General features: G+C 63.9%; 98 protein-coding genes, 1 tRNA gene and 1 pseudogene (2 of these 100 running past the window's edge). 75 read left to right on the top strand and 25 right to left on the bottom strand.

Annotated elements, in window-relative coordinates:
- On the bottom strand, window positions 1–2717 hold the 5' portion of the coding sequence (locus IPM20_10095; GenBank protein MBK9131966.1) for a class I adenylate cyclase. Its footprint begins 124 nt before the window's first position; 2717 of the gene's 2841 nt are visible here — the first part of the coding sequence; it begins with the start codon at window positions 2715–2717; the stop codon falls past the left edge of the window.
- A gap of 112 nt (window positions 2718–2829) precedes the next feature.
- A complete protein-coding gene (argH, locus tag IPM20_10090; GenBank protein MBK9131965.1) occupies window positions 2830–4215 on the bottom strand; it encodes an argininosuccinate lyase in 1386 nt (461 codons plus the stop codon).
- Between the two features lie 178 nt (window positions 4216–4393).
- On the opposite strand from argH, the gene IPM20_10085 reads away from it, so the two are divergent.
- From IPM20_10085 to IPM20_10055, 7 genes are all read left to right on the top strand, one after another.
- Window positions 4394–5458: a sensor histidine kinase gene (locus IPM20_10085; GenBank protein ID MBK9131964.1), complete on the top strand. Its 1065-nt coding sequence runs from the start codon at window positions 4394–4396 to the stop codon at window positions 5456–5458.
- Complete coding sequence (locus tag IPM20_10080; protein MBK9131963.1) at window positions 5455–6192, top strand: response regulator transcription factor; 738 nt, start codon at window positions 5455–5457, stop codon at window positions 6190–6192. Before IPM20_10085 ends, IPM20_10080 begins: the two co-directional genes overlap by 4 nt.
- A gap of 94 nt (window positions 6193–6286) precedes the next feature.
- On the top strand, window positions 6287–7219 hold the full coding sequence (gene hemC, locus IPM20_10075; protein MBK9131962.1) for a hydroxymethylbilane synthase: 933 nt from the start codon (window positions 6287–6289) through the stop codon (window positions 7217–7219).
- A complete protein-coding gene (locus tag IPM20_10070; GenBank protein ID MBK9131961.1) occupies window positions 7200–8030 on the top strand; it encodes a uroporphyrinogen-III synthase in 831 nt (276 codons plus the stop codon). The genes hemC and IPM20_10070 overlap by 20 nt, the downstream gene beginning before the upstream one ends.
- Window positions 8017–9111, top strand: coding sequence for a uroporphyrinogen-III C-methyltransferase (locus IPM20_10065; GenBank protein ID MBK9131960.1), 1095 nt, complete (start codon window positions 8017–8019; stop codon window positions 9109–9111). Before IPM20_10070 ends, IPM20_10065 begins: the two co-directional genes overlap by 14 nt.
- Complete coding sequence (locus tag IPM20_10060; protein MBK9131959.1) at window positions 9108–10325, top strand: heme biosynthesis protein HemY; 1218 nt, start codon at window positions 9108–9110, stop codon at window positions 10323–10325. The genes IPM20_10065 and IPM20_10060 overlap by 4 nt, the downstream gene beginning before the upstream one ends.
- Before the next feature lie 5 nt (window positions 10326–10330).
- The gene (locus IPM20_10055) at window positions 10331–10678 is read left to right on the top strand and encodes a Rieske 2Fe-2S domain-containing protein (GenBank protein ID MBK9131958.1); all 348 of its coding nucleotides are present in this window, start codon (window positions 10331–10333) and stop codon (window positions 10676–10678) included.
- Between the two features lie 12 nt (window positions 10679–10690).
- Here IPM20_10055 and IPM20_10050 read toward each other — a convergent pair whose 3' ends face one another.
- Entirely contained in the window at window positions 10691–11995 is a 1305-nt protein-coding gene (locus IPM20_10050) for a DEAD/DEAH box helicase (protein ID MBK9131957.1), read from the bottom strand.
- 147 nt (window positions 11996–12142) lie between these two features.
- Between IPM20_10050 and trxA the strand changes: the two genes are divergently transcribed.
- Complete coding sequence (gene trxA, locus IPM20_10045; protein MBK9131956.1) at window positions 12143–12469, top strand: thioredoxin TrxA; 327 nt, start codon at window positions 12143–12145, stop codon at window positions 12467–12469.
- A 217-nt stretch (window positions 12470–12686) separates the two neighbouring features.
- A complete protein-coding gene (gene rho / locus IPM20_10040) occupies window positions 12687–13943 on the top strand; it encodes a transcription termination factor Rho (protein ID MBK9131955.1) in 1257 nt (418 codons plus the stop codon).
- Between the two features lie 56 nt (window positions 13944–13999).
- Here rho and IPM20_10035 read toward each other — a convergent pair whose 3' ends face one another.
- From IPM20_10035 to gspD, 12 genes are read right to left on the bottom strand one after another with little or no spacing between them, the layout of a single operon-like run.
- On the bottom strand, window positions 14000–14770 hold the full coding sequence (locus IPM20_10035; GenBank protein MBK9131954.1) for a type II secretion system protein N: 771 nt from the start codon (window positions 14768–14770) through the stop codon (window positions 14000–14002).
- A complete protein-coding gene (locus IPM20_10030) occupies window positions 14767–15252 on the bottom strand; it encodes a type II secretion system protein M (GenBank protein ID MBK9131953.1) in 486 nt (161 codons plus the stop codon). The genes IPM20_10035 and IPM20_10030 overlap by 4 nt, the downstream gene beginning before the upstream one ends.
- Window positions 15249–16133: a hypothetical protein gene (locus IPM20_10025; protein ID MBK9131952.1), complete on the bottom strand. Its 885-nt coding sequence runs from the start codon at window positions 16131–16133 to the stop codon at window positions 15249–15251. Before IPM20_10025 ends, IPM20_10030 begins: the two co-directional genes overlap by 4 nt.
- A complete protein-coding gene (locus tag IPM20_10020; GenBank protein ID MBK9131951.1) occupies window positions 16018–16470 on the bottom strand; it encodes a hypothetical protein in 453 nt (150 codons plus the stop codon). Before IPM20_10020 ends, IPM20_10025 begins: the two co-directional genes overlap by 116 nt.
- Before the next feature lies 1 nt (window position 16471).
- The gene (gspK, locus tag IPM20_10015; GenBank protein MBK9131950.1) at window positions 16472–17410 is read right to left on the bottom strand and encodes a type II secretion system minor pseudopilin GspK; all 939 of its coding nucleotides are present in this window, start codon (window positions 17408–17410) and stop codon (window positions 16472–16474) included.
- Window positions 17407–18003, bottom strand: a complete 597-nt coding sequence (gene gspJ / locus IPM20_10010) for a type II secretion system minor pseudopilin GspJ (GenBank protein MBK9131949.1) — start codon at window positions 18001–18003, stop codon at window positions 17407–17409. The genes gspK and gspJ overlap by 4 nt, the downstream gene beginning before the upstream one ends.
- Window positions 18000–18425 carry a type II secretion system minor pseudopilin GspI gene (gspI, locus tag IPM20_10005; GenBank protein ID MBK9131948.1) on the bottom strand — a complete coding sequence of 142 codons (426 nt, stop codon included), beginning with the start codon at window positions 18423–18425 and terminating at the stop codon, window positions 18000–18002. Before gspI ends, gspJ begins: the two co-directional genes overlap by 4 nt.
- Window positions 18422–18952, bottom strand: a complete 531-nt coding sequence (gene gspH / locus IPM20_10000) for a type II secretion system minor pseudopilin GspH (GenBank protein MBK9131947.1) — start codon at window positions 18950–18952, stop codon at window positions 18422–18424. Before gspH ends, gspI begins: the two co-directional genes overlap by 4 nt.
- 9 nt (window positions 18953–18961) lie before the next feature.
- Window positions 18962–19375 carry a type II secretion system major pseudopilin GspG gene (gspG, locus tag IPM20_09995; GenBank protein ID MBK9131946.1) on the bottom strand — a complete coding sequence of 138 codons (414 nt, stop codon included), beginning with the start codon at window positions 19373–19375 and terminating at the stop codon, window positions 18962–18964.
- Window positions 19376–19408: 33 nt separating this feature from the next.
- Window positions 19409–20626, bottom strand: a complete 1218-nt coding sequence (gene gspF / locus IPM20_09990; protein ID MBK9131945.1) for a type II secretion system inner membrane protein GspF — start codon at window positions 20624–20626, stop codon at window positions 19409–19411.
- A 12-nt stretch (window positions 20627–20638) separates the two neighbouring features.
- Window positions 20639–22174, bottom strand: coding sequence for a type II secretion system ATPase GspE (gspE, locus tag IPM20_09985; GenBank protein ID MBK9131944.1), 1536 nt, complete (start codon window positions 22172–22174; stop codon window positions 20639–20641).
- Window positions 22171–24237 (bottom strand): type II secretion system secretin GspD, encoded by a 2067-nt coding sequence (gene gspD / locus IPM20_09980; GenBank protein ID MBK9131943.1) that lies wholly within the window; start codon window positions 24235–24237, stop codon window positions 22171–22173. Before gspD ends, gspE begins: the two co-directional genes overlap by 4 nt.
- Before the next feature lie 208 nt (window positions 24238–24445).
- Here gspD and IPM20_09975 point away from each other — a divergent pair, with 208 nt between their 5' ends.
- The 24 genes and pseudogenes from IPM20_09975 (at window position 24446) to IPM20_09860 (ending at window position 51563) form a co-directional block, all read left to right on the top strand.
- Window positions 24446–26887, top strand: coding sequence for a glycogen/starch/alpha-glucan phosphorylase (locus IPM20_09975; protein MBK9131942.1), 2442 nt, complete (start codon window positions 24446–24448; stop codon window positions 26885–26887).
- A gap of 39 nt (window positions 26888–26926) precedes the next feature.
- Complete coding sequence (gene rsmG / locus IPM20_09970; protein ID MBK9131941.1) at window positions 26927–27562, top strand: 16S rRNA (guanine(527)-N(7))-methyltransferase RsmG; 636 nt, start codon at window positions 26927–26929, stop codon at window positions 27560–27562.
- A 156-nt stretch (window positions 27563–27718) separates the two neighbouring features.
- A complete protein-coding gene (locus tag IPM20_09965; GenBank protein ID MBK9131940.1) occupies window positions 27719–28507 on the top strand; it encodes a ParA family protein in 789 nt (262 codons plus the stop codon).
- 26 nt (window positions 28508–28533) lie between these two features.
- Entirely contained in the window at window positions 28534–29427 is an 894-nt protein-coding gene (locus tag IPM20_09960; protein ID MBK9131939.1) for a ParB/RepB/Spo0J family partition protein, read from the top strand.
- A gap of 149 nt (window positions 29428–29576) precedes the next feature.
- Window positions 29577–29777: an AtpZ/AtpI family protein gene (locus IPM20_09955; protein ID MBK9131938.1), complete on the top strand. Its 201-nt coding sequence runs from the start codon at window positions 29577–29579 to the stop codon at window positions 29775–29777.
- Window positions 29778–30158 carry an ATP synthase subunit I gene (locus IPM20_09950; protein ID MBK9131937.1) on the top strand — a complete coding sequence of 127 codons (381 nt, stop codon included), beginning with the start codon at window positions 29778–29780 and terminating at the stop codon, window positions 30156–30158.
- A 31-nt stretch (window positions 30159–30189) separates the two neighbouring features.
- Window positions 30190–31038 (top strand): F0F1 ATP synthase subunit A, encoded by an 849-nt coding sequence (gene atpB, locus IPM20_09945; protein ID MBK9131936.1) that lies wholly within the window; start codon window positions 30190–30192, stop codon window positions 31036–31038.
- A gap of 74 nt (window positions 31039–31112) precedes the next feature.
- The gene (gene atpE / locus IPM20_09940) at window positions 31113–31400 is read left to right on the top strand and encodes a F0F1 ATP synthase subunit C (protein MBK9131935.1); all 288 of its coding nucleotides are present in this window, start codon (window positions 31113–31115) and stop codon (window positions 31398–31400) included.
- A 51-nt stretch (window positions 31401–31451) separates the two neighbouring features.
- The gene (locus IPM20_09935; GenBank protein MBK9131934.1) at window positions 31452–31922 is read left to right on the top strand and encodes a F0F1 ATP synthase subunit B; all 471 of its coding nucleotides are present in this window, start codon (window positions 31452–31454) and stop codon (window positions 31920–31922) included.
- An 18-nt stretch (window positions 31923–31940) separates the two neighbouring features.
- Window positions 31941–32477: a F0F1 ATP synthase subunit delta gene (locus IPM20_09930; GenBank protein ID MBK9131933.1), complete on the top strand. Its 537-nt coding sequence runs from the start codon at window positions 31941–31943 to the stop codon at window positions 32475–32477.
- Between the two features lie 26 nt (window positions 32478–32503).
- Window positions 32504–34045, top strand: a complete 1542-nt coding sequence (locus IPM20_09925; protein MBK9131932.1) for a F0F1 ATP synthase subunit alpha — start codon at window positions 32504–32506, stop codon at window positions 34043–34045.
- A 23-nt stretch (window positions 34046–34068) separates the two neighbouring features.
- The gene (gene atpG / locus IPM20_09920; GenBank protein MBK9131931.1) at window positions 34069–34929 is read left to right on the top strand and encodes a F0F1 ATP synthase subunit gamma; all 861 of its coding nucleotides are present in this window, start codon (window positions 34069–34071) and stop codon (window positions 34927–34929) included.
- Window positions 34930–35023: 94 nt separating this feature from the next.
- A complete protein-coding gene (atpD, locus tag IPM20_09915) occupies window positions 35024–36424 on the top strand; it encodes a F0F1 ATP synthase subunit beta (protein ID MBK9131930.1) in 1401 nt (466 codons plus the stop codon).
- Between the two features lie 30 nt (window positions 36425–36454).
- Window positions 36455–36877, top strand: coding sequence for a F0F1 ATP synthase subunit epsilon (locus IPM20_09910; GenBank protein MBK9131929.1), 423 nt, complete (start codon window positions 36455–36457; stop codon window positions 36875–36877).
- 218 nt (window positions 36878–37095) lie between these two features.
- Window positions 37096–38457 (top strand): bifunctional UDP-N-acetylglucosamine diphosphorylase/glucosamine-1-phosphate N-acetyltransferase GlmU, encoded by a 1362-nt coding sequence (gene glmU, locus IPM20_09905; GenBank protein MBK9131928.1) that lies wholly within the window; start codon window positions 37096–37098, stop codon window positions 38455–38457.
- A 204-nt stretch (window positions 38458–38661) separates the two neighbouring features.
- Window positions 38662–40491: a glutamine--fructose-6-phosphate transaminase (isomerizing) gene (gene glmS, locus IPM20_09900; GenBank protein ID MBK9131927.1), complete on the top strand. Its 1830-nt coding sequence runs from the start codon at window positions 38662–38664 to the stop codon at window positions 40489–40491.
- 841 nt (window positions 40492–41332) lie between these two features.
- Entirely contained in the window at window positions 41333–42019 is a 687-nt protein-coding gene (locus IPM20_09895; GenBank protein ID MBK9131926.1) for a hypothetical protein, read from the top strand.
- 343 nt (window positions 42020–42362) lie between these two features.
- A pseudogene (locus tag IPM20_09890) lies at window positions 42363–44476 on the top strand (PhoX family phosphatase).
- 307 nt (window positions 44477–44783) lie between these two features.
- Window positions 44784–45326, top strand: coding sequence for a MarR family transcriptional regulator (locus tag IPM20_09885; protein MBK9131925.1), 543 nt, complete (start codon window positions 44784–44786; stop codon window positions 45324–45326).
- A 47-nt stretch (window positions 45327–45373) separates the two neighbouring features.
- Window positions 45374–45634 carry a hypothetical protein gene (locus IPM20_09880; GenBank protein MBK9131924.1) on the top strand — a complete coding sequence of 87 codons (261 nt, stop codon included), beginning with the start codon at window positions 45374–45376 and terminating at the stop codon, window positions 45632–45634.
- 128 nt (window positions 45635–45762) lie between these two features.
- Window positions 45763–46698: a carbohydrate kinase gene (locus tag IPM20_09875; GenBank protein MBK9131923.1), complete on the top strand. Its 936-nt coding sequence runs from the start codon at window positions 45763–45765 to the stop codon at window positions 46696–46698.
- Entirely contained in the window at window positions 46695–48875 is a 2181-nt protein-coding gene (locus tag IPM20_09870) for an HAD-IIB family hydrolase (GenBank protein ID MBK9131922.1), read from the top strand. The genes IPM20_09875 and IPM20_09870 overlap by 4 nt, the downstream gene beginning before the upstream one ends.
- A 26-nt stretch (window positions 48876–48901) precedes the next feature.
- The gene (locus tag IPM20_09865; protein ID MBK9131921.1) at window positions 48902–51301 is read left to right on the top strand and encodes a sucrose synthase; all 2400 of its coding nucleotides are present in this window, start codon (window positions 48902–48904) and stop codon (window positions 51299–51301) included.
- A 185-nt stretch (window positions 51302–51486) separates the two neighbouring features.
- Window positions 51487–51563: transfer RNA gene (locus IPM20_09860), tRNA-Arg, on the top strand.
- A 53-nt stretch (window positions 51564–51616) separates the two neighbouring features.
- Here IPM20_09860 and IPM20_09855 read toward each other — a convergent pair.
- The 4 genes from IPM20_09855 to IPM20_09840 form a co-directional block, all read right to left on the bottom strand.
- The gene (locus tag IPM20_09855; protein ID MBK9131920.1) at window positions 51617–52339 is read right to left on the bottom strand and encodes an HPP family protein; all 723 of its coding nucleotides are present in this window, start codon (window positions 52337–52339) and stop codon (window positions 51617–51619) included.
- A 166-nt stretch (window positions 52340–52505) separates the two neighbouring features.
- Window positions 52506–54095, bottom strand: coding sequence for a general secretion pathway protein GspF (locus IPM20_09850; protein ID MBK9131919.1), 1590 nt, complete (start codon window positions 54093–54095; stop codon window positions 52506–52508).
- A gap of 111 nt (window positions 54096–54206) precedes the next feature.
- Entirely contained in the window at window positions 54207–56642 is a 2436-nt protein-coding gene (locus IPM20_09845) for a LamG domain-containing protein (GenBank protein ID MBK9131918.1), read from the bottom strand.
- Window positions 56643–56779: 137 nt separating this feature from the next.
- Window positions 56780–57961: a hypothetical protein gene (locus tag IPM20_09840; GenBank protein MBK9131917.1), complete on the bottom strand. Its 1182-nt coding sequence runs from the start codon at window positions 57959–57961 to the stop codon at window positions 56780–56782.
- Between the two features lie 544 nt (window positions 57962–58505).
- On the opposite strand from IPM20_09840, the gene IPM20_09835 reads away from it, so the two are divergent.
- From IPM20_09835 to IPM20_09765, 15 genes are all read left to right on the top strand, one after another.
- On the top strand, window positions 58506–61127 hold the full coding sequence (locus tag IPM20_09835) for a hypothetical protein (GenBank protein ID MBK9131916.1): 2622 nt from the start codon (window positions 58506–58508) through the stop codon (window positions 61125–61127).
- Window positions 61128–61245: 118 nt separating this feature from the next.
- On the top strand, window positions 61246–62037 hold the full coding sequence (locus IPM20_09830; GenBank protein MBK9131915.1) for an SH3 domain-containing protein: 792 nt from the start codon (window positions 61246–61248) through the stop codon (window positions 62035–62037).
- A complete protein-coding gene (locus IPM20_09825; protein ID MBK9131914.1) occupies window positions 62007–62708 on the top strand; it encodes an outer membrane beta-barrel domain-containing protein in 702 nt (233 codons plus the stop codon). Before IPM20_09830 ends, IPM20_09825 begins: the two co-directional genes overlap by 31 nt.
- A gap of 12 nt (window positions 62709–62720) precedes the next feature.
- Window positions 62721–63242 carry a TlpA family protein disulfide reductase gene (locus tag IPM20_09820; protein ID MBK9131913.1) on the top strand — a complete coding sequence of 174 codons (522 nt, stop codon included), beginning with the start codon at window positions 62721–62723 and terminating at the stop codon, window positions 63240–63242.
- Window positions 63243–63247: 5 nt separating this feature from the next.
- Window positions 63248–63466: a DUF4266 domain-containing protein gene (locus IPM20_09815; GenBank protein ID MBK9131912.1), complete on the top strand. Its 219-nt coding sequence runs from the start codon at window positions 63248–63250 to the stop codon at window positions 63464–63466.
- Window positions 63396–64607, top strand: coding sequence for a DUF3570 domain-containing protein (locus tag IPM20_09810; GenBank protein ID MBK9131911.1), 1212 nt, complete (start codon window positions 63396–63398; stop codon window positions 64605–64607). The genes IPM20_09815 and IPM20_09810 overlap by 71 nt, the downstream gene beginning before the upstream one ends.
- A 78-nt stretch (window positions 64608–64685) precedes the next feature.
- Window positions 64686–65234, top strand: a complete 549-nt coding sequence (locus tag IPM20_09805; protein ID MBK9131910.1) for an AraC family transcriptional regulator — start codon at window positions 64686–64688, stop codon at window positions 65232–65234.
- A gap of 14 nt (window positions 65235–65248) precedes the next feature.
- Window positions 65249–67126 (top strand): hypothetical protein, encoded by a 1878-nt coding sequence (locus tag IPM20_09800; GenBank protein ID MBK9131909.1) that lies wholly within the window; start codon window positions 65249–65251, stop codon window positions 67124–67126.
- Window positions 67126–69936, top strand: coding sequence for a tetratricopeptide repeat protein (locus tag IPM20_09795; protein MBK9131908.1), 2811 nt, complete (start codon window positions 67126–67128; stop codon window positions 69934–69936). Before IPM20_09800 ends, IPM20_09795 begins: the two co-directional genes overlap by 1 nt.
- On the top strand, window positions 69923–70543 hold the full coding sequence (locus IPM20_09790; GenBank protein MBK9131907.1) for a tetratricopeptide repeat protein: 621 nt from the start codon (window positions 69923–69925) through the stop codon (window positions 70541–70543). Before IPM20_09795 ends, IPM20_09790 begins: the two co-directional genes overlap by 14 nt.
- Window positions 70540–70830 (top strand): hypothetical protein, encoded by a 291-nt coding sequence (locus tag IPM20_09785; GenBank protein MBK9131906.1) that lies wholly within the window; start codon window positions 70540–70542, stop codon window positions 70828–70830. Before IPM20_09790 ends, IPM20_09785 begins: the two co-directional genes overlap by 4 nt.
- Window positions 70831–70863: 33 nt before the next feature.
- Window positions 70864–71514, top strand: a complete 651-nt coding sequence (locus tag IPM20_09780; protein ID MBK9131905.1) for a MotA/TolQ/ExbB proton channel family protein — start codon at window positions 70864–70866, stop codon at window positions 71512–71514.
- Window positions 71514–72020 (top strand): biopolymer transporter ExbD, encoded by a 507-nt coding sequence (locus tag IPM20_09775; protein ID MBK9131904.1) that lies wholly within the window; start codon window positions 71514–71516, stop codon window positions 72018–72020. The genes IPM20_09780 and IPM20_09775 overlap by 1 nt, the downstream gene beginning before the upstream one ends.
- Window positions 72021–72032: 12 nt before the next feature.
- Window positions 72033–72539, top strand: coding sequence for a biopolymer transporter ExbD (locus IPM20_09770; GenBank protein ID MBK9131903.1), 507 nt, complete (start codon window positions 72033–72035; stop codon window positions 72537–72539).
- A gap of 1 nt (window position 72540) precedes the next feature.
- On the top strand, window positions 72541–73518 hold the full coding sequence (locus tag IPM20_09765; GenBank protein ID MBK9131902.1) for an AgmX/PglI C-terminal domain-containing protein: 978 nt from the start codon (window positions 72541–72543) through the stop codon (window positions 73516–73518).
- A 16-nt stretch (window positions 73519–73534) separates the two neighbouring features.
- On the opposite strand, the gene IPM20_09760 is transcribed toward IPM20_09765, so the two are convergent.
- The 3 genes from IPM20_09760 to IPM20_09750 all read right to left on the bottom strand — a co-directional run bounded on the left by IPM20_09760 (window position 73535) and on the right by IPM20_09750 (window position 76729).
- Window positions 73535–74389 (bottom strand): endonuclease/exonuclease/phosphatase family protein, encoded by an 855-nt coding sequence (locus IPM20_09760; protein MBK9131901.1) that lies wholly within the window; start codon window positions 74387–74389, stop codon window positions 73535–73537.
- On the bottom strand, window positions 74386–76017 hold the full coding sequence (locus IPM20_09755; protein ID MBK9131900.1) for an acetolactate synthase large subunit: 1632 nt from the start codon (window positions 76015–76017) through the stop codon (window positions 74386–74388). The genes IPM20_09760 and IPM20_09755 overlap by 4 nt, the downstream gene beginning before the upstream one ends.
- Before the next feature lie 70 nt (window positions 76018–76087).
- Entirely contained in the window at window positions 76088–76729 is a 642-nt protein-coding gene (locus tag IPM20_09750) for a thiol:disulfide interchange protein DsbA/DsbL (GenBank protein ID MBK9131899.1), read from the bottom strand.
- A 212-nt stretch (window positions 76730–76941) separates the two neighbouring features.
- On the opposite strand from IPM20_09750, the gene IPM20_09745 reads away from it, so the two are divergent.
- Together IPM20_09745 and IPM20_09740 are read left to right on the top strand one after the other, a co-directional pair.
- A complete protein-coding gene (locus tag IPM20_09745; protein MBK9131898.1) occupies window positions 76942–77430 on the top strand; it encodes a cyclic nucleotide-binding domain-containing protein in 489 nt (162 codons plus the stop codon).
- A 40-nt stretch (window positions 77431–77470) separates the two neighbouring features.
- Window positions 77471–78103, top strand: a complete 633-nt coding sequence (locus tag IPM20_09740) for a YihA family ribosome biogenesis GTP-binding protein (GenBank protein MBK9131897.1) — start codon at window positions 77471–77473, stop codon at window positions 78101–78103.
- Between the two features lie 284 nt (window positions 78104–78387).
- On the opposite strand, the gene polA is transcribed toward IPM20_09740, so the two are convergent.
- A complete protein-coding gene (polA, locus tag IPM20_09735; GenBank protein ID MBK9131896.1) occupies window positions 78388–81105 on the bottom strand; it encodes a DNA polymerase I in 2718 nt (905 codons plus the stop codon).
- Between the two features lie 141 nt (window positions 81106–81246).
- Here polA and IPM20_09730 point away from each other — a divergent pair, with 141 nt between their 5' ends.
- The 8 genes from IPM20_09730 to IPM20_09695 all read left to right on the top strand — a co-directional run bounded on the left by IPM20_09730 (window position 81247) and on the right by IPM20_09695 (window position 88309).
- Entirely contained in the window at window positions 81247–81972 is a 726-nt protein-coding gene (locus IPM20_09730; protein MBK9131895.1) for a TIGR00730 family Rossman fold protein, read from the top strand.
- Between the two features lie 12 nt (window positions 81973–81984).
- Window positions 81985–82284 (top strand): DUF2782 domain-containing protein, encoded by a 300-nt coding sequence (locus IPM20_09725; GenBank protein MBK9131894.1) that lies wholly within the window; start codon window positions 81985–81987, stop codon window positions 82282–82284.
- Between the two features lie 296 nt (window positions 82285–82580).
- Window positions 82581–83294, top strand: a complete 714-nt coding sequence (locus IPM20_09720; protein MBK9131893.1) for a DUF1624 domain-containing protein — start codon at window positions 82581–82583, stop codon at window positions 83292–83294.
- Window positions 83295–83336: 42 nt separating this feature from the next.
- Entirely contained in the window at window positions 83337–84275 is a 939-nt protein-coding gene (gene gspC / locus IPM20_09715; GenBank protein MBK9131892.1) for a type II secretion system protein GspC, read from the top strand.
- Between the two features lie 121 nt (window positions 84276–84396).
- Window positions 84397–84603 carry a 50S ribosomal protein L31 gene (rpmE, locus tag IPM20_09710; protein MBK9131891.1) on the top strand — a complete coding sequence of 69 codons (207 nt, stop codon included), beginning with the start codon at window positions 84397–84399 and terminating at the stop codon, window positions 84601–84603.
- 103 nt (window positions 84604–84706) lie between these two features.
- Window positions 84707–85468 carry a thermonuclease family protein gene (locus tag IPM20_09705; GenBank protein MBK9131890.1) on the top strand — a complete coding sequence of 254 codons (762 nt, stop codon included), beginning with the start codon at window positions 84707–84709 and terminating at the stop codon, window positions 85466–85468.
- Window positions 85469–85592: 124 nt separating this feature from the next.
- Window positions 85593–86963: a M48 family metalloprotease gene (locus IPM20_09700; protein ID MBK9131889.1), complete on the top strand. Its 1371-nt coding sequence runs from the start codon at window positions 85593–85595 to the stop codon at window positions 86961–86963.
- Window positions 86964–87043: 80 nt separating this feature from the next.
- Window positions 87044–88309: a malate dehydrogenase gene (locus tag IPM20_09695; protein MBK9131888.1), complete on the top strand. Its 1266-nt coding sequence runs from the start codon at window positions 87044–87046 to the stop codon at window positions 88307–88309.
- Window positions 88310–88433: 124 nt separating this feature from the next.
- On the opposite strand, the gene IPM20_09690 is transcribed toward IPM20_09695, so the two are convergent.
- Complete coding sequence (locus IPM20_09690) at window positions 88434–90890, bottom strand: penicillin-binding protein 1A (protein ID MBK9131887.1); 2457 nt, start codon at window positions 90888–90890, stop codon at window positions 88434–88436.
- Window positions 90891–91090: 200 nt separating this feature from the next.
- Here IPM20_09690 and IPM20_09685 point away from each other — a divergent pair, with 200 nt between their 5' ends.
- From IPM20_09685 to IPM20_09605, 17 genes are all read left to right on the top strand, one after another.
- A complete protein-coding gene (locus tag IPM20_09685) occupies window positions 91091–92161 on the top strand; it encodes a pilus assembly protein PilM (protein MBK9131886.1) in 1071 nt (356 codons plus the stop codon).
- Window positions 92158–92808, top strand: coding sequence for a PilN domain-containing protein (locus IPM20_09680; GenBank protein ID MBK9131885.1), 651 nt, complete (start codon window positions 92158–92160; stop codon window positions 92806–92808). The genes IPM20_09685 and IPM20_09680 overlap by 4 nt, the downstream gene beginning before the upstream one ends.
- Before the next feature lie 3 nt (window positions 92809–92811).
- Complete coding sequence (locus tag IPM20_09675; GenBank protein MBK9131884.1) at window positions 92812–93501, top strand: type 4a pilus biogenesis protein PilO; 690 nt, start codon at window positions 92812–92814, stop codon at window positions 93499–93501.
- Window positions 93498–94055: a pilus assembly protein PilP gene (locus IPM20_09670; GenBank protein MBK9131883.1), complete on the top strand. Its 558-nt coding sequence runs from the start codon at window positions 93498–93500 to the stop codon at window positions 94053–94055. The genes IPM20_09675 and IPM20_09670 overlap by 4 nt, the downstream gene beginning before the upstream one ends.
- A 92-nt stretch (window positions 94056–94147) precedes the next feature.
- Window positions 94148–96211, top strand: coding sequence for a type IV pilus secretin PilQ (locus IPM20_09665; GenBank protein ID MBK9131882.1), 2064 nt, complete (start codon window positions 94148–94150; stop codon window positions 96209–96211).
- A gap of 111 nt (window positions 96212–96322) precedes the next feature.
- Window positions 96323–98188 (top strand): Ig-like domain-containing protein, encoded by a 1866-nt coding sequence (locus IPM20_09660; GenBank protein ID MBK9131881.1) that lies wholly within the window; start codon window positions 96323–96325, stop codon window positions 98186–98188.
- A gap of 131 nt (window positions 98189–98319) precedes the next feature.
- A complete protein-coding gene (gene aroK / locus IPM20_09655; GenBank protein MBK9131880.1) occupies window positions 98320–98916 on the top strand; it encodes a shikimate kinase AroK in 597 nt (198 codons plus the stop codon).
- A complete protein-coding gene (gene aroB / locus IPM20_09650) occupies window positions 98913–99998 on the top strand; it encodes a 3-dehydroquinate synthase (protein MBK9131879.1) in 1086 nt (361 codons plus the stop codon). Before aroK ends, aroB begins: the two co-directional genes overlap by 4 nt.
- Before the next feature lie 40 nt (window positions 99999–100038).
- A complete protein-coding gene (locus IPM20_09645; protein MBK9131878.1) occupies window positions 100039–101199 on the top strand; it encodes a deoxyguanosinetriphosphate triphosphohydrolase in 1161 nt (386 codons plus the stop codon).
- Between the two features lie 58 nt (window positions 101200–101257).
- The gene (locus IPM20_09640) at window positions 101258–101512 is read left to right on the top strand and encodes a WGR domain-containing protein (protein MBK9131877.1); all 255 of its coding nucleotides are present in this window, start codon (window positions 101258–101260) and stop codon (window positions 101510–101512) included.
- Entirely contained in the window at window positions 101509–103545 is a 2037-nt protein-coding gene (locus tag IPM20_09635; GenBank protein MBK9131876.1) for an AAA family ATPase, read from the top strand. The genes IPM20_09640 and IPM20_09635 overlap by 4 nt, the downstream gene beginning before the upstream one ends.
- 391 nt (window positions 103546–103936) lie before the next feature.
- The gene (gene gltB / locus IPM20_09630; GenBank protein MBK9131875.1) at window positions 103937–108559 is read left to right on the top strand and encodes a glutamate synthase large subunit; all 4623 of its coding nucleotides are present in this window, start codon (window positions 103937–103939) and stop codon (window positions 108557–108559) included.
- 3 nt (window positions 108560–108562) lie between these two features.
- Window positions 108563–110005, top strand: coding sequence for a glutamate synthase subunit beta (locus tag IPM20_09625; protein MBK9131874.1), 1443 nt, complete (start codon window positions 108563–108565; stop codon window positions 110003–110005).
- Window positions 110006–110123: 118 nt separating this feature from the next.
- On the top strand, window positions 110124–111185 hold the full coding sequence (gene hemE, locus IPM20_09620; GenBank protein ID MBK9131873.1) for a uroporphyrinogen decarboxylase: 1062 nt from the start codon (window positions 110124–110126) through the stop codon (window positions 111183–111185).
- 25 nt (window positions 111186–111210) lie between these two features.
- Window positions 111211–112101 (top strand): hypothetical protein, encoded by an 891-nt coding sequence (locus tag IPM20_09615; GenBank protein ID MBK9131872.1) that lies wholly within the window; start codon window positions 111211–111213, stop codon window positions 112099–112101.
- Window positions 112102–112157: 56 nt separating this feature from the next.
- Entirely contained in the window at window positions 112158–112553 is a 396-nt protein-coding gene (locus IPM20_09610) for a hypothetical protein (GenBank protein MBK9131871.1), read from the top strand.
- A gap of 247 nt (window positions 112554–112800) precedes the next feature.
- Window positions 112801–113199, top strand: a complete 399-nt coding sequence (locus IPM20_09605) for a hypothetical protein (protein MBK9131870.1) — start codon at window positions 112801–112803, stop codon at window positions 113197–113199.
- A gap of 45 nt (window positions 113200–113244) precedes the next feature.
- Here the strand turns inward: IPM20_09605 and IPM20_09600 are convergent, their stop codons facing one another.
- Window positions 113245–115343, bottom strand: the 3' portion of a protein-coding gene (locus IPM20_09600; GenBank protein MBK9131869.1) for an efflux RND transporter permease subunit. The gene runs 1054 nt beyond the window's last position; the window shows 2099 of its 3153 coding nt (coding positions 1055–3153); its start codon lies beyond the right edge, outside the window; the stop codon is at window positions 113245–113247.

Here is a 115343-nt window from a genome sequence, read left to right as displayed (position 1 = left end):
CCGGCGACGCGATGGGACAGGTCGATGTCGGTGATGTAGATCGGGTAGCGCTGGCCGCTCTTGCGCCGTTCCAGTACGTAGCGGGCGGCCTCGCGAAACAGTCCGTCGCCAAATTCCAGCGAGGAGAATTCGCGCGCATCAATGTAGATGGTGAACTCGGGGCGGTTGCTGTCCGAGACGCCGGCGATCACCTGCACGTTGAAGTAGCGCTGATCCGCGCTCGCGCCCTGTTCGCGATGCCGCACCAGCTGGCTCCGGCCGTGGTATTTCTTGAAGGCCTGGTAGATCTCCACCGGAACCGCCTGCGCGTCCAGGGCGCCTTCCGGCGCCTTGTGCCGCTTGAGGCGCGCGCCGACCGCGGCGAGGAAACGGCGGTACTGCAGCACCAGCAGATGGATGTCCATCCGCGGCATCCGGCGGCAGAAGAGCGCGCCGCGCTCGTCGATGAAGTATACGTAGATCGCCGTGGCTTCCTCCACGTAATAGAACTGCACCACGCCCGCCTTGTTGTTGCGATAGAGTACCGGCAGGATATCGTGGCCGAGCGCGTAACGGTCGATGACGACCGGGCTGTAGGCGTGCACCGGCGCGGCGAGATACTTGAGCAGATCGTTGTAGTTGTCGAGCCGGGTGTGGCGCAGCGTGTCATTGTCCAGCTGCAGGGCGTAATAGCGCGTGCCGATCAGCAGGATGTAGCGCGCGGCGGGGGCGTGCGGATCCAGGCAATAGCAGTCGGCGACATCACGGAACAGTTCCTCGAGACGACGCACCACGGCGGCGCTCTGGGTGGAGGAGAAGCAGTGGGCGGTGACCGCCGGCGGCGGTGTCCCGGCGGAGGGCGGTGACCACTGCAGATACGCGGCGAGGCAATCGAGCAGCCCCTGTTCGCCCTCGTACTGGGACACCATCACCTCCTGCCAGGTGGTGCGGGCGACCTGGTCGATGGAGAGTACCAGGTTCTCGCATACTCCTCCGAAGCTGAGCGCGTCGGTCTTGTTGCTGGTCAGTTCCTTGCCCTCGCGCTCGCGCAGCGTCGCGGGTTTCAGCCCCACATTGACGAACAGGCTGAGTCCCGCCAGGCGCGGTGACTGCGACAGATCCTCCAGCGTGCTGGTGCCGAGCTGCGAGCCGGGAACCAGCTGATCGAGGCCGCGGAGCAGGGCCTTGATCTCGTTCACGCTCAGTGCGCTGTCGCGTGTGAACAGGGTGAAGGTGGTGCGTTCATCCACCAGCTGGTTCAGGAAACACCAGGCCAGCATCTCGGTGATGACGCGGCTGCGTCTGAGCGGCTTGGCGCGCCCGGCCTCCTCAGACGGCACGATGCCGGGGTAGAGTGTCCAGCCGGCGTTCTCCCGCCCGCCGATCTGGTGAATCGACAGATGGCTTTCCCAGATGTCGCTGGAGATGCCGCGGTTGACGATGTCGACCTTGCCCGCCTTGCGCTCGAACGCCGCGTAAAGCTTGCGGCCGAGGATATTGAGGTCGCGCTGGTTGATTCGCGCCAGCATGTTCTGCACACGGGCGAAGCTCGACAGCGAGTGGTAGCTCTGGGTCAGCGCGCTTACCAGGCTGCGGCGTTCCTCGAGCACCTGATGGATTTTCCACTGCTGGCGGGCGTCGAGCGTCTGCAGGTAGCCGCGGTCCCAGCCCCAGGCCCGGGTGACATCCTTCATGACCTCGAAGCGCCAGTTGTCCCGCGGTTCATCCTGCCGGCCGAGTTGCTCGTTGACCTTGAAGTAGAAGCAGCGCCGCATCACTGCCAGGCGTTCGTGATCGCCCTGGGCGGTGAGATATTCCTCGATCCGGCGGTACAGCATGATATAGGGGTCCAGGCGCGTGAGATCGGTTTCCCCCTCGTGCAGCGCGCGCTTGAAGCGCAGCGACAGCAGCTCGACCTGTGGATATTCGGCCGCGTAGACCTCCGTCAGCATCAGCTTGAGCGCCGCCTTGTAGGGTGAGTCGATGCTCTTGTACAGCTGCCATAGCGCTGCGCCGAAGAATTCCTCGGCGGGTGCGCGCGGGAGGCCGCCGAAGTCGACGGTCTCATTGTCGCCGACGGCGCCGCGCGCGCGCAGCTGGCGCACGTAACGGTCATAGTCCGCCTCCTCCTGCGCCGGGACCAGCCACCACACCGGATAGCGCCCGGCGAGCAGGACGCCAGTGCGGTAGAACTCGTCGAGCAGCAGGTGATACTGCGCGCTGCCGCTGCTTTCGTCCGACAGCTCGACCACCTTGCCGGCGCGGAAATGCTCGCAGTTCATCAGGAAGAAATGCACCTCGAGATCGAATGTGCCGGCCCACTTCTCCAGGGCCGCGGCCTTTTCCTGCAGCTCCGCGAGTTGCACCGCGGAAAGGTCGGGGTTGTGGCACAGCCAGATGTCGAAATCGCTCTTGGTCGAATAGGCGATGGTGCCGCTGCTTCCCATCAGGAACAGCGAAAGGATATCGAAGCGGGGCAAGGCGCGCGGCCGGTAATCCATTTCGCGCGCCATTTTTTGCACGATCTCAAGCGCGCGCCGGCTCGGCGAGTAGTCGGAGACACCCACTGGCGTCGCGGCGGAGATGAAGCCGGGCAACTCCGGATGATTGATATGAAAAAGCAGCGGCAGTACCTCGAGCACGTCGCGCTGGCGCGTGCGCAGGGTATCGCGGATACGCGTCACGCGGTCGCGATTGAGGGCCAGGAAACGCTTTTTGATGGTCTGTGTGTCGAGCAAGGCCGTTCCTTCGCGCGTTCGGCCGAATTGAGCCGGTGACCCTCTTATCGGCCCGATTGTGACAAACTTCAAAAAACCGGATCCCGGCGCGGGGGTGGGGCCGGGAGAGGGGTCAGGCGAGCAGCTTACGGGCCTGGGCGATGGCGGAACGCACCTGGGTGGGGGCGGTGCCGCCCGGATGATTGCGCGCCGCGACGGAACCTTCCACGGTAAGCACCGCGTAGACGTCCTCGCCGATGGCGGGACAGAAGGCGCGCAGTTCTTCGAGCGTCAGCGCGGCGAGTTCCTTGCCCTGGTTGATCGCATGGCGCACGGTCTTGCCGACGATCTCATGGGCGTCGCGAAAGGCGATACCCCTGCGGACCAGGTAGTCGGCGAGGTCGGTCGCGGTGGAATAGCCGAGGCGGGCGGACTGCGCCATGCGTTCGCGGCGGATCTGCATCCCGGGCAGCATGCCGGTGAAGACGCGCAGGCAGGACCTGACCGTGTCGATGCTGTCGAACAGCGGTTCCTTGTCCTCCTGGTTGTCCTTGTTGTAGGCCAGCGGCTGGCCTTTCATCAGGGTGAGCAGGGCCATCAGGTTGCCGATGGCGCGGCCGCTCTTGCCGCGCACGAGCTCCGGCATGTCCGGATTCTTCTTCTGCGGCATGATCGAGGAGCCGGTGCAATAACCGTCGGACAGCTCGATGAAACCGAACTGCGCCGAGGACCACAGGACGAGTTCCTCGGAAAAGCGCGACAGGTGCACCATGAGCAGGGCCGCGGCGGCGGTGAACTCGATGGCGAAGTCGCGGTCGCTGACCGCGTCGAGCGAATTCGCCGCCGCGGCGGTGAACCCGAGCAACTGCGCGGTATAGGCGCGGTCGATCGGATAGCTGGTGCCGGCCAGCGCCGCCGCCCCGAGCGGCATGATGTTGATGCGGCACCGGCAGTCCGCCAGCCGTCCGCGGTCGCGTTGCAGCATCTCGAACCAGGCCATCAGGTGGTGTCCGAACGTGACCGGCTGCGCCACCTGAAGGTGCGTGAAGCCCGGCATGATCGTCGCGGCCTCGGCTTCGGCAAGGTCGAGCAGAACCTGCTGCAGCGCCTTCAGTTCGGCATCGATGGCGTCGATCTCATCACGCAGGTAGAGGCGCAGGTCGGTGGCCACCTGGTCGTTGCGCGAGCGCCCGGTATGGAGCTTCTTGCCCGCCTCGCCGATGCGTTCCGTGAGCCGCGCCTCGATGTTCATGTGCACGTCTTCGAACTCGATCAGCCAGGCGAAATCGCCGCGTTCGATGTCGGTCCGGATGTCGCCCAGGCCGCGTTCGATGGCGGCGAGCTCGCCCGCGGTCAGCACACCGGCACGGGCCAGCATGCGGGCGTGGGCGAGGGATCCCTCGATGTCGTGACGATAGAGCCGGCGGTCGAAGCCGACCGAGGCGCCGAAGCTTTCCACCAGGGCGTCGGTGGATTCGGTGAAACGGCCGGACCACAGTTTGTCGCTGGTCTTTTCCATGGGGTGCGTGTCACGGATGGGGCGGAATTCCGGGCAGTATAGCAAGTTTCCGGGCCTCCGCCCGGGCCGTCGGCCTGGCGGGCGACGCTGGAGTTTTCCCGCCGGAGCGCCGATAACAAGCTGAGATCCTGCCCGGGTGTTTCGACCGGCGGGTGGGCCGATCCCGGAATCGACGATCATGAAAGCAAGCGCCATTGCCATCCCGCGCACCGAGCGCGACGGCTTCCTGCCGGATTTCTGCAACATCCGCATCGTCTTCATTATCGTTATCGCGGCCGAACTGCTCGCCTTCATCCTGGCACTCACCGCGCCGGGCGCCGGGGCCGAACGCTGGAGCCGGCTTGGCCTGCTGTCCCTGTTCATTCAATGGGTCTCGCTATCCTGCGCCGGCATCCTGTGCCTGCTCCGTGCCCGGCTCAACCGGCTGCACAGCCCGCTCGCCGCGACCGCGGCCTATCTGGTCATTCTGGCGCTGACGGTATTCGCGGTGGAACTCGTCCGGGCAATCGCGCGGGGCACAGCGCTGGAATCCTTTCTGCCGGAGGGGCTGCAAGCGGAGTTCCTGCACACCAGCGTGGCGATCGCCGCCATCGTCGGGGCGGTGATGCTGCGGTATTTCTACGTGCAGCGGCAGACCCGGCGCACCATCGAGGCCGAGGCGCGGGCGCGCTTTCAGGCCCTGCAGGCGCGGATTCGTCCGCATTTCATGTTCAACAGCATGAACACCATCGCCAGCCTGACCCGCACCGATCCCGCGCTGGCGGAGGCGGTGGTGGAAGATCTCGCCGAACTGTTCCGCGTCAGTCTCGCCGACGCCGGCAATCTGAGCACCGTGGGGGCCGAGCTGGACCTGATCCGGCGCTACCTCAGGATCGAGTCGCTGCGCATGGGCGAACGTCTGCGTATCGAGGAGGAGACCGCCGGCCTGCCCCTGGATGCGAGCATCCCGGCCCTGCTGTTCCAGCCGCTGGTGGAGAACGCGGTCTATCACGGCGTCGAACCCCTGCCCGAAGGCGGACTGATCCGCATCGAGGGCCAGCGCGCCGGCGGCATGATCACGCTGTGCGTCACCAATCCGCTGGCGGATGCGCCGCCACGGCGCGGCGGCAACCGCATGGCGCTGGACAATATCCGCGAACGCCTGCAGCTCCATTTCGGCCGTCAGGGCTGGCTCAAGGCCGGTTCGGCCGACGGACGCTATCGGGCGTGCCTGGGGTTTCCCTACCAGGGGAGGGGCGCATGAAGGTGCTGCTGGCGGACGACGAGGCCCCGGCGCGCGCGCGCCTGCGCGCCCTGCTGGCCGAGATCGGGAATGAGGAGATCGTCGGCGAGGCCGCCAACGGACGCGAGGCGCTCGAACTCGCCGACCGTCTCCGGCCCGATGTCGTGCTGCTCGACATCCGCATGCCCGGCATCGACGGCCTGGAGGCCGCCGCACATCTGGCCGCGTACGAGCAGCCGCCCGCGGTCATCTTCACCACCGCCTACGGTGACTACGCGCTGGAGGCCTTCGACAAGCACGCCGTCGATTACCTGTTGAAACCGATCCGGCGCCAGCGGCTGGAAGAGGCGCTCACGAAGGCGCGCCGCCTCGGCCGCGACCAGCTCGGCGCGGTGCGGGAGGCCGTGCCCGGCGCGGCGGCGCGCACGCACATCTGCGCGCGCGCGCGCGGGCAGATGGTGCTGATCCCGGTCAAGGAAATCGTCTATTTCCGCGCGGACCACAAGTACGTGACCGTGCGCCATCTCCACGGCGAGGTCCTGATCGAGGAACCGCTCAAGGACCTGGCCGAGGAGTTCGCCGGGCGCTTTCTGCGCATACACCGCAATACCTTGATCGCGGAGTCATTTCTGGCCGGCCTCACGAAGACCCCGGAAGGCCTTCATGTCGTCGCCCTGCGCGGAGTCGAGGAACGGCCCGAGGTGAGCCGGCGGCATCTCTTCGAACTGAAGGAACTGCTCAGGCGTTACGGCTGAACGCGCCGCGCCGCGGCGGAATTTGCATTTGCCTGCCCGTGCAGCAGCCCTTAGCATATGGGCACTTCGCATCCGGAGTCCGGGTTCCCAGCGCATGACCGTCAACCGCATCCGTATCGCCACCCGCAAGAGCCCGCTGGCCCTCTGGCAGGCCGGCTATGTCCGCAGTCTGCTGGAGCAGGCGCATCCCGGCCTGCAGGTGGACCTGGTGATGATGAGCACCCAGGGCGACAAGATCCTGGATTCCCCGCTGGCGAAGATCGGCGGCAAGGGTCTGTTCGTGAAAGAGCTCGAACAGAGCCTGCTTGAACATCACACCGATATCGCCGTGCATTCCATGAAGGATGTGCCGGTGGAGCTGCCGGCGGGCCTGCATCTGCCCGTGGTGCTCGCGCGGGAGGAGCCACGCGACGCCTTCGTGTCGCACCGCTACGACCGCCTGGACCGGCTGCCGCAGCGGGCGCGCGTCGGCACCTCCAGCCTGCGCCGCCAGGCGCAGCTGCACGCGCTGCGTCCCGACCTCGAGATCCTCAGCCTGCGCGGCAACGTCGGTACGCGCCTGCGCCGCCTGGCCGAGGACGAGTACGACGCCATTGTTCTCGCCAGCGCCGGCCTGATCCGTCTCGGCATGGCGGAGCGGATCACGCAGTCGCTGGACACCGAGGTCTGTCTGCCCGCGATCGGTCAGGGCGTGATCGGCATCGAGTGCCGGGCAGGGGATACCGCCGTCAATGCGCTGATCGCCCCGCTCAACGACCGCGGCACGCAGATCTGCATCGCGGCGGAACGCGCGCTGAACGAGCGACTGCAGGGCGGCTGCCAGGTGCCGATCGCCGGTCATGCCGTCCTGCAGGGCGATACCGTTGTCCTGCGCGGCCTGGTCGGCTATCCCGATGGCAGCCGGATCATCCGCGGCCACGCCGAGGGCACCGCGACGGAGGCCGCCGCGATCGGTGCCGGGCTGGCGGAGGAATTGCTCGGCCGCGGGGCGGATGCGATCCTGAGCCATGTCTACGGCGGCCGCTGAACCGGGATCGGATCTGGCCGGCTGCCGCGTTCTGGTTACGCGCCCCGAACATCAGGCACAACGCCTGTGCGCGCTGATCGCCCGCGCGGGCGGCCGTGCCCAGACGCTTCCCGTGATCGAGATCGCCGCGCCGGGTGATCCGGATGCGCTGGCGGATCTGCTCGCACGCCTGGACCGGTTCGATATCGCGATCTTCGTGAGCGGCAACGCGGTGGACCGCGTCTGCGCCGAGCTCGGCGGCCGGCCCTGGCCGCCGGCCGTGCGGCTGGCTGCCGTCGGACGCGGCAGCGCTGCCGCGCTGGCGCAACACGGCCTGCACGCGGACATCCTCCCGCCGCGCGAATTCAACAGCGAAGGCCTGCTCGAGCTCGAGGCGCTGCGGAACGTCGCGGGCCGGCGCATCGTCATATTCCGTGCCCAGGATGGCCGCGAACTGCTCGCCGAGACCTTGCGCGCGCGCGGCGCCGAGGTCGAACATGTCGAGGCGTATTGCCGGGTCCTGCCGGCCGCGAGCGGCGCCGGGCTGCGGCGCATCGCGGGCGAGGATAATATTGATACGATAGTGGTCACCAGCAACGAGGGCCTGAGCAATCTGTATCTGCTGGCCGGCGCGGATGGACGTGACTGGCTGCTCAGGCGGCAGCTGATCGTCATCAGCGCGCGCGCGGCGCAGCTTGCGGCTGAACTGGGATTTCTCCACCCCGCCCGGGTGGCCATTGAGGCGAGCGATGAAGGTCTGCTCGCGGCCATCCGCAGCTGGTGGTGCGTGGCACGTGAAGGGAGCGAGGACGGGACACATGCAGCACATTGACAACAAGCCGGTCATGGACGATGACGCGGTACCGCAGATCCGCGACCCCGGTTCCATCGAACCCCCGGCGCCCGCGGCGGCCCCGGCGCCGGCCGCCTCCGGCAGGCGCGGCTGGGCCCTCGCCATCGCGTTTCTCGCCCTGCTGTGCGCCGGCGGCGGCATCGCGGCGGGTTACTACCTCGAGCGGCAGCTGGCGGCGCAACAACAGGCGCAGGCGCAGCGTGTGGAGGAACTGGCGACGGCGCTGCAATACGCCGATCAGCGGCAGGACGAGCTTGCCGCGCAGCTGGCCGGTCTCGAAGCTAAGGTGCCGGAGGTCGCTGCGGGGCTGGCCGAGATCGAGGCGCTGCTGCGCCGCGATGCGCAGCAGCGCGTGGAGCCGGCGGATGTCGAGCGGCTGCTGCGCATGGCCAACGACAGTATGCTTCTGGCCGGTGACGTCGATACCGCACAGCGCGCCCTGGACAGCGCCGACCGGCGTCTGCAGGCGCTGGGCGACCCGCTGTTCGCCGAGGTGCGGCGGCGGCTGGCACAGGAGATCGCGGCGCTCGCGGCGGTGCCGCGACCGGATGTCTCCGGCATGGCCTATACCCTGGCGAGCCTGCAGGGGGAACTGGGTTCCCTGCTGCTCCGACACGAGATGCTGGCGTCGACGGATGCGGAGGGATCGGCGACGGGTGGCGCCAGCGCCGAGCCGTCGCAATGGCGCGCCGTGCTGCGCGACGTATGGGCCGCACTCAGGAGTCTGGTGGTGGTGCGGCGGCGGGAGGGCGGCGAGCCGCCATTGATCGAGCCGGGACAGCAGTTGTTTCTGACCCAGAATCTGTATCTCAAGCTGGAATCGGCGCGGGTCGCCCTGCTCGCCCGCGACGAGCGGAATTTCCATGCCAGTCTGTCCGCGGCGCAATCCTGGCTGCGTAAGTACTACGACGACGGTAACCCCGCGGTGGCGTCCGTTGTCACCCGTCTGCAGGCGATGGATCAGGTGAGTATCGCGCCGGCTTTGCCGGAGATCTCCGGTTCCCTGGAAGCGTTGCAGACAGCACTGAAGCGCCGGCGCGGCGCGGACGCCGGCGCATGAAGTGGCTTTTCTCCACCCTGATCGCCCTGCTGTTCGTGCTGGCGGTGGCGCTGTTCGCCTATTACGACCCCGGCTACGTGATGGTGCAGTACCGCGACTGGGTCGTCGAGTTGAGCCTGGCGCTGGCGGTGGTCGTGCTGCTGGGCTCAGTGATCCTGTTGTACCTGGCCGCCCGGCTGGGCGGTCACCTGCTGCGGCTCCCGCGCCGGCTGCGCGACTGGCGGCGGCGGCACGCCGCGCGCCGGGCCCAGTCCGCCCTGGTGCGGGGCTACCTGGATCTGTATACGGGGCGTTATCAGCGCGCCGAGCAGCGCCTGAGCCGGTACGCGGGTTATGGTGACACCGTTGCGGTGCTGAATTATCTGGGCGCCGCGCGCGCCGCCCAGGCCCAGGGTGCCGACGAGCGGCGCGACCGTTACCTAGATCTCGCCCGCGAAAATACCCCGACGGCGGAGCCGGCGGTGGCGCTGACCCGGGCGGAACTGCTGCTGGAACGGGGACAGTACGGTCCGGCCCTGGCGGATCTCTCCCGCGTGCGCGCGGAGCACCCGAAGAACATCGTCATGCTGCGCCTGTTGCTGCGCCTGTATCGCGAGACGCGGGACTGGGAGCAAGTGCTCGAGTTATTGCCGGCGCTGCGCAAACATCATGTCGTCGATCCGGCATTGGCGGAGCGCCTGCAGGTGCAGGCCCATCGCAGCCTGCTCGCGCGCAGCGGCGAGCAGGGCGCCGAGTCGACACTGAGCGAGATCTGGCAGCGCGTGCCGAAGACGCTCACGCATCGTCCGGAGCTGGTACGGGAATACGCGCAGCGGCTGATCGCCTGCGGTGCCCCGGATCAGGCCGAGGCGGTTCTGTATCGCAGCGTGACCCGGGAATGGAGCCCGGAGCTGATCTACCTGTACGGGCTGGTCGAGGGCAGCCAGCCCGAGCGCCAGCTGCGCCGCGCCGAGGAATGGCTGATTGGTCACGAGACGGATCCGATCCTGTTGCTGACGGTGGGACGGCTGTGCCGGCGCAGTGCCCTGTGGGGCAAGGCGCGGCAATACCTGGAGTCCTGCATCCGCAGCGGCGGCGCCTATGAGGCGTATCATGAGCTCGCCGGCGTGCTGGAAAAGATCGGCGAGCGCGAGACGGCGCTGGTGTATTACCGCCGCGGACTGGCCCTGAAGGAGGCGGATGCGGAGCGGCTGGCGTGGGCCGGTGCCCACTGATACGCATGCCCTTCCTGTGTCGCCTGTCCGAACTGGCGGATGTCGCCGCCCGGGGATTCGATCCGGGGCTGCCGCATTGCTCCCACGGCATCGTCGTCGTGCGCCACGACGGGGAGTTCCTCGGCTATCTGAATCAGTGTCCCCACCGCGGGCTTCCGCTCAACTGGCTGCCGGATCGGTTTCTGGATACCACCGGGAAATATCTTCAGTGCGCCAATCATGACGCCCTGTTCGAGATCGCGGACGGCTTCTGCGTGGCCGGGCCCTGCGCGGGGGCGTGCCTGGTTCCCGTCCGCCTGGTCATGCGCGGCGCCGAACTCTGGCTGGATGAACCCGCGATCGTCGCGGATTGAGCGGGAGGGTACCTAGACCGCCCCGCTGTGATGGGGGCGGGTGCTGCGGCGCGGGCGTCGCGGCGGGCGTCCGCCACGGCTGCGGCCGGGTCCACCGCGGCGTTCACGACCCCGCGAGGCGGCGAGGTTGGCCGGTATGTTCGGCGTGACAAGCAGATCGTGGTCGACCGGCGCCGCAGTGATCTTGTGGCCGATGTAGGCCTCGATCTCGGGCAGTGAGAAGGCATAGGTCTCACAGGCGAAGCTGATGGCGTCTCCGCTGGCGCCCGCGCGCGCCGTGCGCCCGATGCGATGCACATAGTCTTCCGGGTCCTGCGGCAGATCGTAGTTGATCACGTGGCTGACATCGGGAATATGCAGGCCGCGCGCCGCCACGTCGGTGGCCACCAGCAGCGGCAGGTCGCCGGCGCTGAAGCGGTTGAGCAGGCTGATGCGCTTCTTCTGCGGCACGTCGCCAGAGAGGATCGCGGCGTCGATGCCGTTGGCGCACAGGTATTCGCTCAGCAGATTGCCCGCCTCCTTGGTGTTGACGAACACCAGGATGCGCTTGGGTTCCAGCCGCTTCAGCAGGCCGAGCAGCAGCGGGATCTTCTCGTCGTTCGAGGTGTAATAGACGATCTGCTTGATGTTCTCCGCCGTCACGCTCTCGCGCTCGACGCGGATCTGCTGCGGGTGGTTCATGTGTTCGTAGGCCAGTTCCATCACGCGATGCGAAAGCGTGGCCGAGAACAGCATGTTGAGCCGCTTGGCGGGCGGTGGCATGCGCCGCAACAGGAAACGGATGTCCTTGATGAAGCCGAGATCGAACATGCGGTCGGCCTCGTCCAGCACCACCACCTCAATGGCCTTGAAATCGAACACATGCTGCTTGAAATAGTCGATAATGCGGCCGGGTGTGCCGATCAGGATGTCCACGGCCTGGGCCACCGTCTCGCGCTGTTCGCGGTAACCGGTGCCGCCGTATACGACCTCGATGTGCAGCCCGCTGTAGCCGCCGAGGGCCAGGGCGTCCTTGTGGATCTGCAGGGCGAGCTCGCGCGTCGGCGCGATGGCGATCGCACGCGGCTGGTTGGGGCGGCGTCCGGGAGGGGCCGGATGCGTGATCAGACGGTTCAGCAGGGCGATCAGGAACGCCGCCGTCTTGCCCGTGCCGGTCTGCGATTGTCCGCACACGTCGTGTCCGGCCAGCGCCAGTTGCAGGGCCTGGGCCTGGATCGGCGTGCAATATGAAAAACCAATCTCATCAATGGCTTGTTTTAACTGCGCCGGCAGGTTCAGCTGTGAAAAGCTGATATTCGTCAAATGCTTGCCACTCATGGGCGGACAGCATACCAGATTTGCAGCGGTTTCGACGAATGTCGCACGGTGCGCCGGCGGGTTTGTGTCGCATCGCCATTTTGTTGATAATTGGCGCCAGCGACACCATGATACAGAACCCGATGTCGATAGTGGAGGCGAGCGTAAGTGAGTGCGAACATCAAATATGTGTCGGACGGCGAATTCGAGCAGAAGGTGCTGAAGTCGGATCTGCCGGTACTGGTGGATTTCTGGGCCGAGTGGTGCGGGCCCTGCAAGATGATCGCCCCCATCCTGGACGAGGTCGCGGACGCCTATGCCGGCAAGCTGACCGTCGCCAAGCTCAACATCGACGATAATCCCGCCACGCCGCCCAAGTACGGCATCCGCGGCATTCCGACCCTGATGCTGTTCAAGAACGGCAATGTCGAGGCGACCAAGGTGGGAGCGGTATCCAAGTCACAGCTGTCGGCGTTCATCGACAGCAACATCTGACGGCGGTCCCGCCCGCGGCAAAAAGTGCTAGACGCTGCCGATAAATGGTGGTAGCGTTACCGTAAACGAATACCAACAGCTAGTTGCAGTCAGCCTTCTGCAACCATCTTCTCACTTGTTTTAACGTACAACTCCTGACAAAGAACCGCAGGACCGCATGGCAGCGCGGGCGTTTCCTGTTCCTCTCTGATCGTCACCGTCAACCCCACAGACCTCTATGAATCTGAACGAACTCAAACAACAATCCGCGGCCGACCTCCTCAAGCTGGCCGATTCCATGAACATCGAAGGGATGGCGCGCTCGCGCAAGCAGGACGTGATCTTCGCGATCCTGAAGGCGCACGCCAAGAAGGGCGAGGACATCCACAGCGAGGGCGTGCTGGAGATCCTGCAGGACGGCTTCGGATTCCTGCGCTCGGCCGACAGTTCCTATCTCGCCGGTCCCGACGACATCTACGTCTCGCCCAGTCAGATCCGCCGCTTCAACCTGCGCACCGGCGACACCGTCTCCGGCAAGATCCGACCGCCCAAGGAGGGCGAGCGCTATTTCGCCCTGCTCAAGGTCAACGAGATCAACTACGAAGCCCCCGAGGTGGCGAAGAGCAAGGTCCTGTTCGAGAACCTCACGCCGCTGTTCGCCAACGAGCGCCTGCCGATGGAGCTCGGCAACGGGACGACCGAGGACATCACGCCCCGCGTGATCGAGCTGGTATCGCCGATCGGCAAGGGCCAGCGTGGCATGATCGTGTCGCCGCCCAAGGCGGGCAAGACGATGATGCTGCAGAACATCGCGCACTCGATCGCGGTCAAGAGTCCGGAGTGCCATCTCATCGTGCTGCTGATCGACGAGCGGCCCGAGGAAGTGACCGAGATGGAGCGTTCCGTGCGCGGCGAAGTCATCTCCAGCACCTTCGACGAGCCGGCGACGCGCCACGTGCAGGTGGCCGAGATGGTGATCGAGAAGGCCAAGCGCCTGGTCGAACACAAGAAGGATGTGGTGATCCTGCTCGATTCCATCACCCGTCTCGCCCGCGCCTACAACACCGTGGTGCCGTCCTCCGGCAAGGTGCTGACCGGCGGTGTCGACGCCAACGCGCTGCAGCGCCCCAAGCGCTTCTTCGGCGCCGCGCGCAACATCGAGGAGGGCGGCAGCCTCACCATAATAGCCACCGCCCTGGTCGAGACCGGTTCGCGCATGGACGACGTGATCTACGAGGAGTTCAAGGGCACCGGCAACATGGAGATCCACCTCGACCGCCGCATCGCTGAGAAGCGCATCTACCCGGCGATCAACATCAACCGCTCCGGCACCCGTCGTGAAGAGTTGCTCACCGACCAGGACGAGTTGCAGAAGATGTGGATCCTGCGCAAGCTGCTGCACTCGATGGACGAACTGGCGGCGATCGAGTTCCTCATCGACAAGCTCAAGGCCACCAAGAACAACGCCGACTTCTTCGACTCGATGAAGCGCTGATATCCTGTTGCGGCGTGTTTTCGCCGCACTCCCGCGCAGGGATTCCCGCTTGCGGTTTACAGGTAGCTGGCGAGATCGATGCGGCCACGCCGGCTCAGACTCACCTTGCCGGCCGCGTTGGGCGTGCCGAGGAAGCGCAGCGCCTGGCGCAGCTGGACATCATTCGGATCGCGCGCGCTGAGGCCGAGTGTGAGCTGATATTCGCCGCTCGGCTGATAGATCAGCACACCGTCCGCCTGCAGCGGGCCGCCGCTGTCCTTCAGGATCCCCTTGATGATTTCCCCGCTCGATTCCAGTCGCATGGCGGCGCCGCCCAGCCCGACGTTGACCGGCGCGGAGATGGCGGCGTCCGCGACGCTCAGCATCGCATCGAGGGCGGCGATCTTCCCGCCATCGATCTCGACGTGTCGTGCCTCGACCTTGAACTGGCCGCTGAAACCGACATCGTGCAGGTCTAGGAAACGCAGGGCCTCGTTGAGCGGAAGCGCAAGCTGGACATCGTCGGCGTAGAGTACGGAGCCGAGACCGCGGCCGACGACGGCCGTGAATGGCGCCGCTCCCAGCCTGCCCGCAAGCTCGTATTCGACCCGCCCCAGTAACAGGCCGCGCGGCCGGAACCGCCAGGCGGGCGCCTCGATGCGCGTCTTGCCGGCGATGGCGGCGGCGGCATGCCCGTCCCACAGGGTACCGCCGATCTGGTAGAGCTGGACCGACGTCCCGACGCGCGGCTGCAGCCAGGCGTAGAGATGCGCGGCCGGCAGCTGGATGATCACGAATATCAGGTAGGCACAGGCCGCCAGCAGGCCGAGTCCGAGCAGGCGCTTCATGAGGTACCCGCCTGCAGCGTCAGGCGGGCGTCCACGGTGCCCGACTGATTTCTGCCATCGATGGTGATCGATTCGATGCGCACGCCGTGCTCGCGCACCAGCAGTTCGAGCCAGCGCGTCATGTCATCGAAGCCGGCCTGCTCGAGCCGGATACGCACCTTGTCGGCACCGTCCGGTTCAACCCGCTTCATGGCGGCGGCGAGACCGTGCTGGCGTGCCGTGCTGTCCGCCGCAGCCAGCAGCGACTGGCCGCCACCCCGGCGCGCGGGGGCGCTGCTGCGCAGGCGCTTGGCTTCCGCCGCCGCCTGTTGCATCCACAGGCGCAATTCGCGTTGCGCCGCCACGTTCTCGTCCAGCCGCTCGACGTGGCGACTGAACGGATGCCAGGCAATGAGGAACAGCAGCAGGAGCAGGGCTGCGCCGCCGCCGCCGGCCAGCAGCACCCGTTCGCGGTCGCTCAGATTGGCGATGAACTGTTTCATGAGCCTCGTTTCACCAGTTGCAGCCGCGCCTCGACGCGGTCGTTGAGCGCACTCGCGGACTGAATTTCCACCGTCATGCCGGCCTGCTCGCTCAATTGCTGCTTGAGCCGGTCGAGCGCCTGCAGGTCGCCGATCACCAGTGCGAGATCGAGCTTGCCGTCGTGGTAGCTCACCCGTTGCAGGATGAGGTTGTCGATCTGCTTGAGCGGGCCGGCCGCGTCGTTCATCAGGGCGAGGAAGCCGCCGCCGCCCCCGCCCCCGCCGCGCAGGGTCGCCAGCCCCTGTTCCATCTGGGCGCGCGGATTGACCACCCGCCGCGCCTCGGGGAAGGCGTCAAGATAGATCGCCTGAATCTCCTTTTCCAGCGCCGCGTTCTCGCGCGACAGCACGACGTAGTCGGCAACGGTCATGCCGGCGTTGACCAGCAGCAGTGTGGCCAGCAGCAGGGCGGCCGGGATCCAGGGCCGCCACACCCGCCCCAGCTGTTCGCGCCGGCTGTAGTCGCCCTGCAGCAGGTTGATCGCGGCCTGTTCGCTGAAATGCTGCACCATCAACGCCAGGCGGCTGCCGCTGACGGCGCGCCATTCGACGTGTACGCCGGAATCCTTGGGGAATTCGACGGCGAGTTTGTGCGCATCATCGTAGAGGACCACGCGTTCGGGGCGCTGATCGCCCGCCTCATCCACACTGAGCGGGAGCAGCAGTGCGAAATTGGCGCTGTCGAGCGTGAAGCCGCCCTGCGCGGCGGTGCGCACCAGGCTGATCTCACCCTTGTCCAGCACGGTCCAGGCCCCGGCCTCGAACGGCAGCGTCAGGGTGTCCGGCACCAGCATGTCGGGCACGATGCCGGCGGCGCGCAGGCGCTCGACCCATTGATCCATGCGCGCGCTCGATCACGGCCGCGCACAGGGCGCCGCCGGACTCGCGCATGCCGGGCGCGAAGTGCAGGGTTTCGACATCGGGTATCAGGCGGTCTTCCAGTACGTACGGCAGCGCGGCCAGCACACGCTGGCGATTGCGGGCCGGGATGACGGCGCGCGCCAGCGTAACGTCCTCGCCGGGCACCAGCACCACGACGCGGCAACCGGCGCATTGCCGTCCCGCCTCTTCCAGTGCGCCACGTTCGACCGTGGTTCCGGTCGCTTCGTCGGAAACGCGCATCCATTCCGATGCTCCGTCGGGGAGAGTGCCGAGATGGATGAAAAGCGTGTCGCGCATGTCAGACCGTGCCCTGGAGTCGCCTGATCACCGTGACGCGCGCATCCGCGCCGCGCACGACCAGGCTGTGGAGTTCCATCTTGCTGCGTTCGAAGCGGGCATTTGCATGGATCATAAAGTAGGAAGTTGACACGCTGATGTTGGTAATACCCTGCGCGCGTTCCTTCAGGAGCGGGTGCGCGAGAAATTCCTCTGTTGTCTGATAGCCCTTGTCGCCGCGCTCGTCGATCAACTGGGTGGCATCGGATTCACTGATTCCCTCGTTCAGCGCCATGAGCACCGGGGCTGACGCGGTGTTGACGTTGAGCGGGGTCCTGGCCGGCAGCGCCGTCACGTACGGCGCCAGCGCAGCGTATGCCTCCCGGGTGATTCCATTGACCAATAATAACTCACTGGGGCTATCCATGAGAGCATTCGCGGCGCGATAGGGCGGCGTCATGCCGAGATAGGTCGGGTCCTCCGCCCCGTTGGGGAAACGCGGATCGAGATCGCTATCGATCCAGTCGACCACCGCGTCGGCGAGGTTCTCGTCCAGGTCCAGCGTGGCGAGCAGGCGGCGGAAACGCCGGATGTCGTCCTCGCTGGCCTTGCCCTCGGCGTCGACCAGATCATTGAGGTTGAAGCGTCCCTGCAGGTCTTCGATCCGCCCCGCCACCACCGCGCCCTCCACGGCGATCGGCGGCAGGACGGTCGCCCAGTCCTCCTCCGGATGATCGACCTCGCCGTCGCGGCGGTCGCGCGCGAGGACCTGCTTGGCCCAGGACTCCACGCCCAGGGTGAACAGGTAGGCCTGGTCAGCGTCGAGGACATTGCCGGTGCGGCGGATGTCCAACTGCTGACGCGAGGCCATCGCCACGGCGGCCACGGCGGCCATCGCGGTGATCAGCAGCGCGGTGAGCAGGGCGACGCCGGTCTGACGCGTGCGCAGGCACCGTTTCATGAGGAGGATCCCGCCACCTGGAACAACCTCGTGATGCGTCCCCATTCCTTCACGTCCAGCGTGACCTCGACGGCCCGGGGCAGTTGCGCCCCCGTGCCGCCCGCCGCCGGCCATTCGCTGCGCCATTCGCCGGTGCCGTCCAGATAGCGGATCTCGAGGGTGCTGACGTCATCAAGCAGGCGGGCGCGCCGCGGCTCGCTGTCCTGCGCCCGATCGAGCACGTCCCAGCTCGCCCGGGTTAGCGCCTCGTCGCTGAGGCCATAGGACACGCGCTGGAGCTCGCTGCGCTTGAGCCCGGCCGGGTTGCGCCAGCCCGCGCGGGTGAATTCGAGCGCCGTATCGTTGCCGAACATCGGCGGCAGCGGATCGCCGAAGTTGTCGCGCACGCCGCGGTCGGCTGCCTGTTCGATGTCGCGTCCCATCAGCACGAACAGCATCTGCAGGCGCCCCAGTTGATCGGACTTCGCCTCGATGCGGTCCTTGGCCCCCAGCACTACATCGAGGCCGGCATAGGCCGCCACGCCGAGCACCGCGAAAATCGCCAGCGCGACCAGCAGTTCGAGCAGGGTGAAGCCGCGCTGCGACGATGTCATGAGGGGCGCTCGAGGTAGGCGATGGCGGTGGAATCCGGCCGTTCCGCGTCCTTCTCGGCGCGGACCTCGATGTCGAGGCGGCGTACATCGGCGTCCTCGGTGCTGGAGACCTTCAGGGTCCAGAACCATTCGCGATCGGCCAGTTCGGCCGAACCCGTGGTGATACCGACCGCCGGCCAGCTCGGGCTCAGTTGCTGTTCGGTGATCCGGTTCATCGCAACCCAGTGCGCCAGCGTGTGGTCGATCAGTCGTGCGGCATTGTTGAGGCTTTGCGCCGTCTCGCCGACGATGGCGGCGAGGGCGATGGCGATGACCGCCAGCGCGACCAGGATCTCGATCAGGGTGAAACCGCGCGCGCGTGTTCCGCCGACGGTGTGCCGCGCGGGGTGTTGCGCCGGTGAATGCGGGTGCGGCAGGGTCATGGCTCGAAGGTGAACTCGCCGCCGAAGTCCGCGCTCGCTTGATAGGTCGCGGTGCTGTTCCGGTCCTTCAGCGTGACGGTGAAGGGCGTCATCTCGCCGCTCGAGAACAGGTAGACCCGCGGTTCCTTCGCGTCTTTGTCCTTTCCATCCCCACCCGGCGCTTCGCCGTCGACCTCGATGAAGAGCGTCAGATCTTCCGGCAGCTGGCGTTTGCGCAACACGGGGTCTTCGGTGTCGACCCACTTTTCCTCTTCCAGCACCTGGAAGCGGTAGCCCTGCGGCGAGAAGACCACCGCCATTTCGGCGCCCTGCAGCACCGTTTCCTGGCTGGCGAGCGTCAGCAGGGCCGCCAGGCGTCGGCCCTCGGTCTTCAGGCGCTCATGGATATCGTCGCGAAGCGTCAGCGTGGCGAGCGTGAGCACGATGCCGATGATCAGGACGACGACCAGGATCTCGAGCAGGGTAAAACCTGCGGCGCGCCCCGGCGCGTGGCGCGTGCAACCCAGCGCGGACAGGCTCCGGGTCATGCAGCCTCATTATTCCAGGTTCCAGTTGCCGATATCGGCGTCTTCACCCTCGCCGCCCTGTTGGCCGTCGCGGCCCAGGGTGTAGAGGTCGAAGGCGCCGCCCTGCGTGCCCGGATTCAGGTACTGGTAGGGGCGATCCCAGGGATCCATCGGCGCGCGGGGCAGATAGGTCGGCACCAGTGAATCCAGCCCTTCGTCCGTCGTCGGGTAGACATGGCGGTCGAGCCGGTACATGTTGAGCGCGCTCTCGACCGCGCGGATGTCCGCCTTGGCCTTGGTGACGCGGGCCTGTCCGGGTTTCTCCATCAGGTTGGGCACGATGATCGCGGCCAGGATGCCGAGGATCACCACCACGACGAGCACCTCGATCAGGGTGAATCCGGCACCCCGCCGGCGCGCCCGGGTGGATGGCTGTGCCTTCATGCGTGCATGTGTCATGTGCGTCTGTCTCTTGGGTTAAACGACCAGTTGGTTCATGTTGAAGATCGGCAGCAGTATCGCCAGCACGATGAGCAGTACTATACCGCCCATGATCAGGATCAGAAACGGTCCGAGCAGGCCGGTGATGGTCTGCGCAACCGCCTCCAGTTCGCGTTCCTGGCTGCTCGCGGCCCGTTCCAGCATCACCTCGAGGTTGCCGCTCGCCTCGCCGCTCGCGATCAGGTGGATGGTCATGGGCGGGAAATAGCCGCTGCGTTCGAGTGATTTGTGCAGACTGGCGCCTTCGCGCACCTGGCGCGCCGCGGTCGTGACGGCCTCGCGCATCGGCAGGTTGGTGACCACCTCGGCGGAGATGTGCAGGCTTTCCAGCACCGGCACCCCGCTCTCGGCCAGGATACTGAGCGTGCGGGCGAAGCGGGCGGCGTTCATGCCGCGCACCAGGCGCGATACCAGCGGCAGCGAAAGCTGTGCACGGTGAAAGCGCTTGCGCACCCCGGGGCGGCGCAGCATCAGGCGCAGGCCGATGATGGCCGCGAGCAACAGGACGCCGAGCACCGCTCCCGAGGAACGGACGAAGTCGCTCGCCGCGATCAGGCCGCGCGTCAGCAGCGGCAGTTCCTGTCCCATGTTTTCGAACACGCTGACGACCTGCGGTACCACGTAGGCCAGCAACAGCAGCACGACGAGAACCGCGACCACGATCACCAGCACCGGATAGATCAGCGACAGCGCCACCTTCTGGCGGATCGCCTGGCGACCCTCGGTGTAGTCGGCGAGCCGGTCGAGCACGGTGTCGAGATGTCCCGACTGCTCGCCGGCGGCGACCGTCGCGCGGTAGAGGTCGGAAAACGCGCGCGGAAAGCCGGACAGCGCGTTCGCCAGCGACTGGCCCTCCATGATGCGCGCGCGCACCGCCACCAGCATGCTCTTGAGGCGCGCCTTCTCGGATTGCTCGGCGATCGTGCGCAGGGCCTCCTCGATCGGCAGCCCGGAGCGCACCAGGGTCGCGAACTGGCGCGTGATCAGCGCGATGTCGGCCGCGCTGGCCCCGCGCCGGAAGGAGGAGATGCCGCGTTCCCGCTCGCGTTCGCGCTGCGCCACCTCGGCGACCGTGAGCGGCGCCCAGCCCTTGTCGCGCAGCAACTGGCGGATCTGGCGCGGCGTGTCGCCCTCGAGCACGCCCTTGCGCTCGCGTCCGCCGTCGTCCAGCGCGGTGAATTCATAGGCTCCCATGTGCGGTCCCGGTCAATCGTCCTCGTGGGTGACGCGCAGCACTTCCTCGTGGGTGGTGTCGCCGGCGAGGACGCGGCGGATGCCGTCCTGGTAGATGCTCGCGCCGCGGCTGTGGGCGTAGGCCTCGAGTTCCTGTTCCGAGAGCTGGTCATGGATCATGGTGCGCAGGCGGTCGTTGATCTCGATCACCTCGAAAATCGCGGTGCGGCCCTGGTAGCCGGTGAAATTGCAGCTGCTGCAGCCCTGCGCCGTGTAGAGCGTGGGCACCGTGTCCGCGGGCACGCCGAGATCGGCGCATTCCGCCGCGCTCGCGGTGTGCGGGTACTTGCACTCGGGGCACAGCAGGCGCACCAGTCGTTGCGCCAGCACGCCGATCAGGCTGGAGGAGAGCAGGAACGGCTCCACGCCCATGTCGCGCAGGCGCATCACCGCGCCGATGGCGCTGTTGGTGTGCAGGGTGGACAGCACCAGATGGCCGGTCAGACTCGCCTGCACCGCGATCTCCGCCGTCTCGAGGTCACGGATCTCGCCCACCATCACGATGTCCGGGTCCTGACGCAGGATGGCGCGCAGGCCGCGCGCGAAGGTCATGTCGACCTTGGTCTGCACCTGGGTCTGGCTGATGCCGTCGATGTAGTATTCGATCGGATCCTCCACCGTCATGATGTTACGGCGCTTGTCGTTGACGCGCGACAGCATGGCGTAGAGCGAGGTCGTCTTGCCCGAACCGGTCGGACCGGTGACCAGGATGATGCCGTGGGGCCGGCGGATGATGTGCTCCACGCGGGCGAGACCGTCGGCGGCCATCCCGAGGTGCTCGAGATCGAGGCGCCCGGCCTGCTTGTCGAGCAGGCGCATCACCACGCGTTCTCCATGCCCGCAGGGCAGGGTGGAGACGCGCACGTCGACCGCGCGCCCGGCGATGCGCAGCGAGATGCGGCCGTCCTGCGGCAGGCGCTTCTCCGCGATGTCGAGCCTGGCCATGACCTTGACGCGTGACACCAGCACCGGCGCCAGCACGCGCGCCGGCTCCAGCACCTCGCGCAGGATGCCGTCGACGCGGAAGCGCACCACCAGACGGTATTCGTACGGTTCGATGTGGATGTCGGAGGCGTTGACCTTCACGGCCTCGGTAAGCAGGGCGTTGATGAGACGGATGATGGGGGCATCGTCCTGGCTCTCGAGCAGGTCCTCCGGTTCCGGCAGCTGCTGCGCGATCTGCGACAGGTCGAGGTCCTCGCCCATCTCGCCCATCATCTGCATGGTTTCGGCGCTGTCGGACTCGTAGGACGCCTGCAGCATGCGGTCGAATTCTTCCTGGGCGATCAGGCGCGGTGCGAGGGGCAGGCCCATGAAGCGGCGCACCTCGGACAGTACCTGGGCGGTAACGCCCGTGCGGCACAGGGTGATGGCGCGGCCGTCCGCGACTTCGGTGACCAGGACACCGTTGCGCTTGGCATAGGCGAACGGCAGCCGGCGGGGTCGCGCTGCGGGGGCGGGCTCTTCGAGCAGCGCGTCGGGCAACAGCGCTTCGAGCGATTCCCTCATGGTTCCCGCGGGGCGGCGGATCCGGTGCCGCCGTCGCCGCCCGGCAGAGGTGGCAGGGCCAGCAGGTCGTCGAGAGGCGGCATCACCGGCGCCTCTTCCTTGCGCATCATCAGCATGCCCTTCTCGCGGGTGCCGAGCTGGATGTCGCGGATGTAGCTGTATTTGCTCCCGGTCAGGCGGTTCATCATCGCCTGGTCCCGCAGGATGGTGGTCTGCAGGAACACCATCAGATTGGTCTTGTCCTTGGTGGTCGACTTGGAGCTGAACAGCCAGCCGAGCAGCGGGATGTCGCCCAGCAGCGGCACCTTCTGCACGCTCTGCCGCACGTTGTCCTGGATCAGTCCGCCCAGCACCACCACTTGGCGGTCGTCGATGATGAGGCTGGTCTTGATCGAGCGGGTGTTGGTCACCAGGTCGACGGCATCGCCCTTGGCGCCGAGGCTGTCGATGGTCTGCTCGATATCGAGCTTGATCGCGTCGCCCTCGTTGATCTGCGGTTTGACTTTCAGCGTGATGCCGACGTTCTCGCGCGAGATGGTCTGGAACGGATTGCTGACGCTGCCGCTGCCGGTCCCGGTGCTGGTGAACGAACCGGTGACGAACGGGACTTCCTGGCCGACCACGATCTCGGCCTCCTCATTGTCGAGCGTGACCAGCGAGGGGGTGGACAGGATGTTGGTCGAGCCGTTGCTCTTCAGCGCCTGCACGACAGCGGCGAAATTCACGTTGTCGGAATTGAAGCGGCCGACACCGAGCGCCAGCCCGCTCAGGCTGAGGCCGGTGAAGTTGTTCGTGGCGACCGCGCCGGCGATGCTGGTGACGCTGCTGCCGGCGTTGCTGAAATTGGTCAGGCCGACCGGACCGTCGCCGCCGGGCGTGCCGTCGGCGACCCACTGCACGCCGAGCTGGGCGCTAACGTCCGTGGTGACCTCGGCGATGATGCCTTCCACCATGACCTGGGCGCGGCGGATGTCGAGCTGCTTGATGACGCCTTCCAGCGCGTTGAAGATGTCGGGGGGCGCCGTGATGACCAGCGAGTTGCTGCTTTCGTCGGCCTGGATGTTGATCGGCAGATTATTACCGCCGGTCGCCGGGGCCTGTGCGCCGCCGGCGGCCTTGGCCTGCTGTTCGACGCTGCTGCTGACACCGGTCAGCACCGGCACCAGGTCCTTGGCCTGGGCGTAGCGCAGGTAGATGACGCGCGTGTTGCCCTGGGTCTGCAGCGGCGTGTCGAGGTGGGTGATCAGCGTGCGCAGGCGCAGGCGGCCGGATTTGCCACCGCCGATCAACACGCTGTTGGTGCGCTCGTCGGCGATCAGCACCGGGCTGGCGTCCGGATCGGTGGGGGCGCCGCCGCCGCGCGCCTTGTCCTGCTGCGCCAGCGCGGTCAGGATGCGTACGACCTCGGCGGCGGAGGCGTGCTGCAGGGGCACGATCTCGATCTCATCGCTGCTCGGCAGGTCGATGCGGTCGATCAGGTTGGCGATGCGGTTGATGTTGGAGGCGCGGTCCGCGATGATCAGCATGTTGCTCGGCACGTAGGCCGCCAGATGGCCCTGTTGCGGCACCAGCGGGCGCAGAATTGGCACTAATTGTGCAGCGGAAACGTTGCGCAGCTCGATGACCCGGGTGACGAACTCGTCGCCGCGTCCGGGGGCGTCGGCGTCGGTGGTCGGGACGGCGATCTGCTTGGCATTGGCGTCGGGGATGATCTTCACCACCTTGCCGCTCGGTATGGCGGAGAAGCCGTAGACGTCCAGCACCGAGAGGAAGACCTGGTAGACCTCATCGGACTCCATCGGGCGCGAGGAGATGATGGTGATCTTGCCCTTGACGCGCGGATCGACGATGAAATTCTTGCCGGTGATCTCGGAGATGGTGCCGATGACCGCGCTGATGTCGGCGTCCTTGAGGTTGAGCGTGACCGGCTCGGCGTGCGCCGGCGCCAGCCCCATGGCCGCCAGCAGAAACACCGGCGCAGCCGTCCGCAGGGCGGCGACGGGTGCCCGGCCGGCCAAGAACGACACGAACGCCCGAAACGCCGCGCGACTGATCCTGATCATCGGTGCATTATACTCGTAAGATATTACAAATACATAAAGACAAAGGTAAAAATGCAGGGCCGAGGGCGGGCGGACGGAACGCCCGTGCTAACATACCGGCGCGAATTTCCACCGGTCTACCCCTGCTGACGGAACAGTATATAAGAGGATAGACCCCATGGCTCCCAAAACCTCGACGGTGCGCACGCTCAAATACGATTACCTCGGCATGGACGTCCAGGCGATCCAGCGGTCCATGGCGAACACGCTGGAATATCGCGTGGGCAAGGACATGTACACGGCGACGCTGCGCGACTGGTTCCAGGTCGTCGCCTACACGGTGCGCGATCGCATGATGGAGCGCTGGATGGAGACCATGCGCACCTATTACCGCGATAACGCCAAGCGGGTCTACTACCTGTCGATGGAGTTCCTGATCGGGCGCAGCCTGGCCAACAACCTGCACAACATGGGCATCTACGACGCGGTCGTCGAGGCGCTGCGGGAGTTCGACCTGGACCTCGAGGCGATCATCGAGGCGGAGCCCGAGGCGGCGCTCGGCAACGGTGGTCTCGGCCGGCTGGCGGCCTGTTTCCTGGATTCCATGGCCACCCTGGGTATCCCGGGCTACGGTTACGGCATCCGCTACGAATACGGGATGTTCAAGCAGAAGATCGAGAACGGGCTTCAGATCGAGCACCCGGACAATTGGCTGCGTTACGGCAACCCGTGGGAATTCCCGCGCGCCGAGGTGCTCTATCCGGTCCGTTTCAACGGCCGCGTCGTCCAGTATACCGACGAGCACGGCGTGGCGCGCCACCACTGGGTGGATACCGAAGAGGTCATCGCGATGGCCTACGACACCCCTATCCCGGGCTATGGGACCAACACCGTGAACAATATGCGCGTGTGGTCCGCCAAGTCTTCGCGCGACTTCGATCTGGGTTATTTCAACGAGGGCAACTACATCAAGGCGGTGGAGGCGGAGGCGGAGTCGGAGAACATCTCGCGCGTGCTCTACCCCGACGACACGACCTCCATGGGCAAGGAGCTGCGCCTCAAACAGCAGTATTTCTTCGTCAGCGCCACCCTGCGCGACATATTGTATCGATTTGATAAATATCATGATTCTCTTGATTTATTGCCCGAGCAGGTGGCCATACAGCTGAACGATACCCACCCGGCGATCGCGATCGCCGAACTGATGCGCATCCTGGTCGACGAGCACAAGATGGAGTGGAAGCGCGCCTGGAAGATCGTGACGGGCACCTTCGCCTACACCAACCACACGCTGATGCCCGAGGCGCTGGAGACCTGGCCGGTGAGTCTGTTTGCCAGGATTCTGCCGCGTCACCTGCAGATTATCTATGAGATCAATCACAACTTTCTGAAGGATGTGATGCACCAGCATCCCGGCGACATGGACCTGCTGCGGCGCATGTCAATCATCCAGGAGGAAGGCGAGCGGCGGATCCGGATGGCCCACCTCGCGATCATCGGCAGCCATCGGGTCAACGGCGTGGCGAAGCTGCATTCGCAGCTGATGAAAGAGACCATTTTCGCCGATTTCGACCGCTTCTACCCGGGCAAATTCATCAACATGACCAATGGCGTGACGCCGCGCCGCTGGCTGCATCACGTCAACCAGCCGCTCGTGCGCCTGATCGGTGACCGGATCGGTGGCGGCTGGGTGACCGACCTCGACCAGCTCAGACAACTGGCGCCACTGGCCGAGGACGCCGGGTTCCGTGCCGAGTTCCGCGCCGTCAAGCTGCGCAACAAGGAACGCCTGGTCGGACTGATCCGGCGCCATATGGGGCTGGAGATCTCCGCCGCCTCGATGTTCGATGTCCAGATCAAGCGCATGCACGAATACAAGCGCCAGCTTCTCAACCTGTTGCACGTGATCACGCTGTACAACCGCGTGCGTACGGGCGCGGACATTGTGCCGCGCACCTGCATCTTCTCCGGCAAGGCCGCGCCCGGCTATGCCATGGCGAAACTGATCATCAAGCTGATCAACGACGTCGGCGACATCATCAACAACGATCCCGCGGTGGGAGATCGCCTCAAGGTGGTGTTCATCCCGAACTACGACGTGTCCACCGCGAGCGACATCATCCCGGCCGCCGAGCTGTCCGAGCAGATCTCGATGGCGGGCACCGAGGCTTCGGGCACCGGCAACATGAAGCTGGCGCTGAACGGCGCGCTCACGATCGGCACCCTGGACGGCGCGAACGTCGAGATCCGCAACGAGGTCGGCCACGATAATATCTTCATCTTCGGCCACACCACGGAAGAGGTCGCCCGCCTGAAGCGCGATGGCTACAACCCGTGGGATTATCTCCATGCGAACGGCGAACTAGCGCAGGTGCTGGACATGATCGGCGGGGGATTCTTCTCGCCCGACCGCAAGGATCTGTTCCAGCCCGTGGTGCACTCCCTGACCACGGGCGGGGATCGCTACCTGCTACTGGCGGACTACAGCTCCTACGTGGAGTGCCAGGACCGCATCTCCACGCTCTACCGCGACGGCGACGCCTGGACGCGCAAGGCGATCCTGAACGTAGCCGCGATGGGCGTGTTTTCCAGCGACCGCACCATCCGCGAGTATGCCGAGGACATCTGGCGCGCCACCCCGGTGCGCATCGATCTGAACAATCATGGCTGACGTGCCGGGCGCGCGCCGTCGCGTTCGGAGGATCTAACCGTGGCGCACGACGCGCGGCTGGACGCGGGTCTGGCGGCGCTGGGCCTCTCACTGCCCGCGGCGGCCTGCCGGGGGCTGCTCGATTATCTCACCCTGCTCGAAAAGTGGAACCGGGCCTACAACCTGACGGCGGTGCGCGATCGCGGCGAGATGGTCGCGCGGCACCTGCTCGACAGCCTGTCCATCGTTCCGTACCTCCAGGCCCCGCGCATCATCGACGTCGGCTCGGGCGCCGGCCTGCCGGGCATCCCGCTGGCCCTCGCACTGCCGGACTGCCGATTCGTCCTGCTGGACAGCAACCGCAAGAAGACCCGATTCCTGACCCAGGCCATTGCGGAACTTGGGCTCGACAACGTCACGGTGGAATGCCGGCGCGTGGAGGAATACCGGCCGGAGGCGGGCTTCGACACCGTTGTCACCCGCGCCTTCGCCAGTCTGGCGGAGATCGTGACGGCAGCCGGACACCTGTGCCGCAGCGACGGCTACCTGCTCGCCATGAAGGGACGCTATCCCGAGGGGGAACTGGCCGCCCTGCCGCCCTCGTTCCACGTGCTCGCGGTGGAGCCGCTGCGGGTGCCGGGTCTGGAGGCGGAGCGCTATCTGATCCGCCTGGCCCGCGCCACGTCCGGTGCCTGAGCATCACGACGGCCATGATGGCACCCCGCGCATGGATGGCGCGGAACTGAATCCGCGCTAAACTCGCCGCATCCGGGTTACCATGTACGGCCCCGGAATCGAAGATGCCGGGGCGGGCACGCGCGCGCCATGCCGGCGACGCATCAGCGGGGAGTTATGGCCAGGATCATCGCGGTAGCCAATCAGAAGGGCGGGGTCGGCAAGACCACCACCAGCGTCAATCTTTCGGCGTCCCTGGCCGCGACCCGGCGCCGTGTCCTGCTGATCGATCTCGATCCACAGGGCAATGCCACCATGGGCAGCGGTGTCGACAAGAACCGCATCGAGGCGGGCAGCTGCGAGGTCCTGCTGGGTGAGCAGGCGCTGGCGGAGGCCGTGGTTCCGACCGCGCACGCGGGCTACGCACTGCTGCCGGGGAACGGCGACCTGACCGCCGCCGAGGTCGAGCTGATGACCCATGCGGAGAGCGAGCAGCGCCTGCGCCGCACGCTGGAGCCGGTGCTCGGCGACTACGACTACATCATCATCGACTGTCCGCCCTCGCTCAACATGCTGACGGTCAACGCGCTGGTCGCCGCGCAGGGCGTGATCATCCCCATGCAGTGCGAGTATTATGCGCTCGAGGGTCTGACCGCCCTGCTCGACACCATCGAGAAGATCCGCACCACGCTGAATTTCGAGCTCCGCGTGGAGGGCCTGCTGCGCACCATGTTCGATCCGCGCAACAAACTGGCCAACGACGTGTCCACGCAGCTGCTCGATCACTTCGGCGAGCAGGTGTTCAATACCATCATCCCGCGCAACGTGCGCCTGGCCGAGGCGCCCAGTCACGGTCTTCCGGTCATGCTGTATGATAAGGCCTCGCAGGGCGCGCGCGCCTACCTGGCGCTGGCGGGAGAGATGTTGCGCAAGGGCATGAAGGGTGAGGCGGCGCCCGCGGTGTAGTGCAACGACGGACGGGATCGCAGGACATGAGCGTTAAAAAGAGAGGTTTGGGCCGTGGTCTGGATGCCCTGTTGGGTCAGGCCGCGATTGCCGCGCCTGCCGCCGCCCCGGCCGCGCCGACAGCGGCCGCGGCGGACAAGGGCGAGCGTTTGTTGAAGCTGCCGGTCGACCTGCTGCGACGCGGCCGGTATCAGCCGCGCTCGGACATGCGTCCGGAGACGCTGCAGGATCTCGCCGATTCGATCCGGGCCCAGGGCGTGGTGCAGCCCATCGTGGTGCGACCGATCGGCGCCAACAGCTATGAGATCATCGCCGGCGAGCGGCGCTGGCGCGCGGCGCAGCTGGCGGGTCTGCACGAGGTGCCGGTCGTGGTGCGCGACGTGCCGGACCAGGCCGCGATGGCGATGGCGCTGATCGAGAACATCCAGCGCGAGGATCTGAACCCGCTGGAAGAGGCGCTCGCGCTCAAGCGCCTGATCGAGGAGTTCGGCCTGACCCATCAGCTTGCCGCCGAGGCGGTCGGCCGCTCGCGCGCCGCCGTGTCCAACCTGCTGCGCCTGTTCGAGCTGAACGAGGACGTGAAGCAGCGCATCGAGCAGCGGGAAATAGATATGGGGCATGCGCGCGCGCTGCTTGCCCTGCAGGGCCCGCTCCAGAGCGAGGCGGCGCGCCGCGTGGCGGCCAAGGGCCTGTCGGTGCGCGAGACCGAGCAGCTCGTGCGCCGTCTGCAGGCCGCCGGCGCGCAGGCACCGACGGCGCGGCACGCCATGGATCCCGATGTGCGGCGCCTGCAGGAAGATCTCTCCGCGAAGCTCGGCGCGAGCGTCGACATCCAGTACAACGCGAAGGGCAAGGGCAGGCTCGTGGTGCTCTACAACAGCCTGGACGAGCTCGAAGGCATCCTCGCGCACATCAAGTAATCCCCTCCCGGGGCGACGGTTTACCAGCACCACGGCAGGGCGGTCGCCGCACCCGATCGATGCGCGATTCCCCTGTTTTTTCAGGCCTTGCATGTTGCTTTTTTTGCGCGTTATACTCACGCGCTCGATTTTGCCCGGACAGCCAGCCCATGCCTCCAACGAAGGGTGCCGGTCTTGTCATGGTCGGGGTCGGAACGATCCTGACGTCGATGATCGCCGCGGGATTTTTATTGGGTTATGCCGCTGACTCCTGGCTGGATACTCGACCGATCTTTATGCTAGTATTTGCCGGCTTGGGGGCTGTGGGAGGCTTCCTGAAGGTCTACAAGTTGCTGAGCAGGAACGTTTAGTTGAATTCCGCCGGCGACGAGTTGCGCATCAGAACCCGCCGGGTGATCGGTCTTCAGTTGGGGATCGGATTAGCCATAGTCGCGGGTTTTTTTACGGTCAAGGGTCCCGCGGCCGCCTGGTCGGCGGCGTTCGGCGGCGGCGTCAGCGTGGTCATGAGCCTGCTGTTGAGCCGCGGCGTGATGCTGGCCGGGCGCATGCAGGACGCCAGGGCGAGCCAGGCGGTGCTGTATGCCGGCGCCGCGCTGCGTTTCGTGCTGGTGCTGGCCTTGCTGACGGTCGGGCTTGCCGTGCTGAAACTGGCCCCCCTACCGGTGGTGGTCGGGTTCATCGCGGTGCAGCTGGCGTTCATGCTGGCGGCCGGCCGCTCCCGGCAGGAATAGAGACAGTACAAATATTACGGAGCAGGCGAAGTTGAGCGCAGAAGAACACTCCTCCGGCGGCGGTACCGTCGAATATATCCAGCACCACCTGACCAATCTGTGCGTCGGCGATTGCGACCCGGTGACGCATAAGGCGGCCGGATTCTGGGCCTGGCACGTCGACACTCTGTTTTTCAGCGTCCTGCTCGCACTGGTCATCATCCTGGTGAGCTGGCGGCTGGGCAAGCGCCTGAGCGTGGACGCGCCCTCCGGCTTCCAGAACGTCGTCGAGTCCATCATTGAATTCGTGCAGGGCCAGGTGCGCGACACCTTCCCTGGCCACAACCCGCTGATCGCCCCGCTCGCGCTGACCATCTTCGTGTGGGTGTGGCTGATGAACTTCATGGACCTGATCCCGGTGGACCTCCTGCCCTGGCTCGCCGGCGCCGTCGGTGTGCCTTACCTGAAGGTCGTGCCCACCACCGACCTCAACACCACGATGGCGATGTCGCTTACCGTGTTCGGCCTGATCCTGTTCTACAACATCAAGGTCAAGGGCGTGGTCGGTTATCTGAAGGTGTTCCTGTTCCACCCCTTCGGCAAGTTCTTCATCCCGGTCAACATCGTGATGACCGCCATCGAGGAGCTGGCCAAGCCGCTGAGCCTGGGCCTGCGACTGTTCGGCAACCTGTTCGCCGGCGAGCTGGTGTTCCTGCTCATCGCCCTGATCGGCGGCACCCTCGCGGTCGGCGCCCTGGGATATCTGTTCTGGTTTCCGCTGCAGGTCGTGCTGGACCTCGGCTGGCTGATCTTCCACCTGCTGGTGATCACCCTGCAGGCGTTCATCTTCATGGTGCTGACCCTGGTCTATCTGGGCATGGCCCATGTCGAGGATCACTAGGCGCGGGGACGCACAGTCAGGCGGAAACGCTGTTCCAAAATTTTGATATTTGATTTACCAAAGGAGAGAAAGCAATGACACCCGAGATGCTCGCACAAATCTACGCCTATACCGCCGTCGGCGTCGGCGTCATCCTGGCCGCCGCCGGTCTGGGTTCGGCCATTGGCTGGGGCCTGATTTGCGCCAAGACCCTGGAAGGGATCGCACGCCAGCCTGAAATGCGCCCGGCCCTGATGACCAATATGTTTATCTTCGCGGGTCTGATGGAATCTTTCCCCTTCATCATCCTTGCGTTCGCCATGTGGTTCCTGTTCGCCAACCCCTTCGTCGGGGCGTTGAGCAGCGCGATCGGCACGCTCTGATATCGACCGCGCCGGCACTGATGCCGGGCCAGGTGCAAGAGGACCAGTGAGATGAATATCAACGCTACCCTGATCGGCCAGATCATCGCCTTCGTGCTGTTGATCTGGTTCGTCAACAAGCTGCTGTGGGGGCCGCTCAACAATCTGCTCGCCGCGCGGCAGAAGCGCATTGCCGACGGCCTCGCCGCCGCCGACAAGGGCAAGCATGAGCTGGAGCTGTCGGAGAAGCGCGCCAAGGACCTCATCCATGAGGCGCGTTCGAAGGCCGCCGAGATCCTGGCGCAGTCGGAGAAGCGCGCGAGCGAGATCGTCGAGGAAGCCAAGTCGGATGCCCGCACCGAGGCCGATCGCCTGATCGCCGGTGCCCGCGCCGAGATCACGCAGGAGGTCAACCGGGCCAAGGAGCAGCTGCGCACGCAGGTTTCCACGCTCGCGGCCGCCGGCGCCAGCAAGATCATCAAGCGCGAGATCGACCGCAAGGCGCATGACGACCTGCTGAAAGACCTGGTGTCGCAGATTTAGCCTGCTTGGAGAAACCCTATGGCCGAAAAGAGCACCATCGCCCGTCCCTACGCGCAGGCCGTATTTGACCTGGCCTCCGCGCAGCGCCAGCTCGGGCCATGGTCGGAGCGGCTGCAGCTGATGACCGCGGTGGTCGCCGATCCGCGCCTGCAACGCCTGATCGGCAATCCGCGCATCACCCGCGCGCAGCTGGCGGGCCTGATCGTCGACATCTGCGGCGACCGGCTCGACGCCCAGGCCAGGTCGCTGGTCGGCGTGCTGGCGGAGAACCGCCGCCTGGATCTGCTGCCGGAGATCGGCGCCCTGTTCGCGCAGTATCGCGCGGAGGCCGAAAAGACCGTTCAGGCCGAGGTCGTATCGGCGTTTCCCCTCAGTGCGGAACAGCAGGCCGGCATCGTCGCTGCCCTGAAGCGGCGCCTGGGGCGTGAGATCAGTTTGAAAAACACTACCGACGGGACCTTGGTCGGCGGCGCCGTCATCCGCGCCGGGGATCTGGTCATAGATGGTTCGGTCACGGGACATCTGGACAGGCTCGCGAGCGCGCTGTCCCACTAGTTTGAACTCTTTAAGGGGATAGGATCATGCAGTTGAACGCAGCAGAAATCAGCGAACTCATCCGGCAGCGGATCGAGAAATTCGAGGCCGTCACCGAGGCGCGCACCGAAGGCACCGTGGTCAGCGTGACCGACGGCATCGTGCGCATCCACGGCTTGGCCGCGGTGATGTACGGCGAGATGCTGGAGTTCCCCGGCAACACCTACGGCATGGCGCTCAACCTCGAGCGCGACTCCGTCGGCGCGGTGGTGCTGGGTCCTTACACGCACATCAGCGAGGGCGACACCGTCAAGTGCACCGGCCGCATCCTCGAGGTACCCGTGGGTGAAGGACTGGTCGGCCGCGTGGTCGATTCCCTCGGCAACCCGATCGACGGCAAGGGTCCGATCAAGGCGAGCGGCAGCTCCCCCATCGAGAAGGTGGCGCCGGGCGTGATCGCGCGCAAGTCGGTCAGCCAGCCGGTGCAGACCGGCCTCAAGGCGATCGACGCGATGGTGCCGATCGGCCGCGGCCAGCGCGAGCTCATCATCGGCGACCGCCAGACCGGAAAGACCGCGGTGGCCATTGACGCCATCATCAACCAGAAGGGCACCGGCGTTAAGTGCATCTACGTCGCGATCGGCCAGAAGGCCTCCTCGATCGCCAACGTGGTGCGCAAGCTGGAGGAGCACGGCGCGATGGGGCACACCATCATCGTCGCGGCGAGCGCCTCCGATCCGGCCGCCATGCAGTTCATCGCACCTTACTCCGGCTGCGCGATGGGCGAATATTTCCGCGACAACGGCCAGGACGCGCTGATCGTGTATGACGATCTGACCAAACAGGCCTGGGCCTATCGCCAGATCTCCCTGCTGCTGAAGCGCCCGCCGGGTCGAGAAGCCTATCCGGGCGACGTGTTCTACCTGCACTCGCGCCTGCTCGAGCGCGCCTCGCGCATCAACGCCGAGTACGTGGAGAAGATCACCGACGGGCGCGTGAAGGGCAAGACCGGTTCGCTGACGGCGCTGCCGATCATCGAGACGCAGGCCGGCGACGTGTCCGCCTTCGTGCCGACCAACGTGATCTCGATCACCGACGGCCAGATCTACCTGGAGAGCAGCCTGTTCAATTCCGGTATCCGCCCGGCAATCAACGCCGGTCTGTCGGTGTCGCGCGTCGGCGGCGCCGCCCAGACCAAGATCATCAAGAAGCTCGGCGGCGGTGTGCGCCTCGACCTCGCGCAGTACCGCGAGCTGGCGGCCTTCTCCCAGTTCGCCTCCGACCTCGACGAGGCCACCCGCAAGCAGCTCGAGCGCGGCCAGCGCGTCACCGAGCTGATGAAGCAGAAGCAGTACACCCCGCTCAGCGTCGCCGAGCAGGCGATCTCGCTGTTCGCCGCCAACCAGGGCTTCCTCGACGACGTCGAGCTGGCCAAGATCGGCGCCTTCGAGGCCGCGCTGCACAGCTACATGAAGACCCAGCACGCGGCGCTGCTCGACAAGATCAACAGCACGGGCGACTACAACGACGAGATCGAGAAGGGCATGCGTGCCGCCATCGACTCGTTCAAGAAGAGCAACGTCTGGTAACACGGGACTAAACGGAGACTCCGATGGCCGTCGGCAAGGAAATCCGCGTCAAGATCAACAGCATCAAGAACACGCGGAAGATCACCCGCGCGATGGAGATGGTCGCGGCGAGCAAGATGCGCAAGGCGCAGGCGCGCATGAACGCGGCGCGCCCCTACGCGCAGAAGATCCGCAACGTGATCGCCCACCTCGCCCACGCCCATCCCGAGTACAAGCATCCGTACATGCAGGAGCGCGACGGCAAGCGTGTCGGCCTGATCGTGATCTCGACCGATCGTGGCCTGTGCGGCGGTCTCAATACCAATATGTTCCGCAGCGTGGTGGCGGAGATGAAGCGCTGGCACGATGCCGGTAACGAGATCGAGCTGTGCACCATCGGCGCCAAGGCGGCGGGTTTCTTCTCGCGCATGGGCGGCAAGGTGGTGGCGCAGGCCACACACCTGGGCGATGCGCCGCAGGTCGCCGACCTGATCGGCACGGTCAAGGTCATGCTGGATGCCTATGACCAGGGCCGCATCAGCCGCCTCTATCTGGTGTTCAACCAGTTCGTCAACACGATGAGCCAGCGCGCCAGCCTCGAACAGTTGCTGCCGATCGTGCCGAGCGAGGACAAGGCGCTGCAACATCACTGGGACTACCTGTACGAGCCCGAGGCGAAGGACGTGCTGACCCAGCTGCTGACCCGCTACGTCGAGTCGCTGGTCTATCAGGGCGTGGTGGAAAACCTTGCTTCCGAGCAGGCTGCGCGCATGGTGGCGATGAAGTCCGCCTCGGATAACGCGGGCACGCTCATCAACGAACTGCAGCTGATATACAACAAGGCGCGCCAGGCGGCGATCACGCAGGAAATCGCCGAGATCGTCGGCGGCGCCGCCGCGGTTTAAATATGTGAAGAGTGAGGTGTGAGGTGTGTTTTGAGGTTTCTCCCCTCACACCTCATCCCTCACTCCTCACCGTAACTTTAAGGGGAATCAGGCAATGAGTGCAGGCAAGATTGTTCAGATCATCGGAGCGGTCATCGACGTGCAGTTCCCGCGTGATGGTATGCCCAAGGTGTACGACGCGCTGTTCGTCGACGAAACCAAGCTGACCCTGGAAGTACAGCAGCAGCTCGGAGACGGTGTCGTGCGCACCATCGCGATGGGCACCTCCGACGGCCTGACGCGCGGCAAGTCAGTGTCCAACACCGGCGCCCCGATCTCGGTGCCGGTTGGCACCGAAACCCTGGGCCGCATCATGGATGTGCTTGGCACGCCGATCGACGAGCGGGGTGCGATCGGTGAGAAAGAGCGCTGGCCGATCCACCGCAAGGCGCCCAGCTACGAGGACCAGTCCGGCTCGACAGAACTGCTCGAGACCGGCATCAAGGTCATCGACCTGCTGTGCCCGTTCGCCAAGGGCGGCAAGGTCGGCCTGTTCGGCGGCGCCGGTGTCGGCAAGACCGTCAACATGATGGAGCTGATCAACAACATCGCCACCGAGCACTCCGGTCTGTCGGTGTTCGCCGGCGTCGGCGAACGTACCCGCGAAGGCAACGACTTCTACCATGAAATGCAGGAGTCGGGCGTGGTCAACGTCGAGGACTTCCAGAAATCCAAGGTGGCGATGGTCTACGGCCAGATGAACGAGCCCCCGGGCAATCGCCTGCGCGTGGCGCTGACCGGCCTGACCATGGCGGAGAAGTTCCGCGACGAGGGCCGTGATGTACTGCTCTTCATCGACAACATCTACCGTTATACGCTCGCCGGCACCGAGGTGTCCGCGCTGCTCGGCCGTATGCCGTCGGCGGTGGGTTACCAGCCGACGCTGGCCGAGGAGATGGGCGCGCTGCAGGAGCGCATCACCTCGACCAAGACCGGCTCGATCACCTCGATCCAGGCTGTGTATGTGCCCGCGGACGACCTCACTGACCCGTCGCCGGCGACCACCTTCGCGCATCTCGACGCCACCGTCGTGTTGTCGCGCCAGATCGCCGAGCTCGGCATCTATCCCGCGGTGGACCCGCTCGATTCCACCAGCCGCCAACTTGATCCGCTGGTCGTTGGCCAGGAGCACTATGACACCGCGCGTAGCGTGCAGAGCACGCTGCAGCGCTACAAGGAACTGAAGGACATCATCGCGATCCTCGGCATGGACGAACTGTCCGAGACCGACCGGCGCATCGTGGCGCGCGCGCGCAAGATCCAGCGCTTCCTGTCGCAGCCGTTCACGGTCGCCGAGGTGTTCACCGGTACGCCCGGCAAGTACGTCTCACTGAAGGACAGCATCAGCGCCTTCAAGGCGATCGTCGCCGGTGAATACGACCACCTGCCCGAGCAGGCCTTTTACATGGTCGGCACCATCGACGAGGCGGTCGAGAAGGCGAAGAAGCTGCAGTAAGGCCGGCACGCAAACGGGAAAGGGAACACTATGGCCATGACCATGCACGTCGACATCGTCAGCGCGGAGGAAGAGATTTTTTCCGGTCCGGCCGAGATGGTGTTCGCCCCCGCGGTGATGGGCGAGCTCGGCATCCTGCCGCGCCATGCCCCGTTGCTGACCCAGCTCAAACCGGGCGAGGTTCGCCTCCGCACCGGTGAGGGCGAGCAGTTCTTCTATGTCTCCGGCGGCATGCTGGAGATCCAGCCCCACGTGGTCACCGTGCTGGCGGATACCGCCTTGCGCGCCAAGGACCTCGATGAGGCTGCGGCGCTCCAGGCCAAGGAACGTGCCGAACAGGCCCTGCGCGACAAGACCTCGGAATTCGAGTACGCCCGCGCCCAGTCGGAGCTTGCCGAGGCGATCGCCCAGCTGCAGGCCATCAAGAAGCTGCGCGATAAGGCCGGGCGTTAACCCCGGGCGCGTACCGGCCGTTATATATCCCGCAGGTATTCACCGGACGGGCGACCCAATGGCCGGGTAGCCTCCGGTGAAATCCGGGAATTCCGCCTATCAACCGCTTACCCGCTTCCGGGCTTGGCGCTAGAATAGGGACATGCTCATCTTCCCCATACAGGAAACCGTGGCGCGACATACGCGCCGCTGTTCATCATGATCCCGTTGAATTCTCCATGGGCCTGAAGATCATCATTCTCGCTGCGGGAAGCGGGTCCCGCATGCGCTCGGACCTTCCAAAAGTCCTGCATCCGCTCGGCGGGATTCCGCTGCTCGAGCATGTGGTCACCACGGCCTTCGCCCTTAACCCCGAGCGGGTCCAGATCGTCTATGGCCACGGCGGCGAGCAGGTGCGCGCGCGCCTGGACGGTGTCCACGCGGAATGGGTGGAACAGGGCATACAGCTCGGAACGGGACACGCGGTGCAGCAGGCCATGCCCGCTGTGGCGGACGGAGATACCGTGCTGGTCCTGTACGGCGATGTCCCCCTGATCGAGGCTACGACGCTGCAGGAACTGATCGCCGCCGCGCGCGGAGGGTTGGCGCTGATCAGCGCGCAACTGCAGGAGCCGACCGGTTACGGTCGCATCGTGCGGGACAGCTATGGCAAGGTCGCGCGCATCGTCGAGGAAAGGGATGCCAGCGACGAAGTGCGCGCCATCCGCGAGATCAACACCGGGTTCCTGGCGGCGGAAGGCGGCGCCCTGCGGCGCTGGCTGGACGCGCTGGATAACGGCAACGCCCAGGGCGAATACTATCTCACCGACGTGATCGCGCGCGCCGTCGGCGAGGGCGTCGAGGTACGAACCATCCATCCGCGTGTGAACGAGGAAATCCTGGGCGTGAACAACCGGGTTCAGCTCGCCACGCTGGAGCGCTGCTTCCAGCGCCGGCAAGCCGATCGCCTGATGCTGCAGGGTGTGACGCTGCATGATCCCGGGCACTTCGATCTGCGTGGTGAGTTGTCCGTCGGACGCGACGTCGAGATTGATGTCGGGGTGGTGCTGTCCGGCCGCGTCATGCTCGGTGACAGGGTCGTCATCGGGCCGCACTGCGTCATCCGTGACGCGAATATCGGCGCCGGCACACGCATCGAGGCCCACAGTGTGATCGACGGGGCCGCTATCGGGCCGGATTGCCATATCGGCCCCTTCGCGCGCCTGCGACCGGAAACCGATCTCGCCGCCGGCGCGCACATCGGCAACTTTGTCGAGATCAAGAAGTCGGCCATCGGCATCGGAACAAAGATCAATCACCTGAGCTATGTCGGTGACAGCATCGTCGGACGTGAGGTCAACATCGGTGCGGGCACCATCACCTGCAATTACGATGGCGCCAACAAACACCGTACCGAGATCGGCGATCGCGCCTTCATTGGTTCCGATACCCAGCTGGTGGCCCCGGTGAAGATCGGCGCCGGTGCCACCATCGGCGCTGGCTCCACAATTACCCGCGATGCCCCCGCCGAGGAACTCACCCTGAGTCGTGTGAAGCAGGAGACGCGCAAGGGGTGGAAGAGACCGGTAAAAAAGAAGTGAAGCGTGAGGGGGGTAAGGTGTCTGGCGTAATACCGGGCCTTGGTATCGGAAGATGCAATGACGATATGTTACTTAATCAATCCAGGTTGGGCTGTTCGAAGTGGAGCTTGACCGATGAAATTCGGATAATCATGAAGCGATTGTTTATATTTATCTTCTCACGCCCCACGTCTGACGCCCTATGTATTCTGAGGGGCGACTGACATGTGCGGCATCGTCGGGGCGGTCTCCCAGCGCAATGTCGTTCCCATCCTGATCGAGGGGCTCAGCCGGCTCGAGTATCGCGGGTACGATTCCGCCGGTGTGGCCGTCATTAACGGTGGCATCAAGCGTGTGCGTGCGGTCGGCCGTGTCGCCGACATGCGCGGGAAAGCAGCGGCGGAGGGACTGCAAGGTCTGATCGGTATCGGGCATACGCGATGGGCAACGCATGGCGGTGTCACCGAGACCAATGCCCATCCGCATGTCTCACACGACACCATAGCCGTGGTGCACAACGGAATCATCGAGAATTATGCCGAACAGCGCCGACGTCTGGAGGCGCTGGGCTACATCTTTGAATCGCAGACCGATACCGAGGTGATCGCCCATCTCGTGCATCATCACTATTCTGTATGCGGTGAGCTGTTCGCCGCGACCCGGTATACCGTTGCCGAGCTGGTGGGCGCCTTCGCCATCGGCGTAGTGGCGCTGGATGCGCCGGGGGTAATGACCTGCGCCCGGATCGGCTGTCCGCTGCTGATCGGGCTCGGTGAGGGTGAGAATTTCATCGCCTCCGACGTCTCCGCCGTATTGTCATCCACCCGCCGCGTGATTTATCTCGAGGAAGGCGATGTTGCGGAAATAACGCGCGACTGCGTCACCATCGTTGATGAAACGGGAAACCGGGTACAGCGCCCGGTGCATGTGAGTGATGTCTCACTCGCCTCGATGGAGCTGGGTCCGTACAGTCATTTCATGCAGAAGGAGATCCACGAGCAGCCGCGTGCGCTGACCGATACCATCGAACCGGTTGTTGCAGGCGAGGGATTTGATCCAGCCCTGTTTGGCGCCGATGCGGAGCGGATATTCCGGGACATCGACAGCGTGCTCATCCTCGCCGCGGGCACGAGTTATTATGCGGGTCTGACCGCGAAGTACTGGATCGAGGCGATCGCGGCGGTGCCGGCCGCGGTGGAGATCGCCAGCGAATTTCGCTACCGCCAATCGGTGCCCGATCCCAGGCGGCTGGTTGTCACCATTTCGCAGTCAGGCGAGACGCTGGATACGATGGAAGCGCTGAAACACGCCAAATCACTCGGCCAGCTCCAGACACTGTCGATCTGCAACGTGCAGGAGAGCGCCATACCACGTGCCTCACGTCTGGTTTTTTACACGCGCGCGGGCGCCGAGATCGGCGTCGCCTCAACCAAGGCGTTTACCACCCAGCTGGCCGCGCTGTTCACGCTGGCGGTCACGCTCGCGCGTGTTCGGAACCGCGTGACGCCGGAGAAGGAGTCCGGCTATATCGACGCGCTGCGACATCTGCCCGGCAGTGTCCAGCACGCGCTCAACCTGGAGCCGCAGGTCGCCGAATGGGCGCGCGTGTTCGCGCCGCGTCATCATGCGCTTTTCCTCGGACGCGGGATTCACTACCCGATTGCGCTGGAAGGGGCGCTCAAGCTGAAAGAGATTTCCTACATCCACGCCGAAGCCTATCCGGCCGGCGAACTGAAGCACGGCCCACTCGCGCTCGTGGACAACGACATGCCGGTCGTCGTGATCGCACCGAACGATGCGCTGCTGGAGAAGGTGAAGTCGAACATGCAGGAGGTGCGCGCACGCGGCGGTCAACTGTTCGTGTTCGCGGACCTCGACAGCCATTTCGCCGAGAGCGAAGGCGTACACGTGATTCGCACCCCACGCCACGTCGGCGTGCTGTCGCCCATCGTGCACGCCATCCCGGTACAGATGCTCGCCTATCACACCGCCCTGCACAAGGGCACCGATGTCGACAAACCGCGCAACCTGGCGAAGTCCGTGACCGTCGAATAGTTCTCTGTGGGATGTTTCCGTTTTTCCACCATCACCTGCATAGTGGTGATATCCCGGTGGCGAGCCATCCTCAGTCCAAGGAAATCTGTGCGACGGATTTAAGCAAGGCCATAGGTATACATGCGGACGGGAAGGGGACTTCCCATATAGCCATGTCGAAAAACAGGCGCTCAATGCCGGAACGATCGCCGCCGCGCGCGCCAGTTCCGGTGGGAGCTGCGCGCAGCTGCGTGCGCCGACAGGTATCATGCTGTGTTGCGTGTTTCATGGCGACGTCAGGACGCAGTAAACCAATTTTTCTCATAGAGACTGACGATACGCGCGAATTTGCGTGTCGAGGGCAGGAAGAGCGGTGCCATCAATATCCGTCAGTACGCCGAAACGGAAGCTATGCCCGCGGTCGGCACGTCGTATATCGCCGCTGCCACCGCGGTCTGTATCATCATGTGCCAGAAGAAAGGGATTACGCCTGGATGGCCTACGGTAATCAGGGTCATTGTATCCTGGGTGTGCCCGACAAGGAGCATCCGGCGCGCGCGAGTAGATTATGAACCAAGTGGAAATGTTACCACCCGTGAACCAATCCAAGGTCCACGGTGCGACACGTGCATATTCCGGTCAACGGAACTATTCCCGCACTTCTCCCGTCATACTTTGAAGCTCCCCCCCACAGTCGATGGCTGCAGTTGCAGTGATTCGCGTGGTGCTTCTGACTATGAAATCCGCCGCTCTCCGAGGCGGATGATTACCGAAAGGTAGTAGTGAGGGGGGCTTCGACTCTCCAATTAACAACTCTAAAGAGCCGCTGATGAAGTCTCCCGTTGTCATCTTATCAGCAGGCATGCCGCGATCCGCCAGCACCTGGATGTACAATGTGGTGCGTAGCCTGCTGGGCGCCTGTCCCGACATGAGCAGCAGATACAGTGCCGGATGGTTTCAGGATCTGGCGATGATGGCGCGCAATCCCTATCTCCTGCTCAAACTGCATTTCTACCAGGCGCAGCTTGCGACTTATGCCAGCCTGATATTTTATTCCTATCGCGATTTGCGCGACGCGATGGCGAGTCAGCAGGCAAGATTCGGCGGACCGGCGGAGATGGCGTGGGCGGATCTGTATGTCCAGAGCCACGAGCAGTGGATGCAGTGCGCCGCCTATGCGATGAAATACGAGAACATGCTGACGGACAAACACGGGATCGTTGAGAATCTTGCACACGTGCTGGCATCCAGATTTCTGGCCCCGCTGGGAATCGTAACATCTTCACCGGACACCGACGCAATCGTGCATGAGGTCGGGAAGATGAGCTACGATTCGCCAGGGCCCAAGAATCCGCTGTATCATGAGGTCAATCTCTTTCATCGCCGTCACATCATCAACGGACGTGCCGGTTCCTGGCGGCAGGTTCTCGATCCCGGGCTGGCCGCGGCCGTCGCGGACAAATACCGCTGGTGGTTCGACAAGTACGGATACGACATCGACGGGGAATGTAGCGACTCGAGATCGGTGTCGCGATTGACCTTGGCATGAGTGTGCCGGCCGGCGGCTCGGCGTACTGTTAATAGTATTACCCGGCGGCTACCGCCGGCGATTAGATCCCCCGCATGCACGAAGCGCGCGATCCACGTTCCGTAGCGTCATCCAATCTTCATTAGTTTGTCATCAAGCCCTGATAACTTGACGCAGCGATCCCGCAGTGGGATCGACGGCACGGATGGATCAGGGGAATTTTTCCGATCATGCACTGATCTCCAGGCGTTTCAACATGCGGATGCCCGCGCCGTTCCATCTGAAAAGTATAGAGCCCGAGTTGATATCACGATCCTCTGATCCGCATGTCACGTCGTGGCCCTGAAAACATGAGGAGATCGACATGAGCAGCAGGTTACATCCCGATAGTCGGATCAATCCCGACATCAAGACCAGGAATTTATCCGAGAACGAATCTATCCACGATCTCATAGAGCAATACCGACTGAATCGCCGCGGTTTTCTCAAGACTTCTCTCGGAACTGCCCCGCCGGCGCGGGTGCGGCGGCCGTATTGGGAACTAATGTCGTGGACGGTATTATCAATTACGCCGAGGCCGCCCCTGTGCCCATGGGCAGCATCGGCTTTGCCTCCGTGCCGGCCAATATCGTCCCGATGACCGACGCTGTGACTGTGCCCACCGGATACAACGCCGGCGTGCTGGTGTCATGGGGGGATTCCCTGAGCTCCGCGCCGCACTGGGATCCCTCCGGCGCGATGAGTGAATCCAAGCAGAAGCATTGCTATGGGGCGCACACGGACGGCATGCATTATTTTCCGTTCCCCGGCCCCCTGGGCAACATCCGCGGTCTTCTGGTGACCAACAGCGAATATTGTGATCCCGCCCTGGTTAACAGCATTGCCCCCGCTTCCGCTTATGCGAGCGCCGCGCTCACACTCGACATGGTGCGTGCACAGCAGGCGGCGCATGGCGTCAACGTCGTCGCGGTCGGAAAGGATCTGATCGGAAAAGGCCGCGGCGAATGGAAAGTCGTGCGCCATTCTCCCTTCAATCGACGCATCACTGGAAGCACGCCCTGTAAAATCAGCGGGCCGGCCTCCGGTCACGTGCTGATGAAGACGACTGCGAATCCCAGCGGCAGGCGTGTACTGGGCACTCTGAACAATTGCGCGAACGGCTATACGCCCTGGGGGACATATCTCACCTGCGAGGAAAACTGGAACGGTTACTTTGGAACAGCGCAGCCGTTCACACCCACAGCGCTTGAGAATCGCTATGGCATAGCAGCCGCAGGTTTCGGCTATCGCTGGCATGAAGTGGATACGCGTTTCGACATGCGCAATGAACCCAATGAACCGCACCGCTTCGGCTGGGTCGTTGAGATCGACCCTTTCGATCCCGACAGCACCCCGATCAAGCGTACCGCACTCGGCCGTTTCAAGCATGAGAGCGCCGAGCTGGTGGTGGACGATAAGAACCGCGTGGCGGTATACATGGGCGACGACGAGCGCAATGAGTATATCTACAAGTTCGTTTGCGCAAAGAAATACAATCCCCGCAACCAGAAGGCAAACCGCGATCTGCTCGATGAAGGCATTCTGTATGTGGCGAAGTTCAACGCCGACGGCAGCGGCGAGTGGCTGCCGCTGGTGTGGGGCCTGGGCGGCCTGACGCCGGAAAACGGTTTCGCCGACCAGGGCGAGGTGCTGATCAAGTGCCGCCAGGCCGCAGATCGCCTCGGCGCCACCATGATGGATCGCCCCGAATGGGGTACCGCGCATCCGGTGACGCGCGAGATGTACATGACCTTGACCAACAACAGCCGTCGGGGCAATACTCCTGTCTCCAGCAACAGCTCGGACGGAACCACGACAGCCGCCACCGCCAATCCGCCGGTCGATGCGGCCAATCCGCGTCCTGATAACGACTTCGGCCACATCATCCGCTGGCGCGATGCCAGCGGCCGGGCTGATGCGACCGGCTTCCGGTGGGATCTGTTCGTCCAATGCGGCGACAAGTCCACCTCCAAAACGCTGGGTGCGAGCTACACGCCCATTGAATATGCCGGGCAGAACGTCGGCTACCAGGGCAATATCAACGGTGACGATTATGGTGCGCCGGACGGTCTCTGGTTCGATCGCGACGGCCGGCTGTGGATCCAGACCGACCAGCCCGGAAACGCAACCGGTGACTGGGTCAACATCGGCGGCAACGTCATGTTGTGCGCCAATCCCGCCACCGGGGAGACGCGTCGCTTCCTGACCAGCCCGAAGAACTGTGAGGTCACCGGGGTCACCGGCACACCCGACGGCAAGACCATGTTTGTCGGTATCCAGCATCCGGGCGAGGACTGGGTGAACACCTTCGTCGACAACTCTACCTGGCCTGACAGTGGCGCCAATGGCCCGACCACGGCGAGTGGCCAGCTTCCGTTCAAGCCGCGCTCCTCAGTGATGGTCATCACCAAGGATGACAACGGTGTGATCGGTACCTGAGCGAGTCCCAGGTCTGCAAACCGGCCCCGAGGTGTGGGGCCGGTTTTTTTATTCCCGCCAGTGGTGCCAGGCCCACTCTCTATCTATCTATATGGAAGAGCGTCTATTCCCAGTTGTCTCACCGGTCTGTGGCAATGCATTGAGATGCAACAGTATGAAGTGGCGTTTCTTCCTATCCGCCATAGCCGTGGGATTATGGGTAAATCTGCGATCCCATCAGGGCAATATGATTGTTAATATGATGTAATCAATGTAATTATTTAATAATTTTGGCACTAATAGTTTTGTTGAAATATAATGGTTCACCATGAGTGAACCCCATGAGAATCCGCATTCTGGTCGGGGCGAGAGCAAGGCATCAGCGTCCGAAAGCCGGGAAGAACGGGCGCGGCAGGTGCTGCAGACCCTGCGTATCGTGTTTCGCTCCGTACAGGCGCACTCGCGCTGGGTGGAAAAGCAGTGTGGTGTCAGCGCGACCCAGTTGTGGGCCTTATGGGAACTGTTCGCCGAACCGGGCCAGAATCTGGCCCAGCTTGGCACGGCCCTTTCGATCCACCCGTCAACGGCCTCCAACCTGATCGACAAACTGCGCAAGAAAGGCCTGGTCAGGAAGCAGCGCAGCGGTCCCGACCAGCGCGTGGTGCGCCTCTATGTCACCCCCGCCGGTTCCGAACTGCTGGCCCAGGCCCCGCGCCCTGCCCAAGGTGCCCTGATCGACGCCCTGGGCCGGCTCTCCGATCAATCGCTGTACCAGATCAGCGCCGGACTCGCCGATCTGCTCGCGGTGATGAGGATCAAGGACATCTCCGCGGCGCTGCAACCATTGTCGGAATCCGATCCGAAGGTTTGATAACCCCGGCGTCCGCTCCGGGGGCCCGATCTTAATGCTGGATGATCATGACCAGAGTGACTGATCTTCGCACGCGCACCGCGCGCGGGCCGTCCATGAGCGCCGGACCGGGCAAGGTCGTGATCCAGCGTGTGAGTGATATCCGAGGCGAGCGCGCTTTCATACGGCGATTCGTCCATGAACGCAACCAGGACCGGGTGCAGCACCCCCCTTTCGCCAGTTACGCAGAAGTCACCTGGCTCGATGACCTCAAGCCCGCGCTGGGGGCTGGACACTTTTTCTTCGAGCCCGATACGAACGCTGGCTGAATGTACAGGAATCCATTTCGTGCTGAGGTGCCGACGCGAGTGAAGCGCCGCAACATCTGGAAATCTGAAACCAAGGGCGGGCGAGCCACGGCAACTGTCCACGCGAAGGCCCGCGGACAGGGAGGGACGTGACGGTAAAGCACGAGGACTCACTCGATCGCGGGACTCGTCCGCTGGTGTTCGGCGAGGCATTGTTCGATACCTTTCCGGACGGCCAGGAGGCCCTTGGCGGCGCCCCGTTCAATGTCGCCTGGCATTTGCGAGGTTTCGAGCTCGACCCACTGCTGATCAGCCGCGTCGGATGCGATCCACGCGGCGCGCGAGTCGAGGCGGCGATGCGGGATTGGGGCATGGATCTCGCGGGCTTGCAACATGATCCGGATCATCCTACCGGTCTCGTGACCGTCGGGCTGGAGCATGGGCAGCCCAGCTTCGATATCCTGGCCGATTGTGCCTACGACCATATTGTGGCGGCAGAAGCCCTGCGCGCCGGCGTCGGCGCGGATATCGCCCTCATCTACCACGGCACACTCGCGTTGCGTATGGAGGAATCGAGTGCGGCGCTGCAGGCGTTGCGCCGCGTTCTGTCGTGTCCCGCCTGGTTGGACATCAATCTCCGGGCGGATGGCTGGAAGCGAGCCCGGGTCGAAGGTCTGCTGCGCGATGCGGCGTGGATCAAACTCAACGACACCGAACTGCGCACGATGACCGGCCGCACCGCCGAGGACGAGGACGGCCTGGAACAGATCGCACGGAATCTGGGTGAGCAATACGGAATCGGGAATCTGATCCTGACGCTCGGCGAGCGCGGTGCCATGGTTATTACCGGCGAAAGATTATATCGCGGGCTGCCCACCCCGGTCGGTGAGATGGTGGATACCGTGGGTGCAGGCGATGCCTTCAGTGCCGTCGCCATACTGGGGCATATGCACGGATGGTCCCCGGATCTCACGCTGGGTCGCGCCCTGGCGTTCTCCTCCTATATCTGTGGCATACGTGGCGCGATACCGCAAGACCGTGCGACTTACCGTGGATTCCTCGAACGCTGGAGCGCCGAAACATGACGGAAGATGACCGCAAGCTCTATATCGTCTTGATCAGCGTGCATGGCCTGATCCGTGGCCACAACCTGGAACTCGGGCGCGATGCGGATACTGGTGGCCAAATCAAGTATGTGCTGGAGCTGATGCGATCGCTGGCACGCCATCCAGCCGTCGGCCGCGTCGACCTGCTTACGCGCCAGATCCGTGATCCGAAGGTGGACTCCGATTACGCCGCCCCGCTGGAGCAGATCGCGCCCAATGCCTTCATCGTACGTCTCGCCTGTGGACCGCGGCGCTATCTGCGCAAGGAAGTATTGTGGCCGCATCTGGACACCTTTGCCGACCAGGCGCTCAAGCACATCCGGCGTGTGCGCCGTGTTCCCGACGTGATACACGCTCATTACGCCGACGCCGGTTACGTCGGGGCACAGCTTTCAGGATTGCTCGAGGCGCCGCTGGTCTTTACCGGCCACTCGCTCGGACACGTCAAGCGTGAGCGCCTCCTCGAAAAGGGATTGCGGCCCGAAACGATCGAAGGCCAGTACCACCTCAGCCAGCGCATCGAGGCCGAGGACATCGCGCTCGACAACGCCGCATTCGTGGTGGCGAGCACACAACAGGAGGTCGAGGTCCAGTACAGTCCCTACGACAATTACCGGCCCGAACGCATGGTGGTGATACCGCCGGGGATCGACCTCGAGCGCTTTCACCCGCCTGCGCCGGGCGCCTATCACCCGCCGATTCAGCACCAGGTCGAACGGTTCCTGAGTGATCCGTCCAAGCCGATGATCCTGGCGCTGGCGCGCCCCGACCCGCGCAAGAACCTCGCCGGCCTGGTACGCGCCTACGCAGAGACTCCGGGATTGCGCGAGATCGCGAATCTGGTGTTGATCGCCGGGACGCGCGACGACGTTCTTGCCATGGAGAAAGGTCCGCGCCGCGTCCTCAGCGAAATCATGTTCCTGATAGACCGTTACGATCTCTACGGACACGTTGCATATCCCAAGCAGCATGGGCCCGAGGATGTACCCGAGCTCTATCGCTGGACGGCGAAGAGTCACGGCGTCTTCGTCAATCCGGCACTGACGGAGCCATTCGGGCTCACACTGCTCGAGGCGGCGGCGAGCGGCCTGCCGATCGTCGCAACCCGGGACGGAGGCCCGCGCGATATCGTCAAATACTGTCGCAACGGTCTCCTGATCGATCCGTTCGACACCGCGCGGCTTGGTGAGGCGCTGTTCGAGGCCCTGAGCAACCGACGCCGTTGGCGGCGCTGGTCACAGGCCGGGGTGGCGGGCGCGAAGCGCCATTTTTCCTGGGAGGGACACGTGACGACATACCTCAAACAGATCGAACAGGTGCTGAACTCGCAACGCGCGAAGCGCCGTTTCATCCCTTCACTGAAAAGCAAGCTGCCGGTTTGCGATCGTATCCTGGTGTGCGATATCGACAATACTTTGATCGGCGACCGCACGGCGCTGGGGAAGTTACTGAGCCGGATTGATACGGCGCCGGGACGCATCGGTTTTGGCATTGCTACCGGGCGCAGGCTGGACAGCGCGGTAAAGGTGCTGCGTGAGTGGGGTGTTCCGGGTCCCGATTTCTTCATCACCGCCGCCGGCAGCGAGATCCATTACGGCCCGAGGCAGGTTGAGGATGACAGCTGGTTCCGCCACATCGATTATTTGTGGGAGCCGGAGCGGGTACGCGAGGTGTTGAAGGATATTCCCGGACTCAGGGTGCAGCCGAGAGAGGAACAGAGACAGTACAAGATCAGCTATTACCTCGATCCCGAGCTGGCACCGAGCATGCGCGAGCTGACCCGCCATCTGCGCAGGCATGACGTCCATGTCAACATCATCTATTCGCATCAGGCCTTTCTCGATCTGCTCCCGGTGCGCGCGTCCAAGGGCGCGGCAGTGCGCTATTTTGCCGACAAATGGGGCATACCGTTTAATCATATCCTGGCGGCGGGAGATTCCGGAAACGACGAGGAGATGCTGTCAGGCACGACGCTCGGTGTCGTAGTCGGAAACCACAGCGCGGAACTCAATCGCCTGCGCGGTCATGATCGCGTATATTTCGCCAATGGGCATCATGCATGGGGCATCATCGAAGGGATCGAATATTATGATTTTCTCGGCCGCCTGCGCGAATCGCATCCACACACGCTGGCGGAGAGCATGGCGGATGAATAAGACGTAAAACGGCCAGGGACCAGATCATGGAAGCCATGCTCGACAGTTTCGTGAAGGGGCAGCGCGAGGCGGCGCTGCTGTTGCTGCGCCGCCTCTTCGCGCACGGAAGGCCCTTTCTGCTGCGCTCCGAAGTGCTCGATGAATGCAGCGCCCTGTGCGATGAACATCCCGCGCTAGGCTTCGAGCAGTCGCCCCTTCACGAGGCGATGCGCTCGGTACAGGAGGTTGCCGTTGACGGGGCATGGGTCTATCTCGCTCTGAGGCCCCAGATCGCCGGCTGGCAGTATTATCGCATCCACGCCGAGTCTCTCCACACCACCGAAGTCGCCGTGGGTGATTTCCTCGCCTTCAAGGAGCGGCTGGTGAATGGCGTCGGGCTGGAAGAGCCGTGGTGGGCGCTCGAGTTCGACATTGAGCCATTCAACCGTGAATTTCCCCGCCTGCGCGAATCGCGTTCGATCGGGCGCGGCGTCGAGTTTCTCAACCGTCGCCTGTCAAGCGAGTTGTTCCAGAAGGGCGGTGAGGGCAATCAGAGTCTTCTCGGTTTCCTCGCCGTGCACCAGATCCAGGGCCGGCAGCTCATGCTCAACGATCGTATCCGCACCGTGACCGATCTGCGCCGGGTGTTGCGCCAGGCCGAGGCATATCTGGCGCGCCAGCCGCAGGATGCGGAATGGTCGGAGGTGGCGCACGCGCTGCAGGAACTCGGTTTTGAGCCAGGGTGGGGACGCACCGTGCAGCGCATGCGTTACATGCTGTCCCTGCTGACCGATATCCTGGAGGCGCCCGACCCCGGAAATCTCGAGCGATTTCTCGGCAGCATCCCAATGATATTCAATCTGGTGATCCTGACGCCGCACGGATATTTCGCGCAGGCAAACGTGCTCGGTCTGCCAGATACCGGCGGTCAGGTGGTCTACATCCTGGATCAGGTGCGTGCGCTGGAAACGGAGATGCGCAGGCGTCTGGCCGAACAGGGGCTCGATATCGAACCGCGGATCCTGGTAGTGACGCGCCTGATTCCGGATGCACGTGGGACGACTTGTGATCAGCGCATTGAGCCGGTCATAGGCACCGAGCATGCGCGGATCCTGCGCGTCCCGTTCCGTAATCCCGAGGGCGATGTCGTGCCGCACTGGATCTCGCGCTTCGAAGTGTGGCCGTATCTTGAGCGGTTTTCCGTCGACGTCGAAAAGGAGGTGCTGGGCGAGCTTTCCGGGCGCCCCGATCTCATCATCGGGAATTATTCGGACGGCAATCTGGTCGCAACCCTGCTCGCGCACCGACTTCGAGTCACGCAGTGCAACATTGCGCACGCACTCGAAAAGCCGAAGTACCTGATGTCCGATCTCTATTGGCGTGCGAACGACGCCCAATACCATTTCGCATGCCAGTTCACCGCCGACCTGATCGCGATGAATGCCGCCGATTTCATCATCACCAGCACTTATCAGGAGATCGCCGGCAACGACGATAGCGTGGGTCAGTACGAGAGCTACGGCGCCTACACACTGCCGGGCTTATACCGTGTGGTAAACGGCGTCGACATGTTCGACCCGAAGTTCAATATCGTTTCACCCGGAGCGAACGCCGAGGTGTACTTCCCCTACGACGACACGGCGCGGCGCCTGCACGGTCTGCGTGAAGAGATCGATGCCTTGATATATGGAGTCGAGCCGCGCCCGGATGCGCGCGGCGTTCTGCGCGATCACGACAAGCCGCTGCTTTTCTCGATGGCCCGCCTCGATCGTATCAAGAACATCACTGGCCTGGTTAAATGGTATGGCGCGAACGAGGCATTGCGCGCGTCGTCCAACCTGCTCATCATCGCCGGCCACGTCGACGCCGGGCGTTCCGCCGATCGTGAGGAGCAGGAGCAGATCGCGCACATGCACGAGCTGTTCGATCGCTACGGACTGGACGGCGAGGCGCGCTGGCTCGGGGTCCAGCTTGAGAAGAACCTCGCTGGGGAGCTTTACCGCCGCGTGGCCGATACCCGCGGCGTCTTCGTGCAGCCGGCGCTGTTCGAAGCCTTCGGCCTCACCGTCATCGAGGCGATGAGCACGGGCTTGCCCACCTTCGCCACCCGTTACGGCGGTCCACTCGAGATCATCCAGGATGGCATCTCGGGCTTCCACATCGACCCCAACCACGGCGAGCGTTCCGCGGAGATCATCGTGGAATTTCTCGCCCGCGCGAAGGCCGAGCCTGGATACTGGGGGCATATCTCGCAGCATGCGCTCGAGCGCGTTCGCCGCCACTACACCTGGTCCCTGTATGCCGAGCGCATGATGACCCTCTCCCGGATCTACGGCTTCTGGAAATACGTCACCAACCTCGAGCGCGACGAGACGCGACGCTACCTCGAGATGTTCTACGGACTGGAGTTCCGGCGCCTCGCCAGGCAGGTGCAGCCGCCCGGTTGATGCGGCCGCACCTGCGCAAATCCTGCCGGTGTGGTCTGGAAAGTAAGTCCTTGAATTTCCTATGACGGCATGGGCCCCGCATCTGTCTCAGGTTGATTTGCCGCCCCGCCTGTCATATCCTGTGCCCCACGTTAATCCTTGGATTCACGTACATTGTCAGCCTGCCGTTCCGGCAGATCCCCCATGCGCCCTTAGCTCAGTTGGATAGAGCGTTGGATTCCGATTCCAAAGGTCAGAGGTTCGAATCCTCTAGGGCGCGCCATAAACGAGATGGATTTAAATAACATCTCTGGGGAAATTTCCGTTTGATCTTGTTCAGGAATTCCCAGGCGTGGTGGCTCGCTGGGGCGGGCGCCCGGCTAGTGCATGCTCCGCCGCAAGTTCGTAGATGTCAATCAGATCTTCTTTACTCACGTCGACGACACCGTCCATCTTGCTGAGTGCCCATTCGATATCGAGCTCGGACAACTGCGGCAGGCCGCTCTTGTCGGTGTTGTCAAACTCTTCATGATGGGGATGATGGCTCTTGCCCGTTGGATAGCGTCTACCGAGCAGCAGATTGTTGATCAGATAGGCCAGGGCCAGCAGCAGCAGGACATTCCCCAGCACGGCGTAAGCGAGGAATGGCCAGATTGCGTCGTGGAATTGAGCGCCGCTCATGCCGACCGCGAGCGCCGTCGCTGTACCCGGTGGATGCAGGCTGCGCAGGAGTTCCATGGCCAGCACAGCACCTCCGACGCTGCACGCACCCGCGATGATCGTGTTGTCAATCGAATGCGCGCAGGCAAGGCCGACGACGGCGGAGGCCAACTGACCGATGAACACCTGACCGGGTTGTGCCATCGGGCTGTGCGGCACCACGAATAGCAGGAATGCGGAGGCGCCCATGGAGGCTAGCAATGGTAGATGCTGCTTCTCATATGGAAGAAGGTGGAGTACGAAGCCCAGTGTCATGATGACCAGACAGGCGGCGAGGGCGTTCAGGCCCTTTTCCTTCAGAGAAAGCGGGTCGATGTGCGATTTGAGCAGGGAAAACATCGGATAATGTACGTTTTCGGCGCGCCCCAGGCACCGTGCGCCCTGAATGGTGCATATAAAATACATTTATTGAGTGGTGTCGTCAACGCGGCGTCTATCGTGTAATTGAAGGAAATATAATGAAACCCCATCGCGCGGTGTAAGCGCGTGATGGGGTTGGGGATGTCTAAATGGTACCGCTGACGATGGGCTGGAAGGCCGTCAGTCGATCGATCGAGGTGGAACTGCCCAGTCCATGATTGGGGAACAGTGTAGTGAAGGTCCCCTGTTCGCCGTGCAGCGCCATATAGTTAAGTATGACGGTGTTGACCAGAAGGTTGACGTTGTTGGCCGCGGGGCTGGACGCGCTTTCCACCGAGGCGTCGGGACGGAAATAGCCGAGCTGTTGGTGACGCGCCTGCTCGTCGCTTGTACCACCCATCAAGGTCGCGCGGCCGTTCGGGTTGTAGACCAGGAAGAATGAGGCCGCCGTCGAGGAATTGTCTCCGGTCCAGACACCCTTGCCGCGGCCATCGGTCGAGTTGTCGATCGTGCCATTGCTCGCGAGCGAGCCGTCGCTGAATACATAAAGCATCAAGGGCACGCCAACGCGGGCGGCGTATTCCAGACAGGCGCCCATGCAGCGACCAGCCCTCAGGTCGCGCAGTTCCCCGGTGGAGCGGTCACCCGTATGATAATCGAAGCCGCCCATCGTGATGGTGCCGGCGCCAGCATAACCGTTGATGACCATTTTCATCACCGCGGCGGTCTTGCGGAATTCGCCGTCGCTGTTGAACTCGGCCTGGCTGAAGATGCCGGTTGGGCCGACGATATCGGGATCAAGTTCCGGATTGAGTGAGGAAGGATTGCCGAAACGGTCAGCCAGGTCGGCGGTTTTCACATAGCCACAGGTAACGAGATCCTTGATCGTAATGTCAGTGGCCAGCTGGGTGTTAACCTTGGCCAGTTTCATCTCGCTGATGCGTTCGATCGATTCCATCACCGCAACCGCGTCGGACTGGCTCAGGATACTGGTCAGGTCTCCGGTATCGACCAGACCGGTGACGTCGGAGGTGCGATCAACCTTGGTGGGGCGGACGGAGGCATCGATCAACATCGCCGGTGCCATGGAGTTGCCGCCGGAGTCGGAGTTCTGTGAGCCGATCAGCGTCACCAGGCTGCCGTCCGAGCCGGCCTTGTATATGCCATACATCGGATTATGCGGATTATTACCGGTATCGTTATCGGACAGCGCCGGGATTACCGCGCCATTGATGTTCGCGGCGCGCGTGGCAGCTTTCTCGAGGATACCGCGCAGGAACGCGCTGTCGGAATGAAAGGCCAGTCCCAGGTCGCTGTTGATGAAATCGTTGGTATTGGTCCCGGGATTAACGAGCGGAGGCGTCATGTCCCCCGGGATGCCGAGCTTGCTGTAGCCCTGGGTGGTGAGGAAGTCGAGCTGCCCCCCCTGCTTGCCGACCAGCACGTTGGAGCCGGCGATATTGGCGCCACCCGCAAGATCGAAGCAGATGAACGGGATCTTGCCCGCACCCTGGGTCGCGATGCCGCAGGAGGCCTTCAGTGTTTCGAGGTCGGATGACAGCGCGGCATAGGCGGCCCGCGGGTCGGCGAACAGGCTGAAGATCGAGCCGCCGAGGGCCACACCGAGTCCGGCACGGAATCCCTGCGCGATAAAGTCACGCCGCGTCATCGGACGCCTGTGATCGGGGTGGCGCAGCGGTTCATCCAGCCCTAAGTGTTTGCGTTGTCTGGCCATGGTTACATCCTCGATAGATAACGCGACACGTTCCAAAGCAGGTCGATCCTTCCCGCCGCGTGCCCGTTCGTGGTCAAAATCCGAATAATCATGGAGTGTGCCCCACCGACCTTATTGCACCAGCATGACCGCGCTGCCCAGCACGGCCGCGCAGCTCGCCTTGACGATATCGGCAGTGCGCCCGGAGGTATTGCAGGTCGGGCTGCCGCCGGTGGCGCAGGCGGTGAGGCGGTCCATCAAGTCGTTCAGCTCACCCTTGATGTCGGCAGTATCAGGCTGGCTCGCGAGACCGGTTCCCATAATCTCGTCCAGCAGCGGGTCCAGGACCTGATTGCGCTTGGTGGAATTGTCGAACGCTGTAGCTGCAGTCGCGCCGAAGTTGAAGCCTGGGAAGTAAACCGTACGGTTCACCGTCCCCTGATTGTCGACCAGGGCGCCGCAATACTGGATCGCAAGCTGCGATACCGCCATCTGATGCGCCGACAGGAAACCCTCGATATTTTCTACCGTCGGCAGCTGTTGCTTGACCGTTGCGAAGGTGCCGGCGACGTCGCTTTGCGTCGGGCTGACACGGGTCACGGCCGCCATGGTGTGGCTGATCTCTTCGAAGGTGCGCAGTCCGATGTCGGAGACCGGATCGGAATCCGCCGGATCGGGCAGCTGCAGCGGCGCCGGTTCGGTGACGACATTGGTGTGGCTGCCAAGCACCTCGAAGCTCAGGAAGAATTCATCCTCCTCGGGACCCCGTTCGAGCGCGATCACTGTGCCGAGGTCGGACAGGACCTGACCGGACGGCGTGTACTGGTTGCTGGAAATCACCTCGGTCATGTTGCGATAGGCCTGGCCGACGGTAGCCTCCTTGCCGTTGATACCGATGCGCATGCCGGCGATGGTGATGCCGTCCGGCTGGGCATTTTCATCCAGGCTGATGAACACCGGGTGGTTGAACAGGTAGCTGTAGCTGTCGAACTGGCTGACCTCGAACATGATATAGCTGTCGGGAACGTTGACCAGATCACTCACGCTGAACAGCAGGAAGAACTTCTCGCCGACGCCGACCTGGAAATTCTGCCGGACCTGCTCCGGTGTGAGCGCGCGGTTGTGTATCGCCACGAGGCGCAGCTTGCCTGCGAAGGGACGGTCGCCGCTTGCCTCGTTGCCGAGCACGAAGGCGAAGCTGTCATCCCAGTCGGACAGGTTGCCACCGGCAACTCCATCGACATCGTCCGTGAACTCGCCATTGACGTAGATCCGGCGGCCATTGGCGGGGTCGAAGGTCACGACCACGTGCTGCTGGGTCGCCTGCAGGTCCTCGTCGGCGTCCGCCGTGGACAACGCGGGTTCGCCGTTGCCATCCGTGGTGCTGCTGCGGTGCAGGAAATCATAGTTGTACTGGGTCTGGCCAAGCGTGAAGTTGCGCGCCTGGGTCCCGGCCGAATAGCTGATGATACGGGCCGGACCTTCCTGGGTGACATTGCCGGGGACAACCCAGGCCTCGATCGAGTACTCGCCGGTCTGCTGAATCATGTCGTGCAGCTTCTTGCTGGCGGCGGTCGACCCTTGGGCCTTACCCGTCGTGAATTCGACGCCCCAGCCGCCGACCCAGCCGTAATCCCCGCTCAGGGTCAGGTTGAGCGCAGGTTCGACGCCGCTGGTGTCATAGGCGATGTTGCCTTCGCCGGTCTTGAATTCGTACAGCGCGATCGCGTTCGATTCGTGCCGGCTGCCGCCGCTGGCGATGACCCCATCGGTGATCTTGAGGGCCTTGCTCAGGATCAGCGAGGGATCCACGCCGTCCGGATCGATCGGATCCGCCAGATCATGGATGGCGGCTTCCATCGTGGCGGCGTCGTTCTCGCATACGCTCCAGCAGTTATGGAATTCCTCGCGCAGGCGCACGACCAGACGGGAGTCGGCGGGCGAGTCGAGGTTGATCTTGGTCTTGGCCGCTTCGTACGCCGCCGCGGCATCGTTGACCGCGAAGTAGGGCGCCTGTGCGGTGGGTGAGGAATCGACATGGCAGCCGGCGCAGTGCGCGATCAGTAGCGGATGCACGGTGGAGGCGAACGCGCCGGGATCGTCCGGGAAGCTCTTGCTCTCGCCGGGCTCCTTGATCGGCGGCGGAGTCAAGGTGATCTGGCGCGTACTGGACACGGAATCACCCGCCCAGGCCTCGATATATGCCGTGATCACCTCGCCGCAGGCGCTGTCACTCGCAAGCCAGCAGTTGTGCCCACCCGCCACCTTGGTCACGAGTCGGGAACTGGCGGGATTCACCAGATTCACTACTGTGTTTGCTTCTGCATAAGCCAGATTGACGTCGTCCTGCCGCGCAAACATCGGGGTCTGTCCATCCGTACCATGGCAGCCGCCGCAGCGGTTGCTGGCGCTCAGGTTGTCCCATACGTTCAGCTTGAATGACTGCACGTCGGTCGTTGCCGGCGCCGGACCGCTGTACGCGCCGGTGACGGTATTGCTCGTCACCGGGTTGGTCTCCGTGGAGGCGCCCCCTCCGCATGCCGTGAGGATCAAGGCAATCACGAGCATGACGAAGGCGTTGAGCCACCTGAAGTGCTGGCGCACAAGGCGCGCGATACCACCGGCCTGGCGCGGAAGCCCGCACAGCGCGAATTTCTTCCCGGATGTCGAGCGCAGATATTGGTAGGCGATATAGCTGTTCACGATCAGTCACCCATGCAGTAGACGGCGGCCTCGGCGAAGATCCGTTTCATGTTGTAGTTGTTCGCCTTGAACGAGGTCGTCATGGAATCGATCTGGCTGCGGTCGGCGGAGTCCACCGGCGAACGCAGGCAGATGGTTTTGAACACCTTTTTTGCCTGGCAGCGCGCGAAGGCCTCGCTGCCGGCCAGTTCCGCGCCCAGCGATTTGGCTCCGCTGCCGCTGCCGGGAAGACTGCTGCTCCAGCCGAGCGCGGCATTGGGACCATTACGCCAATAGTTGTCCCAGTGGTCGTCGGTGGTGACATAACCGTATTTGAAATTGTCGCTGTTGATCAGGTATTTGCCCTGTACCCGCGTGCCGGTGTCTGGGTCGGCGACGCCGGTACCGTTGTACTCGATGCTGCCCGTGGTCTCGTTATAGTCGTAATAGGCGAAGGCCTGGGCCATCGGATCCATCCCCGAATGGCAGCCGACGCAGGCATTCAGGAAGATACGGCTGTCTCCGCCCGGACTGCGCGAGACATCCTGGCGGATGCGGTCCGGCGGGCGGGTGGTGTCCTTGATGGGTTCCAGATCGGTGCACAGGTGGTTCATCAGCGTGAAACGAAACATGGCCCGGTTGGTCCCGCCGCTGAAGAAGGCCTGTGCGCCAGCACGCGTGGTCATGATACCTGCGGTGGCGGCGCCAGGCAGGCTGGTCTGGGCCGATTGCGTGGTCGCGACCAGGCGGGTTTTCAGGTCGGCACCCTGATTTTCCAGCGCTTCGTAATGATTGTTGTTGGTCATCGAGTAGGCGGGCAGGCCGCCTCCGCTGCCGATATATAGCAGATCCGCGGACAGCACCGAGTTGAACGGGACATCGTCGCGAATCATTCCGATAACCGTGGCGGTGTAATCGTTGAGCGAGGCGAAGACAGTCTGCTCTTCGTTAGTCCACGGGGTGGCGAAATTCTTCAGCGTCACGTTGTAGAAAGCGCCGTTTTCCATTGCCAGCTCAGCCGCACTGATCGCATCGCCGCCCGCGATGTCGGTCTCCATCGCGTCCAGTACCGCCGCGCTGGGCGGAACACCCGCGATGCGGTCATGCATCCGTTTGGCCTGTTCGCGGGGTCCGGCGCTGGCATTGTTGACGGCGACCGCGAAGAGGCTGCACACGAGCAGGGCCCCGAGCGTCTTTCTGGTCATTACCCGATTGAAACAATTCATAAAATTATTCCCGCCAGATTTCATTTCGAGTTGGTTATCGGCGCGGAAAATCTCCGCCGCACCGTGTCGATTCCATGTTGTGGAGCAGGTCACGCTCCCTCTGGCAATGAATGGTCCCGACCAGAGGGGTTCCTCCAGCGCCATTTCAGGGCTCGATTCCCCCGTCGGTTTGTTGGATGGAACCGCCCGCTCCGTTTGACACGTCCAACAGACGGGATAACGTTCCCGCCGAATTTTGCTCCCACGCCGCCAATCTACTGGAAATACCTGTGAGAGATTGCGAGCGCCATCTCAAATAGCGCAGGGCGGGGGATGGATAATGGCGCCATGCCGGTGCGGCGCCCGGGCATCATGATGCGTGTCACAGATATACCTTTTAGTAATACAGGGCGCTCGACCGCATGGATAGAAGCGCCGATATAGCAGTGCGGTTGCGGAAAAATGGTAGTAACAACAAGTCTCTCTACGAATGATTCTAGGGTCTGCCCTTCGCTGCGGTGAGGGCGGACGGCAGGGCGAAACGATGCTATTGCACGAGCTTTTCCGACAGCGGCTGCGGTGGATGCCCGGTCTGGCCATGCTGGCGCTCGGTGCCTGCGGTGGTGGTGACGGTGGCCTGGGCGGCGGGGTGGCAGTGGAAAATTTTCCGATCGCCTACGTCAAGCGGAGCGTGGACGTCGAGGCGATGGATCAGGTCGATGTGCGCAATCCACTCGAATTCAACGCCGGCGCGGATCTCTATGTGCGCGATCTCGCCGCGCCCGGGGCCAGCGACCGCAACGTGACCCTGAGGGTTACCGGCGGCGCGGGCGATGTCAAGGATGTCGAGGCCTCCTTCGACGGCGCCAGACTGATCTTCGCCTTGCGGCTCCCGGAGATTGAGGGCGCCGATCCCGAGGACCAGCCGACCTGGAATATCTGGGAGTACGAGTTCGCCACCGATACCCTGCGCCGCGTCATCGCCTCGGACACCGTCGCCGAAGCCGGACAGGACGTGGCGCCGCATTACCTGCCGGACGGACGTATCGTGTTTTCTTCCACGCGCCAGCGTCAGGCGAGCGCCCTCCTGCTCGACGAAGGCAAGCCGCAGTTCGCCGCGCTTGACGAGGATCTGGACGACCCGGCGGCAGTGCTGCATGTCATGAACGCCGACGGCAGCGACATCCATCAGATCTCTTTCAATCAGAGCCACGATCTGGATCCAGCCGTGCTGGACAGCGGCGAGATTGTGTTTAGCCGCTGGGATCACATGGGCGGACGCAACGCCGTCAGCCTGTACCGGGTCCGCCCTGATGGCACCGAATTGCAGCCCTTTTACGGCGTGCACAGCCATGACACGGGCACCAACGGCGCGACGGTGCAGTTTCTCGCCCCGCGACCGACGCGCGACGGCCGGATCATGAGTCTGCTGAAACCCTTTACCGGCACTCGTGGGGGCGGCGACATCGTACTGGTGGATATCGACAACTACATCGACAACGAGCAACCGGTGATCGCGAGCCAGGGTATCCTCACGGGCCCGGGCCAGGTCTCGATCGCCGCGAGTCAGATACGTACCGACGGCGAGCCGTCCCCGGGGGGGTATTTCAGCGCCGCCTATCCGCTCTGGGACGGGACCAATCGCGCCCTGGTGAGCTGGACGCTGTGCCGGCTGCTCGAGGATGAAGTGATCGTGCCGTGCACCGATGAGCGTCTCGCCGATCCTGAAGCCGAGGAGGCGCCGCCACTGTATGGCATTTATGTGCTGGACATGGATAACGATACCCTGCGCCCGCTGACGCGGCCGGAGGAAGGGGTTATGTACACCGAGGTCGTCGCCATGCAGTCACGTGCCCTGCCGGACATCCTGCTCGACAAGCAGACCGGGGTGGATCTCGACGGCACGCTGGCAGATGAAGGTGCCGGCGTGATCGATATCCGTACGGTGTACGATTTCGACGGCGTCTTCAACAACCTCGGCTCGGGCGCGGCCAGCATCGCGGCAGTGGCCGATCCGGCGCAGACCCTGGCGGCCGACCGGCCGGCGCGTTTCCTGCGCGTCGTGAAGGCCGTCGGCATCCCCGATGAAGACGTCAGGGAGATACCCAACACGGCCTTCGGGCGCAGCACCCAGCAGCGGATGCGCGAGATCGTCGCCTATGCGCCGATCGAGCCGGACGGCTCGGTCAAGATCAAGGTGCCGGCGAACGTTCCGCTCGCGCTCAGCGTCCTCGATGGCGACGGCCGTCGCATTGGTGCGCGTCACCAGTACTGGATCCAGGTTCGTCCGGGGGAAACAGTGACGTGCAACGGCTGTCACAGCCCGGCCAGCGAGGCGGGGCACGGACATGCGCAGGGACCGGCATCGATTTATGCCGGAGCCACTTCAACGGGCGTGCCGTTCCCGAATACCGAGTCCGCGCTTTTCACCGATTTCGCCGAGACCATGGCGCAGACCCGTACACGCATCGATGTCGCGGCACTGCAGCCCAGCATGGACATCATCTATGACGATGTGTGGACGGACGAGACCGCCGCCGGTCGCGCGAAGGACACCAGCTTTGCCTGGCGCTATGCCGATCTCGCCACTCCCGCACCGGTGAGCACGGAATGCCAGACTGCCTGGAACAGCCTGTGCCGTATCATCATCAACTATGAGGATCACATTCATCCCCTGTGGGGACGGGACCGCGGCGCGAATACCTGCAGCGCCTGCCACGGCACGCTCGATGCTATGAACAACCCCCAGGTGCCGGCGGCTCAGCTTGATCTCGGCGACGGTCCGTCCGACGCCGAACCCGATCACTTCAAATCCTATCGGGAGTTGCTCTTTCCGGATAACGAGCAGGAGCTCGTGGCGGGTGTGCTGGTCGATGTCCAGGTGCAGGCGACTGATGGCATGGGAAATCCCCTGTTCGAGACGGATGCCAACGGCGACCCGATCCTGGACGGCGACGGCAATCCGATTCCGGTGCTGGTGACCGTCGGGGTCAATCCGACAATGTCGACCGCCGGGGCACGGGCGAGCACTGCATTCTTCGATTTGTTCGACGCCGGCGGCAGCCACGCCGGTTTCCTCGATCCGGCAGAGCTGAAATTGATCGCGGAATGGCTGGACATAGGGGCTCAGTACTATAACAATCCGTTCGACGTGCCACCGCCCTGAGCGCGGCTGGCGAGACAAGCATCCCCCGTTTTGAGAGTCAGGACGGCCGGGGTACGGTCGATAACCTCGGTGGAGGCGGGGGATACCCTTGCCGTTTGTGTTAAGGCCAGGATGGAGCATGGATTTCGTCAGGGAAAAATGCAGTGAAGCGGCGCGGGAAAGCGCGCGATTTGTCCGGGCCGGCTGCCTGATGATGCTGTCCGCCTTGCTGTGGGGAACGGCATGGGGAGCGGATGAGGTGCCCCAGACAGTCGAGATCGCCGATCCCTATATCGAAATGCACACCGGACCTGGACGCGGTTATCCGATCTTTCACGTGGAAGAGCGCGGCACGACGATCACGCTGCTGAAACGCAAGACCAGCTGGTTCAAGGTGCGCACGGACAGGGACATCGAAGGCTGGGTGGACCGCACCCAGCTCGAGCGCACACTTGACCCGTCGGGAGAACAGGTGCGCGTGCAGGAGGCGACGGTCGATGACTATGCCCGTCGCCGCTGGGAGGCGGGCGTCATGGGCGGCGACTTCGACGGGGCGAATGAGATCTCCGTTTATGGCGCCTATGCGCTGACGGAAGGCCTGTCCGCCGAATTGTCCTTGACCCAGGTGCTGGGCGAGTTTTCCGAGAGCCTCCTGTTCGGGGTGGACCTGCTGGCGCAGCCGTTTCCGGACTGGCGCTTCTCCCCGTTCTTTGCGCTCGGTACGGGTGTCATCGACACCAATCCACGCACGGTGCTGGTGCAGGCCCAGGATCGCAACGACCGCATGAGCCATGTCGGCATCGGCCTGCGCACCTATCTGTCGAGGCGCTTCATGTTGCGTATGGAATACCGCAGCCACGTGGTTTTCACCAGCCGGGACGATAACGAGGAAATCGACGAATGGAAAATCGGATTTGGGGTGTTTTTCTGAGTCGCGTCGCTATGGCCGGACCGTGTGGCGCTGGGCGCGGGGCGATTGGTTTGGCGGCCATCCTGGTCGCCGGTGGCGCGCAGGCGCAGGCACCCGAGGGCGACATCGTAGGTGCCGAGCCGGTCGTGCAGCCGCAGCTCGATCGGCGCGCGGTCAAGGAAAACAGGATCGATACCGAGGATTTCGAGATCGGTCTCTTTGCCGGGGTGATGAGTGTGGAGGATTTCGGCACCAACAGCGTGTTCGGAATACGACTCGCCTATCACGTGACCGAGGATATTTTTGTCGAGACCGCATACGGCATGACGGACGCCGGCCTCACCAGTTATGAGCGACTGGGCGGTGCCGTCACTGTATTGACGGATGATGAACGGGAGTACAGCTATTACAATCTCTCGCTCGGTTACAACCTGCTCCCGGGCGAATCATTCATCGGCAGCAGTCGCGCATTCAGCTCCGACATGTATCTCATCGGCGGCATCGGGGCGACGGAGTTTGCCGGGGACAATCGCTTTACCTGGAATTTCGGCGCAGGTTACCGCCTGCTGCTGAATGACTGGCTGGCATTGCATGCGGACGTACGCGACCACATGTTCGACATCGATGTGCTGGGCGAGGACAAGACCGCGCACAATATCGAAATCCATGCCGGGGCGACCGTATTTTTCTGACGCGAGGTGACCATGTACAGACTGCGTTTCCATACCTATATATATGTCCTGCTTGTCCTGCTGCTCACCGTGTTCGCAATCGCGCCTGCCGTGGCCGCTGAACAGGTATCGGGGCCGGCGCCCGATTTCACCCTCAAGAGCAGCAGCGGGGAGAACATCAAGTTGAGCGAGCTGCGCGGCCAGGTCGTGCTGATAAACTTCTGGGCCTCGTGGTGCGGCCCCTGCCGCAAGGAGATGCCCTTGCTCGACCAGCTCTACCAGCAATACAAGCCGCTCGGTTTTACCGTGCTCGGTGTCAATGTGGAGGAAGACCCGGCTCAGGCGCGCACACTGCTGGGCAAGATCCCAGTGAGTTTCCCCGTCCTGTTCGACGGTACGAACGCGGTGAGCAAGCAGTACGATGTGATCGCCATGCCGACGACGGTGATCGTCGATCGCAACGGCAATATGCGCTATCTGCACAAGGGCTACATGCCGGGCTATGAAGACGCCTATCAGCAGCAGGTACGTGCCCTGCTGACGGAGCGTATGTGAACAATCTGCGCGCTTTGGCTCTGCTCCTGGCCGCACTGTTGCCACTTGCAGGCTGCGCCATCGAGCCATGGGTAAAGCCCTATGAACGCGCCAACCTGGCGGATCCGATCATGAGCTTCGATCGGGATCCCGTTTCGAGCGCCTACCGTAACCATGTGTTCCAGGCGCGCGAGGCGGCGCGCGGTGCCGAGGGTGGACAGGGAGGCGGCTGTGGTTGCAATTAGGACCCTGGCCGCAGGCGGGATCAGATTCCTGCTGCTCTCCGCCGCCGGCTGCTCGCTTTCCCTGCTCGCCGCAGTATTGCCGGAGGATCGCTTTGACACCTTGTACCATTCCTATGACGGGGGCGGCGTGCGGATCAACGGGCCTTCCATCCTGGCGCGTAAGAGCATCGGCGAGAGCAGCTCGGTGTCGGCGAATTACTACATCGATTCCATCTCCAGCGCCTCGATCGATGTGGTGACATCGGCCAGTCGCTACGACGAGGAGCGGACCGAGCGCAGCTTGGGCGTCGACTACCTGCGTGACAATGTGATGATGAGCCTGGGCTACACGCGCAGCGAGGAAAACGATTATCTGGCCAATACCGCGAGTTTTTCCATCAGTCAGGACATGTTTGGAGATTTAACCACCGTTTCAATGGGTTATTCGCGCGGATGGGACACGGTGGGGAAGCGCGGAGACGAGGATTTCGCCGAAGATACCGCGCGCCAGAACTACCGTATCGGGGTGTCGCAGGTGGTGAGCAAGAACATGCTGCTCGATCTCAGCCTGGAGACGGTCACGGACGAAGGCTACCTCAACAATCCTTATCGCTCGGTGCGCTATCTCGACGCCGGCAGCGCGCTCGGCTACAGCTTCGAGCCCGAGGTCTATCCGCGCACGCGCGACAGCAACGCATTCGCGATCAAGGCGCTCTACTATCTGCCCTACCGGGCCTCGCTCAGCGCGGGCTACCGTTATTTTACCGACTCCTGGGGGATCCGGGCCGACACGTATGAAATCGGGTATACTCACCCCACCGAAAGGAGATGGATCTTCGACATCACGTACCGCCTGTACAGCCAGAACCACGCTGATTTCTACAGCGACCTCTTCCCGCGGCAGCAGGCGCAGAACTTCCTGGCGCGAGACAAGGAGTTGAGCACATTCAGCAGTACGGCGATCGGCCTCGGCGCGAGTTACGAATTGGCCCCGGGGACGTGCAGCTGCATCGACAAGGGCGCCTTGACCCTGTCCTACGAGCGCATCCATTTTACGTACGATGATTTTCGCGATATCAGCAACGGGGGCGCGCCCGGTGAGGAGCCCTTCTATGATTTCAACGCCGATGTCCTCCAGCTCTATCTCTCGGTCTGGTATTGACGGGTGGCAGCGGGCGCACCTCTCCGGCGCGGCGCATCCGGTTTGGCAGTGTGGAATATTCGTTGACGGTGCATCATGATGAAGAGACTGCTGTTTATATCGCTGTTACTCATGTCCGTCGCCGGGCTCACGCCGGGTACTGGCCTCGATGCGTACGCCGCCGCGCCCGCGGCCGGGGACTACAAGGCGCTCGACGAGGAGGTCCAGTCGCTGCAGCAGGAGATCCTCGAAGTCGGCCGCGATCTGTTCGTGCTGGAGGAGGAACTGCTGTTTCCCGCGACCACCCAGGTCTCGGTCTTCCTCTCAATGGACGTCGGCGAGTTCTTCCAGCTCGACTCCGTCCAGCTGAAGATCGGCGAGAAGGAAGTGGCGAACTATCTCTACACCCAGCGCGAGGTCGACGCGCTAAAGCGCGGCGGCGTGCAGCGGCTCTACGTCGGCAACCTGAAACTGGGTGACCATGAACTGGTGGCGTTTTTCACCGGCAAGGGACCCCATGATCGCGATTACCGTCGGGGTGCCAATCTGACCTTCAAGAAGGGGATTGGGCCGAAGTACATCGAACTCAAGATCGTCGATCTGGAAAAGAAGCAACAGCCCGAGTTTTCGATCAGCGAATGGGAGTGACAAGGCAGTCGCGGATGGCGGACGCCTGGCGTCCGCCGAGCTTGCGTCGGTGTCTCGGCGCCATGGGTCTCGGCCTGCTCATGCTGGCGGCCGGGCCGGCCCCGGCCGCCCCGGCGGAGGCCCCGGGGGTGCGTGAGCTGTTTTACCGCGAAGTCCTCTTCCAGTACTACCAGCAGGATTATTTCTCCGCCATCACGCATCTCCTCGCCGCTCAGCAGCAGGGGCATATCGAACGTGACCGGGCCGACACGGAACTGCTGCGCGTAGGCATTGAGCTTTCCTACGGGCTGCACGCGAACGCGCTGGAGATATTCAAGCGCAATCTCTCCGGTGTGGCGGACCCGACAGCACGCGATCGCATCTGGCTCGCGCTGGCCAAGACATGGATGCGTCGCGGCTATGTCGACCGCGCGGAGGAGGCGCTGGCGCAGATCGGCTCCGGTCTGGGCAAGGAAGGGCGCGCGGAGCAGGCGCTGCTGCAGGCGCAGATACTGATGCAGAAACAGCGCTACGCCGAGGCGGTGACGAAGCTTTCGGTGCCGCAGGCAGCGCAGGAGTGGGCGCCCTACCTGCGGTACAATCAGGCCGTCGCGCTGCAGCAGTCCGGACAAACGACCGCCGGCATGGCGTTGCTCGATGAGCTGGGTCAACTCAAGAGCGAGAACCCGGATCTGCTCGCGCTGCGTGACAAGGCCAATCTTGCGCTCGGTTTCGCCTATCTCGGCACGCAGCGGCCCGAGGCCGCAAAGGCCACGCTCGGGCGCGTGCGTCTCGACAGCCCGTTTTCTCCGCGCGCCCTGCTCGGGCTCGGCTGGGCGGAATACGATCTGGGCAATCTCTCCCAGGCCTTGAACTCATGGCGGGAACTCGAGGCGCGCGACGTGCCGGACGCCGCCAAGCACGAGGCCTCGGCGATGATTCCATTCACCCAGTGGCGTCTGCACGCCTATCGGGAGGCGGTGCAGAAATATCGCGACGTCATCGATGTCTACGACGGCGAACTCGCGCTCCTGGACGAGATGATCGCGCAGACCGGACAGGGGACCCTGATCTCCGATCTGGCGGATGACGGCCAGACCGATCCGGATCTGGACATTCTCCCGGCGCGCATCCCCGATGCCCGGGCCCGTTCCTATCTGCTGTCACTGCTGGCCAGCGATGGTTTTCGCGAGGCCTTCACCACCTACCGTAATCTGCGCGCCCAGCAGCGGCGCCTGCAAACCTGGACGGAAGACATGTCCGCCTTCACGGACATGCTCGCCACGCGGCGTTATGCCTATGAGTCGCGCCTTCCACAGGTACAGGAGCGGTTGCAGGGGCTGGACTGGCGCGCGCTTGACGCGGAGGTCCAGGCCTATGTCGGGCGCGTCGACGCAATCGCCGTGAAGCAAGACGCCCTGGCGCTGGCGACCGCAGAGGAGCAACGCCAGCTCGGCGAAATTCAGCGCATCGAGACCCGTCTCACGCGATACCCACAGGCGCACGAACTGGACGCGCAGCGGCAGCGGTTGCACGTCCTGAAGGGCATGTTGAACTGGCAGATCGAGGGCCGCTACCCACCGCGCCTGTGGGATGCGCGCAAAAGCGTAAACGCGCTCAAGGACGAACTCGGCACGGCCATGGCCCAGCGCTCACTGCTCGCAGTGGCCCAGGTCGAGGCGCCCAAGCGCTTCGAGGGATACGATGCGCGCATTACCGACCTGCGTGCCCGCGTCTCCGTGTTGCAGCGGCGCCTCGCGGGCGCGGTGCTCGGCCATGAGCGTTATCTGCAGTCCCAGGTCCAGGCCGAACTGGAGCGGCACAAGGGCGAGCTGCACACCTACCAGCTCGAGGCGCGCTATGCCCTGGCCAGGCTGCTGGATGAGATTGCGACCGGCCCGGAGGGCAACTGATGCGCCGGGCTCGTCATACCGTAACCATTGCCTGTCTGCTCGCGGCCGGCTGCGCATCGCCGCCTCCGCGCGACAACGCACGCACCATCAAGAGCCTGGAACAACAGGCCATCGTGGTGGTGCATGAAGCGGCACGCAGCGACAAACAACAGGCGATGGACGCCTACCGGGCCTTCGTCGAGATCGCTGGCGACGATGCGCGGCGCATGCAGGCGATGCGCCGCATCGCCGATCTGCAGCTGATGATCAGCGAGGAGGCGACGCCGGACGAGGCCCGCGCGCGGACGGACGGAAAAGATTTTGCCGCCGCCGCGGATTTGTACCGCGAACTGCTGCGGGCATATCCCGCCTATCCGGAACAGGACGGGGTGCTCTACCAGATGGCGCGTGCCTACGACAATGCCGGTTCTGCGGATCAGGCCCTGGCGGCCCTCGATCGGCTGGTGAAAGACTATCCGGCATCACCCTATTACCTGGAGGCGCAGTTCCGTCGCGGGGAGATACTGTTCGTCGAGAAATCCTATGCCGAGGCGGAAAGTGCCTATCGCAGCGTGATCGCCGCCGGCAGCAAAGGATCCGCATTTTATGAGCAGGCGCTGTATAAGAGTGGGTGGTCCCTGTTCAAGCAGCGACAGCAGGAGCCGGCGCTGGACGCCTTCATGGCGGTGCTGGACGCGAAACTCACATCCAGCAGCCAGTTCGGCGAGTATCTGACCCCAGACGCGCTGAGCCGGGCGGATCGCGAGCTGGTGGAGGACACACTGCGCGTGATCAGCCTGACCTTTTCCGAGATGGCGGGTGCCAGTGCAGTCAACGACTATTTCAGCCGTCGCGGACACAGTCCTTACGAACACATGATCTACAACAGCCTGGGGCAGCTCTACCTCGACAAGGAACGCTACACCGACGCCGCGGAGACCTTCCACGCCTTTGTCGAATACAACCCGAACCACGCCCAGGCGCCGCTGTACCAGGTCCGCGTCTACGAGATCTATGAACAGGCGGGCTTCGCCAGCCTCGCTCTCGCGGGGAAACAGGATTTCATCGGGCGCTATGGACCGCGCAGCCCGTTCTGGAAGGAGCACGATATCGCGCGCATGCCGGTGGTCGCCCAGCATCTCAAGGAAGAGATGTACAGTGTCGCACAGCGCTATCACGCCGCCGCGCAGAAGAACCACCAGCCGGCGGATTACCGCCAGGCGGCGCAGTGGTACCGCGATTATCTGTCGTTCTTCCCTGACGATACCCGTGCGCCGATGCTCAGTTTCCTGCTCGCCGAGCTGTTGTATGAACAGGGGGAGTACCCCGAGGCAGTCGAGCGTTACGAGCAGAGTGCGTACGGCTATCCAATGCATCCCAAATCTTCCGAGGCCGGTTATGCCGCGCTGCTGGCCTACGAACGCCAGATCGGCGTAATGAGCGATCCGGAGCAGAAGAACGTCTGGCGTCTGCGCTGGGTGGACAGCGCGCAACGTTTCGATGAACGTTTCCCGACCCATCCGCAGGCGACTTCCGCGCTGACGCGTTCAGCAGAGGAGCTTTTTGCGATGGGTGACGCCTCGCGCGCCCTCGCGGTGGCGACACGCGTGCTTCAGCATATCCCTGCCGCCAGCGCCGAGCAGCGGCGCACCGCGTGGACGATCCAGGGACACGTCCATTTCGACCGCGCGGCGTATCCCGAGGCGGAACGCGCCTACCAGCAAGCCTTGAATCTGACCCCTGCCGCGGACGCTCAGGCGCGCGCCAGGCTCAATGAACGCCTCGCGGCGGCGATCTACAAGCAGGGTGAGACCGCGCGTGCGGACGGCGATCAAGCCGCGGCGGCCGGACATTTCCTGCGCGTCGCCCAGCTTGCGCCTGGGGCGTCGATCGCCGCGGATGCCCAGTACGACGCCGCTGCGGTCATGCTGGGTGCGCAGGACTGGGATGGCGCGATCGGCGTGCTGGAACGGCTGCGGCGGGATTTCCCTGCCAGCCGCTGGCAGCCCGAGGTGACGCAGAAGCTCGCGGTCGCCTATCTGGAGAGCGGCCGGCTGGCTCAGGCGGCGGATGAATTCAAGCGCATCGGGCAGAGCGCGGGCGACCCGGCCGCCGCCGGGGAGGCGCTGTGGCAGTCGGCGGAATTGTACGGCAAGGTGGGTCGAAACGATCAGGCCGTGCTTGCCTATCAGACCTACCTGAGTTCCTCACCGCCTTCGTTCGAGCGGGCCATGGAGGCGCGGCGCCGGCTCGCCGATGCCACACGTGCCCAGAAGGATACCCCGCGTTATCACTACTGGCTGCGCGAAATCATCGAGGCCGATCGGCGCGCCGGCGCCGCGCGTACCGATTTCAGTCATACCCTGGCGGCCCAGGCCTCGCTCGAACTGGCCGAACCGCTGCGCGACAGCTATCGTCGCATCACTCTGGTGGCGCCGCTGGAGAAGAGTTTGCGCGCCAAAAAGGAAGCCATGCAGAAGGCGGTGGACGCCTACGGCAAGGCGAATGAATACGGCATCGCCGAAGTGACCACTTCGGCGACCTTCGAGATCGGCGGCATTTACCGCGATTTCGGCCGCGCCCTCCTTGATTCCCAGCGCCCGAAGGGACTGTCCGCCGACGAGCGCGAACAATACGACATCCTGCTCGAGGAACAGGCCTATCCGTTCGAGGAGGAGGCGATCAAGCTGCACGAGATCAACTACCGCCGTATCGGGGAAGGCGTATATGACCGCTGGATCAAGGCGAGTCTGGAGCAGCTCGGCGAGTTGCTGCCGGCGCGCTACGGCAAACATGAACGGCAGGTGGACTTCATCGATGAGCTGCAATAGCATACGCGCCCTGTTCCTCATGCTGGCGTGCCTGCTGCTCGCCGCCTGCGGCGGCGTGCCATCCCGGCAGGGCGCCGAGCCGGCGCCGGGTACTGCCGCGCCACCGCGCGAGGCACGCGCCGAGTTCGAGCGGGCGCTGGACATGATGCAGGAGAAACAGTACGCCGAGGCGGTTCCGGCCCTGGAGGCGATGACGCAACGCTATCCCGGGCTCACCGGGCCATACCTGAATCTGGGTATCGCCCGCATGCGTCTCGGGCAATTCGACGAAGCGGAGGCCTCGGTGCGCCGGGCGCTGGAAATAACTCCTGAAAATGCAATAGCTTACAATCTTCTCGGGCTGATACACCGGGAGGCAGGCCGGTTCCAGGAGGCGCGCGAGGACTACGAACGGGCGCTGAAGTCAGACCCGCTTTTTGCCGATGTACATCTGAATCTTGCCGTCTTGCTTGACCTCTATCTCGGACAGCCGCAGATCGCTTTGCAACACTATGAGCGCTACCAGGAGATCTCCGGTGGGGAGGACAAGCAGGTGAAGCTGTGGATCGCGGATTTGAAACAGCGTCTGCCGGCTGCCGCGCCGGTGGATGAGGGAGGCGGATCGTGAGCGTCGCGCGGATGCTGCTGCTGACGGCCGGTCTGTGGGGCGCCGCCGCCGCAGCCCAGGAGACCGCTCAGATCATCATGCCCGGCATATCGGTGATCGGCGACCAGGAGTTGCCCAAGGTGCTCTATATCGTGCCTTGGAAGGACGCCGCCGGGCCGGGCGCCATGGAGCCGCCGGTCCCGATACCCGGCGATGACGCCTTCGCGGCGCTGAACCGTGACGAGTTTCTCAGGAGACTGCGGTACCAAAGATTCGTCGACGCCCCCGCCGACGCGGCGGAACGTTGAAGGGTTTACGATTTTCAGTGAAGGAGAGTGATCATGGAGTCAATCAGCACCATCATCGGGTTTTTCCAGGAGGGCGGACTGTTCATGTATCCGATCGTCCTGGTGCTAGCCGCGGGGATCGCAATCGCCATTGAGCGTTACATTTACCTGTCGGCGGTGCGCAGCGCGAACCAGCGTCAGTGGAAGGAATTGATGGACGCGCTTTCGCGGCATGACTTCCAGCGCGCCCTGAATCTCAGCCAGAAATCGAAGGCCGCCATCGGGAAGATTCTGCTGTATGGCCTTGAGCGCACGAAATCGGCGCGCCGGCGCGACGATATCGAGACCGCCATGGAAGAAGGTTTGATGGAGATCATTCCGCGCCTGGAGAAGCGCACGCATTATCTGGCCATTTTCGCCAATATCGCGACTCTGCTCGGATTGCTCGGGACCATCATCGGTCTGATCCAGGCGTTCACCGCGGTCGGTGCGGCCAATCCGGCCGAGAAGGCCGACATGCTCTCCGCCAGTATCTCGGTGGCCATGAACACCACGGCCTTCGGCCTGATGGCGGCCATTCCGCTCCTGCTGATACACACCTTGCTGCAGACCAAGACCACCGAACTGGTCGACAGTCTCGAGATGGCGACGGTCAAGTTCATCAATATCATCGCGGAATCCGCCGCGCCCAAGGGCGTCGCGTAATGATCGGCCACCGCCGTCGTCGTCGGCACGTGCGGCCGCCCGAGGAAATGAACATCACCGCCTTCATGAATTTGATGGTGATCCTGGTGCCGTTTCTGCTGATCACGGCGGTGTTTTCCCGTGTCGCGATCCTGGAACTCACCCTGCCCTCCGACGCCGCTGCCGAACAGTCGCTGGAGCCGGGACTGCAACTCGAGATCACCGTGCGCGGTGATCGGATCGAGGTGGCCGATTCCGGCGCCGCGCCGCTGGTCATTCCCAATACCGCCTCGGGATACGACCTTAAGACCCTTTCCGCCGCCCTGCGGCGCGTGAAGGAGCATTTTCCGGAGCATACGGCGGCAACCCTGTTGATGGAACAGGACATCAGTTACGACACCCTGGTACAGGTGATGGATACCGTGCGCGTCGCGCGTGGCGTCCGGGCCGGCGCGGTGGTAAAGGCGGAGCTGTTTCCCGACATCTCCATCGGAGACGCCACCGGGGAAGCCGGCGGCGGCGCCTAGGAGGAAAGCGGGATGAAGATGTCACGGCGCGCAATGCGCATGGAGCGCAGCCATAAGCGGCATAAGGCCGTGGTCGCGCTCAACCTGGTATCCCTGATGGACATCTTCACCATTCTGGTGTTCTTCCTGCTGGTGAACTCCTCCGAGGTGGACGTGCTGCCGAATTCCAAGACCATCCAGCTGCCGGAATCCATCGCCGAGGAGCGTCCGCGTGAAAATGTGATCGTGATGATCACCGAGCGCGAGATCCTGGTGCGCGGCGACAAGGTGGCCGACGTGGACCAGGTCCTGAGCGACGACGCCAATAATGGCATCCCCGCGCTGCAACAGGCGCTTGAAGCCATCGCCGCGCGCCGTCTGCGCGTCGATCAGGAGGAGGCTGGACCCGAGGTCACCATCATGGGCGAGAAAGAGATCCCGTACCGCCTGTTGAAGAAGGTGATGCTCGCCTGTACCCAGGCCCAGTACGGCCAGGTCTCCTTCGCCGTGATGCAAAAGGTCGAAACCAACGGAACCTGATATGACCGCGACGGTGTTCTATCACAGCACGTTACTTCCCTGGACCGTGTCGCCCCAGGAGGAGGCGCGTTTCCGTCGCATCCTGCTGGCGGTGTTCGGAACGGTGCTGCTGGCCAGTCTGGTCATTCCCCTGCTGCCTGTTCCGGCGCCTTCCGAGCAGGACGCCGTGGCGGTGCCGCCACGCTTCGCCAAGCTGATCATGCAGGAACGGCCCAAGCCTCCGCCGCCGCCACCGGTGGTCGAGAAGCCCGAGCCCAAGCCGGAGCCCGAGAAGGCCGTGGAAAAGCCCCCCGAGCCGGAGATTCCGAAACCCCAGCCCCGAGAGGAGAAGGTCGCGGTCCCCACACCGCCACCGCCGAGCGCACGGGAAAAGGCCGCGCGTAGCGGCCTGCTCGCCTTGCGTGACGAACTGGCGGACCTGCGCACGGACACCGTGGCCGAGGCGCTGGAGAAGCAGCCCTTGCGCAAATCCGCGACGGCGGAACCCGCCGCGGGTGACACCACGCGCTCGATCATCACCTCCCAGGTTGCCAGCGGGAGCGGCGGCATCAATACGAGCCGCCTGAGCCGGGATACCGGCGGGACCCAGTTGGCCGGCCGTGAGACCACGCGGGTGACCGCGCCGGTCGATGAGACCGTAAGCGCCCGGGGTCCGACCGAGTCCGCGGCAGGAAAAACCGGGCCGTTGCCAGCACGTTCCAGCGAAGAGATCCAGGTGATCTTCGATCGCAACAAGGGCACGCTGAATGCGATTTACAACCGGGCCCTGCGCCAGAATCCGGCCCTGGCCGGCAAGGTCGTGCTGAAACTGACCATCGCGCCGGATGGCACGGTGAGTCAGTGTGAACTGGTGTCGAGCGAACTCGACGATCCGGAACTGGAGCGCAAACTGATCGCGCGCGTGCAGTTGTTCGATTTCGGACAGAAAAGCGCGGCGGCTACCACCATCACGTACCCGATCGATTTTTTCCCGGGCTGACGCAGGCCGTCCGGATTCAGCTTTTCAGCGCGGCCTCGTGGCGGTCGAAGGCGAGGTGGCTCGGCAGGGTGATATCCACCGCGATGGGCAGGTGGTCCGAGACGGTGTGTGGCAATACCTGCGCCTCGTCGATCCTGATGTCCGGCGTTGCCAGAATGTGGTCGATATTGCGATGAGGACGCCAGCTCGGGAAGGTCGGCAATTCATCGACCGGCCGGCACAGGCGGGTGTGCGTGTGCAGCAATGCCATCTCCTCGCTCTGTGCCCGGCAGTTGAAATCCCCCATGACCATGACGTGCTCGTAACGATTGACGAGGCGGATGATGTAGGCGATCTGCCGCAGCCGCGCGCGTTTGCTCAGGGCCAGATGGACCAGCAGCAGGACCAGGGGCGTCTCCCCGGCGCGCCCGTAGTGGGCCTCGAGCAGGCCGCGGCCGGGGATGAAACCGGGCAACTTGTGTTCATAGATGCAGAGCGGCTTTCTCCGGCTTAGCAAACCATTGCTGTGCTGTGCGAGTTTCCCCAGGTTGCGGTTGGTCTGGGAATACCAGTAGGGGAACGACGCATGCTGGGCGAGGAATTCGATTTGGTTGACGTATAGGCTGCGGAAGCTGCCGGCGTCGGCCTCCTGCAGCGCGACGATATCGTAGCTGTGCACGACACGCGCAATGCGCTCGAGGTTGCTCAGGCTCTCCGCGTGCGGCAGTACGTGTTTCCAGCTGTGGGTCAGATAATGATGGAAACGCCGTGAGGCGATGCCGACCTGGATGTTATAGGTGATGAGGCGGAGCCGCAGCTCACCCCCGGCGGGATCCCGCGCCTGTAGCGGGCGCGAAGGATCGCCGGAGGGCAGGTGATTCAGCTCGATCATATCGGGCACACCATCTCTCCCAGCTTGGCCGTGAGTTTGAGATTTTCGCTGTAGTCTACCGGGCAATCGATGATGCTGACAGTGTTATCGGCCAGGCTCTGGCGGAGTAAAGGCAGTAAATCTTCAGATTTTTCAACGCGATAACCCCGGGCGCCGAAGGCCTCCGCATACTTGACGAAATCCGGGTTGGTGAAGCGGACGTTGCTGCAGCGGCCATAGGCCTGCAACTGTTTCCATTCGATCAGCCCGTAGCCGTTATCGTTCCAGATCAGGATCACGAACGGCGTTTTGAGTCGCAGCGCGGTCTCGATCTCCTGCGAGTTCATCATGAATCCGGCATCGCCGGTGACGGCCACCACGGCGCGTTCCGGGAAGGCGAGCTTGGCGGCGACGGCGCCGGGCACGGCGATACCCATGCTGGCGAAACCGTTGGAAATGATGCAGGTGTTGGGGTATTCGCAGCGGAACATACGCGCCATCCACAGCTTGTGGGCGCCGACGTCGCAGATCACGATGTCCTCCAGGCCAAGCGCGGTGCGCAGGTCCCAGATGATCTTCTGGGGCTTGAGCGGCATACTGCGGTCGTCGCGATGCTGATTCATTTCCTCGATCAGGGCCTCGCGCAGGGGCCGCATGCGATGGCCCTGATGCGGTGTGGCCGTCTCGGCCAGACGCATCAGGCCATGCTTGAGGTCGCCGACTACGCTGACCTCCACGCAATAGCTGGCGTCGGTCTCCGCGGGCGAGGAATCGACGTGGACGATGATGCGGTCGCGGGTGCGGTGCCAAAGATGCGGGTGGTATTCGACCAGGTCATAACCGACGCAGACGATGACATCGGCATGGTCGAAACCGCAGTTTATGTAATCCTTGGCCTGCAGGCCGACCGTGCCGAGCGCGAGCGGATGGCGGAAGGGGACCACTCCCTTGGCCATGAAGGTGTTGGCGACCGGGATGTTGAGACGTTCCGCGAACGTCTCAAGTTCGCGCCAGGCACGGGCGCGGATCACGCCGTTGCCCGCCAGGATCATGGGTGAACGGGCATTGGAGATCAGTTCGGCCGCACGCAGCACACTGGCCGCCGCGGGCTCCGGCATGGCCGGATGCCGTACCGGCAGGGGTGCTGCGTCGACCTCCATCGAGGCGACGTTCTCCGGAAATTCGATGAAGGAGGCGCCGGCCTTTTCGAGCTGGGCCTGCATGAAGGCCTTGCGGATCACCTCGGGGATGATATTCGGGGTAAGCAGGCGCGAGGAATATTTCGTGATGTGCTGGAAAATCAACTCCAGATCCAGCACCTGGTGGGATTCCTTGTGCAGGCGATGGGTGCCCGCCTGGCCGGAGATCGCGACCAGCGGCGCGTGGTCCATATTGGCGTCCGCAACCGCGGTGATCAGATTGGTCGCGCCGGGTCCGAGCGTGGAGAGACAGACGCCCGCGCGGCCGGTAAGCCGGCCGTGGACATCGGCCATGAATGCCGCGCCTTGCTCGTGCCGCGTCGTGACGAAGCGGATCGAGGAGTCGCGCAGGGCATCCATCAGTTCGAGGTTTTCCTCGCCGGGGATCCCGAAGATGTATCCGACACCCTCGTTTTCCAGGCACCTGACCAGAAGTTCCGCGGCCTTCATGGCTGCGTCGCACATCCCTCGCCGCTTTCGGCCGTGCTCACGGACGCTGACCGGGTTCCGGGGGTATTCGTCATTTCGCCAGGGAACGGCTTTCCTGGGCGACGAGGAAATTCATCACGTCCAGCAGGCGCTCGTAGGAGCGCGTCATGCCCGGCCCGGTGCGGTACTTTCCATTGATGATGACCGATGGCGTGCCGTCGATGCCATAACGCTGCGTCATCTGGCGCGCGCGCTGCACCTTGCTTTCGACGCCGAAGGAATGATAGGCGTCGCGGAACTGATCTTCGCTCACGCCATGTTCGACGAAGAATTTCATCATGTCCTGCTCGCTGTCGAGGCGGCGCTTGTCGCGATGGATCGCGTCGAACAGGGCGGCATGGAGCTTGTCGGTGACGCCCAGCGCCTCCTCGGTGTAATAGGCCTGGGTGCCCAATGCCCAGCTTTCATTCAGGACCGCCGGCAAACGCAGGTAGTCGACATTATCCGGTTTCGTCTGCAGCCAGCGCTCGATATACGGCTGGAAGCGGTAACAGTGCGGGCAGCCATACCAGAACACCTCGATCACCTCGACTTTGGTCCGATCTGCGGTGGGCTGTGCGGGTGTCACGAGTTCGTAGTCCACCCCTTCCTGAAAGCGCAGGGGGACCGCCGCCTGCGCTACGACGGCGGTCAGCAGCAGCAAGGATCCAATGAGAATTTTGTCTAGACGCATAGGTACCTCTGGAAATGGATTGCCGATGCGTGCGCCGGTGCCACCCGGCCCTCCGCATCCAGAAGCTGAAAGTATACTTTAATGTCCAGGCAATCCCCAGCATCCTCGATGGCCGCCAAACCGGCGGATTTCCCCCGCTATGGTGTACAATCAGGCACTTGTGGTCCGGGCGCGGTCCCGCCCGGCGGACGCGCGCATTCCAGGAGACTCCGATGGCCAAACAGCAGATCGACCTGACCCAGTTCCTCAATCAGCAGTATCTGTGCGAATCGCTGACCATCGCCGAGGTGCAGAAACTGTTGGAATACACCGAGGTGGTGAAATACAAGAAGGGCCAGGTGATCGCGGACATCGGCGAAGTCGGCGATGCCCTCTATTTCGTGGTCAGCGGCGAGGCGCTGCTTTCGCTCGAGGAAGGCGGCCAGGAGACCGAGGTCGGGCGCATCTCTTCGGGGGAGATGATGGGCGAGATGTCCTTCTTCGACCGTAAACCGCGTCTGCTGCGGATGCGCTCCGGCCGCGCCGAGACCCAGCTGCTGAAGTTGTCGCGTCCAATGTACGAGCGTCTCCGGGTCGAGCATCCCTATATCGCCGTCAACCTGCTGGAGCATGCGATCATCAGCCTCGACCACCTGCTGCGACATGTCAGCACCGAGGAGGTCAACCTCGCCCGTTACGTGTTCGGCAAGGGAAAGCGCTGATCCCCGATTCGCGGGCGCGACACGGCCGTCCGTCATGCAGTTGCCGGTAAAGAACCCCCTGTCTTATTTCCAGCGCGCATGCTTCCTGCTCGGTGCGCAGCGTGCCGACTCGATGCCACCCGACCGCGGTTTCGAGGTGGCCTTCGTCGGGCGCTCAAACTCGGGCAAATCGAGCAGCATTAACGCGATCGTCGGCCGGCGCGCGCTGGCGCGGGCGAGCAGGACCCCGGGTCGCACGCAACAGATCAACTTCTTCGATCTGGGCGACGATCGTCGCCTGGTCGACCTGCCCGGCTACGGTTATGCCGAGGTACCCGACCGTTTGCGGCAGGAGTGGCGGCCGTTGATCGAGGCGTATCTGGACGGCCGCCGCTCGCTCTGTGGTCTGATTCTGACCGCCGATTGCCGGCGTTCTCTCGATGACCTCGAGCGGATGATCATCGACTGGTGCAAACCTCGGAGTATGCCGGTGCATATCCTGCTGACCAAATCCGACAAGCTGAGTCGCGGCGCGGGACACAAGGCCTTGCATGCCTGGCGGCGCGGCTTATCCACGGACGACGCAAGCGTGAGTGTACAGCTCTTTTCCTCCACGAACCGGGACGGAGTGGACGAGGCACGGGATAAGGTGGTCGCCTGGCTGAATTTCGGGCAAAAAAAAGCCCCAGTATGAGAGAGGGAGGGATACCTGGGGCGAACAAGCCCGGCTTGGGGTTACCGGGTATGGAATCCCCGCAAGTGGGAGGTTCGCGGGGAGCGTAAACTAACTCTGTCTGAAAGATCAGACTGTCCCGTCCGCAAAAAGTTCGCGCAGATCGGGAAGTTTTTTTCGCTTCGGGGCGGCGCCAGGCACGGGGGCGAAAATTTATTCTTTGACAGAGAGATACAGCGACCTATCAGGAATCAGGGTCGAGTGGCGGAAAAACGTCGCCGACCTCGCGCGGGCCATCGCCAGAATCAGTGTGCCTCATCCCAGTTGAGGCCGACCCCGATACCCACCTCCAGCGGGACGGCGAGTTCCGCCGCGGATGACATGGCCGCGCTGATGTGCGCCACGGCCGCCTCGACGCGCTCCTCCGGCACCTCGAACACCAGCTCGTCATGCACCTGCATGATCATGGTGATATCGTCGCCATTGCGTTGCAGCCAGCCGTCCACCTTCAGCATCGCCCGCTTGATGATATCAGCCGCGGTACCTTGCATCGGCGCGTTGATCGCGGCGCGCTCCGCGTATTCGCGCCGCTGACGGTTGCGCGAGCGTATCTCCGGCAGATAGAGCCGCCGCCCGAACAGGGTTTCCACGTAGCCCAGCTCACCCGCCGAACGGCGCGTCTCATCCATCAGCCGCTTGACGGCGGGGTAACGCGCGAAATAGAGGTCCATGTATTCCTGGGCGGCGTTGCGCTCGATGCCGAGCTGGCGCGCCAGTCCGAAGGATGACATGCCGTAGATGAGTCCGAAATTGATCGCCTTCGCGCTGCGCCGCTGATCCGCGGTGACATCGCGCGGATCGATGCCGAAGATCTCGCCCGCGGTGGCACGATGGATGTCCATCCCGCGGGTGAACGCGGCGAGCAGGCCGGCATCTCCGGACAGGTGCGCCAGGATGCGCAGTTCGATCTGTGAGTAGTCGGCGGCGAGCAGGCGGTGGCCGGGCGGTGCGATGAAGGCCTGGCGGATGCGACGGCCGAACTCGGTGCGGATCGGGATGTTCTGCAGATTCGGATTGCTTGATGAGAGCCGGCCCGTCGCCGCCACGGCCTGGTGGTAGGACGTGTGCAGGCGGCCGGTGCGCGGGCTCACCTGCTCCGGCAGCCGGTCGGTATAGGTGGATTTGAGTTTGCTGAGCGCGCGATGCTCAAGGATCAGGCCCGGGAGCGGGTAATCCGCCGCGAGTTCCTGCAGCACCGATTCCGCTGTCGAGGGTTGGCCCTTCGGGGTCTTTTCGATGACGGGCAGGCCGAGTTTCTCGAACAGTATCTCCTGGATCTGTTTCGGTGAACCCAGATTGAATTCGCTGCCGGCGAGGCTATAGATCTGTCCTTCCAGTTCCCGCATGCGTGCGCCGAGCTCCCCGCTCTGCCGGTGCAGCATGGCGGCATCGATCAGAACACCATTCCGCTCCATGCGCGCGAGCACAGGCACCAGCGGCATCTCGATGGTGTCGAACACCTCTTGCAGCCGCCCGGTCTCCGCCAGCCGCGGCCACAGCGTCTGATGCAGGCGCAATGTGATATCGGCGTCCTCCGCCGCATAGCGCGTCGCAAGTTCGAGGTCCACACTGCCGAAGGGGCGCTGGGCGGCGCCTTTGCCGGTGACATCCTCGTACAGCAGTGTCTTGTAATCCAGATAGGTCAGGGCCAGCGTATCCATGTCGTGACGTGCGAGCGTGCTGTTCAGGACGTAGGACTCGAGCATGGTGTCGTAGCGCAGGCCGGCGCATCGGATGCCGTAGCGCTCGAGCACCGCCATGTCGTACTTGAGGTTCTGGCCGACCTTGGGCAGATGCGGATCTGCCAGCAGGGGTTTCAGGCGCGCAAGCACCTCGTCGCGCGCGAGCTGGGACGGGATCCCGGGGTAATCATGCGCCAGCGGCACATAGGCGGCCTCTCCCGACGTCACGGCGAAGGAGACCCCGACGATCTCGGCCTCCAGCGGGTCGAGGCTGGTCGTCTCGGTATCGAAGGCGATCAGCTCCGCGTCCTGCAGCCGGTCGAGCCAGGTCTCAAAGGCCTCGGTGGTCAGCACGCATTCGTATTTTCCGGGCTGCGCGTCGGGGGACGCGGGGACCGTAACCGGTTCGTTATCCCCGGTGGACAGTTCTTCGAGCAGGCGTTTGAATTCGAGACGGCGATACAGTTCCTTCAGCGTGTCCACGTCCGGTGCGGCCGGACGCAGATCCTCCACCCCGAGGTCGAGTGCGACATCCTGTTTGATGGTCGCGAGCTGCTGGGCGAGGGGGAGCTGGCCGAGGTGTTCACGGATACGCTCTCCGGTCTTTCCCTTGATGGCGGCGGCAGACGCGATGATTCCGGCGAGTGAGCCGTACTCACGCAGCAGCGCGGCGGCGGTCTTGGGGCCGACGCCGGGGACTCCGGGGATGTTGTCGGAGGTATCGCCGACGAGGGCAAGATAGTCGGTGATGCGTGCGGGCGGGATGCCGAATTTGGCTTCCACTCCCGTCGCATCGAGGGTCTGGTGCGTCATGGTATTGATCAGCGATACGTGCCCGTCGACGAGCTGAGCCATGTCCTTGTCGCCGGTCGAGATCACCACATCCATGCCGGCCGTCCGCGCCTGGGCGGTGAGGGTGCCGATGACATCATCCGCTTCGACCCCTTCCACCGCCAGGCAGGGGAGACCGAGGGCGCGCACCACGGCATGCAGCGGTTCGATCTGGCTACGCAGATCGTCCGGCATCGGCGGGCGGTTCGCCTTGTAGTGCTCGTAGAGTTCTTCACGGAAGGTCCTGCCCTTGGCGTCGAACACGACGGCAATGTACTCGGGGCTATATTCCCTGAGCAGTGTGCGCAGCATGTTGACCACGCCGAGGACTGCGCCAGTCGCCTCGCCCCTGGAATTGGTCAGTTCCGGCAGGGCATGGTAGGCCCGGTACAGGTAGGAGGATCCGTCCACCAGGATCAGGCACGGCTGGGCGTTCTTTTCAGATGGCATCTCTGTCCCTGAGGAATATGTGGGCTGGCCGGTGAAGGGCGGACGGCATCCATTATACTATGGGGTATTCCGGTGCGGCCGCCCTGGGGCGGATTGCGCCAGCCGCGCACCGGAATCGCACGCCTGATATGAGAACCGCATATGAATGAACTGGACAAATCGACACACCCGACTTTCAGCATGGTCGATGAGGCGCTGCTGAATCGCGAGTCCTGGAAGATTTTCCAGATCATGGCGGAATTCGTCGAAGGTTTCGAGCGCCTGGCCCGCATCAAGCCGTCGGTCAGCATGTTCGGCTCCGCGCGCGCGCATCCCGACTCCGAATATTACCGGCGCGCGGAGAATATCGCGCGGGCGCTGTCGGACTCCGGTTTCAGCGTGGTCAGCGGAGGCGGCCCCGGGATCATGGAGGCGGCCAACAAGGGTGCATACCTGGGCAAATCACCGAGCATAGGCCTCAACATCCAGCTCCCTAAGGAGCAGGTATCCAACGATTACCAGAACATTTCACTGCGTTTCCGCCACTTCTTCTCGCGCAAGGTGATGTTCGTAAAATACGCCTCGGCCTATGTCGTATTGCCCGGCGGCTTCGGCACGCTGGACGAGCTGGCGGAGATCCTGACCCTGGTCCAGACCGAGCGGACGCGCCGCATCCCGATCATCCTGGTCGGCAGCGACTATTGGGCGGGACTGGTCGAGTGGTTCAGGAATACGCTGGTCGCCGAGGGCGCGATCGGGGCGGAGGATCTCGACCTGTTCCAGGTGCTGGACAAACCCGAAGAGGTGGTCGAGGCCATCTTCCGGTATTATGAGCACCGCGGCTTCGAGCCATCCGCGGAGGAGAAGGAGATCCTGCTCGATCTGTGAGCGAGAAATGCCATGAGACTGACGATTGCCTTCGTGATGCTTCTGCTGCCCCTCAGCGTCCTGGCACAGGACGGATCCGATCCAGCCGAGGCGCCGGCGCCGACCCCTGATGTGACGATCATCCAGGGAGATGACAAGACCATCGCGGAGTATCGTGTCCACGGACGGCTGTACATGATCAAGGTGACCCCCAGGAAGGGCCCCCCCTATTATCTGGTGGACACCGATGGTGACGGCAACCTCGAAACGCGGCGCGGTGAGCTGAACGAAGATCTGCTGATTCCGAGCTGGACGTTGATGGAATGGAAGTGAACTACTGCTAACGCCCTGTTCGATATCAAGATTCACTATTGTTGTGTGGATAAGCCTGTGGAAAACCCGCCTGTCACGGGCTGTTGTCCGCAGGAAAATCAGGATATTTCCCCCAAGCATTTCTCTTCCGGGCAGATTTATTTTAAATAAATCAAAGTGTTCACAATCATGCTTGGCGCCATATCGATGGTGCCGACGTGGTGTGAGGCGCCTCGACCCGCCCATGTGTATAAGATTCCTTGCCTGCCGAGGCTATCGATCCGATCGCGGACGGACCGCGCATGCCTGAAATGCCGATGGCACGCCGCCTCATGTCGATCGACGTCGCGCGCGGCGGCGCGCTGGCGATGATGATCGCCTACCATTTTACTTTTGATATCAATCTGTTCGCCAAACTGGGCCTTGATTTCAATCACGATCCCCTGTGGCTTGGCTTGCGCGCGTTCATCGTCAGTCTTTTTCTGCTGCTGGTCGGGGTCAGCCAGTCAATCGTCCATCGGCAGGGTTTCGATCGGATGCGCTACTTGCGGCGTCTCGTCATGTTGATTCTGTGCGCCGGGCTGGTCACCCTGGGCAGCAGGATGCTGTTCCCGACCAGCTATATCTTCTTCGGGATCCTGCATTTCATCGTGCTGGCCAGTCTGCTCGGCCTTGTGACCGTGCGCTTTTACCACGTCAATCTGTTCTCTGGCATCTTTTTGATCTTGCTTGGGAATCTGTATTCCCATGCCGGGTTCGATCAGCCCGCGTTACAGTGGGTCGGTCTGATGACGCACAAGCCGTTGACGGAGGATTATGTCCCGTTGCTGCCGTGGTTCGGTGCGGTGCAGATCGGTCAGTATCTCGGCCAGGCCTTGTACCGCCTGCCCGCGGGTATGCGCATACGGGGCTGGTCGAGTACTGTGCGGCCGTTGCGTCTGTTCGCCCTCGGCGGCCGGCACAGTCTGTTGATCTACATGGTTCATCAACCGGTGCTGCTCGGTCTGCTATATTTGTACTTTCAATTCTAGAGCAGGCTGCGGCGACACCCGTAGCCCTTGAAGGCAGGCATCATGATGAGACCCGCATTGGACTGGAAAAAGGCGTGGGAGGTTTTTTTCCTCGACGCCGTGCAGCGCCGCATCATCCTCCTAGTCCAGGTGGTGCTGGTCTTGATGCTGGCGGCGACGCTCGCCCAATTGACCTGGAAAGTGATTCCGCTGCCGGCGCGGAGCCTTGCGCCCCCGCCGGAGGTGTTTCGCGGGGCGGTCGCACCGGGTGACCAGAAAGCCGGCGGGGTCTTGTGGGATCTCGCCAAATGGCATCTGTTCGGTGAAAAGCCCGTCGGGGCGGCGCTCCCTGCGGTCGAGTCACTGCCCGAGACCCAGCTCAATCTGACCTTGAGCGGCGTGGTCGCCTCCAGTGGCGCGACGGGCGGTGGCGCGATTATCGCCGCGCCAGGAGGATCGGAGGCCTTCTATACCATTAATGCCCAGTTGCCCGGGGGCGCCATCCTGAAGGAGGTCCATCCCGACCGGGTAGTGCTGGAGCGGAACGGGCGGCTTGAGACCCTGCGCCTGCCCAAGGAAGGACTCGGGAACCTCAACGGAGCAACACCGGCGGGTGATTCCGGCCAGGCGGGGCAATCCCGTGTTACCGCGGCCAGAGGCGGGACGGGGTCAGAGAATGCGCCACCTCCGGCCAACCTGCGCGAGTTTCGTGACCGGGTCTTGGCCGATCCCCAAAGTGCCAGCAATCTGGTCCAGATCAACCCGAAGAGCGCCGACGGGCGCTTCCTCGGCTACGAACTGCAACCTGGCCAGGATGCCGGCCTGTTCACGCGCGCCGGGTTGTCTCCCGGAGACATCGTCACCAGCGTCAACGGGGTAAGGCTGGATTCCCCGGCCAAGGCCCTGAGCCTGCTGCGCGGCCTGTCGTCCGCTGATGAGATCCGTCTCGAGGTCGAGCGCGACGGGGTACCCCAATCGCTCATCGTCAATATCAACCAGTGACGGTTGCCGGGGGCTGACTTGCCGTCGGCGGGCGGTTTGCTTACAATACCGATCCTTTGGCCTGCCGAGTCGTCCCGAGCCCGGGAGGCGGCAGATACAGTTGGGTTATGAGGATACGGTCATGAAGTCGGAGATTCACCCCGCTTACAACGAGATCACAGTGTCCTGCGGGTGCGGCAACACGTTCAAGACGCGCTCGACAGTGGGCAAGGATCTGCATCTCGATGTATGCTCGCAATGCCATCCGTTCTACACCGGCAAACAGAAACTGGTTGACACCGCCGGCCGCGTTGACAAGTTCCGGCAGAAGTACGGCATGAAAAAATAGCGCGATGCCTTACGGCCGCGCAGCTGAAAGGGCACCCCTCGGGCGTGCCCTTTTTAGTTTCTGCAGGTTCAGTTTTTTCCCGCGCCGGGGTGCGTCATATGTTGTGCCCGTCCTGGCATGCCTGTTATGGACGAACATCTCGGCAGCGGACTGTCCGGCGGACCACATCGATGAACGAGCGCGGGTCGCGTACGTGCATGACGGCGATACGCTGGTGCTGCGCGACGGGCGCAAGGTGCGCCTGATCGGTGTCAATGCCCCCGAGCTGCCGCGAGAAGGGGATCCCGGTCAACCCTATGCGGAAGACTCCCGCGACGCGCTGAGGGGATTGCTCGCTCCCCCCGGCGACGAACTGGCCCTGCGTTATGACGGCGAGCGTTTCGATCGCTACGGTCGTCTGCTAGCCCATCTTTACCGACCCGACGGCGCGAGTATCCAGGCCTGGATGCTCGAACACGGCTATGCGGTGGCAATCGCAGTCCCACCGAATCTGGTGAATCAGGAGTGTTACCGGCGCGCCGAGGGACATGCGAGCGATGCCGGTCTGGGTTTGTGGGGGCTGGTGTATTACCGGCCGCTGCCCAGCGCGGCCATCGGGCCCGATACACTGGCTTCCGGCTTCCGTTTCGTGCGCGGCAAGGTGACGCGCACCGGCGCGGGCGCGGGCGCCGTGTGGCTGAACCTCGAAGGCGGGCTGGCCCTGCGCATCGCACGGCCGGATCTGCATCATTTCCCGGGTTTCCGGCCGCGCGATCTCGTCGGCCGCACGGTGGTCGCGCGCGGTTGGCTGATCACCCGCGGGGCGGCCCCGCTCATGCAGATCCGCCACCCGTCCTCGCTGCAGGTCGTCGCGGATGACGGATGAAGGAAAAAGATGCCCTTGCGCGATGCCCCGGTTTCATGGCGCACTGGCGATCGTTATGATGGCGGGTTTCATTCTGGGCGCCTGCGCCGTGAATCCGGCCACCGGCAAGAACGATTTCGTGCTGATGTCCGAGCAGGATGAAATCGAACTCGGCAGTGAGGCGCATGCGCAGATCGTGCGCCAGTTCGGCGGCGCCTACGAGGATGCGGCGCTGCAGGACTATGTGCAGCGCGTGGGCGAACGACTCGCGGTCAATAGCCATCGTCAGCAGCTCGCCTACCGGTTCACGGTGCTGGATTCTTCGCAGGTCAATGCCTTTGCGCTGCCCGGCGGTTATATCTACATCACCCGCGGACTGCTCGCCTATCTCAATTCCGAGGCCGAGCTGGCGGCGGTGCTCGGACACGAAATCGGTCACGTCACCGCCCGCCATTCGGTGCGCCAGATCAGCGGAACACGCGCCGCGCGGATTGGATTTACCATCGGTTCCGTCCTGATCCCCGAACTGGGAAACCAGATCGGCCAGGGTCTGTTCAGCGTGCTCGGCGGCGCAATCACGAGCGGTTATGGCCGTGAGCACGAACTGGAGGCGGACCGCCTTGGCGCAGAGTATCTGGCGCGCAGCGGCTATGATCCGCGCGCCATGCTCAAGGTGCTCGAGGTGTTGAAGGATCAGGAGCTCTACGAGCGCCAACTGGCCGAGGAAGAGGGACGTCAGCCGAGGATATATCACGGGGTATTCGCCACGCATCCCTCCAGCGACCAGCGCTTGCAGGAGGCCGTGGCCTTTGCCGAGATGGAATCCGCCGGAACGGCAGAGACGCATGCCGCTGAAGATTTTCCGGTCTATCTCGATGGACTGGTCTATGGCGACAGCGAACGCGCCGGGGTGGTGCGCGGGGGCACGTTCTATCACGCGGACCTCGGCGTCGGCTTTACCCTGCCAGCGCGGTGGTCGTGTGAAAACCTGCCCGAGCGCCTGGTACTGCAGGCGCCGACACGCGATGCGGTCCTGCAGGTATCGGTGGAGGATATCGAGCAGGGGGAATCTCCGCGCGAATTCGTCCGGCGCCGTAACAAATCCAAAGCCATCGGGCAGGAAGTCGGGATTGAACCGGCCGGGCTGGAGGCGTACAGCGCGGTCATCAAGGCCGGTACCCAGTCCGCCCCCCGGGTGGAGCGGGTGAGCGTGATCTATCATCAGGAGCGCGCCTATCTGTTCACCGGGAAGGCGAGGAATCGGGAGGCCTTCGAGAGGGCCGATGCCGACTTCATCGCGACGGCACGCAGTTTCCATCCACTTTCCGAGACGGAACAGGAGTTTGCCGCTGCGCTGAGGATCCGGTTGCGGCGCGTGGATGGGGAGGTCGATTTTGCCGAACTGGCGCGGGAGTCGCCGCTGAGCGGACATGCGGAAGAGCAGCTGAGGCTGCTGAACCAGTTGTATCCGGACGGCGTTCCCGCACCGGGGAGCCGGCTCAAGATCATTCAATGACTGCGCGGACCCGTATTTGCAGCGGGGGGGCGGATCACGGATAATTGTCGGTTCCAGCACCGAATTCCGACCGCATACCCATGAACGAAGACCGCAAGCAGGCCGCGCTCGCCTATCACTCCGATCCCGCGCCCGGCAAGATCGCCATCGCGATTACCAAGCCCTGTTCCACCCAGTATGAACTCGGGCTGGCCTATACCCCGGGCGTGGCGGAGCCGGTGCGCGCCATCGCGCGCGACCCCGAGGAGGCCTATCGTTACACCGCCAAGGGCAATCTGGTCGCGGTGATCACCGACGGCAGCGCCGTGCTGGGGCTCGGCAACGTCGGCGCGCTGGCGGGCAAGCCCGTGATGGAGGGCAAGGCGGTGCTGTTCAAGAAGTTCGCCGACATCGATGTATTCGACATCGAGGTCGACGCCGAACGGCCCGAGGATTTCATCGATACGGTGGCGCGCATCGCGCCCACCTTCGGCGGCATCAATCTCGAGGACATCACCGCGCCCAAGTGCTTCGTCATAGAGCAGGCGCTGCGCGAACGGCTCGATATCCCGGTGTTTCATGATGACCAGCACGGCACGGCCGTCATCACCGCGGCCGGCCTGATCAACGCACTCGAGCTCCAGGGCAAGTCCCTGCAGCAGGCGAAGATCGTCTGTCTCGGCGCCGGCGCGGCCGCCATCGCCTCGATGCGCCTGCTGACGGCACTGGGTGTGCCCAAGGAGAGCATCCGTTTGATCGACCGTGCCGGGGTAATCCACAGCGGGCGCGGTGACCTCAATGAATACAAGCGTGAATTCGCTCTGGATACCGACGAGCGCACGCTGTCCGATGCCATGCGCGACGCCGATGTGTTCATCGGGCTGTCGGGTCCGCGCCTGGTCAATCCGGAGCAGGTCGCCAGCATGGCGGCTCGCCCGGTGATCTTTGCCCTGTCCAACCCGGATCCCGAGATCGATCCCGCGACGGCGCTCGCTGTGCGCAGCGACCTTATCATGGCGACGGGTCGCTCGGACTATCCCAATCAGGTCAACAACGTGCTGGGTTTTCCCTTTATTTTCCGCGGCGCGCTCGACGTGCGTGCGACGGCGATCAGCCGCGAGATGCTCATTGCTGCCGTCCACGCCCTGGCCGAGCTCGCGCACGAGCCGGTACCCCGGGAGGTCCTTGCGGCCTATCGGCTGGAGTCACTCTCCTTCGGTCCCGGCTACATCATCCCCAAGCCGCTGGATCCGCGTCTCATCGATCGCGTTCCGCCCGCGGTGGCCCAGGCCGCCATCTCCTCCGGTGTCGCGCGGCGGGGATATCCCGAATCCTATCCGCGCCTCGCCCGTAAAGCGCCCACCTAGACGAGTCACCGCCCCGGTCGAACCTCCGTCGGCTCCGGTCCTGCCTCGGTGAAATTCCGCGAAAAGGTCACCGCCACCCATTCATTGCCGAAGCGGGTAAGCGCGTGCCGCATGCTGGCAGCGGTCAGAACAGTTGTTCCGGCACCAGTGGCTGCGTGGCTCCCGTATCGTCGCCGCCGGCGGCGGTGGGCGGGATCGAACCGGCATACTGCCGGGGGGCGTTGTCGGTGAAGAATGTCTCGAAGATCCCGTTCGGCTGACCGCTCTTGGCGAGCAGCCCGGTGGCCGGATCGATGCGCACCGTCACCAGACCCGGCGGGCGGTCCAGCGGGTGCTCCGGTACGCCGCGCAGGGCGTCGCGCATGAAGGAGATCCACATCGGAAGCGCGGCGCGGCCGCCGGTCTCGCCGTTGCCGAGCGCCTGCGGTTTATCGAAACCGACCCAGCTGATGGCGACGATCCCGCTGGTGAAGCCGGCGAACCAGGCGTCGCGCTGGTCGTTCGTCGTGCCCGTTTTGCCCGCGATGTCGCCACGGCCGAGCTGCTTCGCGCGCACGGCGGTACCTGCCTGGATGACATCGCGCATCATCGATGTCATCAGGTAGGTGTTCTGCGCCGACAGGGTCCGCCGCGCGGGATTGAACTCCGCGGCGGCAGGTGGGGCGTCCGGGACGAGGGAAGCGGTCCCGGTTTCGCCGCTGGTGTCGCTGTTCTGCGTGGCTTCCTCGCATGCGGGACAGGCCTTGTCGGGCATGGCCTGGAACAGCACCTCATCGTTCGCGCCGACGATGCGATCGATGAAATATGGCACCACGCGGTAGCCCCCGTTAGCGAAGACCGCATAGCCGGCGGCGAGCTGCAGCGGCGTGACCGAGGCGCTGCCGAGCGCAAGCGAGAGATTGCGCGGCATATCGCCGGGATTGAAGCCAAACCGTGTCAGATAATCGATGCAGTAGTCGATGCCGATCGAGCGCAGGAGCCGGATGGAGACAAGATTGCGTGAATTCACCAGGGCGACCCGCAGTCGCGTGGGGCCGAAGAATTCTCCGGTGTAGTTTTCCGGCCGCCATGCGCTTTCCAGCCCGGGATCGTCGAAGACCACCGGCGCATCGTTGATCAGCGTCGCGGGGGTGAAGCCCTTTTCCAGCGCCGCGGAGTAGAGGAACGGTTTGAAGCTGGAGCCCGGCTGACGTAGTGCCTGGGTGACGCGGTTGAATTTGCTGCGCTGAAAGTCGAATCCGCCGACGAGGGCGGTGATGCCGCCGTCTGACGGGTCGAGGGCGATCATCGCGCCCTGCACGGCCGGTAATTGCGCCAGTTGCCAGCCGTCGGCGGTGGCGACGATGCGCACGATGTCTCCGCTGCGGACCACATCCGCGGCCGAACGCGGGATCGCGCCACGCCGGTTCTCGCTGATGTATGGTTGTGCCCACGACAAGCCGTCCCAGGGAATCTCGATCGTGCCACCGTCGGCGAGTTTCACAGTGATCTCCTGGTCCTTGACCCGCGCGACGAGGGCCGCCTTCATGCCGCCGACTTCGCTGTGACGGCGCAGTTCCTCGGACCAGTCGCCATCCTCCGCCAGGCGGCCGGCATCCAGGTGTCCCTCGATGCCGCGAAAGCCATGACGACGGTCATAGGCGTGCAGCGCCGAACGCAGCGCGGTGGTGGAGGCCAGCTGCAGGCGCGAGTCCAGCGTGGTGTAAATCTTCAGTCCCGCGGTATAGGCCGCCTGCTCGCCATAACGCTCGATCATGGCGGCACGCACCATCTCGGCCAGATAGTTCGCCTCGACTTCCATCGACGCGCTGTGGAGCTTCGCATCGTCGGGGCTCTGCATGGCCTGCCGGAAGCCTGCCTCGTCGATGTAGCCCAGTTCGCGCATGCGCTTGAGCACATAGTTGCGGCGGACCACGGCGTGTTCCGGATCCGCCAGCGGATTGTAGCGCGAGGGCGCCTTGGGCAGGCCGGCGATCATGGCGATCTGGGCGAGGCTCAGGTCCGCGACGCCGACGCCGTAATAGGTGTATGCGGCTGCCGCCACCCCGTAGGCGCGATTGCCCAGATAGATCTTGTTGAGGTAGAGCTCGAGAATCTCCTCCTTGGGGAGTTCCTTCTCTATCTTCAGCGCCAGAAAGATCTCGCTGAGCTTGCGCAGATAGGTTTTCTCGCTGGTGAGGAAGAAATTGCGCGCCACCTGCATGGTGATCGTGCTGCCGCCCTGGGATTTTTCCCCCGTACGCGCCAGGTTCAGCGCCGCGCGCAGGATCCCCTGATAGTCCACCCCGGGGTGTTCGAAGAAGCGGTCATCCTCGGCCGCGAGGATCGCCTTGACCATGAGGTCGGGCGTTTCCTCGAAACGGATCGGCGTGCGTTTCTGCTCGCCGAATTCTGCGATCAGGCGGCCGTCGCGGGTATAGACCCGCATTGGCACTTGCAGGCGGATGTCTTTCAGGGCGCTGATGGGAGGCAGATCGGGCGCAATGGCCAGATAGCTGATCCCCAGCCCGACGGCGCCGACCAGGGCCGTGCCGCCTAGGCCGAGCAGGCCGGCGAGGAGTAGCTTGCGCGGGAGAGTCATAGCGGTGTCGGAAACGGGAATGGCGACCAGTTAACAAAAATAAGGGCTAGAGTATAAAACTTTTTACCGCGCCGGACGATAACATGCGTTGTAAGACAGGTGCTCGTTGTCAATTGTTACCTTAAAACCTATAGTTGCACGTTGGATGAAACCAATGAACAGGGATTTGCATACCCGAGGACGGGTCGAGGGAAGCCACCATGTTTCAGCTGTTCAATAGGGCGGCGTCGCCCCTCATCGGGCTCGACATCAGTTCCACCTCGGTAAAACTTCTCGAGCTGGGACAGAGTGGCAACCGCTACCGGGTGGAAAGCTACGCGGTGGTGCCGTTGCCCCAGAACGCCGTCGAGGAGAAGAACATCTCCGATGTGGATGCCGTGGGCGCCGCGATCAAGCGGGCGGTGAGCCGTGCCGGCACGCGCACCAAGAACGCCGCCGTGGCCGTTGCCGGTTCGGCGGTGATCACCAAGGTGATCAACATGCCGGCCAATCTGTCCGACGACGAGCTCGCCGACCAGATCCAGCTGGAGGCGGACCAGTACATCCCCTATCCCCGCGAGGAGGTGAACCTCGATTTCGAGGTGATGGGCCCGTCCGAGAAACAGGAAGGCATGGTGGACGTCCTGCTCGCGGCTTCCCGCAGCGAGAACGTCGACGTGCGCGTAGCCGCCCTGGAGCTTGGGGGCCTCAACGCCCGCATCGTGGACGTCGAGGCCTTTGCCATGGAGGCGGCATATTCTCTCCTCGCCAGCCAGCTGCCCGACAATGGCGTTGGGAAGACCATCGCCGTCATCGACGTCGGCGCGACCATGACGACGCTGAGCGTGTCGCACGACTTCAAGGTCATCTATACCCGGGAACAGGTATTCGGAGGCAAGCAGCTGACCGACGAGATCATGCGTCGTTACGGGCTGTCGTATGAGGAGGCCGGCCTCGCCAAGAAGCAGGGTGGGCTGCCCGACAACTATGAACCTGAAGTATTGCAGCCGTTCAAGGAAGCCATGGCGCAGCAGGTGAGCCGGTCGCTGCAGTTTTTCTTTTCGTCCAGCCAGCATAACTCGGTCGACCATATCGTGTTGGCCGGCGGATGCGCGGCGATCCCTGGCGTGGACGCGCTGATCGAGGACAAGATCGGGATTACCGCGTCGGTGGCGAATCCCTTCGCCGACATGTCGCTGACCTCCCGCGTCAACCCCGAGGCGATCCGCTCTGATGCATCCTCGCTGATGATCGCGTGCGGACTGGCTATGAGGAGGTTTTCCGAGCGATGACCAACATCAACCTGCTGCCGTGGCGCGAAACACGGCGCAAAGAACAACAGCGGCAATTTTTCTCCGTCGCCGGCGGCGCCGCCGTGCTGATGGGCCTGATCGTGTTCTACATTCATATCCATATCGGGGGAATGATCGAGACACAGTCCATGCGCAATAAGTTCCTTGAGGAGGAGATCGGTAAGGTCGAGGCGAAAATTGTCGAGATCAAGACCATCGAAGCCAAAAAGGAGCAGCTGCTGGCGCGCATGAACATCATTCAGCAGCTACAGACGCGCCGGCCCGCCATCGTTCATCTGTTCGATGAACTGGTCAAGGCAGTGCCGAGTGGAATGTATCTGACCAATGTTTCCCAGCAGGGCAAGTTGCTGGTGATCGAGGGGGTCGCGCAGTCGAATGCACGGGTGTCAGCGTTCATGCGCAATCTCGATGCATCGGACTGGTTCACCGGGCCTCGGCTCGAAGTAATCGAGGCAAACAGCAAGGATCTGTCCCGGACCAGCCACTTCAAGCTCGCGGTCAGTCAGGAGGTTTCCGAAACCGAGGCCGAGCTCGAACAGACGGCCAAGGCGGCGGACAAGGACAACGTGAAAAAGTCCAAGTCCGGCGCGAAGACCAACGCCAAGAAGTCCAAGCCCAAGAAGTAAATTATGAATCTGAAACTTGATCTCGCCCAGCTGCGCAACATCGATTTCAATGATGTGAGCCGATGGCCAATGTCTGCGAAGGTGGTCGCCGTGGTGCTCATCTGCATCGTGGTCCTCGGGGCCGGTCTGTGGCTGGATACCCGCCGCCAGCTCGACACCCTGGAGTCGATCCGGCAAAAGGAGAAGTCGCTCAAGACAGATTTCATGGGCAAGCAGGAAAAGGCAGCGAATCTTGATGCCTACAAGGCCCAGATGGAAGAGATGAGGCGCTCGTTCGGCGCCATGCTGCGCCAGTTGCCCAGCAAGACCGAGGTGGCCGAGTTGCTGGTCGATATCTCCCAGACCGGCCTGCAGACCGGGCTTGAGTTCGAGTTGTTCAAGCCGGAGGGTGAGCGGCCGGCGGATTTTTACGCCGAATTGCCGATAACCATCAAGGTGGCCGGTACCTATCATGAGTTCGGGCAGTTTGTCAGCGACATTGCCGCGCTGCCCCGGATCGTCACGCTGCAGGACTTTTCCATTGGACCGATGGGCCAGAAATCCGGTTCCGCCAAGACCAAGGGCGGCAAGAACGCCCAGGACAAGAAGGCTTCGGACGCCGGCCAGGACATGTTGATCATGGAGGTCACGGCCAAGACCTTTCGCTACCTGGATGAGCAGGAATTATTGGGCGAGGAGGGCGGAGCGTCATGAGATACCCGGCCAAGCGTGAGGCCCTGCGTCGCCTGATGACCGGAATGGCCGTCGCGCTGCTCTCCTGCGCACTGGTGGGATGCAGTGATAGCGGTATGTCGGATCTGAGGGACTTTGTCGACAACGCGAAGACCAAGAAGGGGCGGGTGGCGCCCCTGCCGGAGTTCAAACCGGTGGAAACCTTCGCTTACAGCAGCGGAAAGATGAAGGACCCCTTCGCGAGCTGGAAATCGGATGCCAAGCTCGCGGCGCAGGACAGCGGCGCCATGCAGAGTGTCCGCCCTGATGTCAGCCGGCGCAAGGAGATCCTGGAAAACTTTCCGCTGGACACCCTGCGCATGATGGGGACGTTTGATTATCGGGACGGGAAATGGGGGCTCGTGAAGGCTCCGGATGGAATCGTTTATAAGGTGAAGGAAGGCAATCACCTCGGACAGAATTACGGCAAGGTTACCCGGATCCAGGAGAAGGACATCATGTTGACGGAGGTCGTGCCGGACGGTCTGGGGGGTTGGGAGGAGCGAGAGGCTTCCCTGGGTATAAGTACGGAATGAGTCCGCAAGGGAGGGTCGCGGTTATGGTTACCAGGGGTTTGGTTTCTGAACGGGAATGGATAAGAGCGATGATGCCTAGATTTGCACTTCGAATGACGAGACTGCCCGCGGTCGTGGCGACCCTGGTGTTGAGCTTCATCCTGTCGCCTCTGGCGATAGCCGAAAGTACACCAACCCATCGGCTGGAGGCCGTCGATTTCTCGGCGCTGTCTGGGAACCGCGTACAGATCAAGCTGTCTCTGTCAGGCGCCATGCCGCCGCCCGAGTTGCTCAGCTTCACCATCGACAACCCCGCCCGTATCGCCTTCGACCTTCAGGATACCTCGAGTGGCGTGGCCAAGCAGAAGGACATCGGTGTTGGGATCGTGCGCAGCATCAATGCGGTGGAGTCGCGGGGTCGGACCCGCGTGGTGCTGAACCTCGACAGGCTCGTTCAGTATGACACCCGCGCGGAAGACGGGGCGGTTTACATCACCCTGAATTCGACCGGTGCCGAGAGCGTCGCAATGGCGGGCGCAAAGCCGGCGCAGGGGAAGGACCGGGCGATCACCAAGGTGGACTTCAATCGCGGCAAGCAGGGAGAGGGCCGCCTGGTCATCACCCTGTCGGATGCCTCGATTCCGGTTAATGTCGATGAGTCGGCCGGCAAGATTGTGGTGGATTTCCTGGGTACCCGTCTCCCGAAAGAACTGGAGCGCCGCATGGATGTGGTCGATTTCGCGACCCCTGTGGTTCGCGTCGACAGTTTCACCTCCGGTGACAACACCCGCATGGTGATCGAAGGTCACGGCAAGTTCGAGCACCTGGCATATCAGGCCGACAAGCAATTCACGCTGGAGGTGAAGCCGGTGACGGAGGCCGAACAGAAAGCCGCCGAGAAGAAGGAATTTACGGGCGAGCATCTTTCGCTGAACTTCCAGGACATCGAGATTCGCGCGGTGCTGCAGATCATCGCCGACTTCACGGGCATGAACATGGTCACCAGCGACGCGGTCAAGGGCAACGTGACTCTGCGCCTGCAGAATGTGCCCTGGGACCAGGCCCTTGATATCGTGCTGAAGAGCAAGGGTCTCGCCATGCGCCAGATGGGTAATGTGATCCTGGTGGCCCCGGCAGAGGAGATCGCCGCGCGCGAGAAACAGGAATTCGAGTCGCAGAAGCAGGTCGCTGAACTGGCACCCCTGTATTCCGATCTGATCCAGATCAATTATGCGAAAGCCTCCGAGATTGCCGTGCTGCTCAAGGCTAAGGAGAACTCCATGCTCTCCGAGCGTGGCAATGTGACGGTCGATGACCGCACCAACTCGCTGCTGATCCGGGATACCGCCGACAAACTGGTGGACATCCGAAAGCTGGTAAGCAAGCTCGATATCCCGGTGCGCCAGGTGTTGATCGAGTCGCGCATCGTCATCGCCAACGATGACTTCAGCCGCGACCTCGGTGTGCGCGTCGGTTTTTCCGGGGCCCGTCAGCACGACGGCAATGGCCTGATTGGCACCTCCGGAACGCTGAGCGGGACCGATACGATGGTGGGCAGCGCCCCCCTCCCCGTGACCACGCCGACACTGAACGACCGCCTCAATGTGAATCTGCCCGTCAATAACCCGACCGGCCAGATCGCGTTGGCGGTGCTGAACTCAAACTATCTGGTGGATCTCGAACTCTCCGCCATGCAGGCGGAAGGCCGCGGCGAAGTGATCTCCAGCCCGCGTGTCATCACCTCGAACCAGAACGAGGCGAGCATTGAACAGGGCACCGAGATTCCCTACACCACAGCGTCCTCCAGCGGTGCGACCACGGTGGAATTCAAGAAAGCGGTACTCGGCCTGAAGGTCAAGCCGCATATCACCCCGGACGACCGCATCATCATGGACCTGACGGTCTCCAAGGACAGCGTGGGGCAGGTATTCCAGAATGTGCCCAGCGTGGACACGCGCTCGGTCGAGACCCAAGTTCTGGTGGATAACGGTGAGACTGTCGTGCTGGGCGGCATCTATGAGCAGACCCGCACCGACGAGATGGACAAGGTACCCTTTTTCGGCGACCTGCCCCTGGTGGGCGTGCTGTTCCGGCAATCACGCCATGTCAACGACAACAGCGAGCTGCTGATCTTCGTTACCCCGAAGATCCTGAAGGACAGCCTCGCGGTACGCTGATAGCTAAGGCGATATATGAGATACACGGGATCTCTACGGGGATGGAAAAAGCGGGTTAACAGCGGTCAGCGCGCCGGTGCGGCGGCCGCCACTTCTACGGGAATCGCAACAATGTGGAACAGTGTGGGCAAGGCAATCATCGTGCTGATGATGCTGGTTCTGGCGGGATGCAACGACGACAACGCATTCTTCGACACCACCGGGACCGGCACCGATACGGATACGTCCGCCGAGAGCATCACCCTGCTGGCCAGTTCGCCGCAGCTGGGTTCGAGCGGCAGCGACGCGGTGACGATTACCGCCATCGTCAAGGACGGCCTGAACAATTTGTTGTCCGGTGTGACGGTCGTGTTCACCGCCGACAGCGGTTCGCTGGCCGTGTCACAGTCCATCACAGACGACTCGGGTCAGGCCATCGCCACACTGGATCCGGGCGGCGATTTCACCAACCGGACCATCACGGTTACCGCCACTGCCGGAAATCTCGACGAAGATGTCGCGGTTAATGTGACCGGCACCAGTCTCGCGATCAGCGGTGAAAACTCGGCGACACTGGGGGACACCACCAGCCTGATCATTACCCTGACCGATTCCGATGGCGACCCGATCTCCGGGAAGGCCATGACCGTGAGTTCGAGTCGCAGTAACACCTTGAGCGCGGCAACCCTGACCACCAATTCGAGTGGCCAGGCGACAGTCAATGTAACCGCCATAAATTCGGGCACTGATACGATCACGGCCTCTTCCCAGGGGGCATCAGCCACTCACAGCCTGACTATCTCTGGCGATCAATTCCAGATGGTGACGCCGGCCGCGAATGCCGATATCAATCTTGGCGCCTGCCAGTCGATCCAGGTCAGCTGGCAGCAGAACGGCAGTCCGGTCAGTGGCAGTGCAGTGAGTTTTTCCGCGACGCGCGGCACGCTCTATTCTGACGCTGGCTGTACGGTTGCGGCCACGTCCGCCAATACCAATGGCAGCGGTGTGGCCACTCTGTACATATCGTCGACCAATGCGGGGCCGTCGACCCTGACCGCTTTCGTGTCGGGTGGCCCGACCACCAGTCGCGCGGTCAATTTCGTGGCCACGACGCCGGCGAGCATCGCGCTGCAGGCGAGCCCCTCATCGATCGGGCCCAATGACGGTTCTCAGACCACCCAGCAGCAATCGACCATCACGGCGGTCGTGCGCGATGCCAGCAACAACCTGGTCAAGGGCAAGGTGATCCGCTTCTCCATTATCCAGGACAACAGTGGCGGTACACTGTCCACGGCGACTGCAACCACAGATACCCTGGGTCGGGCTTCCACCACCTATGTCTCCTCGGCCGCGACCACGGCCCAGAACGGTGTAGTCATTCGTGCGACCGTAGATGAAAATACCTCGATCAATACCACCGTGCCTCTGACCGTTTCCCAGAGTGCTCTGTTCGTCCGTCTCGGCACCGGTAACAACATCGAGGGAGTGGGTGTGACCCAGTATGACAAGAAATACACCGTGATGGTTACCGATGCGGGTGGTAATGCCGTAGCGGGTGCCCACATCAATATCGCGCTGAATCCCGCCGGCTATGCCAAGGGGATGTATTATGATGCCGCCGATGACACGCTGTGGGACATTAACACCACGGCTACGTGCCCCAGCGAGGACCTGAACGAGAACGGGATCCTGGATACCGGTGAGGACGCCAATGGGAACGGACAGCTGACGCCCGGCAATGTGGTTGCCGTTCCCTCCGACGTCACGACCGGGGCCGACGGCACGTTTGAATTCAGTGTCATCTATGCCGAAACCTACGCCAACTGGGTACAGGTGCGGCTGACGGCCAGTACCACGGTTGCCGGGACTGAATCCAGCGACAGTGTGGTGTTTTGGCTACCCGCTTCCACTGATGACATGAATATCAGCGATGCGCCGCCTGGTGGGCAGCTTAACAGCCCGTTCGGGACCAGCGCCTCGTGTCTGGACGCACTGTAAGCAGCTCTCGATAACGTTACCCGGGGAAACTATGCAGGGACAGGCGAAATGCCTGTCCCTTTTTATTTAGTTTCCGACGCTTATCCACGGCCCCATTGTGTTGGCGACGATTCTCCGCCACCATAACCTCCATGAATAAAGCGCAGGATAATATCTTCCTGATCGGCCCCATGGGCTCCGGCAAGACGACGGTCGGCCGCCACCTGGCCAAGACGCTGAAGCTCGAATTCGTCGACAGTGATCACGCCATCGAAGAGCGTACCGGTGCAGATATTCCCTGGATATTCGATATCGAGGGCGAAGAGGGATTTCGCCGGCGCGAGCGCGCCGTGATCGATGAGCTGACCCGCCGGCGTGGCATCGTCCTGGCGACCGGCGGGGGTGCGGTGATCGACCCGCTGAATCGCGCCGATCTGGCGGCGCGGGGCGTTGTGGTGTTTCTGCGCGCTTCGGTGGACAAGATCCTGAGCCGGACAGGCAAATCGCAGAACCGCCCGCTCTTGCGGACCGAGAATCCCCGCGCCCGGGTCGAGCAGTTGCTCGCGGCGCGCGATGCCCTCTATCACGAGATCGCGGATATAATCGTCGACACGGACAAGCGCGGGGTAAAGAGCACGGTCAATCAGATCCTAGACCAGCTCCGGCGCAACGAGGCGGGCGTGGAGGATGGCAAACCCCGACCGCCACGCCGCCCCCGCGCCCGCAGACCGGAACCACAAACACGATGAAGACCCTGACGGTTGAGCTCGGCGAGAGAAGCTATCCGATCTATATCGGATCAGGTCTGCTCGCCCGGCCGGAACTGCTCACCGGTCATATCCGATCGCGTCAGGCACTGGTAGTGACGAACGAGACCGTGGCGCCGCTCTATCTCGACCGCGTGCTGTCCTTGCTTGGGGACTGCCGTTGCGAGACGCTGGTGTTGCCGGACGGCGAGGGGTACAAGGATATCGCGACCCTGACGCGGGTCTTTGACGCCCTGCTCGGCGCCCGTTTCGACCGCGGCGTGACCCTGATCGCACTGGGCGGCGGCGTGATTGGCGACATCACCGGATTCGCCGCCGCCTGTTACCAGCGCGGCGTCCCTTTCGTCCAGATTCCGACCACCCTGCTGGCCCAGGTGGACTCTTCGGTAGGCGGCAAGACCGGGGTCAACCACCCGCTCGGCAAGAACATGATCGGGGCATTTCACCAGCCGCAGTGCGTCATCGCCGACACTGACGTGCTGAATACCCTGAACGACCGCGAGCTGCGCGCCGGCATCGCCGAGGTCATCAAATATGGCCTGATCTGCGACCGCGAGTTCTTTGTCTGGCTGGAGTCGAACATCGACCGTCTGTCGGCCCGCGAGCCAGAGGCGCTGGCCTATGCCGTCGAGCGCTCCTGCCGGGACAAGGCGGCGGTGGTGGCGGCGGACGAGCGAGAGGGTGGCGTGCGCGCGTTGCTCAATTTCGGGCACACCTTCGGGCATGCGATCGAGACCGGCATGGGCTACGGTGCCTGGCTGCACGGCGAGGCGGTCGCGGCCGGCATGTGCGCGGCCGCTGATTTGTCCATGCGCGAGGGAATGCTCGCCGAGGCCGATGCGCGCCGTGCCATCGAGCTGATCGCGCGCGCCGGACTGCCGGTCTGGCTGCCGCGCGAGATCGACTCCGGGCGATACCTGGAGTTGATGGCGGTCGACAAGAAGGTGCAGGCTGGGAAGCTGCGCCTGATTCTGCTGGAGTCGATCGGTACGGCCGTGGTGAGCGGGCGGTTCGATCCCGCCAGACTGCGAGAGAGCATCGAGGCGCGGCGGGAGCGGGGATGAGCCGGGCCGTGGGCGCAGGCGGGAGGGCGGGGCGGTGAGCGTGGACGATCAGACCGGACTTGCCCCCTACGCCGCCCGCGCCGCCAATTCGCGCGGGCGCCGGCAGACCGAGTCCACGCCCGAGTACCGTTCCGAATACCAGCGCGACCGCGATCGCATCGTGCATTCCTCGGCGTTCCGGCGTCTCGAATACAAGACCCAGGTGTTCGTCAATCACGAGGGCGACATGTTCCGCACCCGTCTGACCCACTCGATCGAGGTGGCCCAGATCGGGCGCGCGGTCGCCCGCGCCCTGCGGCTCAACGAGGATCTGGTCGAGGCCATCGCGCTGGCCCACGATCTCGGCCATACGCCGTTCGGGCATGCGGGCCAGGATGCGCTGAATCACTCCATGAAGGAATATGGCGGTTTCGAGCACAATCTGCAGTCACTGCGCGTGGTGGATGAACTGGAGGAGCGTTACGCCGAATTCAACGGACTGAACCTGACCTACGAGACGCGCGAGGGTATCCTGAAGCATTGTTCGCTCAAGAACGCGGCGGCGATGGGCGAGCTGGGCGCGCGTTTCCTGAACAAACAACAGCCTGGTCTGGAGGCGCAGCTCGCTAATCTGGCCGACGAGATCGCCTACAACAATCACGATGTCGACGACGGTCTGCGCGCCGGCCTCATCAGCCTGGAGCAGCTCGACGGAATCCGCCTCTTCAGTGAGCAGCATGAGCGGGTAGCCGCCGCCTATCCCGGCATCGGCACTCGCCGTCGGGTGCACGAGGTGGTGCGCCGGATGATCAACCGCCAGGTCCGGGACCTGGTGGAAACCAGCCGGGAGCGCATAGCGGAGTCCGGTGTCGCCAGTATCGAGGATGTGCGTGCCCGGAGCGCTCCCCTGGTCGGGTTCAGCGCGTCGATGGCGGAATGGAATCTCGAGCTGAAGCAGTTCCTGCGCGCGGAGCTTTACCGCCATTATCGGGTCAAGCGCATGAGCAGCAAGGCCGACCGCATCATGAAGGCCCTGTTCGGCACCTTCATGGAGGATATCCAGGTGCTTCCGCCCGAATATCAGCGGAAGGTCGCTCATTCCGAGCAGGCCGCGGGTGTTGCGGGCAGGGCGCGGGTGGTGGCAGACTACATCGCTGGCATGACCGATCGTTACGCGATCGGCGAGTATGAGCGGCTGTTCGATCCTGCACGGTTGACCTAGCCGGCCCGGCGGCGTCGTCCGGCTGCCGCCGCGACCAAGGGCACGATACAGCGCATTCATGCATATATACCTGCAGAAACCTCAGGAAGAGGACAAGCCGCCGCGTTACTATCACCTTCTCTTGCAGCAGGATTTACTAGGGGGTTGGTCTTTGATCAGGGAGTGGGGCTATCAGGGGGCCTCGGGACGGGTGAGGCGCGACCATCACGCCACGCGCGAACAGGCCGAGACGGCATTGATGACCGTGCGCGACGACCAGGTCCGGCGCGGTTACCGCGTGGTGTTCATCGAAGGTGAACATCAGCGGACATGAATGTCCATCTGACCGATCCTTTTGACGCTGCGGACGATGGAGGTCTGGAACGCGATCCGTTCGGGGACCGCTATGATGCCGCTGCATATTTCGACGAGGCGGTGCGCGCCAAGCGCCTCAACCTGCTGTTTCATCTCGTACCCTATAGCGACGTGCTGCTGGTCACCGGCGAGCCGGGCAGCGGCAAGACCAGCCTGCTGCAGCGCCTGCTCCAGGGCGCGAACGATAACTGGCGCATGTGCCAGTTCCGGGCCTCTCCCGACATCGATGCCGCGCGCCTGCTCGAGATCCTGCACAAGGAGTTTTCACTGCGGCCGGACGGCAGCAGCGACGACGAGCAGCGTCTGCGGCTGCTGCGGGAAAGCCTGTACTCGCTGCGCCACAACGCGCTGATTCCCGTACTGATCATCGATGATGCGCACCGGCTGACGCAGTCCGCGCTCGCGATGCTCGCCACCTTGACCGAGCCTTGGCAATCGACGGACCGGCTACTCAGCGTGGTGTTGTTCGGCGAACCGGAGATCAGCAAGCGCCTGGTGGCGCCGGGTCTGGAGGCGTTGCGCGGGCGTGTCGGCCATACCTTCGACATACCGCCGCTGAGCGAGGAGGATACCGGCAGGTATATCCTCCATCGCCTGCAGGCGGCGGGCCTCAAGGGATCGGGGCCGTTCACCGAGTCGGTGGTCCGTTTCATCCATGTCGCCTCGCGCGGCTTCCCGGGACGTATCAACGAGTTCGCCCGCGTCGTACTGCATAACCAGGAAGAAAAGGGCACCCGTGCGCAATCGGCTTCCCCGGCAGCCGTGGGGCGCGGCGTCTATCTCAAATATGGCATCGCGGCCGTGCTGGTGTCGCTCGCCGCGGTCGGGTTGTTGTATCAGGACCGGCTCGCGGTGCTGGTGCGCGATTTTCGGGCGACCGGGCCCTCCGCCCAGTCAGTCGAGCCGCCGACCGCCGCCTCTCCAACCGCAGGGACCACGCCGGAGAGTCTGATGTCCCAGGATTCGGCAGTTGGCGAGGTACTCGAGAACGAACCGGCAGCGATCGAACCCGACGGCCCGGAGGCGGCGACGGTGGCGGACGCGGGCGGTGACTCAGCGCCTTCCGATGCGGAGACCGTGCCGGCGCCGGATGAGGGGGAGGACACGGGCGGGACGCCGCCGCCTGTCGCAGGCGCCACCGCGTCGGACGAGATCGAGTCGGTCGCGGAACCGGCGGCCGTACGCGAGACCGTTGCATCATCACCACCCCCAGTCGCGAGAGCGGACGCGGGGAGCCCCTCCGAATCCTCCGCGCCGTCGACGCCGGGCGGACCCCGCGACGAGGCCTGGCTGCTGGAGCAGGATCCCACCGCCTACACCGTCCAGTTGCTGGTTGCCAGTCAAGAGCAGTGTCTGGCCTATATCGAGCGCCACGGCCTCGGTGACGCGGCCGCCATTTACCAGACCCGCTCATCCGGCCAGGTCTGGTCGTCCCTGGTGTACGGGGCCTTCGCCTCGAATCAGGATGCGGCCGATGCCGCAAAAGCGATTTCAGAACAAGATGTTAAAGCATCCCCATGGGTGCGGCGCCTAGGGGTTGTTCAGGACAGGATCCGCGCCTTCCGCGCCACCGCGACGCCGGTTTCGGCCGCAGCGCCAGCCCCGGCATCGGTCTCGACCCCGACCCCGGCGCCCCGCGCGGATATTAAAGGAATGCCCGCGCCCGGCGGCGGGACGCAGGGCGAGGACTGGCTGTTGGCCCAGCCGCCCGACGCCTACACCCTGCAGCTCTTTACCGGCAAGGAGGCCAATGTAAAGGCCTATCTCAAACGTCACGCCCTGCAGGACAGGGTGGCCCTGTACCAGCCGCGTGGCGACGGGGAGGGCCGGTTGACCGTAACCTATGGGGTTTATGCCGACCGCGCCGAGGCTGCCCGGGCAAGTGCAGAACTTGGCGCCCGGTTGCCCGATCTCAAGCCATGGGTGCGCCCCCTGCGCGACATCCAGTCGGCGATCTCCGGTCCCCGGGCTGTGACCGCCCCGGCTCCCTGATTCTTCATCCCGGATAATCAGTAGCTTATTCCCCGCGACAGAGAACCGGCGCGGGGCCGGTTTATTGATGGGCCCGGGGCGGGCGAGTATACTTTCCTCCCTTGCGTCTTGCTCATGTGTCTCGTGAGCGTGGAACTGTGCGGGTCAACGGGACACTCAATCCTTGCCGGCGGGCAGCGCGGTCCGGGCGCGCCGGTATCTGCCGGCCGATCCGTCGCGGATCGGGATCCTCGGTGTGACTGGGTGCTCGGGGTGTGGCGGTTTCGCCCGGTCGATTGCGGCCGGCTTCACGGCAGACGCGTCGCCCGATAGGGGCGGTTATACAACAGATTCGGATCCGGAAAACATGCACAACGAGAGTAGACAGCACGGTCGGCCGCAGCGGCAGGGCATGTACGACCCCCGCAATGAACACGATGCCTGCGGCGTCGGTTTCATCGCCCACATCAAGGGCGGCAAGAGCCACACCATCGTGCGCCAGGGCCTGCAGATCCTGGAAAACCTCACTCACCGCGGCGCTGTCGGCGCCGATCCGCTGGCGGGTGACGGCGCCGGCATTCTGATTCAGATCCCGGACGCCTTTTTGCGCGCCGAGTGCGCCGCGCGCGGCGTGACATTGCCGCCGGCCGGCGAATACGGCGTCGGCATGATCTTTCTGCCGCAGGATGCCAAGACGCGCGCCGCCTGCGAGGCGCTGATCGAGCGTACCGTCATCGCCGAGGGGCAGCGCGTCCTCGGCTGGCGCGATGTTCCGACCGACAACAGCGTCTTCGGCGCCGGCGTGCGCGCGGTCGAGCCGTTTGTGCGCCAGGTCTTCATCGGCCGCGGGCCAGCGGCCAGCGATGATACGACGTTCGAGCGCAAGCTGTTCGTGATCCGCAAGGTGGTGGAAAACTCCGTGCGTACCTCCGGCTGGAACGATTGCGGCCGCTTCTACATCCCGTCCCTGTCCTGCCGCACCCTGGTCTACAAGGGCATGCTGCTGGCGAATCAGGTCGACGCCTACTACAAGGATCTGGGCGATGGGCGCCTGGTGTCCGCGCTTGCCCTGGTGCACCAGCGCTTTTCCACCAACACCTTCCCGTCGTGGGATCTCGCGCATCCGTTCCGCATGATCGCCCACAACGGCGAGATCAATACCCTGCGCGGCAACATCAACTGGATGGCGGCGCGGCGCCATTCGATGTCCTCGAAGCTGCTGGGCGAGGATCTCGAGAAGCTGTGGCCGCTGATCGCCGAGGGACAGTCCGATTCCGCCTGTTTCGACAATGCGCTGGAACTGCTCGTCGCCGGCGGGTATCCGCTCGCGCACGCCATGATGATGCTGGTGCCCGAGGCCTGGGCCGGCAATCCCCTGATGGAAGCGAAGCGCCGCGCCTTCTATGAATATCACGCCGCCCTGATGGAGCCGTGGGACGGACCGGCCGCGCTGGCCTTCACCGACGGCCGCCAGATCGGTGCGACGCTCGATCGCAACGGCCTGCGTCCCGCGCGCTACCTGATCACCGATGACGACCTGGTGGTAATGGCCTCTGAGATGGGCGTGCTGCACATCCCGGAGGCCAGGATCGTCAAGAAATGGCGCCTGCAGCCGGGCAAGATGTTCCTCATCGATATGGAACAGGGCCGTATTATCGACGATGCCGAACTGAAGGACGCGCTCGCCTCCGCGCAGCCCTATCAGCAGTGGCTCGACCGTACCCAGATCCTGCTCAACAACCTGCCGCTGCACGCGCACGCGGCGCGCCCGGCGCACCGCGAGTCCCTGCTTGACCGCCAGCAGGCCTTCGGCTATACGCAAGAAGACACCAAGCTCCTGCTGGCGCCGATGGCGGTGTCCGGCCAGGAAGCGGTGGGCTCGATGGGCGCGGACAACCCGATCGCGGTGTTGTCGCGCAAGCCGAAGCCGCTGTTCAACTATTTCAAGCAGAATTTCGCCCAGGTCACCAATCCGCCGATCGACCCGATCCGCGAGGAACTGGTGATGTCGCTGGTTTCGCTCATCGGCCCGCGCCCGAATCTGCTGGATCTCGACAACGCCGGCACCCATATGCGGCTCGAGGTCCATCAGCCGGTGCTGACCAACGCGGACCTCGAGCGCATCCGCGCCATCCACGAGCACACCGACGGCGCGTTTCGTACGTGTACGCTGGATGTCTGCTACGACGCCGCGCAGGGCGCGGCGGGCATGGAGGCCGCGCTGTCGCGCCTGTGCGCCGAAGCGAAGCAGGCGGTGGAGCAGCATCACAACATCCTGATCCTGTCCGATCGCGCCATGGATCGCGGACATATCGCCATCCCGGCGCTGCTCGCCACGGCCGCGGTGCATCACCATCTGGTCCGCGCGGGTCTGCGTACCGAATGCGGCTTGGTGGTCGAGACCGGCGCGGCGCGCGAGGTGCACCACTTCGCCTTGCTCGCCGGCTATGGCGCCGAGGCGATCAACCCCTATCTCGCCTTCGAGACGCTGACGGCGATGTGCGATCATTCCGCGATCAAGGAGACGCCGGACGAGGCCCATGCGCACTACATCAAGGCCGTGGGCAAGGGGCTGCTCAAGGTCATGTCCAAGATGGGCATTTCGACCTATCAGTCCTACTGCGGGGCACAGATCTTCGACGCGGTGGGGCTCGCGAGCGATTTCGTCGACCGGTATTTCACCGGCACGTCCACGATGATCGAAGGTATCGGCCTGCGCGAAGTGGCGGAGGAGTCCGTGCGCTGGCACCGCGACGCCTACAGCGAGGCGCCGATCTACCGCAACGCACTCGATGCCGGCGGCGACTACGCCTACCGCATCCGCGGCGAGGACCATGCCTGGACGCCGGACTCCATCGCCAAGCTGCAGCACGCCACGCGTTCGAACAGCTACGCGACCTATCAGGAGTTCGCCCAGCAGATCAACAGGCAGGAAGAGCGCCTGCTGACGCTGCGCGGCCTGTTCGATTTCCGGCTCGACGCTGAACCGGTCCCGCTCGATGAGGTCGAGCCGGCGCAGGAGATCGTCAAGCGTTTCGCCACCGGCGCGATGTCCTTCGGTTCGATCTCGCGCGAGGCGCACACCACGCTCGCCATCGCGATGAACCGCATCGGCGGCAAGTCCAACACCGGCGAGGGCGGCGAGGAATCCGAGCGCTTCCAGCCGTTGGCGAACGGCGATTCCATGCGCTCGGCGATCAAGCAGGTCGCCTCCGGGCGCTTCGGCGTCACCACCGAATACCTGGTCAACGCCGACGATATCCAGATCAAGATCTCGCAGGGCGCCAAGCCGGGCGAGGGCGGCCAGTTACCGGGCCACAAGGTGGACGCCGTGATCGCGCGCGTGCGCCATTCCACGCCGGGCGTCGGCCTGATCTCGCCGCCGCCGCACCATGACATCTATTCGATCGAGGACCTGGCGCAACTGATCCATGACCTCAAGAACGTCAACCCGCGGGCGCGCATCAGCGTCAAGCTGGTGTCCGAGGTCGGCGTCGGTACGGTCGCCGCGGGCGTTTCCAAGGCGCATGCCGATCACGTGACCATCGCCGGACATGACGGCGGTACGGGCGCGAGCCCGCTCACCTCGATCAAGCACGCCGGCCTCCCGTGGGAGATCGGACTGGCCGAGACGCACCAGACCCTGGTGCTCAACCGCCTGCGCGGTCGCATCGCGGTGCAGGTCGACGGCGGCATCCGCACCGGGCGCGACGTGGTGATCGGCGCGCTGCTCGGCGCCGACGAGTTCGGCTTCGCCACCGCGCCGCTCATCGTCGAAGGCTGCATCATGATGCGCAAGTGCCATCTCAATACCTGCCCGGTCGGCGTCGCAACGCAGGACCCGGTGCTGCGCAAGCGTTTCACCGGCAAGCCGGAACATGTGGTGAACTACTTCTTCATGGTGGCGGAAGAGATGCGCCAGCTGATGGCGCAGCTCGGATTCCGTCGTGTCGACGAGATGATCGGCCGCACCGACCGTCTCGACATGCGCAAGGCGATCCGGCACTGGAAGGCGCGCGGACTCGATTTCTCCCGCATCCTGCACCGTCCCGAGGTCGCCGCCGGGGTGGCGGTCCGCCATTGCGAGAGCCAGCAGCACGGGCTCGAGAAGGCGCTCGACCATACCTTGATCGCTCAGGCCGCGCCGGCGCTGGAACACGGCACGCCAGTGCGCATCGAGACACCGATAACGAACGTCAACCGCACCTTCGGCGCCATGCTGTCCGGTCGTGTCGCCGAGCGTTACGGTCACGCCGGGCTGCCCGACGATACGATCGCCATCGCGGCGCACGGGACCGCCGGCCAGAGTTTCGGCGCCTGGCTCGCGCGCGGTGTCAGTGTCGATCTCGTGGGCGAGGCCAACGACTATGTCGGCAAGGGCCTGTCGGGTGGCCGCATCGTCGTGCGTCCGGCGGCGGATTGCCCGATCGTACCGGAGCAGAACATCATCGTCGGGAACACCGTGCTGTACGGAGCCATCAGCGGCGAGTGCTATTTCCGCGGCGTCGCCGGCGAACGCTTCGCGGTGCGCAATTCCGGCGCCATCGCGGTCGTGGAGGGCGTCGGCGACCACGGCTGTGAATACATGACCGGCGGCATCGTGGTCGTACTCGGGCAAACCGGGCGCAACTTCGCCGCCGGAATGAGCGGCGGCATCGCCTATGTACTGGACGATGCGGGCGACTTCGAGAGCCGCTGCAACATGATGATGGTCGAACTCGAACCGATCAAGGAAGAGGACGACGCGCTGGAACTGGCCGAACATCAGGGCGGCAATCTCGAGACCCACGGCCGCGTCGAGATCCATCACGACATGACGCGCTTCGACGCCAGGCGCCTGCGCGGCCTCATCGAGCGGCATCTGCACTATACCGGCAGCGCGCTGGCGCGCCGCATCCTGGAGCGCTGGAGCGACTCTCTGCCGCGCTTCGTCAAGGTGATGCCGGTGGATTACCGCAAGGCGCTGGAGCAGATGAAGGCGCAGCAGCAGGCGGCCGCCGCTGCGACCGCATCCGTCGCGCGGGGAGGTCGTTGAGCCATGGGCAAGCCGACCGGATTCCTCGAATTCGAGCGCAAGGAGCGCAAGTACGCGCCGGTGGAGCAGCGCATCAAGCATTATTCCGAGTTCGTCGTCCCGCTCAGCGACGCCGATCTCAGTCTGCAGGGCGCACGCTGCATGGACTGCGGCATCCCGTTCTGTCACCAGGGCTGTCCGGTCAACAACATCATCCCGGACTGGAACGACCTGGTATACCGCGCCGAGTGGCGCAGCGCGCTCGAGGTGCTGCATTCCACCAATAACTTCCCCGAGTTCACCGGGCGCATCTGCCCGGCGCCGTGCGAGGAGGCGTGCACCCTCAACATCGACGACAACCCGGTGACGATCAAGACCATCGAGTGCGCCATCGTCGACAAGGGCTGGGAGCAGGGCTGGGTTACGCCCTTGCCGGCGGCGCATCCGACTGGCAAGACGGTGGCGATCGTCGGTTCCGGTCCGGCCGGCCTCGCCTGCGCGCAGCAACTGGCGCGCGTCGGCCATGCGGTCACCGTGTTCGAGAAACAGGACCGCGTCGGCGGGCTGCTGCGCTACGGCATCCCGGACTTCAAGATGGAGAAGCAGCTGATCGATCGCCGCGTCGAACAGATGCGGCAGGAGGGTGTGAGCTTCCGCACCGGGGTCCATGTCGGACGCGACCTGCCGGCGAAACGCCTGCTCGACGATTTCGACGCCGTGGTCCTGACCGGCGGCGCCGAGCAGCCGCGCGACCTGCCGGTGCCGGGACGCGAGCTGGCCGGCGTGCATTTCGCCATGCGGTTCCTCGAGCAGCAGAACCGCCGCAATGCCGGTGACGCCATCCCGCCGGAGCAGGCGATCAGCGCGCAGGACAAGCATGTCGTCGTCATCGGTGGCGGCGACACCGGTTCCGACTGCATCGGCACCTCGATCCGCCAGGGTGCCCGCTCGGTGACGCAGATCGAGATCCTGCCGAAACCGCCGGAGCACCCGGACAAGGGCACCACCTGGCCGTACTGGCCGAATCGCCTGCGCACCTCGAGCTCGCAGGCCGAGGGCGTTGCGCGCGACTGGTGCGTGGCAACGAAGGAACTGCGTGGCGAAGACGGCGCGGTCAAGCACCTGCGCGCGATCCGCGTCGAGTGGAACCAGGACGCGCAGGGCCGCTGGCAGATGAAGGAACTGCCGGACCAGACGCTGGAGCTGAAGGCGGACCTGGTGCTGCTCGCGATGGGCTTCGTGCATCCGGTGCATGCCGGCCTGCTGGAGGAGCTCGGCGTGACGCGTGATCCGCGCGGCAATGTGGCGGCCGATACCGAGAAATACCAGACCTCGATCTCCAAGGTGTTCGCCGCCGGCGACATGCGGCGCGGACAATCGCTCGTCGTGTGGGCCATCCGCGAGGGGCGCCAGGCCGCCCGCGCGGTAGACGAATTCCTGATGGGTTACAGCGAACTGCCGCGCTGAGCGCGCAAGCGGAATCGGGCCCGGCGCCTGTTTCCGTATCGATCCATATATTGATGCGGGGGTGCGGAGAGGGCAATCGATCCCTTTTCTCCCGGCGCCGCAGAGGAGGGCGCGACACGTGCAGGAATTGAAGAACGACCGTTTTCTGCGCGCGCTGCTGCGCCAGCCGGTGGATGTGACGCCGGTATGGATGATGCGGCAGGCCGGCCGCTATCTGCCGGAGTACCGCGCCACGCGCGAGCGCGCCGGCGACTTCATGAACCTGTGCCGCACGCCCGAGCTGGCCTGCGAGGTGACGCTGCAGCCGCTCGAGCGCTATCCGCTGGACGCGGCCATCCTGTTTTCCGATATCCTGACCGTGCCGGACGCGATGGGGCTCGGACTCTATTTCAGTCAGGGCGAAGGTCCGCGCTTCGAACGTCCCGTGCGCAGTGCCGCCGACATCGACGCGCTCGCCGTACCCGACCCCGAGAGCGAACTGGGTTATGTCATGGACGCCGTCCGGCTGATCCGGCGCGAACTCGCCGGGCGCATCCCGCTGATCGGTTTTTCGGGCAGCCCTTGGACGCTCGCCACCTACATGGTGGAAGGCGGCTCGAGCAAGGAGTTCGCCCATGCCAAGGGCATGATGTATGCGCAGCCCGCTTTGATGCATCGCCTGCTCGGCAAGCTCGCCGACGCGGTAACCGCCTATCTGAACGCGCAGGTGCGCGCCGGCGCGCAGGCGCTGATGATCTTCGACACCTGGGGCGGCGTGCTCACCACGCGTGACTACCTGGAGTTCTCGCTCGCCTATATGACGCGCATCATCGCCGGGTTGACGCGCGAGCACGAGGGCCGGCGCGTGCCGGTCATCCTGTTCAGCAAGGGCGGCGCGCAGTGGTTCGAGGCAATGGCCGAGAGCGGCGCGGACGCGCTCGGCGTGGACTGGACCGTCGAGATCGGCGACGTCCGTCGCCGCGTCGGCGAGCGCGTCGCTTTGCAGGGAAACATGGATCCGTGCGCGCTCTATGCCACGCGCGACCGTATCCGCGCCGAAGTGGAGCACGTGCTCGCCAGTTTCGGCCCCGGCCCCGGCCATGTGTTCAATCTCGGCCATGGCATTCATCCCCATGTCGATCCCACCAACGTGCGTGTCTTCATCGAGGCCGTGCACGAACTCAGCGCGCGCTTCCACTGATGGCCCGCGCGCCGGAGACCAGGCCATGAACGGACCGGGCCAGGCGGGTGAACTCCCGCCCGAGTTCGAAAAGCTGCGCCGGCTCGCGGGCTTTTCCGAGGAGATGTTCAACCGCATCATTGCCTTCCAGGAACGGCTGCATCCGGCCTGGAAGCCCGAACTGCCGTTCGCCGAGCGCATCCGCGGGCTGCCCCTGCACGCGCTGGTGTTCAGCAACCCGGACCGCGATCCCGCCACGCATGCGCATACCATCGCCCCGTTCTATCCCCTGCGCGCCGAACTGCGCCAGATCGCGCAGTGCGCGCGCCAGGTGGCGGACGATCCGCTGGTGTGCGACGTGCACGGACGCAACGGTTTCCTCGGCAGCCTGCTCGCGCGCGAGGGCGTCCGCGTGCTCGGCCTCGCCGATCCGGCCGACAAGCCGAACCAGATCGCGGAATTTTACGATCCCTCCTGCTATGAGCCGGGCAGTGAAACCCTGGAGACGTTGACCCGCCCGATCGACGTCGCGCTCTCGGCCTGGATGCCGGCCGGCATCAACCGAACGCCCGCGATCGTCGCCCACGCGCCCAGGCTGATCATCTTCATCCATACCGATCATGTCGACGCCTCCACTGGCCGCCGCCAGACCGGCACCGCGGAGGCCTACACACAGCTGCCGGAGCGTTACCGGCAGATCGCCGAGTGGACGATCGTGCGGCCGAAGGATGTGTTGCACGAGGTATGGCCGGACCTCACGCCCAGCATCGAAGAGGTGCGCCACGTGAGGATCTTCGCCGACGAGCCGTATCGCGACATCCATGTGGAGCGCGAGATGGAGGCGGTCGGGCCCTACGACTGGGAACAGGAGCTCGACCTCGCGCTCACCGCGCTCGAAGCCAGGGAATATCTGCGCACGCGCGGATTCACCGTCTGATCGTGCGTCCTTTGAGGAGCAACGCGCGCGTGGCCGTGTCTGGAGGAGGGCATATCATGAAGAGATTCGGCGCAACGGTCGTCCTGTCATGCCTGCTCGCGCTCGCGGCCTGCGGCCCCTCCGAGATAGACCTGAAGGCGCGCGGCATGGTCGAGCGCTACTACCAGCTCATACAGCAGGGAAACTTCGCCGATGCGGTCCGCTTCTATCCGGAGAGCGAGCGCCAGCTCCAGCTCGATGCGCTGGAACAGCACCGGCAGACGCTGGGCACCCTCCAGTCGTTCCAGATCAGCGCCGAGGAGCAGAACACCGTCTACAGCGGCAAGTTCTACATCTTCACGGTGGACACGCAGTACGAACAGACCCAGGCGCTGGAGACCCTGACCATGAAGACCTGGGTCAGTTCCAACGATTCGCTCAGCATCGTTTCCCAGCTCGTCGACGCCGACTGACGCCGCGGAATTCCGCGCCGCCGCTCGTCCCGCGCGCGAGCACACTTCAAGAAGTATCAGGGAGTTGATCGGCGGGGTGGAGCCGCGGGCGACCGCTGTGCTATGATCCGGTGTGGTCCGGTGTGGCGCGGCGGGGCGAGCACACCGGCGCCAGTCGTTAAGCCCCGATTAATCCGCGCGTGCGACCATGCGTGAGAATGCTTCGGTTACCCATGATGTATCTAACCGCATAAGGAGGATGACCGCCATGAATACCATCGTAAAAAGCTCCCTGCTGAGCGCCGGACTCGCCTTCGCGCTCACCGCGCTGGCCGACGCGCCGTCCTCGCTCCATCTGCCCGACACGCATTCGGATATGAATACGGGCAAGATCACGCTGTACCGGAGCCAGATCAAGGACTACAAGTTCGGCAAGAACGAGGACATCACTAACAACGAGGTGTTCATTACCCTCGACACCACCGGCGAGAAGATCTTCACCCTGTCACTGCACGAGGACCCGGTCGTCAACACGGAGATTGCCACGACCCTGCGCGAGGCCTTCGTGCACGACATGACGGTCACCATCTACGCGTCGAAGTTCGTCAAGGAAGGCGGCGCGATGAAGATCCACGCGGTACAGATCGAAAGGCCTGCCGGCAAATAAAAAATCCTGCCCGCCGGCACGGCTCGTGCCGGCGGGCAGGCCGCGCTAGGCGGCGTTTTCCCGTTTCTGCTGTCTCCGCAACACCAGCTTCCGCAGGACGACATAGAACACCGGCGTCAGGAACAGCCCGAACAGCGTCACGCCGATCATGCCGGAGAACACCGTGATGCCCATGACCTCGCGCACCTCGGAACCGGCGCCGCTGGAGAATACCATCGGGATGACGCCGGCGATGAAGGCGGTGGAGGTCATCACGATCGGGCGCATACGCAGGCGGCAGGCCTCGATCGCCGCCTCCACCACGCCCTTGCCCTCGAGCTCCAGTTCGCGCGCGAACTCGACGATCAGGATCGCGTTCTTGCACGCCAGCCCCATCAGCACGGCCATGCCGATCTGCACGAAGATGTTGTTGTCGCCGCCGGTGAGCCAGATGCCGCACAGCGCGAACAGCAGGCACATCGGCACGATCAGGATCACCGCCAGCGGCAGCGTCCAGCTCTCGTAGAGCGAGGCCAGCACCAGGAACACGAGCAGCACCGACAGCGGGAACACCACCAGCGCGGCATTGCCCTGCGTCACCTGCTGGAAGCTGAGGTCGGTCCACTCGAAGCCCATGCCGGCGGGCAGCACCCGCGGCGCCATCCCGGCGATGGTGGAGATGGCCTGCTGCGAGGACATCACGCGCGGGTCGGATTCGCCGAACAGATCGGCGGCCGGGTAACCGTTGTAGCGGATCACCGGGTCCGGCCCGTAGGTCTGGCTCACCGTCACCACGCTGCCGATCGGCACCATCTCGCCGTTCAGGTTGCGCGTGCGCAGCGCGGTGATGTCCTCGGCCTGGTCGCGGTACGGCGCGTCCGCCTGCGCGTACACCTGGTAGGTGCGGCCGAAGCGGTTGAAGTCGTTGACATAGGATGAACCGAGATAGATCTGCAGCGTCTCGAACACGTCGGTCAGCGCCAGGCCCTGCGCCTTCGCCTTGACGCGGTCGATCTCGGCGGTGAGCTGCGGCACGTTGGACTGGTAGGAGGTGAACGGGAAGCCCATGCCGGGTACCTGCGACAGCGCGCCGGCAAAGCCGTTGACGGCGTTCTGCAGCTCGCCGTAGCCGACGCCGGCGCGATCCTGCACGTAAAGCGAATAGCCGGAGCCGGTGCCGATACCGAGGATCGGCGGCGGCATGATGGCGAAGGCGAAGGCCTCCTGGATACCGGAGAACTTGCCCATCAGCTCGCCGACGATCTCCGGCGCGGGCCGCGTGCGCGCGTCGAAACCGTCGAGGCCGAAGAAGATCGTGCCGGAGTTCGGCGTGTTGTTGAACTGCATCGGGTTGAGGCCAGGGAAGGCGACCGCGTCCTTGACTCCATCGGTGCCGAGGGCGAGTTCGCTCATCTTGCGCACCACGACCTCGGTGCGGTCGAGGGAGGAACCGGCGGGAAGCTGCACCCCGCCGATCAGGTAGAGCTTGTCCTGCGTCGGGATGAAACCGCCGGGCACGGTGCGGAACATCACCACCGTCGCGCCGATCAGGATCGCGTACACCGCCAGCATCAGCGGCGCGCGTCGCAGCGCCGGCCGCCCGCTCTCGGCATAGAAGTGGGCGGCGCCGCGGAAGGCGTGGTTGAACGGTCGGAACAGCCAGCCGAACAGGCGGTCGATGACGCGCGTCGGCAGGTCGGGCGGCGCGCCGCGCGGCTTGAGCAGCACGGCGGCGAGCGCCGGCGACAGCGTCAGCGAGTTGATCGCGGAGATCACGGTCGAGATGGCGATCGTGACGGCGAACTGGCGGTAGAACTGGCCGGTGATGCCGGACAGGAACGAGATCGGCACGAACACCGCGACCAGCACCAGGGCGATGGCGATGATCGGTCCGCTCACCTCGCGCATCGCCTGGTGGGCGGCGGCGAGCGGCGTGAGGCCGTTCTCGATGTTGCGTTCGACGTTCTCGACCACGACGATGGCGTCGTCGACCACGATGCCGATGGCGAGCACCAGGCCGAACAGCGTCAGCGTGTTGATGGAGAAGCCGAGCGCGAGCAGCACCGCGAAGGTGCCGATGATGGAGACCGGCACCGCGATCAGCGGAATGATGGAGGCGCGCCAGGTCTGCAGGAACAGGATCACCACCAGCACCACCAGCAGCA

The organism is Gammaproteobacteria bacterium (assembly GCA_016716465.1).
Lineage (GTDB): Bacteria > Pseudomonadota > Gammaproteobacteria > SZUA-140 > SZUA-140 > JADJWH01.
Note: the sequence above shows the minus strand (reverse complement) of the source record. Positions and strands in the feature narration are given on the sequence as shown.

Coding starts and splice junctions, on each gene's coding strand:
- argH (MBK9131965.1), bottom strand. CDS start 4,215: ATGGAAAAGACCAGCGACAAACTGTGGTCCGGCCGTTTCACCGAATCC.
- IPM20_10085 (MBK9131964.1), top strand. CDS start 4,394: ATGAAAGCAAGCGCCATTGCCATCCCGCGCACCGAGCGCGACGGCTTC.
- IPM20_10080 (MBK9131963.1), top strand. CDS start 5,455: ATGAAGGTGCTGCTGGCGGACGACGAGGCCCCGGCGCGCGCGCGCCTG.
- hemC (MBK9131962.1), top strand. CDS start 6,287: ATGACCGTCAACCGCATCCGTATCGCCACCCGCAAGAGCCCGCTGGCC.
- IPM20_10070 (MBK9131961.1), top strand. CDS start 7,200: ATGTCTACGGCGGCCGCTGAACCGGGATCGGATCTGGCCGGCTGCCGC.
- IPM20_10065 (MBK9131960.1), top strand. CDS start 8,017: ATGCAGCACATTGACAACAAGCCGGTCATGGACGATGACGCGGTACCG.
- IPM20_10060 (MBK9131959.1), top strand. CDS start 9,108: ATGAAGTGGCTTTTCTCCACCCTGATCGCCCTGCTGTTCGTGCTGGCG.
- IPM20_10055 (MBK9131958.1), top strand. CDS start 10,331: ATGCCCTTCCTGTGTCGCCTGTCCGAACTGGCGGATGTCGCCGCCCGG.
- IPM20_10050 (MBK9131957.1), bottom strand. CDS start 11,995: ATGAGTGGCAAGCATTTGACGAATATCAGCTTTTCACAGCTGAACCTG.
- rho (MBK9131955.1), top strand. CDS start 12,687: ATGAATCTGAACGAACTCAAACAACAATCCGCGGCCGACCTCCTCAAG.
- IPM20_10035 (MBK9131954.1), bottom strand. CDS start 14,770: ATGAAGCGCCTGCTCGGACTCGGCCTGCTGGCGGCCTGTGCCTACCTG.
- IPM20_10030 (MBK9131953.1), bottom strand. CDS start 15,252: ATGAAACAGTTCATCGCCAATCTGAGCGACCGCGAACGGGTGCTGCTG.
- IPM20_10025 (MBK9131952.1), bottom strand. CDS start 16,133: ATGGATCAATGGGTCGAGCGCCTGCGCGCCGCCGGCATCGTGCCCGAC.
- IPM20_10020 (MBK9131951.1), bottom strand. CDS start 16,470: ATGCGCGACACGCTTTTCATCCATCTCGGCACTCTCCCCGACGGAGCA.
- gspK (MBK9131950.1), bottom strand. CDS start 17,410: ATGAAACGGTGCCTGCGCACGCGTCAGACCGGCGTCGCCCTGCTCACC.
- gspJ (MBK9131949.1), bottom strand. CDS start 18,003: ATGACATCGTCGCAGCGCGGCTTCACCCTGCTCGAACTGCTGGTCGCG.
- gspI (MBK9131948.1), bottom strand. CDS start 18,425: ATGACCCTGCCGCACCCGCATTCACCGGCGCAACACCCCGCGCGGCAC.
- gspH (MBK9131947.1), bottom strand. CDS start 18,952: ATGACCCGGAGCCTGTCCGCGCTGGGTTGCACGCGCCACGCGCCGGGG.
- gspG (MBK9131946.1), bottom strand. CDS start 19,375: ATGAAGGCACAGCCATCCACCCGGGCGCGCCGGCGGGGTGCCGGATTC.
- gspF (MBK9131945.1), bottom strand. CDS start 20,626: ATGGGAGCCTATGAATTCACCGCGCTGGACGACGGCGGACGCGAGCGC.
- gspE (MBK9131944.1), bottom strand. CDS start 22,174: ATGAGGGAATCGCTCGAAGCGCTGTTGCCCGACGCGCTGCTCGAAGAG.
- gspD (MBK9131943.1), bottom strand. CDS start 24,237: ATGATCAGGATCAGTCGCGCGGCGTTTCGGGCGTTCGTGTCGTTCTTG.
- IPM20_09975 (MBK9131942.1), top strand. CDS start 24,446: ATGGACGTCCAGGCGATCCAGCGGTCCATGGCGAACACGCTGGAATAT.
- IPM20_09965 (MBK9131940.1), top strand. CDS start 27,719: ATGGCCAGGATCATCGCGGTAGCCAATCAGAAGGGCGGGGTCGGCAAG.
- IPM20_09960 (MBK9131939.1), top strand. CDS start 28,534: ATGAGCGTTAAAAAGAGAGGTTTGGGCCGTGGTCTGGATGCCCTGTTG.
- IPM20_09955 (MBK9131938.1), top strand. CDS start 29,577: ATGCCTCCAACGAAGGGTGCCGGTCTTGTCATGGTCGGGGTCGGAACG.
- atpE (MBK9131935.1), top strand. CDS start 31,113: ATGACACCCGAGATGCTCGCACAAATCTACGCCTATACCGCCGTCGGC.
- IPM20_09935 (MBK9131934.1), top strand. CDS start 31,452: ATGAATATCAACGCTACCCTGATCGGCCAGATCATCGCCTTCGTGCTG.
- IPM20_09930 (MBK9131933.1), top strand. CDS start 31,941: ATGGCCGAAAAGAGCACCATCGCCCGTCCCTACGCGCAGGCCGTATTT.
- IPM20_09925 (MBK9131932.1), top strand. CDS start 32,504: ATGCAGTTGAACGCAGCAGAAATCAGCGAACTCATCCGGCAGCGGATC.
- atpG (MBK9131931.1), top strand. CDS start 34,069: ATGGCCGTCGGCAAGGAAATCCGCGTCAAGATCAACAGCATCAAGAAC.
- atpD (MBK9131930.1), top strand. CDS start 35,024: ATGAGTGCAGGCAAGATTGTTCAGATCATCGGAGCGGTCATCGACGTG.
- IPM20_09910 (MBK9131929.1), top strand. CDS start 36,455: ATGGCCATGACCATGCACGTCGACATCGTCAGCGCGGAGGAAGAGATT.
- glmU (MBK9131928.1), top strand. CDS start 37,096: ATGGGCCTGAAGATCATCATTCTCGCTGCGGGAAGCGGGTCCCGCATG.
- glmS (MBK9131927.1), top strand. CDS start 38,662: ATGTGCGGCATCGTCGGGGCGGTCTCCCAGCGCAATGTCGTTCCCATC.
- IPM20_09895 (MBK9131926.1), top strand. CDS start 41,333: ATGCCGCGATCCGCCAGCACCTGGATGTACAATGTGGTGCGTAGCCTG.
- IPM20_09885 (MBK9131925.1), top strand. CDS start 44,784: ATGAGTGAACCCCATGAGAATCCGCATTCTGGTCGGGGCGAGAGCAAG.
- IPM20_09880 (MBK9131924.1), top strand. CDS start 45,374: ATGACCAGAGTGACTGATCTTCGCACGCGCACCGCGCGCGGGCCGTCC.
- IPM20_09870 (MBK9131922.1), top strand. CDS start 46,695: ATGACGGAAGATGACCGCAAGCTCTATATCGTCTTGATCAGCGTGCAT.
- IPM20_09865 (MBK9131921.1), top strand. CDS start 48,902: ATGGAAGCCATGCTCGACAGTTTCGTGAAGGGGCAGCGCGAGGCGGCG.
- IPM20_09855 (MBK9131920.1), bottom strand. CDS start 52,339: ATGTTTTCCCTGCTCAAATCGCACATCGACCCGCTTTCTCTGAAGGAA.
- IPM20_09850 (MBK9131919.1), bottom strand. CDS start 54,095: ATGGCCAGACAACGCAAACACTTAGGGCTGGATGAACCGCTGCGCCAC.
- IPM20_09845 (MBK9131918.1), bottom strand. CDS start 56,642: ATGCTCGTGATTGCCTTGATCCTCACGGCATGCGGAGGGGGCGCCTCC.
- IPM20_09840 (MBK9131917.1), bottom strand. CDS start 57,961: ATGACCAGAAAGACGCTCGGGGCCCTGCTCGTGTGCAGCCTCTTCGCG.
- IPM20_09835 (MBK9131916.1), top strand. CDS start 58,506: ATGCTATTGCACGAGCTTTTCCGACAGCGGCTGCGGTGGATGCCCGGT.
- IPM20_09830 (MBK9131915.1), top strand. CDS start 61,246: ATGGATTTCGTCAGGGAAAAATGCAGTGAAGCGGCGCGGGAAAGCGCG.
- IPM20_09825 (MBK9131914.1), top strand. CDS start 62,007: ATGGAAAATCGGATTTGGGGTGTTTTTCTGAGTCGCGTCGCTATGGCC.
- IPM20_09820 (MBK9131913.1), top strand. CDS start 62,721: ATGTACAGACTGCGTTTCCATACCTATATATATGTCCTGCTTGTCCTG.
- IPM20_09810 (MBK9131911.1), top strand. CDS start 63,396: ATGTGTTCCAGGCGCGCGAGGCGGCGCGCGGTGCCGAGGGTGGACAGG.
- IPM20_09805 (MBK9131910.1), top strand. CDS start 64,686: ATGAAGAGACTGCTGTTTATATCGCTGTTACTCATGTCCGTCGCCGGG.
- IPM20_09800 (MBK9131909.1), top strand. CDS start 65,249: ATGGCGGACGCCTGGCGTCCGCCGAGCTTGCGTCGGTGTCTCGGCGCC.
- IPM20_09795 (MBK9131908.1), top strand. CDS start 67,126: ATGCGCCGGGCTCGTCATACCGTAACCATTGCCTGTCTGCTCGCGGCC.
- IPM20_09790 (MBK9131907.1), top strand. CDS start 69,923: ATGAGCTGCAATAGCATACGCGCCCTGTTCCTCATGCTGGCGTGCCTG.
- IPM20_09780 (MBK9131905.1), top strand. CDS start 70,864: ATGGAGTCAATCAGCACCATCATCGGGTTTTTCCAGGAGGGCGGACTG.
- IPM20_09775 (MBK9131904.1), top strand. CDS start 71,514: ATGATCGGCCACCGCCGTCGTCGTCGGCACGTGCGGCCGCCCGAGGAA.
- IPM20_09770 (MBK9131903.1), top strand. CDS start 72,033: ATGAAGATGTCACGGCGCGCAATGCGCATGGAGCGCAGCCATAAGCGG.
- IPM20_09765 (MBK9131902.1), top strand. CDS start 72,541: ATGACCGCGACGGTGTTCTATCACAGCACGTTACTTCCCTGGACCGTG.
- IPM20_09760 (MBK9131901.1), bottom strand. CDS start 74,389: ATGATCGAGCTGAATCACCTGCCCTCCGGCGATCCTTCGCGCCCGCTA.
- IPM20_09755 (MBK9131900.1), bottom strand. CDS start 76,017: ATGAAGGCCGCGGAACTTCTGGTCAGGTGCCTGGAAAACGAGGGTGTC.
- IPM20_09750 (MBK9131899.1), bottom strand. CDS start 76,729: ATGCGTCTAGACAAAATTCTCATTGGATCCTTGCTGCTGCTGACCGCC.
- IPM20_09745 (MBK9131898.1), top strand. CDS start 76,942: ATGGCCAAACAGCAGATCGACCTGACCCAGTTCCTCAATCAGCAGTAT.
- polA (MBK9131896.1), bottom strand. CDS start 81,105: ATGCCATCTGAAAAGAACGCCCAGCCGTGCCTGATCCTGGTGGACGGA.
- IPM20_09730 (MBK9131895.1), top strand. CDS start 81,247: ATGAATGAACTGGACAAATCGACACACCCGACTTTCAGCATGGTCGAT.
- IPM20_09725 (MBK9131894.1), top strand. CDS start 81,985: ATGAGACTGACGATTGCCTTCGTGATGCTTCTGCTGCCCCTCAGCGTC.
- IPM20_09720 (MBK9131893.1), top strand. CDS start 82,581: ATGGCACGCCGCCTCATGTCGATCGACGTCGCGCGCGGCGGCGCGCTG.
- gspC (MBK9131892.1), top strand. CDS start 83,337: ATGATGAGACCCGCATTGGACTGGAAAAAGGCGTGGGAGGTTTTTTTC.
- rpmE (MBK9131891.1), top strand. CDS start 84,397: ATGAAGTCGGAGATTCACCCCGCTTACAACGAGATCACAGTGTCCTGC.
- IPM20_09700 (MBK9131889.1), top strand. CDS start 85,593: ATGTCCGAGCAGGATGAAATCGAACTCGGCAGTGAGGCGCATGCGCAG.
- IPM20_09695 (MBK9131888.1), top strand. CDS start 87,044: ATGAACGAAGACCGCAAGCAGGCCGCGCTCGCCTATCACTCCGATCCC.
- IPM20_09690 (MBK9131887.1), bottom strand. CDS start 90,890: ATGACTCTCCCGCGCAAGCTACTCCTCGCCGGCCTGCTCGGCCTAGGC.
- IPM20_09685 (MBK9131886.1), top strand. CDS start 91,091: ATGTTTCAGCTGTTCAATAGGGCGGCGTCGCCCCTCATCGGGCTCGAC.
- IPM20_09680 (MBK9131885.1), top strand. CDS start 92,158: ATGACCAACATCAACCTGCTGCCGTGGCGCGAAACACGGCGCAAAGAA.
- IPM20_09675 (MBK9131884.1), top strand. CDS start 92,812: ATGAATCTGAAACTTGATCTCGCCCAGCTGCGCAACATCGATTTCAAT.
- IPM20_09670 (MBK9131883.1), top strand. CDS start 93,498: ATGAGATACCCGGCCAAGCGTGAGGCCCTGCGTCGCCTGATGACCGGA.
- IPM20_09665 (MBK9131882.1), top strand. CDS start 94,148: ATGACGAGACTGCCCGCGGTCGTGGCGACCCTGGTGTTGAGCTTCATC.
- IPM20_09660 (MBK9131881.1), top strand. CDS start 96,323: ATGTGGAACAGTGTGGGCAAGGCAATCATCGTGCTGATGATGCTGGTT.
- aroK (MBK9131880.1), top strand. CDS start 98,320: ATGAATAAAGCGCAGGATAATATCTTCCTGATCGGCCCCATGGGCTCC.
- aroB (MBK9131879.1), top strand. CDS start 98,913: ATGAAGACCCTGACGGTTGAGCTCGGCGAGAGAAGCTATCCGATCTAT.
- IPM20_09640 (MBK9131877.1), top strand. CDS start 101,258: ATGCATATATACCTGCAGAAACCTCAGGAAGAGGACAAGCCGCCGCGT.
- IPM20_09635 (MBK9131876.1), top strand. CDS start 101,509: ATGAATGTCCATCTGACCGATCCTTTTGACGCTGCGGACGATGGAGGT.
- gltB (MBK9131875.1), top strand. CDS start 103,937: ATGTACGACCCCCGCAATGAACACGATGCCTGCGGCGTCGGTTTCATC.
- IPM20_09625 (MBK9131874.1), top strand. CDS start 108,563: ATGGGCAAGCCGACCGGATTCCTCGAATTCGAGCGCAAGGAGCGCAAG.
- IPM20_09615 (MBK9131872.1), top strand. CDS start 111,211: ATGAACGGACCGGGCCAGGCGGGTGAACTCCCGCCCGAGTTCGAAAAG.
- IPM20_09610 (MBK9131871.1), top strand. CDS start 112,158: ATGAAGAGATTCGGCGCAACGGTCGTCCTGTCATGCCTGCTCGCGCTC.
- IPM20_09605 (MBK9131870.1), top strand. CDS start 112,801: ATGAATACCATCGTAAAAAGCTCCCTGCTGAGCGCCGGACTCGCCTTC.